Annotated in this window: 115 protein-coding genes, 2 pseudogenes and 1 riboswitch (1 of these 118 cut by a window edge); of the genes and pseudogenes, 25 read left to right on the top strand and 92 right to left on the bottom strand. The window is 75.0% G+C overall.

The window, feature by feature from the left end; genetic code table 11:
* The 5 genes from CLV72_RS14015 to gltB form a co-directional block, all read right to left on the bottom strand.
* Positions 1–99, bottom strand: partial view of a diiron oxygenase gene (locus tag CLV72_RS14015; RefSeq protein WP_211302868.1) — the start only. Its footprint begins 861 nt before the window's first position; the window shows 99 of its 960 coding nt (coding positions 1–99); its start codon is at positions 97–99; its stop codon lies off the left edge, out of view.
* 10 nt (positions 100–109) lie between these two features.
* The gene (locus CLV72_RS14010; protein WP_106245758.1) at positions 110–1396 is read right to left on the bottom strand and encodes an aminotransferase class I/II-fold pyridoxal phosphate-dependent enzyme; all 1287 of its coding nucleotides are present in this window, start codon (positions 1394–1396) and stop codon (positions 110–112) included.
* On the bottom strand, positions 1396–2217 hold the full coding sequence (locus CLV72_RS14005; RefSeq protein WP_211302867.1) for an SDR family NAD(P)-dependent oxidoreductase: 822 nt from the start codon (positions 2215–2217) through the stop codon (positions 1396–1398). The genes CLV72_RS14010 and CLV72_RS14005 overlap by 1 nt, the downstream gene beginning before the upstream one ends.
* A 200-nt stretch (positions 2218–2417) precedes the next feature.
* Positions 2418–3869: a glutamate synthase subunit beta gene (locus tag CLV72_RS14000; protein WP_106245753.1), complete on the bottom strand. Its 1452-nt coding sequence runs from the start codon at positions 3867–3869 to the stop codon at positions 2418–2420.
* A 44-nt stretch (positions 3870–3913) separates the two neighbouring features.
* On the bottom strand, positions 3914–8467 hold the full coding sequence (gene gltB, locus CLV72_RS13995; protein ID WP_106245750.1) for a glutamate synthase large subunit: 4554 nt from the start codon (positions 8465–8467) through the stop codon (positions 3914–3916).
* 285 nt (positions 8468–8752) lie between these two features.
* Here gltB and CLV72_RS13990 point away from each other — a divergent pair, with 285 nt between their 5' ends.
* Positions 8753–10504 (top strand): bis-aminopropyl spermidine synthase family protein, encoded by a 1752-nt coding sequence (locus tag CLV72_RS13990; protein WP_106245748.1) that lies wholly within the window; start codon positions 8753–8755, stop codon positions 10502–10504.
* A 62-nt stretch (positions 10505–10566) separates the two neighbouring features.
* Here the strand turns inward: CLV72_RS13990 and CLV72_RS13985 are convergent, their stop codons facing one another.
* From CLV72_RS13985 to CLV72_RS32820, 20 genes are all read right to left on the bottom strand, one after another.
* Positions 10567–12051: a hypothetical protein gene (locus tag CLV72_RS13985; RefSeq protein ID WP_106245746.1), complete on the bottom strand. Its 1485-nt coding sequence runs from the start codon at positions 12049–12051 to the stop codon at positions 10567–10569.
* A gap of 87 nt (positions 12052–12138) precedes the next feature.
* Positions 12139–13140 (bottom strand): hypothetical protein, encoded by a 1002-nt coding sequence (locus tag CLV72_RS13980; RefSeq protein ID WP_106245744.1) that lies wholly within the window; start codon positions 13138–13140, stop codon positions 12139–12141.
* Positions 13141–13214: 74 nt separating this feature from the next.
* Entirely contained in the window at positions 13215–14213 is a 999-nt protein-coding gene (locus CLV72_RS13975; protein ID WP_106245742.1) for a prolipoprotein diacylglyceryl transferase family protein, read from the bottom strand.
* A 3-nt stretch (positions 14214–14216) separates the two neighbouring features.
* Entirely contained in the window at positions 14217–15128 is a 912-nt protein-coding gene (locus CLV72_RS13970; RefSeq protein WP_170140976.1) for a DsbA family protein, read from the bottom strand.
* A 181-nt stretch (positions 15129–15309) separates the two neighbouring features.
* A complete protein-coding gene (trpA, locus tag CLV72_RS13965) occupies positions 15310–16110 on the bottom strand; it encodes a tryptophan synthase subunit alpha (RefSeq protein WP_106245738.1) in 801 nt (266 codons plus the stop codon).
* Positions 16107–17330, bottom strand: a complete 1224-nt coding sequence (gene trpB, locus CLV72_RS13960) for a tryptophan synthase subunit beta (protein WP_106245736.1) — start codon at positions 17328–17330, stop codon at positions 16107–16109. Before trpB ends, trpA begins: the two co-directional genes overlap by 4 nt.
* Positions 17331–17510: 180 nt before the next feature.
* Positions 17511–18317 (bottom strand): indole-3-glycerol phosphate synthase TrpC, encoded by an 807-nt coding sequence (trpC, locus tag CLV72_RS13955; protein ID WP_106245734.1) that lies wholly within the window; start codon positions 18315–18317, stop codon positions 17511–17513.
* Positions 18318–18489: 172 nt separating this feature from the next.
* A complete protein-coding gene (locus tag CLV72_RS13950; RefSeq protein WP_106245731.1) occupies positions 18490–18930 on the bottom strand; it encodes a DUF2752 domain-containing protein in 441 nt (146 codons plus the stop codon).
* Complete coding sequence (locus CLV72_RS13945; RefSeq protein WP_245930184.1) at positions 18927–19301, bottom strand: DUF2752 domain-containing protein; 375 nt, start codon at positions 19299–19301, stop codon at positions 18927–18929. The genes CLV72_RS13950 and CLV72_RS13945 overlap by 4 nt, the downstream gene beginning before the upstream one ends.
* 95 nt (positions 19302–19396) lie before the next feature.
* Complete coding sequence (locus CLV72_RS13940; RefSeq protein WP_106245727.1) at positions 19397–19768, bottom strand: CD225/dispanin family protein; 372 nt, start codon at positions 19766–19768, stop codon at positions 19397–19399.
* A gap of 174 nt (positions 19769–19942) precedes the next feature.
* A complete protein-coding gene (locus CLV72_RS13935) occupies positions 19943–20218 on the bottom strand; it encodes an HGxxPAAW family protein (RefSeq protein WP_106245724.1) in 276 nt (91 codons plus the stop codon).
* A gap of 8 nt (positions 20219–20226) precedes the next feature.
* Positions 20227–20835, bottom strand: a complete 609-nt coding sequence (locus CLV72_RS13930; RefSeq protein WP_245930183.1) for a Trp biosynthesis-associated membrane protein — start codon at positions 20833–20835, stop codon at positions 20227–20229.
* Complete coding sequence (gene hisI / locus CLV72_RS13925; RefSeq protein WP_106245722.1) at positions 20832–21182, bottom strand: phosphoribosyl-AMP cyclohydrolase; 351 nt, start codon at positions 21180–21182, stop codon at positions 20832–20834. The genes CLV72_RS13930 and hisI overlap by 4 nt, the downstream gene beginning before the upstream one ends.
* Before the next feature lie 101 nt (positions 21183–21283).
* Positions 21284–23155, bottom strand: a complete 1872-nt coding sequence (locus CLV72_RS13920) for an ABC transporter ATP-binding protein (RefSeq protein WP_106245719.1) — start codon at positions 23153–23155, stop codon at positions 21284–21286.
* Positions 23155–25116, bottom strand: a complete 1962-nt coding sequence (locus CLV72_RS13915; RefSeq protein ID WP_106246943.1) for an ABC transporter ATP-binding protein — start codon at positions 25114–25116, stop codon at positions 23155–23157. The genes CLV72_RS13920 and CLV72_RS13915 overlap by 1 nt, the downstream gene beginning before the upstream one ends.
* A 193-nt stretch (positions 25117–25309) precedes the next feature.
* Positions 25310–26080 carry an imidazole glycerol phosphate synthase subunit HisF gene (gene hisF / locus CLV72_RS13910; protein ID WP_106245717.1) on the bottom strand — a complete coding sequence of 257 codons (771 nt, stop codon included), beginning with the start codon at positions 26078–26080 and terminating at the stop codon, positions 25310–25312.
* A complete protein-coding gene (locus tag CLV72_RS13905; protein ID WP_106245714.1) occupies positions 26077–26499 on the bottom strand; it encodes a Rid family hydrolase in 423 nt (140 codons plus the stop codon). Before CLV72_RS13905 ends, hisF begins: the two co-directional genes overlap by 4 nt.
* Positions 26496–27263 carry a bifunctional 1-(5-phosphoribosyl)-5-((5-phosphoribosylamino)methylideneamino)imidazole-4-carboxamide isomerase/phosphoribosylanthranilate isomerase PriA gene (gene priA, locus CLV72_RS13900; protein ID WP_106245711.1) on the bottom strand — a complete coding sequence of 256 codons (768 nt, stop codon included), beginning with the start codon at positions 27261–27263 and terminating at the stop codon, positions 26496–26498. The genes CLV72_RS13905 and priA overlap by 4 nt, the downstream gene beginning before the upstream one ends.
* Complete coding sequence (hisH, locus tag CLV72_RS13895; protein ID WP_106245708.1) at positions 27260–27895, bottom strand: imidazole glycerol phosphate synthase subunit HisH; 636 nt, start codon at positions 27893–27895, stop codon at positions 27260–27262. The genes priA and hisH overlap by 4 nt, the downstream gene beginning before the upstream one ends.
* Before the next feature lie 154 nt (positions 27896–28049).
* Positions 28050–28337, bottom strand: coding sequence for an ATP-grasp domain-containing protein (locus tag CLV72_RS32820; RefSeq protein ID WP_211302866.1), 288 nt, complete (start codon positions 28335–28337; stop codon positions 28050–28052).
* A gap of 333 nt (positions 28338–28670) precedes the next feature.
* Here CLV72_RS32820 and CLV72_RS13885 point away from each other — a divergent pair, with 333 nt between their 5' ends.
* Positions 28671–28910 (top strand): hypothetical protein, encoded by a 240-nt coding sequence (locus CLV72_RS13885; protein WP_146159451.1) that lies wholly within the window; start codon positions 28671–28673, stop codon positions 28908–28910.
* Positions 28911–28923: 13 nt separating this feature from the next.
* On the opposite strand, the gene hisB is transcribed toward CLV72_RS13885, so the two are convergent.
* From hisB to CLV72_RS13865, 4 genes are all read right to left on the bottom strand, one after another.
* On the bottom strand, positions 28924–29520 hold the full coding sequence (gene hisB, locus CLV72_RS13880) for an imidazoleglycerol-phosphate dehydratase HisB (protein ID WP_106245700.1): 597 nt from the start codon (positions 29518–29520) through the stop codon (positions 28924–28926).
* Positions 29521–29653: 133 nt separating this feature from the next.
* Positions 29654–30745: a histidinol-phosphate transaminase gene (locus CLV72_RS13875; protein WP_106245698.1), complete on the bottom strand. Its 1092-nt coding sequence runs from the start codon at positions 30743–30745 to the stop codon at positions 29654–29656.
* Entirely contained in the window at positions 30742–32055 is a 1314-nt protein-coding gene (hisD, locus tag CLV72_RS13870) for a histidinol dehydrogenase (protein ID WP_106245696.1), read from the bottom strand. Before hisD ends, CLV72_RS13875 begins: the two co-directional genes overlap by 4 nt.
* A 47-nt stretch (positions 32056–32102) precedes the next feature.
* A complete protein-coding gene (locus CLV72_RS13865; protein WP_170140975.1) occupies positions 32103–33521 on the bottom strand; it encodes a GMC family oxidoreductase in 1419 nt (472 codons plus the stop codon).
* Positions 33522–33566: 45 nt separating this feature from the next.
* Here CLV72_RS13865 and CLV72_RS13860 point away from each other — a divergent pair, with 45 nt between their 5' ends.
* Positions 33567–34259, top strand: a complete 693-nt coding sequence (locus CLV72_RS13860; RefSeq protein ID WP_106245692.1) for a hypothetical protein — start codon at positions 33567–33569, stop codon at positions 34257–34259.
* Here CLV72_RS13860 and ybaK read toward each other — a convergent pair.
* The 3 genes from ybaK to CLV72_RS13845 are packed head-to-tail and all read right to left on the bottom strand — an operon-like array spanning position 34167 to position 35849.
* Complete coding sequence (gene ybaK, locus CLV72_RS13855) at positions 34167–34697, bottom strand: Cys-tRNA(Pro) deacylase (RefSeq protein ID WP_106245690.1); 531 nt, start codon at positions 34695–34697, stop codon at positions 34167–34169. The genes CLV72_RS13860 and ybaK overlap by 93 nt on opposite strands.
* Entirely contained in the window at positions 34694–35371 is a 678-nt protein-coding gene (locus CLV72_RS13850) for an LON peptidase substrate-binding domain-containing protein (protein ID WP_211302865.1), read from the bottom strand. The genes ybaK and CLV72_RS13850 overlap by 4 nt, the downstream gene beginning before the upstream one ends.
* 46 nt (positions 35372–35417) lie before the next feature.
* Positions 35418–35849 carry a GNAT family N-acetyltransferase gene (locus CLV72_RS13845; protein ID WP_106245686.1) on the bottom strand — a complete coding sequence of 144 codons (432 nt, stop codon included), beginning with the start codon at positions 35847–35849 and terminating at the stop codon, positions 35418–35420.
* A 50-nt stretch (positions 35850–35899) separates the two neighbouring features.
* Here CLV72_RS13845 and CLV72_RS13840 point away from each other — a divergent pair, with 50 nt between their 5' ends.
* From CLV72_RS13840 to CLV72_RS13830, 3 genes are read left to right on the top strand one after another with little or no spacing between them, the layout of a single operon-like run.
* On the top strand, positions 35900–36754 hold the full coding sequence (locus tag CLV72_RS13840; RefSeq protein ID WP_106245684.1) for an AraC family transcriptional regulator: 855 nt from the start codon (positions 35900–35902) through the stop codon (positions 36752–36754).
* A gap of 10 nt (positions 36755–36764) precedes the next feature.
* Entirely contained in the window at positions 36765–37532 is a 768-nt protein-coding gene (locus CLV72_RS13835; protein ID WP_106245682.1) for an AzlC family ABC transporter permease, read from the top strand.
* On the top strand, positions 37529–37843 hold the full coding sequence (locus tag CLV72_RS13830; RefSeq protein WP_106245679.1) for an AzlD domain-containing protein: 315 nt from the start codon (positions 37529–37531) through the stop codon (positions 37841–37843). The genes CLV72_RS13835 and CLV72_RS13830 overlap by 4 nt, the downstream gene beginning before the upstream one ends.
* A 15-nt stretch (positions 37844–37858) precedes the next feature.
* Here the strand turns inward: CLV72_RS13830 and CLV72_RS13825 are convergent, their stop codons facing one another.
* The 4 genes from CLV72_RS13825 to CLV72_RS13810 all read right to left on the bottom strand — a co-directional run bounded on the left by CLV72_RS13825 (position 37859) and on the right by CLV72_RS13810 (position 40811).
* Entirely contained in the window at positions 37859–38626 is a 768-nt protein-coding gene (locus CLV72_RS13825) for a GIDE domain-containing protein (RefSeq protein WP_106245677.1), read from the bottom strand.
* A 69-nt stretch (positions 38627–38695) separates the two neighbouring features.
* Complete coding sequence (locus CLV72_RS13820) at positions 38696–39625, bottom strand: RluA family pseudouridine synthase (RefSeq protein ID WP_106246940.1); 930 nt, start codon at positions 39623–39625, stop codon at positions 38696–38698.
* A 2-nt stretch (positions 39626–39627) separates the two neighbouring features.
* Positions 39628–40341, bottom strand: coding sequence for a signal peptidase II (gene lspA / locus CLV72_RS13815; protein ID WP_106245674.1), 714 nt, complete (start codon positions 40339–40341; stop codon positions 39628–39630).
* Between the two features lie 29 nt (positions 40342–40370).
* Entirely contained in the window at positions 40371–40811 is a 441-nt protein-coding gene (locus tag CLV72_RS13810; RefSeq protein ID WP_106245672.1) for a TraR/DksA family transcriptional regulator, read from the bottom strand.
* Between the two features lie 536 nt (positions 40812–41347).
* On the opposite strand from CLV72_RS13810, the gene ileS reads away from it, so the two are divergent.
* Positions 41348–44530, top strand: coding sequence for an isoleucine--tRNA ligase (gene ileS, locus CLV72_RS13805; RefSeq protein WP_106245669.1), 3183 nt, complete (start codon positions 41348–41350; stop codon positions 44528–44530).
* 167 nt (positions 44531–44697) lie between these two features.
* On the opposite strand, the gene CLV72_RS13800 is transcribed toward ileS, so the two are convergent.
* The 14 genes from CLV72_RS13800 to CLV72_RS13735 all read right to left on the bottom strand — a co-directional run bounded on the left by CLV72_RS13800 (position 44698) and on the right by CLV72_RS13735 (position 60619).
* The gene (locus CLV72_RS13800; RefSeq protein WP_106245666.1) at positions 44698–46071 is read right to left on the bottom strand and encodes a hypothetical protein; all 1374 of its coding nucleotides are present in this window, start codon (positions 46069–46071) and stop codon (positions 44698–44700) included.
* A 139-nt stretch (positions 46072–46210) separates the two neighbouring features.
* The gene (locus CLV72_RS13795) at positions 46211–47053 is read right to left on the bottom strand and encodes a DivIVA domain-containing protein (protein ID WP_106245664.1); all 843 of its coding nucleotides are present in this window, start codon (positions 47051–47053) and stop codon (positions 46211–46213) included.
* A 49-nt stretch (positions 47054–47102) separates the two neighbouring features.
* Complete coding sequence (locus CLV72_RS13790) at positions 47103–47387, bottom strand: YggT family protein (RefSeq protein ID WP_106245662.1); 285 nt, start codon at positions 47385–47387, stop codon at positions 47103–47105.
* Between the two features lie 43 nt (positions 47388–47430).
* The gene (locus CLV72_RS13785; protein WP_106245660.1) at positions 47431–47982 is read right to left on the bottom strand and encodes a cell division protein SepF; all 552 of its coding nucleotides are present in this window, start codon (positions 47980–47982) and stop codon (positions 47431–47433) included.
* An 82-nt stretch (positions 47983–48064) separates the two neighbouring features.
* Complete coding sequence (locus tag CLV72_RS13780) at positions 48065–48775, bottom strand: YggS family pyridoxal phosphate-dependent enzyme (protein ID WP_106245658.1); 711 nt, start codon at positions 48773–48775, stop codon at positions 48065–48067.
* Positions 48772–49536: a peptidoglycan editing factor PgeF gene (gene pgeF / locus CLV72_RS13775; protein WP_106245656.1), complete on the bottom strand. Its 765-nt coding sequence runs from the start codon at positions 49534–49536 to the stop codon at positions 48772–48774. Before pgeF ends, CLV72_RS13780 begins: the two co-directional genes overlap by 4 nt.
* 4 nt (positions 49537–49540) lie before the next feature.
* On the bottom strand, positions 49541–51004 hold the full coding sequence (ftsZ, locus tag CLV72_RS13770; protein WP_106245654.1) for a cell division protein FtsZ: 1464 nt from the start codon (positions 51002–51004) through the stop codon (positions 49541–49543).
* A 305-nt stretch (positions 51005–51309) separates the two neighbouring features.
* Positions 51310–52068 carry a cell division protein FtsQ/DivIB gene (locus tag CLV72_RS13765; RefSeq protein ID WP_106245651.1) on the bottom strand — a complete coding sequence of 253 codons (759 nt, stop codon included), beginning with the start codon at positions 52066–52068 and terminating at the stop codon, positions 51310–51312.
* Positions 52068–53516 carry a UDP-N-acetylmuramate--L-alanine ligase gene (murC, locus tag CLV72_RS13760; RefSeq protein ID WP_106245649.1) on the bottom strand — a complete coding sequence of 483 codons (1449 nt, stop codon included), beginning with the start codon at positions 53514–53516 and terminating at the stop codon, positions 52068–52070. Before murC ends, CLV72_RS13765 begins: the two co-directional genes overlap by 1 nt.
* 196 nt (positions 53517–53712) lie before the next feature.
* On the bottom strand, positions 53713–54813 hold the full coding sequence (gene murG, locus CLV72_RS13755; protein ID WP_106245647.1) for an undecaprenyldiphospho-muramoylpentapeptide beta-N-acetylglucosaminyltransferase: 1101 nt from the start codon (positions 54811–54813) through the stop codon (positions 53713–53715).
* Positions 54810–56171, bottom strand: coding sequence for a putative lipid II flippase FtsW (gene ftsW, locus CLV72_RS13750; RefSeq protein WP_106245645.1), 1362 nt, complete (start codon positions 56169–56171; stop codon positions 54810–54812). Before ftsW ends, murG begins: the two co-directional genes overlap by 4 nt.
* A gap of 158 nt (positions 56172–56329) precedes the next feature.
* On the bottom strand, positions 56330–57739 hold the full coding sequence (murD, locus tag CLV72_RS13745; RefSeq protein ID WP_106245642.1) for a UDP-N-acetylmuramoyl-L-alanine--D-glutamate ligase: 1410 nt from the start codon (positions 57737–57739) through the stop codon (positions 56330–56332).
* Positions 57736–58794: a phospho-N-acetylmuramoyl-pentapeptide-transferase gene (mraY, locus tag CLV72_RS13740; RefSeq protein WP_106245639.1), complete on the bottom strand. Its 1059-nt coding sequence runs from the start codon at positions 58792–58794 to the stop codon at positions 57736–57738. The genes murD and mraY overlap by 4 nt, the downstream gene beginning before the upstream one ends.
* Positions 58795–59074: 280 nt before the next feature.
* Positions 59075–60619 (bottom strand): UDP-N-acetylmuramoyl-L-alanyl-D-glutamate--2,6-diaminopimelate ligase, encoded by a 1545-nt coding sequence (locus CLV72_RS13735; RefSeq protein ID WP_106245637.1) that lies wholly within the window; start codon positions 60617–60619, stop codon positions 59075–59077.
* A gap of 162 nt (positions 60620–60781) precedes the next feature.
* Here CLV72_RS13735 and CLV72_RS13730 point away from each other — a divergent pair, with 162 nt between their 5' ends.
* Positions 60782–61306: a hypothetical protein gene (locus CLV72_RS13730; RefSeq protein ID WP_106246938.1), complete on the top strand. Its 525-nt coding sequence runs from the start codon at positions 60782–60784 to the stop codon at positions 61304–61306.
* A 177-nt stretch (positions 61307–61483) separates the two neighbouring features.
* On the opposite strand, the gene CLV72_RS13725 is transcribed toward CLV72_RS13730, so the two are convergent.
* The 4 genes from CLV72_RS13725 to mraZ form a co-directional block, all read right to left on the bottom strand.
* A complete protein-coding gene (locus CLV72_RS13725; RefSeq protein WP_106245635.1) occupies positions 61484–63481 on the bottom strand; it encodes a peptidoglycan D,D-transpeptidase FtsI family protein in 1998 nt (665 codons plus the stop codon).
* Positions 63478–63948 (bottom strand): cell division protein FtsL, encoded by a 471-nt coding sequence (gene ftsL, locus CLV72_RS13720; RefSeq protein ID WP_106245633.1) that lies wholly within the window; start codon positions 63946–63948, stop codon positions 63478–63480. Before ftsL ends, CLV72_RS13725 begins: the two co-directional genes overlap by 4 nt.
* Complete coding sequence (gene rsmH, locus CLV72_RS13715) at positions 63948–64922, bottom strand: 16S rRNA (cytosine(1402)-N(4))-methyltransferase RsmH (protein ID WP_106245631.1); 975 nt, start codon at positions 64920–64922, stop codon at positions 63948–63950. The genes ftsL and rsmH overlap by 1 nt, the downstream gene beginning before the upstream one ends.
* Positions 64923–65106: 184 nt before the next feature.
* Positions 65107–65538 (bottom strand): division/cell wall cluster transcriptional repressor MraZ, encoded by a 432-nt coding sequence (mraZ, locus tag CLV72_RS13710; RefSeq protein ID WP_106246936.1) that lies wholly within the window; start codon positions 65536–65538, stop codon positions 65107–65109.
* Positions 65539–65910: 372 nt separating this feature from the next.
* Here mraZ and CLV72_RS13705 point away from each other — a divergent pair, with 372 nt between their 5' ends.
* The 4 genes from CLV72_RS13705 to CLV72_RS13690 all read left to right on the top strand — a co-directional run bounded on the left by CLV72_RS13705 (position 65911) and on the right by CLV72_RS13690 (position 71172).
* Positions 65911–66948, top strand: coding sequence for an AAA family ATPase (locus tag CLV72_RS13705; RefSeq protein ID WP_425428068.1), 1038 nt, complete (start codon positions 65911–65913; stop codon positions 66946–66948).
* A complete protein-coding gene (locus CLV72_RS13700; protein WP_106245625.1) occupies positions 66932–68176 on the top strand; it encodes a DUF58 domain-containing protein in 1245 nt (414 codons plus the stop codon). Before CLV72_RS13705 ends, CLV72_RS13700 begins: the two co-directional genes overlap by 17 nt.
* Positions 68173–70575, top strand: coding sequence for a transglutaminase TgpA family protein (locus CLV72_RS13695; protein WP_106245623.1), 2403 nt, complete (start codon positions 68173–68175; stop codon positions 70573–70575). The genes CLV72_RS13700 and CLV72_RS13695 overlap by 4 nt, the downstream gene beginning before the upstream one ends.
* Before the next feature lie 195 nt (positions 70576–70770).
* The gene (locus CLV72_RS13690; RefSeq protein ID WP_106245621.1) at positions 70771–71172 is read left to right on the top strand and encodes a DUF2267 domain-containing protein; all 402 of its coding nucleotides are present in this window, start codon (positions 70771–70773) and stop codon (positions 71170–71172) included.
* Between the two features lie 207 nt (positions 71173–71379).
* Here CLV72_RS13690 and CLV72_RS13685 read toward each other — a convergent pair whose 3' ends face one another.
* From CLV72_RS13685 to CLV72_RS13675, 3 genes are all read right to left on the bottom strand, one after another.
* Positions 71380–71796 (bottom strand): DUF3040 domain-containing protein, encoded by a 417-nt coding sequence (locus CLV72_RS13685; protein ID WP_106246934.1) that lies wholly within the window; start codon positions 71794–71796, stop codon positions 71380–71382.
* A gap of 198 nt (positions 71797–71994) precedes the next feature.
* Positions 71995–73245 carry a DNA polymerase IV gene (locus CLV72_RS13680; RefSeq protein ID WP_106245619.1) on the bottom strand — a complete coding sequence of 417 codons (1251 nt, stop codon included), beginning with the start codon at positions 73243–73245 and terminating at the stop codon, positions 71995–71997.
* Positions 73242–74015: a methyltransferase domain-containing protein gene (locus CLV72_RS13675; protein WP_170140974.1), complete on the bottom strand. Its 774-nt coding sequence runs from the start codon at positions 74013–74015 to the stop codon at positions 73242–73244. Before CLV72_RS13675 ends, CLV72_RS13680 begins: the two co-directional genes overlap by 4 nt.
* A gap of 101 nt (positions 74016–74116) precedes the next feature.
* Here CLV72_RS13675 and CLV72_RS13670 point away from each other — a divergent pair, with 101 nt between their 5' ends.
* Entirely contained in the window at positions 74117–74458 is a 342-nt protein-coding gene (locus CLV72_RS13670) for a VOC family protein (RefSeq protein WP_106245617.1), read from the top strand.
* Here the strand turns inward: CLV72_RS13670 and nusB are convergent.
* From nusB to CLV72_RS13625, 10 genes and pseudogenes are all read right to left on the bottom strand, one after another.
* Complete coding sequence (gene nusB / locus CLV72_RS13665; protein ID WP_106245614.1) at positions 74455–74865, bottom strand: transcription antitermination factor NusB; 411 nt, start codon at positions 74863–74865, stop codon at positions 74455–74457. The genes CLV72_RS13670 and nusB overlap by 4 nt on opposite strands.
* Before the next feature lie 96 nt (positions 74866–74961).
* Entirely contained in the window at positions 74962–75525 is a 564-nt protein-coding gene (gene efp / locus CLV72_RS13660; protein ID WP_106245612.1) for an elongation factor P, read from the bottom strand.
* A gap of 104 nt (positions 75526–75629) precedes the next feature.
* The gene (gene aroQ, locus CLV72_RS13655) at positions 75630–76094 is read right to left on the bottom strand and encodes a type II 3-dehydroquinate dehydratase (protein ID WP_245930181.1); all 465 of its coding nucleotides are present in this window, start codon (positions 76092–76094) and stop codon (positions 75630–75632) included.
* Positions 76087–77172 (bottom strand): 3-dehydroquinate synthase, encoded by a 1086-nt coding sequence (aroB, locus tag CLV72_RS13650; RefSeq protein ID WP_106245607.1) that lies wholly within the window; start codon positions 77170–77172, stop codon positions 76087–76089. The genes aroQ and aroB overlap by 8 nt, the downstream gene beginning before the upstream one ends.
* Positions 77173–77207: 35 nt before the next feature.
* Positions 77208–77390 carry a DUF397 domain-containing protein gene (locus CLV72_RS13645; protein ID WP_106245605.1) on the bottom strand — a complete coding sequence of 61 codons (183 nt, stop codon included), beginning with the start codon at positions 77388–77390 and terminating at the stop codon, positions 77208–77210.
* Positions 77333–77599 (bottom strand): annotated as a pseudogene (locus CLV72_RS33925) (Scr1 family TA system antitoxin-like transcriptional regulator); the annotation flags it as partial. The gene CLV72_RS13645 and the pseudogene CLV72_RS33925, both read right to left, overlap by 58 nt.
* 211 nt (positions 77600–77810) lie before the next feature.
* Entirely contained in the window at positions 77811–78431 is a 621-nt protein-coding gene (locus CLV72_RS13640) for a histidine phosphatase family protein (protein WP_106245603.1), read from the bottom strand.
* A gap of 4 nt (positions 78432–78435) precedes the next feature.
* Complete coding sequence (locus tag CLV72_RS13635; protein ID WP_106245601.1) at positions 78436–78960, bottom strand: shikimate kinase; 525 nt, start codon at positions 78958–78960, stop codon at positions 78436–78438.
* A 146-nt stretch (positions 78961–79106) separates the two neighbouring features.
* A complete protein-coding gene (gene aroC / locus CLV72_RS13630) occupies positions 79107–80285 on the bottom strand; it encodes a chorismate synthase (RefSeq protein WP_106245598.1) in 1179 nt (392 codons plus the stop codon).
* A gap of 68 nt (positions 80286–80353) precedes the next feature.
* Positions 80354–80977, bottom strand: a complete 624-nt coding sequence (locus CLV72_RS13625) for a histidine phosphatase family protein (protein ID WP_106245595.1) — start codon at positions 80975–80977, stop codon at positions 80354–80356.
* Between the two features lie 207 nt (positions 80978–81184).
* Here CLV72_RS13625 and CLV72_RS13620 point away from each other — a divergent pair, with 207 nt between their 5' ends.
* A complete protein-coding gene (locus CLV72_RS13620) occupies positions 81185–81853 on the top strand; it encodes a DedA family protein (RefSeq protein ID WP_106245592.1) in 669 nt (222 codons plus the stop codon).
* Positions 81854–81865: 12 nt separating this feature from the next.
* Here the strand turns inward: CLV72_RS13620 and CLV72_RS13615 are convergent, their stop codons facing one another.
* From CLV72_RS13615 to CLV72_RS13605, 3 genes are read right to left on the bottom strand one after another with little or no spacing between them, the layout of a single operon-like run.
* Positions 81866–82645, bottom strand: coding sequence for a prepilin peptidase (locus CLV72_RS13615; protein ID WP_245930180.1), 780 nt, complete (start codon positions 82643–82645; stop codon positions 81866–81868).
* Between the two features lie 51 nt (positions 82646–82696).
* Positions 82697–83395, bottom strand: coding sequence for an SseB family protein (locus tag CLV72_RS13610; protein WP_106245590.1), 699 nt, complete (start codon positions 83393–83395; stop codon positions 82697–82699).
* A 10-nt stretch (positions 83396–83405) separates the two neighbouring features.
* The gene (locus CLV72_RS13605; RefSeq protein WP_106246927.1) at positions 83406–83921 is read right to left on the bottom strand and encodes a MarR family winged helix-turn-helix transcriptional regulator; all 516 of its coding nucleotides are present in this window, start codon (positions 83919–83921) and stop codon (positions 83406–83408) included.
* 229 nt (positions 83922–84150) lie between these two features.
* Here CLV72_RS13605 and CLV72_RS13600 point away from each other — a divergent pair, with 229 nt between their 5' ends.
* The 5 genes from CLV72_RS13600 to CLV72_RS13580 all read left to right on the top strand — a co-directional run bounded on the left by CLV72_RS13600 (position 84151) and on the right by CLV72_RS13580 (position 89400).
* On the top strand, positions 84151–84705 hold the full coding sequence (locus tag CLV72_RS13600; protein WP_106245587.1) for a YceI family protein: 555 nt from the start codon (positions 84151–84153) through the stop codon (positions 84703–84705).
* A 116-nt stretch (positions 84706–84821) separates the two neighbouring features.
* Positions 84822–85148, top strand: coding sequence for a DUF2470 domain-containing protein (locus CLV72_RS13595; protein WP_281262416.1), 327 nt, complete (start codon positions 84822–84824; stop codon positions 85146–85148).
* 115 nt (positions 85149–85263) lie between these two features.
* Positions 85264–85638, top strand: a complete 375-nt coding sequence (locus CLV72_RS13590; RefSeq protein WP_106245585.1) for an FKBP-type peptidyl-prolyl cis-trans isomerase — start codon at positions 85264–85266, stop codon at positions 85636–85638.
* 215 nt (positions 85639–85853) lie between these two features.
* Positions 85854–88409, top strand: a complete 2556-nt coding sequence (locus CLV72_RS13585; protein WP_106245583.1) for a serine/threonine-protein kinase — start codon at positions 85854–85856, stop codon at positions 88407–88409.
* A gap of 70 nt (positions 88410–88479) precedes the next feature.
* Positions 88480–89400, top strand: coding sequence for an aldose 1-epimerase family protein (locus CLV72_RS13580; RefSeq protein ID WP_106245581.1), 921 nt, complete (start codon positions 88480–88482; stop codon positions 89398–89400).
* On the opposite strand, the gene CLV72_RS13575 is transcribed toward CLV72_RS13580, so the two are convergent.
* The 22 genes from CLV72_RS13575 to CLV72_RS13470 form a co-directional block, all read right to left on the bottom strand.
* Positions 89384–89992, bottom strand: coding sequence for a nucleotidyltransferase family protein (locus CLV72_RS13575; protein WP_106245578.1), 609 nt, complete (start codon positions 89990–89992; stop codon positions 89384–89386). The two genes, CLV72_RS13580 and CLV72_RS13575, sit on opposite strands and share 17 nt — an antisense overlap.
* A gap of 9 nt (positions 89993–90001) precedes the next feature.
* The gene (locus CLV72_RS13570) at positions 90002–90961 is read right to left on the bottom strand and encodes a DUF2207 domain-containing protein (protein ID WP_106245576.1); all 960 of its coding nucleotides are present in this window, start codon (positions 90959–90961) and stop codon (positions 90002–90004) included.
* On the bottom strand, positions 90948–91994 hold the full coding sequence (locus CLV72_RS13565) for a DUF2207 domain-containing protein (RefSeq protein ID WP_106245574.1): 1047 nt from the start codon (positions 91992–91994) through the stop codon (positions 90948–90950). Before CLV72_RS13565 ends, CLV72_RS13570 begins: the two co-directional genes overlap by 14 nt.
* Complete coding sequence (locus tag CLV72_RS13560; protein WP_106245572.1) at positions 91991–92182, bottom strand: hypothetical protein; 192 nt, start codon at positions 92180–92182, stop codon at positions 91991–91993. The genes CLV72_RS13565 and CLV72_RS13560 overlap by 4 nt, the downstream gene beginning before the upstream one ends.
* A 90-nt stretch (positions 92183–92272) precedes the next feature.
* Positions 92273–93409, bottom strand: coding sequence for an XdhC family protein (locus tag CLV72_RS13555; protein ID WP_106245570.1), 1137 nt, complete (start codon positions 93407–93409; stop codon positions 92273–92275).
* Complete coding sequence (locus CLV72_RS13550) at positions 93402–94565, bottom strand: vWA domain-containing protein (RefSeq protein ID WP_106245568.1); 1164 nt, start codon at positions 94563–94565, stop codon at positions 93402–93404. Before CLV72_RS13550 ends, CLV72_RS13555 begins: the two co-directional genes overlap by 8 nt.
* On the bottom strand, positions 94562–95491 hold the full coding sequence (locus CLV72_RS13545) for an AAA family ATPase (RefSeq protein ID WP_106245566.1): 930 nt from the start codon (positions 95489–95491) through the stop codon (positions 94562–94564). The genes CLV72_RS13550 and CLV72_RS13545 overlap by 4 nt, the downstream gene beginning before the upstream one ends.
* Positions 95492–95517: 26 nt before the next feature.
* Entirely contained in the window at positions 95518–95739 is a 222-nt protein-coding gene (locus tag CLV72_RS13540; protein WP_106245564.1) for a type II toxin-antitoxin system HicA family toxin, read from the bottom strand.
* Positions 95736–95969, bottom strand: coding sequence for a type II toxin-antitoxin system HicB family antitoxin (locus tag CLV72_RS13535; RefSeq protein ID WP_106246921.1), 234 nt, complete (start codon positions 95967–95969; stop codon positions 95736–95738). Before CLV72_RS13535 ends, CLV72_RS13540 begins: the two co-directional genes overlap by 4 nt.
* A 65-nt stretch (positions 95970–96034) precedes the next feature.
* A complete protein-coding gene (locus CLV72_RS13530) occupies positions 96035–96496 on the bottom strand; it encodes a PH domain-containing protein (protein ID WP_245930176.1) in 462 nt (153 codons plus the stop codon).
* A 44-nt stretch (positions 96497–96540) separates the two neighbouring features.
* A complete protein-coding gene (gene ribH / locus CLV72_RS13525) occupies positions 96541–97047 on the bottom strand; it encodes a 6,7-dimethyl-8-ribityllumazine synthase (protein WP_106245562.1) in 507 nt (168 codons plus the stop codon).
* Between the two features lie 62 nt (positions 97048–97109).
* Positions 97110–98396, bottom strand: a complete 1287-nt coding sequence (locus tag CLV72_RS13520) for a bifunctional 3,4-dihydroxy-2-butanone-4-phosphate synthase/GTP cyclohydrolase II (protein WP_106245560.1) — start codon at positions 98394–98396, stop codon at positions 97110–97112.
* Entirely contained in the window at positions 98393–99082 is a 690-nt protein-coding gene (gene pnuC / locus CLV72_RS13515; protein WP_106245558.1) for a nicotinamide riboside transporter PnuC, read from the bottom strand. Before pnuC ends, CLV72_RS13520 begins: the two co-directional genes overlap by 4 nt.
* The gene (locus CLV72_RS13510; protein ID WP_106245556.1) at positions 99079–99690 is read right to left on the bottom strand and encodes a riboflavin synthase; all 612 of its coding nucleotides are present in this window, start codon (positions 99688–99690) and stop codon (positions 99079–99081) included. Before CLV72_RS13510 ends, pnuC begins: the two co-directional genes overlap by 4 nt.
* Positions 99691–99868: 178 nt before the next feature.
* Positions 99869–100026, bottom strand: a riboswitch (FMN riboswitch).
* Between the two features lie 95 nt (positions 100027–100121).
* Positions 100122–100793, bottom strand: a complete 672-nt coding sequence (gene rpe / locus CLV72_RS13505) for a ribulose-phosphate 3-epimerase (RefSeq protein WP_106245554.1) — start codon at positions 100791–100793, stop codon at positions 100122–100124.
* Positions 100794–100848: 55 nt separating this feature from the next.
* Positions 100849–101730 carry a hypothetical protein gene (locus tag CLV72_RS13500; RefSeq protein WP_106245551.1) on the bottom strand — a complete coding sequence of 294 codons (882 nt, stop codon included), beginning with the start codon at positions 101728–101730 and terminating at the stop codon, positions 100849–100851.
* Between the two features lie 31 nt (positions 101731–101761).
* Positions 101762–103216, bottom strand: coding sequence for an RsmB/NOP family class I SAM-dependent RNA methyltransferase (locus CLV72_RS13495; RefSeq protein WP_106245548.1), 1455 nt, complete (start codon positions 103214–103216; stop codon positions 101762–101764).
* A gap of 2 nt (positions 103217–103218) precedes the next feature.
* Complete coding sequence (gene fmt / locus CLV72_RS13490; protein ID WP_106245545.1) at positions 103219–104145, bottom strand: methionyl-tRNA formyltransferase; 927 nt, start codon at positions 104143–104145, stop codon at positions 103219–103221.
* Position 104146: 1 nt separating this feature from the next.
* Positions 104147–104692 (bottom strand): peptide deformylase, encoded by a 546-nt coding sequence (gene def / locus CLV72_RS13485; protein WP_106245543.1) that lies wholly within the window; start codon positions 104690–104692, stop codon positions 104147–104149.
* A gap of 149 nt (positions 104693–104841) precedes the next feature.
* The gene (locus CLV72_RS13480; RefSeq protein ID WP_106245540.1) at positions 104842–105186 is read right to left on the bottom strand and encodes a hypothetical protein; all 345 of its coding nucleotides are present in this window, start codon (positions 105184–105186) and stop codon (positions 104842–104844) included.
* A gap of 95 nt (positions 105187–105281) precedes the next feature.
* Positions 105282–106826 (bottom strand): serine/threonine-protein kinase, encoded by a 1545-nt coding sequence (locus CLV72_RS13475; protein WP_146159450.1) that lies wholly within the window; start codon positions 106824–106826, stop codon positions 105282–105284.
* Between the two features lie 187 nt (positions 106827–107013).
* Positions 107014–107391 carry a nuclear transport factor 2 family protein gene (locus CLV72_RS13470; RefSeq protein WP_106245536.1) on the bottom strand — a complete coding sequence of 126 codons (378 nt, stop codon included), beginning with the start codon at positions 107389–107391 and terminating at the stop codon, positions 107014–107016.
* 129 nt (positions 107392–107520) lie between these two features.
* On the opposite strand from CLV72_RS13470, the gene CLV72_RS13465 reads away from it, so the two are divergent.
* The 6 genes and pseudogenes from CLV72_RS13465 to CLV72_RS33915 form a co-directional block, all read left to right on the top strand.
* On the top strand, positions 107521–107976 hold the full coding sequence (locus tag CLV72_RS13465; RefSeq protein ID WP_106245534.1) for a MarR family winged helix-turn-helix transcriptional regulator: 456 nt from the start codon (positions 107521–107523) through the stop codon (positions 107974–107976).
* 66 nt (positions 107977–108042) lie between these two features.
* Positions 108043–108513: a helix-turn-helix domain-containing protein gene (locus CLV72_RS33230; protein WP_245930250.1), complete on the top strand. Its 471-nt coding sequence runs from the start codon at positions 108043–108045 to the stop codon at positions 108511–108513.
* A gap of 26 nt (positions 108514–108539) precedes the next feature.
* Complete coding sequence (locus CLV72_RS33225; protein ID WP_245930174.1) at positions 108540–109325, top strand: hypothetical protein; 786 nt, start codon at positions 108540–108542, stop codon at positions 109323–109325.
* Between the two features lie 80 nt (positions 109326–109405).
* Entirely contained in the window at positions 109406–110605 is a 1200-nt protein-coding gene (locus CLV72_RS13455; protein WP_106245531.1) for a helix-turn-helix domain-containing protein, read from the top strand.
* A gap of 497 nt (positions 110606–111102) precedes the next feature.
* Positions 111103–111471: pseudogene (locus tag CLV72_RS33920) on the top strand (ATP-binding protein); the annotation flags it as partial.
* 284 nt (positions 111472–111755) lie between these two features.
* Positions 111756–112144 (top strand): BldC family transcriptional regulator (locus CLV72_RS33915; protein ID WP_425428067.1); only part of this gene is annotated, 389 nt, incomplete at its 3' end.

The following is a 112144-nucleotide window of genomic DNA, read 5'->3' as shown; positions in this document are numbered from 1 at the left end:
GTCGTGGAACATGCGGCGCACTCCGGTGCGCACTCCTGCGGAGTGGTACCAGTGGTCGAGCGGGCCGGGGGCGGCCGACGGCCGGTGCTTGTCGGGCACGATGGGCTCCTCACGGTCGTGGCGGGTGTGTGGCCCGGCCGGCGCCCGCCGGCCGGGAGGGCGCGCCGACCGACTCCAGCAGCCGCCCGAGGCGGGTGAGGGCGTCGCGCACCACGGCGGGGTCGGTGGTGTGGCAGATGCGGAACCAGCCCGGTTCCGGGGAGCCGAACACCTGGCCGGGCAGCAGGTTGACCCGGGTGCGCTCCCAGATCCGCTGCCACAGGGCGTGCTCGGCGCCGAAGCCGCCCCCGGCGAGCCAGGGCCGCAGGTCGGTCCAGATCGAGAAGCCGCCGGAGGCGGGGACGTGCCCTACGCCGTGGGCGGCCAGGGTGTCGGCGGCGTGGCGGTAGGAGCGGGCCAGCCGGTCCCGGTTGCGGTCCAGGAAGTCCGCCGCCCACGGCCCGTCGGCCAGCAGGGCGCTCAGCAGCGCCTGGGTGTCGGTGGACACCGGAGCGAAGTAGGCCAGGGCGCGGGCCGCGGCGAGCACCTCGGGGTCCTCGGTGTGCAGCACGCCGGCCTTGAGTCCGGACAGGCCGAAGTCCTTGGCGAAGCCCCACACCGTGTGCACGCGCACGGTACCGCCCTCGCGCACGCGCGGGTCGAGCAGGCTGGTGAAGGTGTCGGGGCCGTACACGGAGTTCGCGTAGATCTCGTCGGCGATGACGTCGACGCCGTGCCGCTCGGCCACCTCCAGGCAGGCGCGCAGCACGGCGGGCGGGTGCACGTTGCCGGTGGGGTTGCACGGGGAGGTGAGCACCACGGCCCGCGCGGTCAGTCCCTCGGCGCGGGCTTCGGCGAGCGCCCGGTCGACGGCGCCGGGGTCGAGCCGGAAGCCGTCGGCGGCGGACAGCGGCGCCGGGAGCAGCCGCGCGCCCGAGCGCCCGCACAGGTCGAGCGGGAGCGCGCCGTAGTAGGGGGCGGGCACCACCAGGGCGTCGCCGGGGTCGCACAGCACGCTGGCGATGATGTCCAGCGCGGCGGTCGCGCCGCTGACGACCACGAGGTTCTCGGGGTCGACCGGGCTGCGCCAGGTGGCGGCGAGCAGCGGCGCCGCGGCCTCGCGCAGGGCGGCGGTGCCGTACAGCGGCGCGTAGCGGACGTCCTCGGGCCGCACCCGGCGGGCGGCGGCGACCCGGGGCTCCAGCAGGTCCCACACCAGCCGGTTCTCGGCGGTGCCCAGGTTGAGGTAGCCGCCGGGGTTGCGCTCGGGGTGGTAGGGGTCGGCCTCGGCGGCCAGGTGGGCGACCGCGATGGCCGGGGTGTCGGCCGCGAGTTCGGCGGCGCGCTTGGAGACCATCAGCCTGTGCTCCCGCGGGTGGTGTCGCGGCCGGTCGCGGCCCTTCCGGTGAGCAGCCCGGGGTGGACGCCGAGGCCCAGCGAGGCGTCGAGCACGGCGCCGTGCAGCACCCGCGCCGCGTCTCCGGCCAGCCACCAGACCAGTTCGGCGATCTCCTCGGGCTCGATCAGCCGCCCCTTGGGCAGCCGCCCGACCAGCTCGGCGCGCTCTGCGGCGTCCAGCGCGTCCAGGGTGCTGGCGGCCAGCATCGGGGTGTCCACGGCGCCGGGGCAGATCGCGAAGACGTCGACGCCCTCGTGGGCCAGTTCGGCGGCCAGCTGCCTGGTCAGGTAGGCCAGGGCGGCCTTGCTCATGCCGTCGGCGAGGTGGAAGCCGGGGAAGGCGGCCACTCCCCCGCCGACGCTGGCGATGTTGATGATCGTGCCGCGGCCGCGTTCGCGCATGGCGGGCAGCAGCTGGCGGATCAGCCAGAGCGGGCCGACGGTGTTGATCCGCATGAAGGCGGCGTCGCGCTCCTCGGCGGGGCCGGGGACGTGGCGCTCGACCGTTTTGGAGCCTACGGCCGCGTTGTTGACCAGCACGTCGACCGGTCCGGGCAGCGAGGCGGCCAGCCGCTGGTGGCTGGCCCAGTCGCCCTGGTCGAACGGGAGGCCGGTGGCGTCGGCGCCCGCCGCGGCCAGTTCGGCCTCCAGGGCCAGCGCGTCCGCGCGGTGGGTGCGGTAGGTGAACCAGACCCGGTCGCCGGCGAGCGCGAAGCGCCGGACCGCGGCCCGGCCGATTCCGCCCGAGCCGCCGGTGATCAACACGCCGCGCCCTGTCACAGTCCTCATTGTGGAGGGGGCGTCCGACCGGGCGCACGGGGCCGATCCGCACTCCGTGTGCTCGCGGGCGGCGCCCGTGCGGGCGCGGCGGGCCGCCGGTGCGGCCGGGGCGCGCGGGTGCTCAGCTCAGCGGGGGTGCCGTCACGCAGCGCGCCCCGGCGGCTCCGCGGAGCCGCCGGGGCGCGGGTGGACCGGCCGGGTCAGACCAGGGGCCGGGCGGTGGGCGGGATGGGGGCGGGCAGCAGGGTGTCGCCGGTGAGGCGGCGGTCGACGGCGGCCGCGGCGGCGCGGCCCTCGGCGATGGCCCACACGATGAGCGACTGGCCGCGGCCCATGTCGCCGGCGCAGAAGACGCCGGGGACGGTGGTGGCGTAGTCCTTGTCGCGGACGACGTTGCCGCGGGCGTCCAGCTCCACGCCGAGGTCGGTGAGCAGGCCGGGGCGCTCGGGGCCGGTGAAGCCCATGGCCAGCAGCACCAGCTCGGCGGGGATCTCCCGCTCGGTGCCCTCGACCGGCTCGAAGCCCTTGTCGGTGCGGACGACCTCGGTGAGGGCGAGGGAGCGGACCCGGCCCGCGGCGTCGCCGCGGAAGGCGGTGGTGGACACCGAGTAGACGCGCTCGCCGCCCTCTTCGTGCGCGCTGGTCACCTTGTACAGCATCGGGTAGGTGGGCCAGGGCTGGCCGGCCGGGCGGGCGGCCGGCGGCTGGGGCATGATCTCCAGCTGGGTGACGGAGGCGGCGCCCTGGCGCAGCGCGGTGCCCAGGCAGTCGGCGCCGGTGTCGCCGCCGCCGATGACGATGACGTGCTTGCCCTGCGCGGTGATGGCCGGGGTGTCGGTGTCGCCCTCCTGCACCCGGTTGGCCAGCGGCAGGTACTCCATGGCCTGGTGCACGCCGTCGAGCTCGCGGCCGGGAACGGGGAGTTCGCGGGCGGCGGTGGCGCCGCCGGCCAGCAGCACCGCGTCGTGGCCCTCGCGGAGTTCGGCGGCGGTGAGGTCGACGCCGACGTTCACTCCGGCCCGGAACTCGGTGCCCTCGGCGCGCATCTGGGCGAGCCTGCGGTCGAGGTGGCGCTTCTCCATCTTGAACTCGGGGATGCCGTAGCGCAGCAGCCCGCCGACGCGGTCGGCCCGCTCGTAGACGGTGACCTCGTGGCCGGCCCGCGTGAGCTGCTGGGCGGCGGCCAGCCCGGCCGGGCCCGAGCCGACGACGGCCACCCGCCGGCCGGTGCGGACCCGGGCGGGCTCGGGCCGCACCCAGCCCTCGGCGAAGGCGCGGTCGATGATCTCGACCTCGACCTGCTTGATGGTGACGGGGTCGGAGTTGATGCCGAGCACGCACGCCGACTCGCACGGCGCCGGGCACAGCCGCCCGGTGAACTCGGGGAAGTTGTTGGTGGCGTGCAGCCGGTCGATGGCCGTCCGCCAGTCGTGCCGGTAGACGAGGTCGTTCCACTCCGGGATCAGGTTGCCCAGCGGGCAGCCGTTGTGGCAGAACGGGATGCCGCAGTCCATGCAGCGGCTCGCCTGCTTCTCCAGGCGGGCGGGCTCGAAGTCCTCGTAGACCTCGCGCCAGTCCATCAGGCGCAGCGGGACCGGGCGGCGCGCCGGGGTCTCGCGGCCGGTGGTCATGAAGCCCTTGGGGTCGGCCATCGCCGAACCTCCTTCCGGTGAGCGTGGGTGGTCGGTGGGGGCGCTCAGCCCTGCGCGGCGGCCATCACGGCCTCGTCGGCGTCGCTGCCCTCGCGCTCGGCGCGGGCCTGGGCGGCCAGCACCCGCTTGTAGTCGCGCGGCATGACCTTGCCGAAGCGCTCGACCGCCACCTCGAAGTCGGCCAGCAGCGCGGCGGCGACCGTGGAGCCGGTCTCGGCGTGGTGCCGGGCGACGACCTCGCGCAGGAACGCGCGGTCGTCGTCGTCCAGCGGGTCCAGGTCGACCATCTCGGTGTTCACCCGGGCGGGGTCGAGGTCGAGCAGGTAGGCGACGCCGCCGGACATGCCGGCCGCGAAGTTGCGGCCGGTGGGGCCGAGCACCACGGCCCGCCCGCCGGTCATGTACTCGCAGCCGTGGTCGCCGACGCCCTCCACCACGGCCAGCGCGCCGGAGTTGCGGACGCAGAAGCGCTCGCCCACCACGCCCCGCAGGAAGATCTCCCCGGAGGTGGCGCCGTAGCCGATGACGTTGCCCGCGATGATCTGCTGCTCGGCGGCGAAGCGGGCGTCGGGCGAGGGGCGCACCGTGATGCGGCCGCCGGACAGGCCCTTGCCGACGTAGTCGTTGGCGTCGCCCACCAGCCGCAGGGTGACGCCGCGCGGCACGAAGGCGCCGAAGGACTGCCCGGCCGAGCCGGTGAAGGTGATGTCGATGGTGTCGTCGGGCAGCCCCTCGCCGCCCCACCGCTTGGTGACCTCGTGGCCCAGCATGGTGCCGACGGTGCGGTTGACGTTGCGGACCGGGAGTTCGAGGCGGACGGGGTCGCCCAGGCGCAGCGCGCCCTCGGCGAGCTGGATGAGGGTGTTGTCCAGCGCCTTCTCCAGGCCGTGGTCCTGGCCGACGACCTGCCTGCGGTGCGCGCCCTCGGGCAGCGCGGGGGCGTGCAGGATCGGGCTGAGGTCCAGGCCCGCGGCCTTCCAGTGGTCGATCGCCCCGGCGGTGTCGAGGAGTTCGACCCGGCCGATCGCCTCGTCCAGGCTGCGGAAGCCGAGCGCGGCCAGCAGTTCGCGGACCTCCTCGGCGATGTACTCGAAGAAGGTGACCACGAACTCCGGGCTGCCGGTGAAGCGCTTGCGCAGCTCGGGGTTCTGGGTGGCGACGCCGACCGGGCAGGTGTCCAGGTGGCAGACGCGCATCATCACGCAGCCCGACACCACCAGCGGCGCCGTGGCGAAGCCGTACTCCTCGGCGCCCAGCAGCGCCGCGACGAGCACGTCGCGGCCGGTCTTCATCTGGCCGTCGGTCTGCACCACGATGCGGTCGCGCAGGCCGTTGCGGAGCAGGGTCTGCTGGGTCTCGGCGAGTCCCAGCTCCCAGGGGGTGCCGGCGTGCTTGAGCGAGGTGAGCGGCGAGGCACCGGTGCCGCCGTCGTGGCCGGAGATGAGCACCACGTCGGCGTGGGCCTTGCTGACGCCGGCCGCGACCGTGCCGACCCCCGCCTCGGACACGAGCTTGACGTGCACGCGGGCGGAGGGGTTGGCGTTCTTGAGGTCGTGGATGAGCTGGGCGAGGTCCTCGATGGAGTAGATGTCGTGGTGCGGCGGCGGCGAGATGAGGCCGACGCCCGGGGTGGAGTGGCGGGTCTTGGCCACCCACGGGTACACCTTGTGGCCGGGCAGCTGGCCGCCCTCGCCGGGCTTGGCGCCCTGCGCCATCTTGATCTGGATGTCGTCGGCGTTGGTCAGGTACTCCGAGGTGACGCCGAAGCGCCCGGACGCGACCTGCTTGATGGCGCTGCGCCGCAGGTCGCCGTTGGCGTCGGGCAGGAAGCGGCGGGGGTCCTCGCCGCCCTCGCCGGTGTTGGACTTGCCGCCCAGCCGGTTCATCGCGATCGCCAGGGTCTCGTGGGCCTCGGCGGAGATGGAGCCGTAGGACATGGCGCCGGTGGAGAAGCGCTTGACGATCTCCGACACCGGCTCGACCTCGTCCAGCGGCACCGGGGGCCGCTCGCCCTCGCGCAGCTTGAACAGGCCGCGCAGGGTCATCAGCCGCTCGGACTGGGCGTCGACCCGCGAGGTGTACTGCTTGAAGATCTCGTAGCGGCGGCTGCGGGTGGAGTGCTGGAGCCGGAAGACGGTCTCGGGGTCGAAGAGGTGGTCCTCGCCCTCGCGCCGCCACTGGTACTCGCCGCCGACCTCCAGGGTGCGGTGGTGGGCGGGGTTGGCGGCGAAGGCGCGGCGGTGGCGCAGCCGCACCTCTTCGGCGAGCACGTCGAAGCCGACGCCGCCCAGCCGGGAGGTGGTGCCGGTGAAGCAGCGGCGCACCACCTCGGGGCCGAGCCCCAGCGCCTCGAAGATCTGCGCCCCGGTGTAGGAGCTGACGGTGGAGACGCCCATCTTGGACATGATCTTCAGGACGCCCTTGCCGTAGGCCTTGACCAGGTTGGCGACGGCCTTGTCGGGCTCGATCCCGGCCAGGGCGCCGTCGGCGGCCAGCCGCCGGACGGTGTCGATGGCCAGGTAGGGGTTGACGGCGGAGGCGCCGTAGCCGACCAGCAGCGCCACATGGTGGCACTCGCGGACGTCGCCGGCCTGCACGACCAGGCCGACCTGGGTGCGGGTCTTCTCGCGGACCAGGTGGTGGTGGACGGCGCCGGTGAGCAGCAGCGAGGGGATGGGCGCGTGCTCGGCGTCGGCGCCGCGGTCGCTGAGCACGATGATGTGGGCGCCGTCGGCGATGGCCGCCGACACGTCGGCGCAGATCTCGTCCAGCCGCCTGCGCAGCGCCTCGCCGCCGCCGGCCGCCGGGTAGGTGCCCCGGGCGGTGTGCGCGCGGAAGGCGGGGTCGCCGCCGGGGGCGCCCTCGGCCAGGATCGCCGCCAGCTGGGCGTCGTCGAGCACCGGGGTGGGCGCGACGATGCGCCGGCAGTCGTCGGGGTCCGGGGAGAGCACGTTCTCCTCGGCGCCCAGGATGGTGCGCAGGGAGGTGACCAGCTCCTCGCGGATGGCGTCCAGCGGCGGGTTGGTGACCTGCGCGAACTGCTGGGAGAAGTAGTCGAAGAGCAGGCGCGGGCGGCTGGAGAGCGCGGCCACCGGGGTGTCGGTGCCCATCGAGCCGATCGGCTCGGCGCCGGTGCGCGCCATCGGGGAGAGGATGACGCGCAGTTCCTCGTCGGTGTAGCCGAAGACCTGCTGCTCGCGCAGCGGTTCGGCCACCGGCTGCGGTGCGGCGGCCGGCAGCTCGGCCAGCGGTACCACGTTGCCGGCCAGCCACTCGGCGTAGGGGTGCTGGGCGGCCAGTTCGGCCTTGATCTCCTCGTCCTCGATGATGCGGCCCTGCTCGGTGTCGACCACGAAGATGCGGCCCGGCTGGAGCCTGCCCTTGCGGACGACCGAGGCGGGGTCGATGTCGAGCACGCCGACCTCGCTGGCCATCACCACGAGGCCGTCGTCGGTCACCCAGTAGCGGCCCGGGCGCAGGCCGTTGCGGTCGAGCACGGCGCCGATGAGGGTGCCGTCGGTGAAGGTGACGGAGGCGGGGCCGTCCCAGGGCTCCATCAGCATGGAGTGGAACTCGTAGAAGGCCCGCACCGCGGGGTCCATCTCGGTGTGGTTCTCCCACGGCTCCGGGATCATCATCAGCACGGCGTGCGGCAGCGAGCGGCCGCCCAGGTGCAGCAGTTCGAGCGCCTCGTCGAAGGAGGCGGTGTCGCTGCCCTCGGGGTCGACGATCGGGAACAGCCGCGACAGCTCGCCGGGGATGAGGCCGCTGGTGAGGGTGGCCTCGCGGGCGCGCATCCAGTTGCGGTTGCCCTTGACGGTGTTGATCTCGCCGTTGTGGGCGATGAAGCGGAACGGGTGGGCCAGCGGCCACGACGGGAAGGTGTTGGTGGAGAAGCGGGAGTGCACCAGGGCCAGCGCGGTCTCGTAGCGCCGGTCGGAGAGGTCGGGGAAGAACGGCTCCAGCTGCGGAGTGGTGAGCATCCCCTTGTAGGTGATGGTGCGCGGCGACAGGCTCGGGAAGTACACCCCGGCCTGGTGCTCGGCCCGCTTGCGGGCGCCGTAGGCGTACCGCTCCAGCTCGATGCCGGCCGGCAGCGGCCCGTCGGAGGCGCCGGCCACGAACAGCTGCCGGAAGTGCGGCATGTTGGAGCGGGCGACGGGGCCGCAGAACTGCGGGGCGTGCGGCAGCTCGCGCCAGCCCAGGACGGTCAGCCCCTCCTCGCGGACGATCGCCTCGACCTGCTCGACGGCGCGCTCGCGCTCGGCGGGGTCGTGCGGCAGGAAGGCGATGCCGGTGGCGTAGGCGCCGGCGCGCGGGAGGTCGAAGGGGACGGTGGCGCGGTAGAGGGCGTCGGGGATCTGGGTGAGGATCCCGACGCCGTCGCCGTCGTCGGGGTCGGCGCCCGACGCGCCGCGGTGGTCGAGGTTGCGCAGGACGGTGAGGGCCTGTTCGACGATGCGGTGGCTGCGGCGACCGGAGAGATCGGCCACGAACGCGACCCCGCAGGCGTCGTGCTCGAAGCTGGGGTCGTACAGGCCCTGAGCGGCGGAATCGGCGGCGTGTCCGTGGGGACCGCGAACCTGGCCAGCAGGCATCTACCCTCCTGTCGTCGCGTCTGCTTGAAAGAACTGCGTGCACACGGGGACGACATTGGCCCTGCTGCGGTGGCTACGAGGTTAGCGCAACCGCTGACAGCATTGCCGAGCGGCCGGAGCCCAAACCTCTGTGGTGATCGTACCCAATAGCCCGTTTTCCCAGGTGTACAGGGTGCCGCGGAGTAGGTGGGGAAGCGCGCCATCGGCGGATTGGTCTGGACCTCATACCCGGATGAGCTGGGCGAACACCTCCGCGGTCCGCCCGGGCATAGGGTGGTCCACGCCATGTCCGAATCCACGCAGCCCGCCGGGACCGCGCCCGTTCCGGCGCCCTCTCCGGAGCCCCCTCCGTCGCGGACGCCACCGGTTCAACCGCCGGACGCGCCGGCGTCTTCCCGTACCGAGCCCTTCGCCGCCGCGCCCGGCCTGCCCGACGCGCTCGCCGCGCTGCTGGCCGCCGAGAGCGTGCACGCCGCCCGCTGGTACCCGGTGCTGCGCGCCCTCGCCGAGGAGTGGCGGACCGTCGGCGAGCTGGTGCGCGCCAGCGCGCTGTCGCGGCGGGGGGTGGAGCGGCTGCTGGACGCGCTCGGCGGTGAACTGGAGCACGACGGCGAGCGGGTCAGGATCCGGCCCGCCGCCGCCGGCCGCTACCTGGGCCTGCCGGCCGAGTGGGCCGGCGATCCCGCCCGGCTCTCGCCCGAGCGCCACGCCGCGGAGCTGGCCGAGCTGGAGCGGCTGGTGGCCGGGGCCCCGCCGCCGCTGCGCCGGCTCGACCACGTCGCGGCCACCCCCGAGACGGCGCTGCGGCGCGCGCTGCTGCTGGCCGGGCGGTACGAGCTGGCCGGGGCGCACCTGCTGTGCGTGGGCGACCACGACCTCACCTCGCTGGCCGCGACCCTGCTGCACCCGGGGCTGAGCGCGAGCGTGGTGGACGTCGACGACCGCGTCCTCGGCTACATCGAAAGCAGTGCGGCCCGGCTGGGCCTGCCGGTGCGCTGCTACTACGCCGACCTGCGGCACCGGCTGCCGCAGGCGCTGGCCGGCGGCGCCGACCTGGCCTTCACCGATCCGCCCTATACCCGCGAGGGGGTGGAGCTGTTCGTCCGGCGCGCGCTCGGCGGGCTGCGCGACGCACGGCAGCGCCCGGTGCTGCTCGCCTACGGGGCGAGCGAGGCGACGCCGGGGCTGGTGCAGCCGGTGCAGGAGACGCTGGCCCGCCTCGGTCTCGTCACCGAGGCGATCTGGCCCGACTTCAACCGCTACGACGGCGCCGAGGCGATCGGCGCCGCCAGCGACCTCTACCTGCTGCGGGGGACGCTGCGGTGGCGCCCGGCCCAGGGGCGGCGCGGCGCCGGCCCGGCCGAGTGCGCGCCCAGCCGCATCTACACCCACGGCCCGCAGTCCCTGGAGGCGCCCGGCGGCGACGGCGCGGCGCCCGCGCCCTCGCGCTCCGCCACCCGCGAGGCGGTCGGCGACTGGCTGGCCGAGGCCGCCGCGGCGCGGGGCGGCCGCCGCGTCCCGCTGGTCGACTGGACCGCGCCCCCGGCCGCCCGGGGCGGCGCGGCCGCCGTCGACCTGCTCGACGCGGCACCGGGCGCGCTCCCCCGGGCCCTGCTCACCGCCGGGGCGGACACCGTGTACGCCTTCGTCCCCGACGACGCGCACGAGCTGCGCCGCCGGCCGGCCCAGCGCCGGCTGGCCGCGCTGCTCGACCCCTGGTTCACGCTCCGGATCCTGCGCGGCACGCCCACGCCCCGGCTGGCCGTGGTGGCGGCGCACCGGGTGCCGCCCGACTCCCCCGAGCGCGCCCTGCTGGCCCGCTGCGCCCAGGCCCCCTTCGCGCCGCTGGGCAGCGCGCTGCGCGAGGCGCTGATCGCGGTCGAGGCCGAGCAGGGCCGCACGGTCAGCAAGCGCGAGGCGCGCCTGCGGGTGGCGGCCGCCGCCCCGTGGCTGTCCGGGCACGCCCTGGCCGACCTGCCCGCCCACCGCCTGTCCCGGCTGCCGTCGGTCGCCGAGGAGCTGCTGGACGGGCGCTGAGGGCCGTCGCGGCCCGCACCGCCAGGGCGGCCGCCCTGGCGGTGCGGGCGGCCGCTGCGCGGTCAGCCGGTGGTGCCGGTCTCGACCGGCGCCTCGCCCGTCTCGGTGCCCGTCTCCGTCGTCTCGGCGGTGCCGCCCGAGGCGCCCTCGGCCTCGACCAGCCGCCGGTAGAGCACATGCTCGATGCCGTTCAGGGCGACGAGCGCGTCGCGCATCGTGTCGGCGGAGGCGTCGCCGCTCACCGGCTCGGCCCACACCACGGTGAGGTAGTGGCCCGCCACGGTGGCCCGGGCGCTGCCCGCGTCGCCGCCGAGGCCGTCCAGCGGCGGCTCGGCGGAGGGCGACAGCACGAAGCCGCCCGCGTCGGCCTCGGGGGCCAGCCGCGCCGCCACGGCGGCGGAGGCGGCGGAGTCGCGCAGGTTGAACAGCGCGACCACGCCCATGTAGGAGTCGCCCGCGAAGGCGGCCCGGGCGACCTGGGTGCACTCGCCCTCGGCCAGGGCTGCGGCCAGTTCCTCGCCCCACACCGCCGCGCCGCAGTCCGCGCCGAACTCGGCGGCGACCTGGGCCATCGCGGCGGTGCCCGCCCCGATCTCGGTGAGGCGGTCGTCGAAGACCTCGCTCTCGGCCAGCGGCCTGCTGTCGGACTCGCGGTCGGCGATCGCGGCGAAGGTGTCGCCGGAGGAGTCCACCCGCAGCGCGGCCGGGGCCGGGTCGCCGGCCTCGCCGGCGCCGGGGCCGAGCAGGAACCAGGCGCCGCCGGCGAACAGCGCCAGCGCCACCACGGCGGCGAGCGCGATCACCAGGACGCGGCGCCGGCCCGCGCCGCGGCCGCGCTGCCGGGAGCGGCGCGCGGCGCGGCGCTCCTCCCGCTCGCGTTCGCGTTCGGCCTCCTCGTCGGCGGCGCGGCGCCGCCGCTCGGAGCGGCTGCCGCGCCGGACGGGCTCGGCGGGCCGGTCGTCGTCGCGGCCGCCGGGGTGCTCGGCGGGCCGGGGCGGCTCGGCCTGCGGCTCGGGCCGCAGGTCGCGGTAGGGGTCGGCGCCCGGCGGCGGTCCGGCGGGCGCGGCCTGGCCGGGGGCGGGGCGCTCCGGCGCCCACTCCTCGGGCGGCGGCTGCCGGGAGGGTGCCGGGGCGGGCTCGGCCAGCGGGTCGCGGTACGGCGCGATGGGCTGCTGGTAGCCGGCCGGCTGCCCCTGGTGCGCGGGGGGCGGCTGCTGGTAGCCGGCCGGGCGCTCCTGCGGCGGCGCCGGTCGGGCGTTCCAGCGTGGCGGCGCCGCGGGGTGCGGCTGCTCGGGGGCGGCGGGCGGCGGGGCGGACGCGGGGGGCGGGGCGGCGCGCCGGCCGCGGGTCTCCTGCCGGAAGCCCTCGCCGGCGGGTTCGGCGGCCGGGGGCTCGTCCTGCGGCGGCTTGGCCCGCCTCGGGCGGTAGCCGCCGCTCTCGTCCTTGCGCTCCGATCCGGCACGGGACGGCTGCTCGCCACCACCGCCGGACAGGAGATCACCGCCGTGCGGGTACTGCGGATCGGGCCGCGCCGGATAATCGCTCACGAAGGGGCAGATTAGTGGCTAAGCCACGAGGTTGTGACCAACTTGGCGCGAACTTGGGCCCGATGTTGGGTCCGTCACCGGCCGCGGTCAGCCCTCGCCGCCCTCCTCGGAGCCGGCTTCGGCCCGCCGCACCCGCTCGTACACCGACAGGCCGGCGTCCATCAGCACGACGTTGAGGGAGGCGATGGAGTCGCCCTCCCCGGGCTCGGCGCCGTCCTCGCGCGCCACCCAGAACACCGCCACGTAGTGGCCCATGACCTGTGTGCTCGCCTGACTGTAGCCGGTGCGGAAGGCGTCCACCTCGCCGCTGAGCGGGCGGACGAAGCCCATCGCGTTGCCCGGGTCGAGCGGTTCGAGCACGGACTCGGCGGCGCCGGTGTCAGCCAGGTTGAACAGCGTGAACTGGCCGACGTAGCCGTTGTCCTCATCGGTGTAGACGCCGCGCACCGCCTGGGAGCAGTCGGCGTCGGCCAGCGCCTGGACCAGCCGCGAGCCCCAGACGGCGGCGGCGCAGTCGTCGTCGAGCCGGGAGTCGCGCAGCCGCAGCCGGTAGTCCTCGAAGGCCAGCTCCTCGGTGTCGGAGCCGAAGACCTCGTCGACGGTGAGCGGTTCGGCGTCGGCCTCGCGGTCGGCGATCGGGTCGAACAGCGGAAGCTGCGCCTGGTCGTAGTAGACCTCCGGCCGCAGGCCCGCCTCCTCTTCCTCGCCCTCCGGGGCGCCGCCCAGGGTCTGGTTCAAGGTGCCGTCGGCCGGCAGCAGCGACAGCTGGATGCCGAGCACGACGACGAAGGCGAGGAAGGCGACCAGGGTGGAGACCAGCAGCCCGCCGAGCACCCAGGTGCCGCGCCGCCGCCGGCTCTGCCTGGCCAGGGCGAAGACTCCGGATCTGGCCGCCGCGACCAGCGGCGGGGCGGACGGGCTCGGGCGGCGGCCGCCCTTGCGCCGCCGCTGCGGGGCGGTGCGCACGGCGGTGCCGGAGGCGGCGGCGCGCCCGCCGGCGCGGCGGGGGCGGGCTGCGGGCTCGTCGGTGCGGCGCCTGCCTCGGGCGGCCCGGCGGCCCGAGGGGCCGGTCGCGGATTCATCACTCACGGTCGCGCAGCTTACTGCCCGCTGGGACCCGTTCGGCGACAAATCGGCCATGCTCCCTCGAACCCGGCCCCGATTCAGTTCGCCGACTTCGTTACGCCCCCGTTATCATCAGCGCTTCGCCGCTCCGGTGTGGCGTCGGTCGCATTCGCCTCGGCCGGCTCCGGCGACGCCTCGGCGCTCTCGGCGGCGGTGTCCGACGCCTCGGCGGCGGTGCCGTCGCCGGACGGCTCGGCGTCCGCCGGTGCGGCGGGCGCTGAGGCCCTGCGGTTGAGCCAGACGAACCACACCAGGGCGCCCACGAAGACCAGGACGGAGGTGTAGTTGTTCAGCCGCAGGCCCAGGAACTCGTTGGCCGGGTCGATGCGCAGGTACTCGATCCAGAACCGGCCGACGGTGTAGCCCATGACGCACAGGGCGAACAGCCGCATGTCCTTGAGCTGGAAGCGGTGCCCGGCCCAGACCAGGACGGCGGCCAGCGCCATGCACCACAGGAACTCGTACAGGAAGGTGGGGTGGTAGGTGCCCTCCTGGCCGGGGAGGGTGATCTGCACCGCCCACGGGAGATCGGTGGGGCCGCCGTAGAGCTCCTGGTTGAAGTAGTTGCCCCAGCGGCCGATGCCCTGGGCCGCGGCCAGTCCGGGGGTGACCGCGTAGGCCACCTTCCCGATCGACATGCCGCGGCGGCGGCAGGCGATCAGCACGCCCAGGCCGCCGAGCGCGAAGGCGCCCCACATGCCCAGGCCGCCGTTCCAGATGTAGAGCGCGGCGATCGGCGGGTTCGGGCTGGTGGGCAGGAAGTACAGCTGGTAGTCGGTGATGACGTGGTACAGCCGTCCGCCGACCAGGCCGAAGGGCACCGCCCAGATCGCGATGTCGACGATCGCGCCCGGCTCACCGCCCTCGGCCCGCCAGCGGCGCTCGCCCCACACGATCGCGACGAAGACGCCGAGCAGGATGCACAGCGCGTAGGCGCGCAGGGGCAGGGCGAGGTCGGTGAACGGGACCGGCAGCTCCCACACGCCCTGCGAGGGGCTGGGGAAGCCGGGGAGGGCGGTGGCCGGTGCGGTCGTCATGGGTCAGCCCTGATCTGGGTCGGCCGACGCCTCGGGCGAGGCGCTGGGGTCGGTGCTCGGCTCGCCGCCGGGCTCGGCGCTCGGGCTGGTGGTGGCCTCGGGCAGCGGCGCCTGGCCCTGGGCGGCGGCGACCGCCTGGGTGAGGTCCTCGCCGGTGGGCGGGCCGTTGGTGGCGCTGCGCAGCACCTGGCCGTTGACGGTGACGGTCGGGGTGCCGAAGCCGCCCTGGGCCTCGAACTGCGCGCTCGCCGCCTCGGTGTTGGCGGTCAGCGCCTGCAGGTAGGTGCCGTCGGTCAGGCAGCTGGTGAAGGCGTCGCTCTCGACGCCGACGTCGGCGGCCCAGCCGACCAGGTCCTCCTGGCTGAAGCCCTCGCTGCCCTCGCGCGGCTGGTTGCGGAAGAGGGTGTCGGCGTAGTGCGCCCAGGCGCCCTCGTCGCCCCCCTCGGCATTGGCCGCCATGCACATCGAGGCGTTGCCGCCGCGCTGGGAGACGCCCTGCAGCGGCTCCTGGGTGAAGATGTTCACCGGGTGGTAGACCACCTGGGCCTGCCCGGTGGCGGCCAGTTCCAGCACGGTCGGCGACGCCTCCAGCTCGAAGGAGCGGCAGACCGGGCACTGGTAGTCGACCCAGATGTCGACCACGGGGGCGCCCTCGGGGGTGGCCTGGTCGGCCGCGCTCAGCACGATCGAGCTGTCCTCGGCGACGGCGACGGCCGGGTAGGGGCCGTCGTACTCCAGTTCGCCGGTGGCGGTGCCGCGCTGGATGGCGTAGCCGAACAGCAGCACCACGGCCAGCGCGAGAGCGCCGCCGCCGACCCACCAGGCCGTCCTGGTCAGCTTCTCCCGGCGCTTCTCGCGCTCCCGCTCCTGCTTGAGCCGTTCGCGGGCCGCAGCCCGCCGGTCGGACTTACTCACCGTCGCCACAACTCCGGGAAGGCTCGCCCCACCTGAGTGGGGTGGTGGACGTTGTCATCTGCGCGTTCATGCTCGCGCGGACCCAGGGGCGGGCGCGGAGCAGCGTTCAGCCTATCGCCGCCCCGCACCCGCCGCGCTCAGGTCGTCCTGCTCCGCAACCGAATTCTTAGGAACCGTTCAGCTAAGCGCCCGCCCGCACCCCCGCGGCCAGCTCGGCGGCCAGCTCCCGCACCCGCGGCAGCGCGGAATCGACGCCGCCGGCGTCGAGCACCCGGGCGCAGAAGGCCGATCCGACGATCACGCCGTCCGCGTAGCCGGCGACCTGGGCGGCCTGCTCGCCGGTGGAGACGCCGAGGCCGACGCAGACGGGCAGCTCGGTGGCGGCGCGGGTGCGCGCCACCAGTCCGGCGGCGGCCGCGCCGACCTCGGCGCGGGTGCCGGTGACGCCCATCAGCGAGGCGGCGTAGACGAATCCGCGGCAGGCGCGCACGGTGATGCCGATCCGCTCGTCGGTGGAGGACGGCGCCACCAGGAAGATGCGGTCCAGGTCCGCCGCGTCGCTCGCCTTGAGCCAGTCGCCGGCCTCCTCGGGGATGAGGTCGGGGGTGATCACCCCGGCGCCGCCGGCCGCGGCGAAGTCGGCGGCGAAGCGGTCGACGCCGTAGCGGTCGATCGGGTTCCAGTAGGACATCACCAGCGCGGCCGCGCCGGTTGCGGCGGTGGCGCGGACCACCTCGATCACGTCGGCGGGGGTGGTGCCGGCCGCGAGGGCGCGGTCGGCGGCCCGCTGGATGACGGGGCCGTCCATGGTGGGGTCGGAGTAGGGCCAGCCGACCTCGATCACGTCGCAGCCGCCCTCGACCATGGCCTCGATCACCCGGATGGATCCGGCCAGGTCGGGGAAGCCGGCCGGCAGGTAGCCGACCAGCGCCGCCCTGCCCTCCCGGCGCGCCCGGCCGAGTGCGTCACTGAGCGTCGTCATGTCCGGTCCACCAGTCCGAAGTAGTCTGCCGCCGTCTCCATGTCCTTGTCGCCCCGGCCGGAGATGTTGACCAGGACGATCGCGTCGGGCCCCAGCTCCCTGCCGACGGTGAGCGCGCCCGCCACGGCGTGCGCGCTCTCGATGGCGGGGATGATCCCCTCCTCCCGGGACAGCAGCCGGAAGCCCTCCATCGCCTCGGCGTCGGTGACGGCGCGGTACACGGCCCGGCCGGTGTCGGCCAGCCAGGCGTGCTCGGGGCCGACGGCCGGGTAGTCCAGGCCGGCCGAGATGGAGTGGCTGTCCAGGGTCTGGCCGTAGCGGTCCTGGAGCAGGTAGGTGCGGGCGCCGTGGAAGACGCCGGGGCTGCCGCCGGTGATGGCGGCGGCGTGCCGGCCGGTGGCGACGCCGTCGCCGCCCGCCTCGAAGCCGTACAGCCGCACCGAGGGGTCCTCGACGAAGGCGTGGAAGAGGCCGATGGCGTTGGAGCCGCCGCCCACGCAGGCCGCGACCGCGTCGGGCAGCCGGCCGGCGCGCTCCAGCACCTGGCGGCGCGCCTCCTCGCCCACGACGCGGTGCAGGTCGCGGACGAGGAAGGGGAACGGGTGGGGACCCGCGGCGGTGCCGAACAGGTAGTGGGTGTGCTCGACATTGGCCACCCAGTCGCGGAAGGCCTCGTTGATGGCGTCCTTGAGGGTGCGGCTGCCCAGGGTGACCGGAACGACCTCGGCGCCGAGGATGCGCATCCGGGCGACGTTGAGCGCCTGGCGGCGGGTGTCCTCCTCGCCCATGTAGATGACGCAGTCCAGGCCGAGCAGGGCGCAGGCGGTGGCGGTGGCCACGCCGTGCTGCCCGGCGCCGGTCTCGGCGATGACCCGGGTCTTGCCCATGCGCTTGGTGAGCAGGGCCTGGCCGAGCACGTTGTTGATCTTGTGGGAGCCGGTGTGGTTGAGGTCCTCGCGCTTGAGCAGCACCCGGGCGCCGCCCGCGTGCGCGGACAGCTTGCGGGCCTCGCTGAGCGGGCTGGGCCGCCCGGCGTAGTCGGCCAGCAGTGCGGCCAGTTCGGCCTGGTAGGCGGGGTCGGCGCGCGCCTTGTCGTAGGCGGCGGCCACCTCGTCGAGCGCGGCCATCAGCGCTTCGGGGCTGTACCTGCCGCCGTAGCCGCCGAAGTGCCCGGCGGCGTCGGGCACCGGCCCGCGGCCGGGGTCGTGCGATGTGGTCATGGTGGAAGGTCACGTCCTTCGTGGAGCTGCCGGATTCGAGAGCGGAGCCGTGGGAACCCGGACACGCCCTGACGGGCTCGCGGCCTGCGGGCGCGGTCTAGACCCGGGTTCCCCAGGGCCATCGCCCGGCGGCGGCGCGGGCGGCGGGCCGGGCCGCGGGGCAGGGGCCGGCGGCGCGCATCAGTGCCGGTCCCGCAGGGCGGGGTGGGCGCCGGCGGTGACCAGGTCGGCGACGGCGCTGCGGGGGTCGCGGCCGACCACCAGGCTCTCGCCGACCAGGACGGCGTCGGCGCCCGCGCCGGCGTAGGCGAGCAGGTCGTGCGGACCGCGCACCCCGGACTCGGCGATCTTCACGCGGTCGTCGGGGATGGCCGGGGCGAGCCGCGCGAAGGTGTCGCGGTCGACCTCCAGGGTCTTGAGGTCGCGGGCGTTCACCCCGATGACCTGCGCGCCGGCGTCCAGGGCGCGAGCGACCTCGTCCTCGGTGTGCACTTCGACGAGGGGGGTGAGCCCGAGCGACTGGGCCCGCTCGACCAGGGAGACCAGGGCGTCCTGGGGCAGCGCCGCGACGATCAGCAGCACGGCGTCGGCGCCGAAGGCGCGGGCCTCCCACAGCTGGTAGGAGCTGACGACGAAGTCCTTGCGCAGCAGCGGCACGTCGACGGCGGCGCGCACGGAGGCGAGGTCGTCCAGGCTGCCGCCGAAGCGGCGGCGCTCGGTGAGCACGCTGATCAGGCAGGCGCCGCCGGCCTCGTAGTCGCGCGCCAGGGCGGCGGGGTCGGCGATGGCGGCCAGCGCCCCCTTGGAGGGGCTGGAGCGCTTCACCTCCGCGATGACCTGGACTCCGGGCCGGCGCAGCGCGGCGTGGGCGTCGCGCGGCGAGGGGAGGCGCTCGGCGCGCTCCTTGAGCCGCTCAAGCGGGGTGGCGCGCTGCCGGTCGGCGAGGTCGGCGCGTACGCCGGTCAGGATCTCGTCGAGCACGCTCACGTGGGACGTTCCCCCTTGGGACGGCTGGTACGGACGGTCCCCGGCCGGCTGTGGCTGTGGCCGTGGTGCGGGACCGGAAGGGTCGGGCTGGTGCGGTGCGGGCTGGGTCGCGGCGGGGACCGCCGACCGCCCGCTGTCTGCCGATGGTATCGGCAGCCTCGCGGACGGGTGGTCACGGCCCCAGGTACGGGCCGAGCATCGTGACGTTGCGCAGCACCCAGAAGGCGATGACGACCGCGAGCAGGCCGTACAGCCAGGCCGGGTGCGGGACGGGCACCGGGCGGTCCGAGGGTCGCACCGCCCGGTACAGAGCGTAACCCCAACCGAGCAGCAGCCCGGGCAGTATCAGCAGGACGGTGAGCGGATTGAGGCCGACGGCGGTGAGGATCTCGCCCTGGGTGAGCGCGTGCACCGCGCGCAGCGAGCCGCAGCCGGGGCAGCTCCAGCCGGTGGCCGCCAGGAACGGGCAGGCGGGGTAGTGGCCCGGCTCGTTCGGGTCGACCAGCGCGACCACGGCGGTGGCGGCGGCGCCGAGCGCGCCGAGCACCAGCGGCGCCACCAGCGGGTGCGGCCGGAGACCGCGGGCGCGGCCCCGGCCGCCGGGCGGGCTCATGCCCCGGGCGCCAGCCAGGCGCCGAGCGGGATCGGGAGGTTGCGCAGGATCCAGTAGCCGTTGATCAGCGCGAAGGTCGCCCACATCCACGCCGGGTGGGCCAGGCTCGCTCGCGGGCGCTCGCGCACGGTGCGCAGCGCCCAGCGGCCCCACCAGAAGGCCAGCAGCGGCAGGGCCAGCACGAACAGGACGTTCATGTCGACGGCGCCGGCGAGGTCGCCGTGCACCAGCAGGTTGGTGGCCCGCAGGGTGCCGCAGCCGGGGCAGTACAGGCCCGTCAGCGCCAGGAACGGGCAGGTGGGGTAGTGGCCCGGCTCGTTGGGGTCGACGACGGCCACGGTGGCGACGGCGGCCGCCCCGGCGGCGAGCACAGCGAAAGGCGCCGAGACCTTGCGGACTCGGCGCCAACGCGCTGACCCGGCCTGGACGGGGCGTTCGGCACTGTCCAGGTGCTGCGCCATCGTGATCAGTAGTACGACGGCGCGGTCGCCATGGAGGCGGCGAACACGAAGAAGTACAGGATCGCGTAGAGCACGCCGGCGATGACGCCCGCGACGGCCGACCAGATCGCGAAGTTCTTGGCCTTGTTGGAGGCGTCCTGGGCACCGGCGTAGTCGCCCGCCTGCCACTTGGAGTTGACCTGGGTGCTGAAGACGATTGAGACGATGCCGAGCGGGAGGCAGCAGCAGATCGTGCTCAGGATCGACCACACCAGGTAGTTGTCGGGCGGGGTGCCGCCGCCGCCCGGCTGGCCGCCGTAGCCTCCGCCGTATCCGCCCTGGCCACCGGTGGGGCCGCCGTAGCCGCCCTGTCCTCCGGTCGGGTATCCGTAGCCCATCGGGTTCGATCCCCCCGCTAGATGAAGTCTTGTTCGGGTGTGGTTCTCGGCCGCTTGACGGCCGACGCGGCGGACCAGGCAGGTCCGGCCGACGTTGGTTCATGGAGCTTAGCGGTCAGCCTGATCACGCCGCGGTAAACGTCTGCCCGACTAGGGCGGTATGACCGCTTGTGGTCAGCCCGCCTTGGCCGTCTCAGCAGGGGAATCGTCGGTCGCCGCGGTGACGGCGGCGCGCACCTTGCGGCCGAGTCCGGCCGCCTGCATCAGCTTGCCGACGATCAGGCCGACGACCGCGATGGCGACCGCGACACCCGTCCACAGCCACACGCCGCCCCCGGTGGCGATGATGCCGACGCCGCCGACGGCGCTACCGATGATCATGATGGTGACGGCGGTCCAGGCGGCGGGGGTGTGGCCGTGGTCGTCGTGCCGCTGCGGCGTCTGAGACATCTGAGACCTCACTGCTCCAGGTTCTCGGGCTTGCGGGTGGGGTCGACCCCGTGGTCGAGGGCGTCCCACAGGCGCGCGGGATCGTCGGCCGCCTCGGCGGCGCCCGCCGGGCCCGTCCGGCCCGACGCCCCCGGGTGATCGTACCGGCTGCCCATGGCGGGCCAGGCACCACCCCTGAGCAGGGTTGCGAGCCCCGCGGCCACCAGCAGCAGGGCGCCCGCGAAGGCCAGCCACGGCCACAGCGGGGCGGCGGCGACCGCGTCCAGGCGGCCGGTGGGGTGGTCCTCCAGGGCCGCGGCCAGCATCGGCCCCTCCCCCGCGGCGGCGAGCACCGCTGCGGCGGCCCCGGCGCCCAGCGCGGCGGCCGCGCCGCCGACCAGGCGGCGCCAGCGGCCCCTGGTGGCCAGCAGGGCGGCGACGGCCGCCAGGCCGGCCCAGGCCAGGGCCTGCGCCGTCCCGGCCAGCCGGGAGCCCTCCAGCTCGACCACGGCGTCCTCCAGCGGCGCGGGCAGGTCCAGGGAGACCCGGGCCCACACCTGCGCCAGCGCGGCCAGCATGCCGCCCGCCCCGGCGGCGGTGAGCGCGGCGGCGGCCGCCAGCTCCCGGCCCGGGCTCACGGCGCGCTCACCGGCAGCGGCGCGGCGTCGAAGCAGGTGCGGTCGCCGGTGTGGCAGGCCGCGCCGGTCTGGTCGACCTTGACCAGCAGGGTGTCCCCGTCGCAGTCCAGGCTGACCGAGCGGACGGCCTGGGTGTTGCCTGAGGTCTCGCCCTTCACCCAGTGGGCGCGGCGGCTGCGCGACCAGTAGGTGGCCCGCCCGGTGGTGAGGGTGCGGTGCAGGGCGTCGTCGTCCATCCAGGCGAGCATCAGCACCTCGCCGGTGTCGTACTGCTGGACGACGGCGGGCACCAGCCCGTCGGCATTGCGCTTGAGGCGGGCGGCGATGGCGGGGTCGAGCGCGGACATGGCGTGGTGTTCTCTCCCGGTGCTGGCGGACGGCGGTTCGGGCGGCCGCGTGCTTCGATGGTCCACCCCGCTCGCGCGGGGGCGGCGGCGGGGTGGGGTGTTCACAGCTGCTGCTGGCGGGTCCAGGAGGCGTTGAGGGCGGCGTAGACGCCGGGGCGGCCGGCCAGTTCGCGGTGCGGGCCGCGCTGCACGACCCGGCCCCGGTCGAAGACGATGACCTCGTCGGCGGCCTGGGCGGTGGACAGCCGGTGCGCGATGGACACGGTGGTGCGGCCCCGGGTGAGCCCCTCGATCGCCCGCTGCAGCCGCACCTCGGTGGCGGGGTCGACGGCGGAGGTCGCCTCGTCCAGCACCAGCAGGTCGGGGTCGGCGAGGTAGGCGCGGGCCAGGGCAACCAGCTGCCGCTCCCCCGCCGACAGGGACTCACCGCGCTCGCCCACCGGGGTGTCCAGGCCGTGAGCCAGCCCGTCGAGCCAGTCGGCCAGGCCCAGTTCGGTGAGGGCCGAGCGGAGTTCGTCGTCGGTGGCGCCGGGGCGGCCGAACTCCAGGTTCTCGCGCAGCGTGCTGTCGAAGAGGAAGCCCTCCTGGGGCACCATCACGATGCGGGAGCGCAGGTTGTCGAAGCGCACCTCGCGCAGGTCGGTGCCGTCGACCAGCACCCGCCCCTCGACGGGGTCCATCATCCGGGTGAGCAGCTTGGCGAAGGTGGTCTTGCCCGAGCCGGTCTCGCCGACGACCGCGACCCGGGTGCCGGGCTCGATCGCCTCGTCGACGCCGTGCAGCACGGGAGGGCCGCCCGGATAGGCGTATCCGACGCCGCGGAACTCCACCCGGATGGGGCCGCGCGGCAGCGAGACGCCGGCGTCGGCGGGGTCGGCGATGTCGGGGACGGTGTCCAGGACGCCGAGGACCCGGCGCCAGCCGGCGATGGCGTTCTGCGCCTCGTTCAGCACCTCGGTGGCGGCGGCGAGCGGCGCCACGAACAGGGTGACCAGGAAGAGGAAGGCGACCAGCCCGCCGGGGCTGATGTCGCCGTCGACCCCCAGGAGCACGCCGACGACCACCACGGAGGCGTTGGTGATGGCGGCGACCATCTCGGTGGTCGGGAAGGTGAAGGCGGACAGGCGCTGGGCGCGCACCTGAGCGCGGCGCATGTCGGCGACGGTGGCGTCGATGCGCTCGGAGGTGCGCTCCTCGGTTCCGTGGGCGCGGATCACCGAGGCGCCGACCACGGTCTCGCTGATCGCGCCGAGCATGTCGCCGGCCCGCTCGCGCACCACCAGGTAGGCGCCCGACAGCCAGCGCTGGAAGTAGCGGACCGCAAGCATCAGCGGCAGGAAGCAGACCCAGACAACCAGGGTGAGCTGCCAGGAGTACACGGCCATCAGCACGGTGGCGATCAGCAGCTGGCCGATGCTGATGATGAGCATCAGGCCGCCGGACTGCATGAACGAGCTGACCTGGTCGACGTCGGAGGTGACTCGGGAGACCAGGGCGCCCTTGCGCTCGGTGTTCTGAGTGAGCACGGACAGGTCGTGGATATGCCGGAAGGCCTTGCGCCGCAGGGTGGCCAGGCCCGACTCGGTGGCCCGGTACAGCCGCACGTTCATCTGGTAGGCGCAGACCGAGGTGACCACGACGCCGACGGCGCACACCAGCACCATCGCGATGACGAAGCCGGTGTCGGGGGTGCCGGTGGCGATGCCGCGGTCGACGGCCTGCTGCACCGCGATCGGCACCAGCACTCTGCCCAGGGTGGCGATGACCGCGAACACGAGGGTGACGCCGAGTCCGGCCCGGAACTCCGGCGACAGCCCGAAGCCGCGCCGGACCGTGCCGATGGCGGAGTCCTGCGCCCGGCTCAGCCCCGGCTGCGGGCCGGGCGCACCGCCGGGGGCCGGCGCCGCGGCGAGGGGCGCGGCGCGGCCGCGTCCGGTGCGGCCGGCGGTGGTGTCGGTGGTGTCCGTGCTCATCAGGCCACTGCCTCGGATTCCTCGACGTCCGTGGGCTCGGTGCGCAGGCCGGCGGCGGCCTCGGCGGCGCGCTGCTCCTCGTCGCGCTGGTAGGCGGTGACGAGCCGCCGGTAGCCCTCGACCCGCTCGGTCAGCTCGTCGTGGGTGCCGGTGGCGACCACCCGCCCGCCCTCCAGGTAGACCACCTCGTCGGCCAGCGCGATGGTGGACCTGCGGTAGGCGATCACCACGACGGTGGCGGCCAGGTCGGCTCGGCGCAGCCCGGTCAGGATGTGCTCTTCGACCTGGGGGTCGACGGCCGAGGTGGCGTCGTCGAGCACCAGCAGCCGGGGGCGGCGCACCAGCGCCCTGGCCAGCGCGATCCGCTGCCGCTGGCCGCCCGACAGCGAGGTGCCGCGCTCGCCGAGCCGTGAGTCCAGGCCGTCGGGGAGGGCGCGGACGAAGGCGTCGGCGTGGGCGAGCCGGAGCGCGGTCCAGATCTCGCCGTCGGTGGCGGGGGCGCCGAGGGCGATGTTCTCCCGGACGGTGTCGTCGAAGACGAAGGTGGTCTGCGGGACGAGGGCGGCGGTGCGGGAGATCTCGCCCTTGGCCAGCTCGCGCAGGTCGGTGCCGTCGTAGCGCAGGGTGCCGGAGTCGGGGTCGACCAGCCGCAGCAGCAGCGAGGCCAGGGTGGACTTGCCGGCGCCGGTGGGGCCGACGATCGCGACGGTGCGGCCGGGCGGGATGGCCAGGTCGACGCCGTGCAGCACGGTGGTGCGGGGGCCGGTGCCGCCCTCGCCGGGGTCGGGCCCGCCGCCGAGGTCGCCGGCCGAGATGCCGTCGCGGTCGGCGCCGGAGGCGTCGCGGTAGCCGTCCTCGTAGCCGAAGGTGACGCCCTCGGCCGTGACGGCGACGCCGCCCGGTGCCTGGCCGGCGGGCAGCCGGGCGGTGCCGTAGGCGGTGGAGCCCCGGGCGGTCAGCACCGCCTGCATCCGGTCCCAGCCGACGACGGCGCGCGGGAGGTCGCCGAGGATCCAGCCGAAGGAGCGGATCGGGAAGGCCAGCAGGGTGAACAGGAAGGCGAACTGCACCAGTTCACCGGGCGTCATCGCGCCGCCCTCGATGCGCAGCACGCCGACCAGCAGCACCACGAGCACGCCGAGGTTGGGCAGCGCCTCCATCACCGGGTCGAACATGCCCCGGACCCGGCCGACCTTGATCTGGGCGTCGCGCAGCCGGGAGGCGGCGGCGGTGAAGCGCTCGGTCTCGGCGTCCTCGCGGCCCAGGGTCTTCACCACGAGGGCGCCGTCGAAGCTCTCGTGCGCCACCTCGCTGACGCGTGCGCGCAGCGCCTGGGCGCGGGTGGCCAGCGGCGAGAGGCGGTGCTGGTAGACGTAGTTGAGCAGCGCGATCGCCGGGAAGACCAGGAAGCCGACCAGGGCCAGCACCAGGTCGGTGATCAGCATGGACGCGGCCGCGATGACCAGCATGTAGGCGGTGCCGATGGCCATGGGCAGCGGGGCGAGCGGCTGCCAGGCGGCCTCGACGTCGGAGCCGGCGTTGGACAGCAGCTGCCCGGTGGGGTGGCGGTGGTGCCAGGCCAGCGGCAGCCGCAGGAAGGTGTGGCTGACCCTGCGCCGGTAGTGGGCCTGCATCCGGTACTGCATCAGCCCGGCGAACAGGCGGCGGAAGGCGAGCCCGGTGGCCTTGAGCACGCCGACGCCCAGCAGCAGCCCGGCCGCCGTCCACAGCGCGGCGGCGGTGGTGTCGCCGGCCCGCAGCGAGGGCAGGATGATCTCGCTGGTGATGTAGCCGAGCACGCTGGCGCTGCCGACGGTGACGGTGGCGTGCAGCACGGCGCCGAACATGGCGAGGCCGAAGGGGCCCGGCTCGGTGCGGATGGCGGTCCACAGCACGTACAAGCCCCTGGTGAAGACACGGCCCCGGGTGGGTGTCCGCGCCGCGCCCGCCCCGTCAGCCATCTGCTCCCGCCACTCCCCCGCCATCGCTCGGCCGCGCCCCCGCGCAACGACGCCACGTTACCCGGGTCCGCCGACATCCCATGTTCGACAACCAGGTGCAAGTGCGCGGACCCGGTGCGTTATTCCGGCCGCCGGCGCGGATCGCGCGGCCGCCGGCGCCGCGGCGCGGGTGCGTCCCGGGCGGCGCCGCAGGTCAGCGCACCGGGTATCCGCCGCCGCGCAGCTCGGCCTTGATCTCGCCGACCTCGATCTCGCCGAAGTGCAGCACGCTGGCGGCCAGCACCGCCTGGGCGCCGGCCGCGACGGCGGGCGGGAAGTGGCCGACCGCCCCCGCGCCGCCGCTGGCGATCAGCGGCACGGTGACGACGGCGCGCACCGCGCGCAGCATCTCCAGGTCGAAGCCGGTCTTGGTGCCGTCGGCGTCCATGGAGTTGAGCAGGATCTCGCCCGCGCCCAGCTCCTGGCCGCGCCGCGCCCACTCCACCGCGTCCAGGCCGGTGCCGGTGCGGCCGCCGTGGGTGGTCACCTCGAAGCCGCTGGGGGTGGTGGTGCCGGGCGGGGTGCGGCGGGCGTCGACGCTCAGGACCAGCACCTGGCGGCCGAAGCGGTCGGCGATCTCGGCGATCAGTTCGGGGCGGGCGATCGCGGCGGTGTTCACCGCGACCTTGTCGGCGCCCGCGCGCAGCAGCCGGTCGACGTCTTCGGTGCTGCGCACCCCGCCGCCGACGGTGAGCGGGATGAAGACCTGGTCGGCGGTCCTGCGCACGACGTCGTAGGTGGTCTCGCGGTCGCCGCTGGAGGCGGTGATGTCCAGGAAGGTCAGCTCGTCGGCGCCGGCGGCGTCGTAGGCGCGGGCCAGCTCGACGGGGTCGCCCGCGTCGCGCAGGCCGCGGAAGTTCACGCCCTTGACCACGCGCCCGGCGTCGACGTCCAGGCAGGGGATGACGCGCACGGCGAGGGTCACGGCGCCTCCGGGTTCCAGGCGTCCAGCTCGACCTCGACCAGGTGGTCGGGGTGGATCAGCCGGGCCACCTGCACCATCGAGGCGGCCGGCGGGTTCGCGGCGAAGAACTCGGCGTGGGCGCGGCCGACCGCGTCGGAGTCGCGGTCGATGTCGGTGAGGTACATGCGGGTGCGGAGGACGTGCTCGGCGCCCAGGCCGAGTTCGGCGAGGGCGGCCAGCGCGATGCCGAAGGCGGTGCGGGCCTGGCCGTGGGCGTCGCCGACCTGCGTGACGGCGCCGCCGACGGTGGCGGTGCTGCCGGAGACCGCGACCAGCGGGCCCCTGGCGACCGCCCGGCAGTAGCCGAAGCGCTCCTCCCACGGGCCGCCGCTGTGCACCCGCCTGGCCGCGGCGGCGAGGGCCGCGGGCGTGCCGCTCATCGGGCCGCCACCGCGGCGAGGGCGTCGACCAGGGTGAAGTTGCCGTTGTACAGGGCGGTGCCGATGATGGCGCCCTCGACGCCCAGCGGGGTGAGCGCGGCGATCGCGCGCAGGTCGTCCAGGCTCGACACCCCGCCGCTGGCCACCACGGGCGCCTCGGTGCGCGCGCAGACCTCGCGGAGCAGATCGAGGTTGGGGCCCTTGAGCATGCCGTCCTTGTTCACGTCGGTGACGACGTAGCGGGCGCAGCCCTCGCGGTCCAGCCGCTCCAGCACCTCGTACAGCTCGCCGCCCTCGCGGGTCCAGCCGCGTGCGGCCAGCCGGGTGCCGCGCACGTCCAGGCCGATGGCGACGGCGTCGCCGTGCTCGGCGATGACCTTGGCACACCACGCGGGGTCCTCCAGCGCGGCGGTGCCGATGTTCACCCGGCGGCAGCCGGTGGCCAGCGCGGCGGCCAGGGATTCGTCGTCGCGGATGCCGCCCGACAGCTCGACCTTGACGTCGAGCCGGCCGATGATCCCGGCCAGCAGTTCGCGGTTGTGGCCCCGCCCGAACGCGGCGTCCAGGTCGACCAGGTGGATCCACTCCGCGCCCGCCCGCTGCCAGGCGAGCGCGGCGTCCAGCGGGTCGCCGTAGCGGCCGCCGGTGCCGGCCACGCCCTGGACGAGCTGGACGGCCTGCCCGCCCTGGACGTCCACCGCGGGCAGCAGTTCGAGCACCGGCGCGGGGGCGTCGGACCGGGGCGTCGGGGGGGTGGTGTTCACGAAAGGCTCTCCAGCCAGTTGCGCAGTAGGGCGGCTCCGGCGTCGCCGGACTTCTCGGGGTGGAACTGGGTGGCCGACAGGGGGCCGTTCTCCACGGCCGCCACGAAGGGCGTGCCGTGGGTGGACCAGGTGACCAGCGGCGGGACGAAGTGCGGGCCGGCCGTCTCCAGCTCCCAGCGCAGCACGCCGTAGGAGTGCACGAAGTAGAAGCGCTCGCCGCCCACGCCCGCGAACAGGGTGCTGCCCTGGGGGGCGTCGACGGTGTTCCAGCCCATGTGCGGCAGCACCGGGGCGCTCAGCGACTCCACCGTGCCCGGCCACTCGCCGCAGCCCTCGGTGGTCACCCCGTGCTCGACGCCCTTGCCGAACAGCACCTGCATGCCCACGCAGATGCCCAGCACCGGCAGCCCGCCGGCCAGCCGCCGCCCGATCAGCCGGTCGCCGCCGACCTCGCGCAGCCCCGCCATACAGGCCCCGAAGGCACCGACCCCGGGCACCACCAGCCCGTCGGCCGCCATCCCGGCCCGCGCGTCCGCCGTGACCTCGACCTCGGCCCCGGCCCGCTCCAGCGCCCGCTGCGCGGACCGGAGGTTACCCGACCCGTAGTCCAGCACGACGACCCGCTTGCCCACCTGCTCCGCCTCCTCCCGACCGGCCGAGACCGGCCGAAGCTCCGCCAGCCATCCTAGGCGAGACGGGCGCCCGCCTGAGCTGCCGGAAGCCCGGGACCGGCCGCGATGGCGACCGCGACCGCGGCCGTGCGCGTCGCGGCCGCGGGCGGCGGTGTCACGGAGCGGGCGCCGGGGCGGGGCGGCGGACGAAGCGCCGGTCGTGCTCGCCGACCGCGCCGGCCGGGGCGGCGGCGCGCAGGACGACGTCCAGGGCGCCTTCGGGGTCGGCGGTGTAGTGGCCGCCGGCCCAGGCGGCATTGGCCTCGATCACCGCCCAGCCGTCCGGGGTGCGACCGATGTCGACCACGATCGCGCTGGGCAGGGTGTGCGCGGCCGCGGCGAGCAGGTCGGCGCCGAAGGCGGCTGCCTCGGCGGACAGCGGGCCCAGGCCATACCCCACCACCGTTCGTCCGTTTCCGGTTCGCCAGCGTACCGATTCGGCAGGCGTCTCGCACCGCGGAAAACCTTTCGGCCGCCACCTTCGCGGGAATGAATTCGATAACAGATCACGAACGGGAACACTGGCGCCGCGACCGGCGCAAAGGTATCCGAGCGAGGCGGTGGAAATCGCCGATGATCACTCGATCCGGCGACTCCGCCAAGAATCGAACCTTTCCGGCAAGGCTTGACGCGGATCGTTCCCGGTCTCTTCACCGGGAATGACCGGGTCGGTTTTCCGGGCGAAAGATCGAATTCTTCGAGCCGTTAGGTGTGCGGCTCGGGGCTGCTGGCGGTCATGGAGGCGACACCCGACGTCTTCGGCGGCCCTCACGTCACCCCCGGCGGCCCCTCCCTGATCACCGATGGAACCTGGCTGTGGCGCGCGGACCCGGTCCACTACGCCGCGCACTATCCCCTGCGTTTCGATCCGGAACTCGTCGCGTTCGTACGCGCACACGACTACATGCCGCCGGAAGTGGACCTGACTGACGAACTCTATGAACAGATCGACGAGTACTTCGGTTGCACCGGATGACCCGGACCGGTCCCTACAGCACCCCCTTGGTCGACGGGATCACCCCGGCGGCGCGGGGGTCGAGTTCGCAGGCTTCGCGCAGGGCGCGGGCGAGGGCCTTGAACTGGGCCTCGACGATGTGGTGGGCGTTGCGGCCGTAGGGGACGTGGATGTGCAGGCAGACGCGGGCCTGGGCGACGAAGGACTCGAAGATGTGCCGGGTCATCGTGGTGTCGTAGTCGCGGCCGATGAGCTGGGCCATGCCTTCGGGCTCGCTGTGGACGAGGTAGGGGCGGCCGGAGAGGTCGACGGTGACCTGGGCCAGGGCCTCGTCCAGGGGGGCGGCGGCGGTGCCGAAGCGGCGCACCCCGGCGCGGTCGCCCAGGGCCTGGGCGAAGGCGGCGCCCAGGGCGAGGGCGGTGTCCTCCATGGTGTGGTGGGTGTCGATGTGGAGGTCGCCCTCGGTGCGCACGGTGAGGTCGAACAGGCCGTGCCGGCCGAGCTGGTCGAGCATGTGGTCGTAGAAGCCGACCCCGGTGCCGATGTCGGTCTTGCCGGTGCCGTCGAGGTCCACTTCGACCAGGACCTTGGTCTCCTTGGTGGTGCGCTCGACGCGGCCGGTGCGGCTCATCGCTGCTGTCTCCTCGGTGTGCGGGACGGTTCGGTCGGGGCGGTGCGCGCGACGGTGCGGACGGCGCCGGTCACCGGTGTGCGGTTCGTGGTCGGTGTGCGGTTCTTCAGCGGTGTGCGGGTCGCGGGCGGGGTCAGCGGACGGCGGCGAGCAGGGCGTCGCGGAAGGCGGCGTTCTCGGCCGGGGTGCCGATGGTGACGCGCAGCCAGCGGGGCGGGCCGACCTCGCGGACCAGCACGCCGCGGTCGAGCAGCCGCCGCCATACGGCGCCGCGGTCGTCGAACTCGCCGAAGAGCACGAAGTTGGCGTCGGAGTCGGCCACGGTGAAGCCCTCGGAGCGCAGCCAGGCCACCAGGTCGTCGCGCTCGGCGCGCAGCGCGTCGACCGTGCCGAGCAGTTCGCCGGCGAAGGAGAGCGCGGTGCTGGCCACGACCTGGCTGACGGCCGACAGGTGGTAGGGCAGCCGCACCAGCAGCAGGGCGTCGACGACGGCAGGCGAGGCGGCGAGGTAGCCGAGCCGGGCCCCGGCCATGGCGAAGGCCTTGGACATGGTGCGGGTGACCACCAGGCGGGGGTGCTCGGGGAGCAGGGTCAGCGCGCTGGGGGTGCCGGCCCGGGCGAACTCGGCGTAGGCCTCGTCGACCACCACCATGCCGGGGGCGGCCTTGGCGATCCGCTCGATGGTGTCCAGCGGCACGGCGGTGCCGGTGGGGTTGTTGGGCGAGGTGACGAAGACGATGGCGGGCCGGTGCCGCTCGATGGCGGCCAGCGCCTCGCCGGTGTCGATGGTGAAGTCGGCGGCCCGGGGCACCCCGATCCACTCGGTGCTGTTCACCCGGGTCAGCAGCGGGTGCATCGAGTACGAGGGCTCGAAGCCGAGCGCGGCGCGCCCGGGACCGGCGAAGACCTGGAGCAGCTGCTGGAGTATCTCGTTGGAGCCGTTGGCCGCCCACACCTGCCGGCCGGTGAGGCCGTGGCCCAGGTAGGCGGCGAGGTCGTCGCGGAGCCGCACCGCGTCGCGGTCGGGGTAGCGGTTGAGGCCGCGAGCGGTGTCGGCCACGGCGGCGCCGATGGCGGCGGCCAGCCGCTCCGACGGCGGGAAGGGGTTCTCGTTGGTGTTCAGCGCCACCGGGACGTCCAGCTGCGGCGCGCCGTAGGGCGAGCCGCCGCGCAGGTCGTCGCGGATCGGGAGCTCGGCCCAGGTGGTCTCCGCCCGCTCGGTCACGACCGCCCCTCCCCCGCGCCCCCGGTGAGGCGGACCCGCACGGCAGCGCCGTGGGCGGGCAGGTCCTCGGCCTCGGCGAGGGTCATCACGGTGCCGGCCACCTCGGCCAGCGCCTGCGCGGAGTACTCCACCACGTGGATGCCGCGCAGGAAGGTCTGCACGGACAGGCCGGAGGAGAAGCAGGCGCAGCCGCCGGTGGGCAGCACGTGGTTGGAGCCGGCGGCGTAGTCGCCGAGCGAGACGGGGCTGTGCGCGCCGACGAAGACCGCGCCCGCGTTGCGGACCCGGGCGGCCACGGCGGCGGCGTCGGCGGTCATCACCTCCAGGTGCTCGGCCGCGTAGGCGTTCACCACCTCCAGGCCGTGGTCGACGCCGTCGACCAGCACGACGCCGGACTGCGGGCCCGCCAGCGCCTCGGCGATGCGCCCGCTGTGCTTGGCGGCGGCCACCTGGGCGGCCAGCTCGCGCTCGACCGCGTCGGCCAGCTCCTCGGAGTCGGTGACCAGAACGGCGGCGGCCATGGGGTCGTGCTCGGCCTGGCTGACCAGGTCGGCGGCGACGTGGACGGGGTCGGCGGTGGCGTCGGCCAGCACGGCGATCTCGGTGGGGCCGGCCTCGGCGTCGATACCGATGCGGCCCTTGAGCAGCCGCTTGGCGGCGGTGACCCAGAGGTTGCCGGGGCCGGTGACCATGTCGACGGGGCGGCAGGGGCCGGCGCCGTAGCCGAACATCGCCACGGCCTGCGCGCCGCCGACCGCGTACACCTCGTCGACGCCCAGCAGCGCGCACGCGGCGAGGATGGCGGGGTGCGGGCGGCCGCCGAACTCCGGCTGCGGCGGCGAGGCGACGGCCAGCGACTCCACCCCGGCGATCTGGGCCGGGACGACGTTCATCACCACGCTGGAGGGGTACACGGCCCGCCCGCCCGGGGCGTACAGCCCCACCCGGCCCACGGGCACCCACCGCTCGGTGACGGTGCCGCCGGGCACCACCCGGGTGGTGGTGTCGGTGCGGCGCTGGTCGGCGTGGACCAGCCGCACCCTGCGGATGGACTCCTCCAGCGCCGCGCGCACCTGGGGGTCGAGAGCGTCGAGCGCGGCCGCGATCTCCCCGGGCGGCACCCGGACGGAGTCCAGCCGCACACCGTCGAGGCGCTCGGTGATCTCGATCAGCGCCGCCTCGCCGCGATGCCGGACGTCCTCGCAGATGGTCCGCACCGTCTCCAGCGCGGACTCGACGTCGGTGTCGGCCCGGGGCAGCACATCGCGCGGGTCACGGTCGGACCCCCGCAGGTCGATTCGTGAGATCACCCGTCCAGTCTATGGGCCGCCGCCCCGCCGCCGTCCCGTCTTCGCCCTCAGCCCTCGGCCCTGATCAGCGCCGCGATGCGCTCGGCGACCATGATCACGGGCAGCTGGGTGGGCGCCGAGGGGACGTCGGGGAGGATCGAGGCGTCGGCGACGCGCAGGCCGCGGCGGCCGTGCAGCCGGCCGTGCACGTCGACGACGGCGAAGGGGTCGGTGGCCGGGCCCATCCGGCAGGTGCCGCACATGTGGTAGTGGCCGCCGAGCTGGTCGGGCACCCAGCTGTGGAAGACCTCGGGGTCCAGCAGCTCCTTGGGGTCCATCTCGTCGGCCGAGCCCCAGGAGGCGGTGAAGGCGCCGGAGGTGAGGGTGTGGGCGAGGGCGGTCACGGCGTCGCGCATGGCGGCGCGGTCGAGGTCGTGGTCGAGCAGGTTGAGGTCGATCCTGGGCCGCCCCTCGGCGTCGAGTTCGACCCGGCCGCGCGAGCGCACCCGCATCAGCGCGGCCAGCAGCACGCCCCGGTCGGCCATGCCGACCACGGTCTTGCCCATGCACGGCACCAGGTGGATGTCGCCGCGCCCCACGGAGGACGACAGCCGCAGCAGCGAGCCGATGCCGTGCACGCAGGTGTCGCCGGAGGCGGGCATGGTCCACTGCGCCTCGACGGGCACGCTCACCACCGGGTGGTCCGACAGGGACCGGCCGACGCCGGGCCCGCCCAGGCCGGAGCGGAGCAGCAGCGAGGGACTGCCCACAGCGCCGGCCGCCAGGATGACCTCGCCGGCCTCGATCTCCATGCCGTCGGCCAGCCGGACGCCGCGCACCGCAAGCCCGTCGTCGAGCAGCCCGACGGCTTCGGCGCCGCCGCGCACCGCCAGGTTCGGCCGTCCGCGCGCCGGTTCGAGCCACGCCTGGGCGGCGCCGTGCCGGCGCGGGCCGCTGGCGGTCCACCACAGCGGCCCGCCGCCGTCGGCGGCGGAGCGGTAGAGGTCGGCCGAGCCGGACAGGCCGTGGTCGGCGGCGGTGGCGAGCACCGCGGCGTCCAGCGGGTTCAGCTCGGCGGCGCCCAGGCGGCGCAGGCCGCGGGCCAGCGCGCGGTACCAGGGCCGCACGTCGGCCCAGGACCAGCCGACGGCGCCGTACTCGCGCTCCCAGCGGTCGTGGTCGTGCGGCAGCCCGGGCAGCGCGATCATCGCGTCGACCGCGCCGCTGCCGCCGACGCCGCGCCCGCACAGGTAGGGCTGCGGCTCGCGGCCGGGCATCGACTCGGCGGCCACCCCCGGCCACAGGGTGCCGTCGTGGCGTCCGGCGGCGTGCCAGTCCAGCCCGGCCAGCGCGGGCGGCAGCTCGCCGGAGCGGCGGTCGGGCCCGGCCTCGATCAGCAGGACCGTGCGGGCGGCGTCCTCGCTCAGCCGGGCGGCCAGGACGCACCCGGCGGTCCCGGCCCCGACGACGATGTGGTCCACCCGCACGGCCAATGAGCTTACGACCTCGCGGCCGTTCTATCCTTGCGGTCCATGGGGCTCACCGGGCGAACCGGACTCGACGGTCATCCCGCCGGCGCGCGGCCGCGCCGCCTGCGCGCACTGGTGGTGCCGGCGCTCGCGGTCGCGGCCGCGGGCCCGCCGGTCGGGCTGGTGTGGTGGCTGATCGCGCCGCGCGCCTCGATGGCGGTCACCGCCGAGGGGCCGCGGCCGGTGCTGGGCAACTCCGGGGTGGAGTTCGCCGCCGACGGGCGCTTCGCGCTGATGGCGCTGGCGGCCGGCCTGATCAGCGGCTACGTCGGCTACGCCGTGCACCGCCGGCGGTCGGAGCGCACCGGCCGCTCGCACTCCACCAGCGTGCTGCTCGGGGTGGTGGCCGGCTCGCTGGCCGCGTCACTGCTGGCCGCTGCGGTCGCCTACAACCTTGACCTGCCCGGCTACCAGGCCGCGCTGGCGGCGGCGGCCGAGGGCGAGGAGGTGCCCGCACCGCTGCGGCTGCGCGCCGTGGCGGCGGTGGTGCTGTGGCCGCTGGGCGCGGCGATGGAGTACACGATCCTCGAACTGATCGCGCTGGTGTGGGCGCGCTGGTCGGCGGCCGGGCAGGCGCCGGCCTCCGCGGCCGTGCCGGACGGCTCAGCCGCTGCGGTCGCGGGCGGGCCTGGCGATGGCGGCGGTGCGGGCGCCGGCCAGCCGGACGAGGTCGTCCGGCGCGATCTCCAGCTGTAGGCCGCGCCGCCCGGCCGACACGAACACGGTGGGGTGCGCCGACGCGCTCGCGTCCACCACGCACGGCAGCGCGCGGCGCTGCCCGAGCGGGCTGATGCCGCCCACCACGTAGCCGGTGGCCCGCTCGGCGGCCGCGGGATCGGCCATCTCGGCGCGCTTGCCGCCCACCGCCCCGGCCAGCGCCTTGAGGTCGAGGCTGCCCGACACCGGCACCACCGCGACGGTCAGCGCGCCGTCGACGCTGGCCACCAGGGTCTTGAAGATCCGGTCGCGGCCGAGGCCCAGCGCCTGGGCCGCCTCCTCGCCGTAGCCGGCCGAGGCGCCCTCGGCCCCGCCGCCCGACTCGTACGGGTGCAGGGTGAACGCCACCCCGGCGCGTTCGGCCGCCACCGCGGCGGGCGTGCCGCCGGAGCGGCCGGCGGATTTCCTGCGGCTCAATTCAGGCTCACCCCCGTGTCCAGGAACTGCCCAGCGGGCAGGGTGCGCAGCGACTTCAGCAGCCGCGACTCCCCGGCCAGCAGCTCGGCCTCGTCAGCCAGCCGGGCGGCGGCGTGCTCGGCCTGCAGCAGCCGCTGCTTGTCGCCCGGGTCGACCAGCAGGGCGCCCGCGACGGCGTAGGACAGCCGCAGCGGGTCGGAGGGCAGCTCGACGGAGGCGACGGCGGCGATCCCGGCCGCGGCCAGGCGCTCGCCGTAGCGCTTGAAGCGGCGGGCCACCACCTCGGCGAGGGCGTCGGCGTTGTCGCCCACGGCGTCGGGCAGCACGGTCACCGAGGCGCGCAGGTAGCCGTCGGGGTCGTCGGGCTCGAACAGCTCGTCGGTGCGGAACCGGCTGCCGCCGCTGACGGTGAGGGTGTAGCGCCCGTCGTCGTGGTGCTGGGCGCGTTGCAGTTCGGCCACGCAGCCCACCGACGCCATCCGGTGCGGGGTCCCCGAGCCGACCTCGCGGCCGAGCCGGATGGCCACCACCCCGAAGCCCCGGTCGGCGTCCTCGGGCTCCTCCAGCAGGTCGGCCACGAGCCTGCGGTAGCGCTCCTCGAAAATGCTCAGCGTGACGACCATCCCGGGGAACAGGACGGTGCCCAGGGGGAAAAGCGGCATCTGTCGGGTCACGTCGCCAGCCTACGGAGCGGCCGCCGCGCCGTCGCCCGGGGCGCGCTCACAGCTCCTTGCGCATCTCGACGTGCGGGATGCCCGCCTCCTCGAACTCCTCGCCGTGCGCGGTGTAGCCCAGCGCCCGGTAGAACTCCAGCACCGGCACCTGGGCGTGCAGCTCGACGGCGGTGAACCCGCGCTCGCGGGCCCGCTGCTCGACGGCGCGGACCAGTTCGGCGCCGAGCCCGGCGCCGCGCGCCCGCGGCAGCACGGCCAGCCGGCCGAGGGCGGCGGTGCCGCCCTCGGCGGTCAGCCGGGCGGCGCCCACCGCCTCGCCGCCGACGCGCGCCAGGAAGTGGTCGGTGGAGTCGGCGTCGTCCAGCGCGTCGTACTCCATGTCGGCCGGGACGCCCTGCTCGCCGATGAAGACCTGCTCGCGGACGGCGAAGCCGGCGGCGCGCTCCGCGACCGTGGCGGCCACGATGATCTCGGTCATGGCCCGACGCTAGCGCACCGGGCGCACCGGGCGTTTCCTAGCATGAGGACGTGATCACCTCCGACCGCGAGGACGTGCGCTTCTGGCACCACCCCGCCCACCCGGCCGTCGAACTGGTGTCGGCGCGCTACCGCCGCTACCGCTTCACCCGCCACATCCACGACAGCTACACGGTCGCGGTGATCGAGACGGGTGTGGAGGAGTGGGAGTGCCGGGGCGTCCTGCACCGGGCCGGGCCCGGCGCCATCGGCGCCGTCAACCCCGGCGACGTGCACACCGGCCACTCCGGGGTTCCCGAGGGGTGGAGCTACCGGGTGATCCGCCCCGACGTGGCGCTGATGACGGCGATCGCCGCCGAGGTGGGCGCGGGGCGCGGCGCCCCGCTGCTGACCGACGCGGTCATCGACGACCCCGTCACGGCCGAGCGGCTGCGCGCCGCGCACCGCGCCGCGGCCGAGGGCGACCGGCTCGCCTCCTCCACCCTGCTGCGCACCGCGCTGGCCACCCTGGTCACCCGGCACGCCTCGGGCACGGCCGCGCCCCCGCCGCCACGCCGGCTGCCCGCGCAGGTGCGGGCGGCCCGCGACATCCTGCACGCGGAGCTGCTGGACCCGCCGAGCCTGGCCGAGCTGGCCGAAACGGTGCGGGCCGAGCCCTTCGCACTGCTGCGCGCCTTCCGCGCCGCCTACGGCCTGCCACCGCACGCCTACCTGGTCCAGCAGCGGGTGGACCGCGCCCGCGAACTGCTGCGCACCGGCGCGCGGCCCGCCGAGGTGGCCGCCGCCACCGGCTTCGCCGACCAGGCGCACCTGTCCCGCCATTTCAAGCGGATCACCGGGATGTCGCCCGGGGTGTACCGGCGGGGCGCAGGATCGTTCAAGACCGCGGAGCACGGCCCCGGCTAGCGTCGGCGGCATGTCCGAAGCACAGCCTCCACCGCCGTCCGCACCCGCGGAGCCCGCCCCGCGGGACCACCCCTCCCCCGTCCGCTCCGGGCTGGCGGTGGGACTCGCCGTCGGCCCGGCCGGGATCGCGTTCGGCACCGCGGCCACCACCGCCGGCCTGGACGTCTGGCAGACCTGCGTGCTGAGCCTGCTCGCCTTCACCGGCGCCTCGCAGTTCGCCCTGATCGGGGTGGTCGCCGGGGGCGGCAGCCCGCTGTGGGGCGGGGTGGGCGCGCTGCTGCTGGGCGCCCGCAACACCCTGTACGGGCTGCGCCTGGCCGACCTGCTCCAGGCGCGCGGGCCGCTGCGCCGGCTGGTCGCCGCGCACGGCGTGATCGACGAGACCACCGCCGTCGCCATCGCCCAGCCCGACCCGAAGTCGGCGCGCACCGCCTTCGCGGTGACCTACGCGACGCTGTTCGCGCTGTGGAACGCCACCACCGCGCTCGGCGCGGTCGCGGCCGACCGGATCGGCGATCCCGACGCCTTCGGCCTGGACGCGGTCGGCCCGGCCATCTTCCTGGCGCTGCTGTGGCCGCAGCTGACCGAGGGCGGCACCCGGCTGCGGGTGGCGCTGGGCGGCGCCGCGATCCTGCTGGCCACCACCGCCTTTCTGCCGCCCGGCGTGCCGGTGCTGCTGGCCGCCGCGGCCGCCGCCGTGCCGGTGGCGGCGCAGGCGCTGCGGACCGCGGGCGCGCGCCCGTCGGACGGCAACGGGGACGAAAGGGACCGGCCGTGACCCTGTGGATCGCGATCGTGGGCACCGCGGTCGGCTGCTACCTGCTCAAACTGGCCGGGCTCTCGGCGCCGCGCGCCCTGCTCGACCACCCCGTCGTGGCGCACTTCGCCGCGATCGTGCCGGTCGCGCTGCTGGCGGCCCTGGTGGCCCAGCAGGCCGTCACCTCGGGCCCGTCCTTCGACTTCGACCTGCCCCGGCTCGCCGGGCTGGCTGCGGCCGTGGCCGCGCTGCTGCTGCGGGCGCCCTTCCTGGTGGTGCTCCTCGCCGCCGCCGCGGTCGCGGCGGGGCTGCGCCTGCTCGGCCTGGGCTGAGCCGCCTCGGCGGCCCTAGGCCGGCGTCAAGGGGGCGTTCATCACGACCAGCACCGTTATGGCGGCGAACACCAGCACCAGGACCACGATGGCCGCCGCTTGCCAGTGCGCGCCTCTCAGCTCGTCCTCCAGCCGCTGGGACGAGGTGTTGGAGACGAGGAAGTGCTCGGCCTCCGGGGCACGCACGAGCAGCTCGCCGTTCTCGCGGGTGATCTCGCCCAGTACGCAGACCTGCTCGCCCGCCCGGATGAGCCGTTCCTGGAAGCCGTATCCGATGTGCCCGCTCCCGGGCGGCGTCACGATTCCGAGGGCGTCCGCCCGGGCCGTTCCCTCCTCGAAGTCGTCATGGCTGAGACCGTCGATGACCATACGGGCCCCTTCGAGCAGCACCCTGACGGTCCCGGTGCCGTCGGTCACCAGCAGCGGGGCCTGTGACGCCTTCTCGGCCGCCACACTCGTGCGCCGGGTGCGGGTGGGGCCGTGATCGCGGTCGTGGTTGGAGTCGTAGTGCCAGTAGTGCCGCACCACGCAGGTGTGCCACCACACGGCCGAGCGGCCGGAGAACGGGGCGGTGAGTTCGCGGCCGGGGTCGGCGCCGACCTGGCCGACCACCTCGGCCACCACGCTCCCGGCCGACTCCAGGCGCCGCCGGATCTCCGCGACGCTCAAGGTCGGCGTGCGGCGCACCGCGTCGTAGCGGCTCCACGCGGCGTACCAGCGCGCGAGAGCGATTGCGAGCACCAACACGACGAACGCACCGGCCGCGAGAACAGGATCGACCACGTGCCGACGCTAGCCGGCACGACGGGCCCGCGCCACGGCCGCGAGCGGCTTCTGGGCGGCCAGGAGCGGTCAGCTCTCGGCCGCCAGCACGTCCAGGGCGTGCCGGAGGTCGGGGGGGTACTCGCTGGTGAACTCCACCCAGTGCCCGCCACCAGGGTGCTCGAAGCCGAGCCGGACGGCGTGCAGCCACTGGCGGCGCAGGCCCAGGCGCTCGGCGAGGGTGGGATCGGCGCCGTAGGCGCGGTCGCCCACGCACGGGTGGCGCAGCGCGGACAGGTGCACCCGGATCTGGTGGGTGCGGCCGGTCTCCAGCCTGACGTCGAGCAGGCTGGCCGCGCGGAAGGCCTCGATGGTGTCGTAGTGGGTGACCGAGGGGCGGCCGCCGGCGACCACGGCGAAGCGGCCGTCGCCGGCGGGGTGCCGGTCGATGGGGGCGTCGACGGTGCCGCGCGAGGGGTCGGGGTGGCCCTGCACCAGGGTGTGGTAGCCCTTGTCGACGGTGCGCTCCTTGAAGGCGCGCTTGAGCATGCTGTAGGCCCACTCGCTCTTGGCCACCACCATCACGCCGGTGGTGTTGGCGTCCAGCCGGTGCACGATGCCCTGCCGCTCGGCCGCGCCGCTGGTGCTGACCCGGTGCCCGGCGGCCAGCAGCCCCTCGACGACGGAGGGGCCGGTCCAGCCGGGGGTGGGGTGGGCGACGACGCCGACGGGCTTGTCCACCACGATGATGTCGTCGTCCTCGTGCAGCACGGCGAGGCCGGGCACGGCCTGCGGCACCGGCACGGGGGCCGAGGGGGCGGGCGGCAGCGCGACCTCCAGCCAGGAGCCGCCGCTGACGCGGTCGGACTTGGCGGCCGGGGCGCCGTCGACGGTGACGTCGCCGCCGCTGATCAGCTCGGCGGCGCGGGTGCGGGAGAGCCCGAACATCCGGGCGATGGCGGCGTCCAGCCGCTCCCCCTCCAGTCCGTCGGGCACCGGCAGGCTGCGCAGATCGGTCACGGTCACCGCTCCTTGCTCCCCGGGCTACCGGGGCTCTCGGCGCTGCCGGCCCCGGGCTCGGCGTCGCCGGGCACCGGTTCGGTGCGCGGCGCGGGGGCCGCCGCCTCGGCGTCGGTCCGGGCCGAGGCGCCCGTCCCGCCGCCCTCGGCGGAGCCCTCGCCGCCGGGCCCGCCCGCGTCCTCGTCCTCGCCCTCGGGGCGGTCGCCCCGGGTGCCGTTGAGGTTGTGGCCGCGGAAGGTCAGCACCAGCGCCAGGGCCGCGCCGCAGAAGATGGACGAGTCGGCGATGTTGAAGACGGGGAAGTCGAAGAGGTTCACCTGGATCCAGTCGACCACATGGCCCTGGAAGAAGCCCGGCGCCCGGAACAGCCGGTCGACCAGGTTGCCGGTGGCGCCGCCCAGGATCAGGCCGAGGGTGACCGCCCACCCGGTGCTGTAGACCTTGGGCGCGTAGTAGACGACCACCGCGGTGACCGTCATGGCGATCAGGGTGAACACCCACGGGTAGCCGGTGCCGAAGCTGAAGGCGGCGCCGGAGTTGAAGGTGAGGGTGAGGTTCAGCAGGCCGCCGAGCAGTTCGACGGGGTCGTTCCAGGAGTAGTTCGCGAGCGCGATCTCCTTGGTGGTGAAGTCGGCCGCCAGCGCGACGGCCCATACTCCGAAAAGGATGCCCAGCCGCCGCCTGGCCGGCCGGGCATCCGCCGCTTGCTCCGTCATCTATGGGACCCCATCGTGGGAGCCGCCGCTCAGCGGCGCTCCTCGCGCTGCTTGCACTGGACGCACAGCACCGCCCGCGGGTACGCCTGCAGACGTGCCTTGCCGATCGCCTTGCCGCACGACTCGCAGGCACCGTAGGTGCCGGCGTCCATCCGGGCGATCGCCCGCTCGCTCTGCGCGAGCAGGTCACGCGTATTGTAGGTCACCGCGAGACTGTGCTCGCGGGCGAAGTTCTTGGCGCCGGTGTCGGCGGTGTCGTCGCCGGCGCCGCTCACGGAGTCGGCCAATTGGTCGGCGAGCTGGGCCTGCGCCTGCTCGATCTCGGCCCGGTAGGTGGCGATGTCCTCCAGCAGGCGCTCGCGCACCTCGGTGCGTTCGGCCTCGCTCCAGGGCTCCTCACCGGGGCGGACCGGCAGCTCGGCGGCCGGATGCGGGCCCGCGTCCGCCGAGATGGGCTGGGCATGGGTCATTGCCGTAACCCCCCGTTTCTGTGTGTTCCGCGCGGCCGGCCCTCGGGCCGCCGCGCACTCCCCCAAAGACAGTCTGGGCAGCATAGGCGGCGCGGCAGGCGGCGGCAAACAGCGGCGGTGTGAGCCTCGCCATAGGAGCCGCGCGATCGCGTCTGCGGTGCTGCGGGCGCGCGGCCGCCCCGGGGCGGGTAAAGCGGGAGCACAGGGCCGCCGCCATGGGTTATCGTCGGTGTGTCGGCACGGCGATGATGGGGACGAGTAGCGGCGGCCGCCCGCCTGAGCGACCCGGGGACGGTGCGAGCCCGGGGCGAGGCCCGTCGCGAAGATCACCCCGGAGCCGCCGGAAGAACAGCGGACCCCCGTCGGCGCCCGCCCAGTAGACCCGGCCGCCGCAGGCAACGAAGCGGGCCGCACCGGAAGCGGGCGGCCAAGGAGGGTGGTACCGCGGGAGGGCGCGCGTCGCCGTCTCGTCCCTCCGTCAGGTGTTCGCCGCCGGACGCGACCGCGTCCGGACCTGATGGGGAGGTCCGCCACCCGTGTCGCCCACACGCCACACCGATCCGCCGTTCCGGGCACTGCCCGCGCAGGTCGACCTGCCCGCCCTGGAGCGCGAGGTGCTGCGCCGCTGGAGCAGCTCCGGAGTGTTCGAGCAGTCGCTGAAGCAGACCGAGGGCGGTCCGTCCTGGGTCTTCTACGAGGGCCCGCCCACCGCCAACGGTCAGCCCGGGGTGCACCACGTCGAGGCGCGCGTCTTCAAGGACGTGTTCCCGCGCTTCAAGACGATGAAGGGCTACCACGTCGAGCGGAAGGCCGGCTGGGACTGCCACGGCCTGCCCGTCGAGGTCGCCGTGGAGAAGGAGCTCGGGCTCTCCGGCAAGAAGGACATCGAGGAGTTCGGCATCGCCGAGTTCAACGACCGCTGCCGCGAGTCGGTGCTGCGCAATGTGGACGCGTTCACCGAGCTGACCGAGCGGATGGGCTACTGGGTCGACCTCTCCCAGGCGTACCGCACGATGGACGCCTCCTACGTGGAGTCGGTGTGGTGGGCGCTGAAGGCGATCCACGGCAAGGGGCTGCTGGTTCGCGACTTCCGGATCAGCCCGTACTGTCCGCGCTGCGGCACCACCCTGTCCGACCACGAGCTGGCGCAGGGCTACGAGACGGTGACCGACCCCTCGGTCTACGTGCGCCTGCCGCTCACCTCGGGGCCGCTGTCGGGCGGTGCGGACGCCGCCTCGCTGCTGGTGTGGACCACCACCCCGTGGACCCTGGTGTCCAACACGGCCGTGGCGGTGCACCCCGAGGTCGAGTACGTGGTGGCCACCGACGGCGCCGAGCGGGTGGTGGTGGCCGAGCCGCTGCTGGGCGCCGCCCTCGGCGAGGGCTGGACGGCCACCGGCGAGCGCTTCACCGGCGCGCAGATGGAGCGCTGGACCTACCGGCGCCCCTTCGAGCTGGTGGAGTTCGCCGAGCCCGCGCACTTCGTGGTGCTGGCCGACTACGTCACCGTCGAGGACGGCACCGGCCTGGTGCACCAGTCCCCCGCCTTCGGCGAGGACGACATGCGCACCTGCCGCGCCTACGGCCTGCCGGTGGTGAACCCGGTGCGCGCCGACGGCACCTTCGAGCAGGACCTGGACCTGGTGGGCGGGGTGTTCTTCAAGACCGCCGACGCCACCCTCGTCGCCGACCTGCGCGAACGCGGCCTGCTCTTCCGCCACCAGGACTACGAGCACAGCTATCCGCACTGCTGGCGCTGCCACACCGCGCTGCTGTACTACGCGCTGCCGTCCTGGTACATCCGCACCACCCGGATCAAGGACCGGCTGCTCGCCGAGAACGAGCGCACCAACTGGTACCCGGCCACCATCAAGAACGGCCGCTACGGCGAGTGGCTGCGCAACAACATCGACTGGGCGCTGTCGCGCAGCCGCTACTGGGGCACTCCGCTGCCGCTGTGGGAGTGCCCGGACTCCCACATCACCTGCGTGGGCTCGCTGGCCGAGCTGGGCGAGCTGGCCGGGCGCGAGCTGTCCGCGCTCGACCCGCACCGCCCCTACGTCGACGACGTCACCCTGCCGTGCCCGGAGTGCGGCCTCACCGCGCGCCGGGTGCCCGAGGTGATCGACGCCTGGTTCGACTCCGGCTCGATGCCCTTCGCGCAGTGGGGGGCGCCGTACCGGAACCAGGAGCGCTTCGAGCGCTCCTACCCGGCGCAGTACATCTGCGAGGCGATCGACCAGACCCGCGGCTGGTTCTACTCGCTGATGGCGGTCGGCACCCTGGTCTTCGACCGCTCCTCCTACGAGAACGTCGTCTGCCTCGGCCACATCCTGGCCGAGGACGGCCGCAAGATGAGCAAGCACCTCGGCAACATCCTGGAGCCGATCCCGGTGATGGAGCGGCACGGCGCCGACGCGCTGCGCTGGTTCATGGCCGCCTCCGGCTCGCCGTGGGCGCCGCGCCGGGTCGGGCACGCCGCGCTGGAAGAGATCGTGCGCAAGGTGCTGCTCACCTACTGGAACACCGCGTCCTTCTTCGTGCTGTACGCGCGGGCCGGCGAGGGCTGGGACCCCTCGCGGGCGGCCGAGGCGCCGCCGTACGCGCAGCGCCCGCTGCTGGACCGGTGGGTGCTGGCCGAGCTGAACCGCACCGTGGGCGAGGTCGACGCCGCCCTGGAGGACTTCGACACCGCGCGGGCCGGCCGGCGGCTCACCGAGTTCGTCGACGACCTGTCCAACTGGTACGTGCGCCGCTCGCGCCGCCGCTTCTGGGGCGGGGCGGCCACCCCCGAGGGCGCGGCCGCCTTCGCCACCCTGTACGAGTGCCTTGAGGTGCTGACCCGGCTGATGGCGCCGATCGTGCCCTTCCTGACCGACTACCTGTGGGACGTGCTGCGCACCCCGGACGCCCCCGAGTCGGTGCACCTCGCCTCCTGGCCGCAGGTGCGCACCGAGCTGCTGGACCCGCAGCTGAGCGAGCGGATGGCGCTGGCCAGGCGGCTGGTGGAGCTGGGCCGCACCGCCCGCGCCACCTCCGGTGTGCGCACCCGCCAGCCGCTGGGCCGGGCCGTGGTGGGCGCGGCGGGCTTCGACGCGCTCAGCCCCGAGCTGCGCGAGGTCATCGCCGACGAGCTGAACGTGGCCGAGCTGCACCCGCTGGGCGCCGTCGGCGGCGAGCTGGTCGACTACACGGTCAAGCCCAACTTCCGCGAGCTGGGCCGCCGCTTCGGCAAGCAGACCCCGAAGGTCGCGGCCGCCGTCGGCGCGGCCGACCCGGCCGGGCTGGTGCACCGGCTGCGCGCCGACGGCTCGGTCTCCCTCACCGCGGCCGAGCTGGGCGAGGTGCGGCTGGAGCCGGGCGAGCTGGTCGTGACCGAGCAGCCCCGCGAGGGCTGGGCCGTCGCGGCCGGGGCGGGCGAGACCCTCGCGCTCGACCTGGAGCTGAGCCCGGAACTGGTCCGGGCGGGCCTGGCCCGCGAGGTGGTCCGGCTGGTGCAGGACGCCCGCAAGTCCAGCGGCCTGGACATCTCCGACCGCGTCGACGTGTGGTGGTCCGCCGCCGACAAGGAGCTGCGCCGCGCCCTCACCGACTTCGGCCCCGACATCGCCGCCGAGGTCCTGGCCGGGACCTTCGCCGAGGGCCCGGGCGGCTCCGACGCCACCGAGCACGGCGACCCCGACCTCGGCCTCAGCTTCCGGCTGGCCCGCCGGGGCTGAGCGGGCTGCCGGGACGGCCCCGCCCGCACGGCGGGGCCGTCCCGGCACGGCCGCGTCGCCGCCGGAGGCCGGGCGCGCCCTCGGCCATGTCGTGGACGCCGTGCATCGGCCGGTGCCGGACCGGCGGCCGCCGGTCCGGCAGGGCCGGCGATGTGCCGCAGCAGAGTTCAGCGGTCGGCGGGGCGGGACCCGGGGGTGTCGTCGGGATCCTCGTCGGCCGGGATGAACCAGCGCGGGCCGTCCTCGTCCGCATCGGCGGCGGACGGGGCGGAGCCGTCGGCCTGGCGGGCGGCGTCCTGCGCCTCGCCTGCTTCGTCGCCGGCAGTGGATCCGGTGCCGGTGCCCGCGCCGTCGCCGGAGCCGGACGTGGGCACGCCGGCGTCCTCGGCGGTGTCAGCGGCGTCCGGCTCCGCTCCGGGTTCCTGGTGTGCTTCGTCGGCCGGCTCCGCGTCGGCGGCGGGCCGGACGTAGGTGTCGGTGTCGCGGCTGTCGTCGGACCCGGGCTCGGCCGCGGCGTCGTCGGTCGGCGCGACGTCGGGCTCCGCGCGCTCGGCCTCGGCCGGTTCCGGCTCGGGCGCCGCCGCCTCGGCCGCGGCCTCGGCCTGCTCCGGACGCGCACCGGTGGCGGACGCGGCGGGCTCGTCGTCCTCCGGCTCGGACCGCTCCGCCTCGGAGGCGGCGGAGTCCGCGTCGGTGTCGGCGGGGTCGCGGCTCCAGGCGAAGGCGCCGATGGCGGCCGCTTCGTCGGATTCGGGCCGTTGCGGCTCGGGTGCCGGCTGCTGGGCCGGCTCGGGCTCGGCGCGGTCGTCCGCGGGCTCCGGCCCGGACGGCCGGGCGGTCGGCGCCGGAACGCGCCGGGTCTCCTCGCCGTCGCTCGGCTCGGCCCAGCGGGGCTCGTCCTGCGGCCGGTCGTCGTGCGCCGCGCCGCCGGGCACCGGCACCGGCTCGGTGCGCGGTTCCTCGGGCCGGTCCGGCCGCACCCGCTCGGTGCGGTCGTCGGCGGACCCGGGAATGTCGTAGGTGATCGGCCCCGCCGGTGCGGGGCTCGGCGCGGGCACCGGGCGACCGGGCCTGGGCGCCGGTTCCGGCGCGGGGCGCTCGGGGGCGGCGGCCGGGCCCGGCCAGGCGGGCCTGGGCCGCTCGGCCTGCTCGGTGCGCTGCGTGGGCCGCTGCTCGAAGGCGGCCGGCCGCGCCCCGGCGGCCGCCGCCCCACCGAAGGGCGGGGCGGCCGGCCGCGCGCCGGGCACCGGCTGCCAAGGCTCGGCTCCGCTCCGGCTCTCGGCCGGCGCGGCGGCCCGCTCGGTACGTTCGGACGCCTTCCCCGGACCGTCCGTACGTTCCTGTGCGTGCGCCACGTCGCCGTGCGCCGAGTGCGTGCCGAACAACTCCTTGCGCCGGAGGACGACCCCGACCGCGAGCAGGACCGACGACAGCAGTGCGATCCCCAGTGCCGTGTAGACGACCGCCACCTGCGCGAGCGCGAAGCCCACGGCGAGAGCGGCGATGGCCACCACGGCGAGGACGGCGCTCGCGATGATCACGGAAGTCCTCGAATCCGGCTCACCCCGACTCACGGGGCCTGGGTTGTCCTGGCGCTGGGCGGCCGTACCCGGCCGTCAGCCGCCGAACGGGGCTGGAGCGACCGGCGGTGACCCGCCCGTTCGCCCAACCGTAGCGGTATCAGCGGCGGTCGTGCGGCGGTTCCGGGCGGAATCCGCCGTGCGGAGCCGGTTCAGGCTGCGGAAACGGGCTCTGGGCTCCGGTCGGCGCGCCGTTGCGCGGTTCGCCGTGCTGGAGCGAGGACGGGGACGGGCCGGTGCCCGCGGTCGGGAACGACCCGGTGTCGCCGGTGCCGGCGTCGAGTTCGCCCAGCAGGCCCTCAAGGTAGGCGCGCAGGCGGCTGCGGTACTCGCGCTCGAAGCCGCGCAGCTCCTCGACCTTGTCCTCGAGCTCCTCACGCTGCTGCACCAGCGAGCCCATCACCTGGTGGTGGCGCTCCTGCGCGTCGCGGTCGAGGTTCTCGGCGCGGGCGCGGGCCTCGCCGACGATCTGCTCGGCCTGGCGGCGCGCCTTGCCGAGGATGCTGTCGGCCTCGTGCCGGGCGCGGCCCAGCGTCTCGTCGGCCTCGCGCCGCGCGTCGGCGATGGCCTGGTCGGCGGTCTGCTGCGCCAGCGCCAGCACCCGCGCCGCGGTGTCCATGTTGTCCTCGCCGCCCTGCGGCATGCCCATGGCCATCGGGAGCGGCGGCTCGGGGCGCGGCTCCGGCTGCGGCTCGGGCTTGGGGGGCTCGGGAGGCAGTTCCTGCCGGACGGGGTCCATCACCGGAGCGGAGGCCATGCCCAGCGGCTTGCCGCGCAGCGACTCGGCCAGCTTGGCGCGCAGCTCCTCGTTCTCCTGGATCAGGCGGTCGAGCTCGGCCTCGACCTCGTCGAGGAAGGCGTCGACCTCCTCCTCGTCGTACCCCGGCCTGAGCCGGGTCGTACTGAACTGCTTATTCCGCACATCCGCGGGGGTAAGCGACATGTTGGTCTCCTTGGCGCGCTTGGAGTCTGTCCGTAGGGACGGTACCCGATCAGAGCAGCCGCACGATCTGGATCAGGATCAGGATGATGATGAACAGCACCGTGAAGCTGAGATCCAGTGCGACGCCTCCCAGTCGCAGCGGCGGGATGAAGCGCCGCAGGAACTTGAGGGGCGGATCGGTGAGTGTGAACACCGTCTCGGCGAGCACCAGTACGACGCCCCGCGGCTTCCAGGATCGCGAGAACACCTGCAGCAGCTCAAAGATCACCCGACCGATGAGGAGGAGCAGGTAGATGTTGAGAACGGCGACCAGCACGTCCTGAACGATGTTCACGAGCGTGCCTCACCCGGTCTTTCGCGCATGGGTACTGAACCATCTAGCTCTGATTGAAGAAACCTCGTTCGGCGATTCGTGCTTTGTCCTCAGCGGTCACCTCGACGTTGGCAGGGGACAACAGGAACACCTTGTTGGTCACGCGCTCGATGCTGCCGTGCAGCCCGAAGATCAGCCCGGCCGCGAAGTCGACGAGACGCTTGGCGTCGCTGTCGACCATCTCGGTCAGGTTCATGATCACCGGCGTGCCCTCCCTGAAGTGCTCTCCGATGGTACGGGCTTCGTTGTACGTGCGTGGATGCAGCGTAGTGATACGCGCGAGATCCGCTGTCGCCGGGAGGGTGGTGGTCACGTTCCGTCGCTCTGGCGCGGACGGTGCGTAGCCGTGGTCGGCACGCGGATCGTCCTCACGGACCGTGGCGACGGCGCCATCGGCCGCCAGATCGCGGCGCCCGTCGCCGTTGTCCTCGACACCGTCGTCGAAGTCGTCGAAGTCATCATATTCGGGCGCGTAGCGGTGGTCGTAACGGTCGTCGTAGCGGTCATCCTCCACGAGGCCGAGATAGACCGCCATCTTGCGCATTGCGCCGGCCATCCGTAAGCCCTCCGTCGTACCAGTGGTCCCCACGGCGCGGCCACCGAGGTGACAGGTGGACGTCAAACGTCCATGAGGGACATTACCTGACCATCGGTCGCCGGGCGCCGAGCAACGCCGTACCGATCCGCAGGTGTGTCGCGCCGTTCCGCACGGCGCTTTCGAGGTCCGCGCTCATGCCCGCGGAGATCACTCCGGCGTCCGGATACACGGCCGTGACCTCGGCCGCCAGCGCCCGCAGCCGGGCGAAGGCGGGGTCGGGCGCGCCGCCGCGCGGCGCGACGGCCATCAGCCCGGCCAGCCGCAGCGAGGACTCGGCCGCGATCATTTTGGCCAGATCCGGCACCGCGTCCGGGTCGGCGCCGCCGCGCGGCCCCAGCTCCCCCTCCTGCGCGGGTTCGAGGTTCACCTGCACCAGGCAGTCGAGGACGCGGTCCTGCGCCGCGGCGGCCGCGGCCAGCGCCCGCGCGATCCGGGGCCGGTCGACGGAGTGCACCATATGGGCGTAGCGGGCGACGGAGCGGGCCTTGTTGGACTGGAGCTGGCCGACGAAGTGCCAGCGCAGCGGCAGGTCCGCGCACTCGCGCGCCTTGGCCGCCGCCTCCTGGTCGCGGTTCTCGCCGACGTCGGCGAGCCCGAGCCGCGACAGCAGCCGCACGTCGGAGGCGGGGTGGTTCTTGGTCACCGCGATCAGGTGGACGCCGGCGGGGTCGCGCCCGGCGGCCCGGGCCGCCGCGTCGATCCGCTCGCGCAGCGCGGTCAGCCTCTCCCGCAGCTCCTGCTCACGGGTCATCGTCCGTTCCCGGCCGGCCGCCAGACGAAGCCCGCGAAGCGGCCGGTGCGGCCGTCCCTGCGGTGGGAGAACAGCTCGGGGCTCTCCACCGTGCAGCGGTCGTCCTCGGTGATCGTGCCGACGCCCGCGCGGTGCAGCTGGGCGCGCACGCCCGCGCGCAGGTCCAGGCCGGGGGTGCCCTGCCGGGTGGTGCACGGGGCGGCGGGCACGGCGGCGCCGACCTGCTCGCGCAGCTCGGCCGGGACCTCGTAGCACTTGCCGCAGACGGCGGGGCCGATCAGGGCGGCGCAGCCGGCCGGGTCGGCGCCCAGGGCGGCCATCCGGGCGACCGCCGCGCCGACCACGTCGGACTCGGTGCCCTTGCGGCCGGAGTGGACGGCGCCGATGACCCCGGCGGCCGGGTGGGCCAGTAGCACCGGCACGCAGTCGGCGACCTTGACGGCCAGCGCGAGGCCGGGACCGGCGCCGACCACGGCGTCGGCCTGGCCGGCGTCCAGGCCCGAGGCGTGTTCGTCGATGGGCAGCGCGGCCGCCGCGTCGGCCACCTCGGCGCCGTGCACCTGGCGCATCCACACCACCCTGCCCGGGTCCAGGCCCAGGGCGCGGGCGGCCTCGCGCCGGTTGGCGGTCACCGCCGCGGGATCGTCGCCGACCAGTTCGCCGAGGTTGAGGCGGTCATAGGGAGCGGCGCTCACCCCGCCGTCGAAACGACCGGGGAACGCCGCTCTCACACCGCCGCCGAGCTCGAAGATGCGCGTCACCGCTCTAGTCTTTCAGAAAGTCCGGTACGTCCAGATCGTCGTCCTCGTCGAACACGACAGGGCGCCGCGGCATGTCGGCGGTGCGGCTGAAGGCGCCGCGGTGGTGCTCGCCGCCGCGCGGGTGCAGCGGCCGCACCGCGGCGTCGCGGCCGGACGAATCGTCGTCATCGTCGTCGGCGGGCCGGTGCTCGGGCGCGGGGTCCAGCCGGGTGACGGTGGTCTCGGGCTCGGCGGGCGGCTCCGGCTCGGGCTCCGGCTCGATGTACTCGGCCCGCTCGTGCACGACCGGCTCGGGCTCCGGTTCGGGCTCGGGCGCCGGCGGCGGCGCGGCGCTGACCGGCGGCTGCGGCCGCACCGGCGGAGGCGGCGGCTGCACCGGCTGGTGGTGGTGGACGGGCTGGTGGTGGACGGGCGCCGCGTGGATCGGCGCGGGAGCCGGGCGCTCGCGGACCGGCTCGGGCGCGCGGTGCGGCGGCTCGGCCGCGCGGTGCGACGGCGGTTCAGGCGGCAGCACGGTGGACCGCGCCTCGTCGAAGCCGGCCGCGATCACGGTGACGCGCACCTCGTCGCCGAGGGCGTCGTCGATGACGGCGCCGAAGATGATGTTGGCGTCGGGCGCGGCGGAGTTGGCCACCAACTGGGCCGCCTCGTTGATCTCGAACAGGCCGAGGTCGGAGCCGCCCTGGATGGACAGCAGCACACCGTGGGCGCCGTCGATGCTCGCCTCCAGCAGCGGCGAGGAGATCGCCATCTCGGCCGCCGCGACCGCGCGGTCGTCGCCGCGCGCGGAGCCGATGCCCATCAGCGCCGACCCTGCGCCGGACATGACGGACTTGACGTCGGCGAAGTCGAGGTTGATCAGGCCCGGGGTGGTGATCAGGTCGGTGATGCCCTGGACACCGGAGAGCAGCACCTGGTCGGCCGCCTTGAAGGCGTCGAGCACGCTGACCTGGCGGTCGGAGATGGACAGCAGGCGGTCGTTGGGGATGACAATGAGGGTGTCGACCTCGTCGCGCAGCATCTCGATGCCGACTTCGGCCTGGGTGGCGCGGCGTTTGCCCTCGAAGCTGAACGGGCGGGTGACGACGCCGATGGTGAGCGCGCCGAGCGAGCGGGCGATGCTGGCCACCACGGGGGCGCCGCCGGTACCGGTGCCGCCGCCCTCACCGGCGGTGACGAAGACCATGTCGGCGCCCTTGAGCACCTCCTCGATCTCCTCGCGGTGGTCCTCGGCGGCCTTGCGGCCCACGTCGGGATTGGCACCGGCGCCCAGGCCGCGGGTGAGTTCCCGGCCCACGTCGAGCTTGACGTCGGCGTCGCTCATCAGGAGCGCCTGGGCGTCCGTGTTGATGGCGATGAACTCGACGCCCTTGAGGCCCTCCTCGATCATTCGGTTGACGGCGTTGACGCCACCGCCGCCGATGCCGACGACTTTGATGACCGCGAGGTAGTTCTGCGGTGCTGCCACGACGAGGGGCCTTTCCTCTTCACTCGTTCGGTTCGTCCATCGGATCCGGCCGACCCGGCCGGCGGGTCCGCCTCGACCGGCTACCCGGTATCGGTCGTGCCGATGCCGCGCTGACAGCTAGTGTGACTCATCGGCTTCGGACCACCTCCGGGTGCGGGCGCGGATGCTGCTCGGCGGCGACCCGGAGGTTGATTTCCTGCTGACAGCACCGCCATTGGTTTTCTAGACAGTAGGCTTGGCCGCTACCCGCGAGCAACTAACCGGCCTCGAATCGGTCCGGCGTGTCGCCGGACCGACCTGGGCGGTCAGGCGGCCGGCCCCGCGGTGGCGGCGCCGTCGAGACCGCCGACGACCGCCACGTCAGGGGCGCTCACGTCGTAGCTGAGGCCCGCGGCGGGTGGGTGCTCCGCCAGCAGGATCATCAGCACCCGCGCCTTCTCCGCCCCGCCGCGCGCGTCGCCCCAGACCACCTCCGCGCCGTCGCGCAGCCGCAGCACCACGGTGTCGCCGTCGGCCGCCTCGATCCGCTCCACCAGTCCGGACACCTCCGCGGGCAGTTCGCGGACGATGGCGGCGGCCGCCGCCACGGCCGGATGGCCCTCGGGCTCCCCCTCCAGCGCGAGTTCGGGGAGGGCGGCGGGCCGCTCGGGCACCGTCTCCACCGTCACGCCGAAGCGGTCGATCAGCATGAATTGCCCGTCGGCGGGCACGGCGAGCACCGGGGTGCGCTCCATCACCGCGATGCCGACCGCGGCCGGCCAGTTGCGCGAGACGGTGGCCTCCTCGACCAGCCGCAGCTCCTCGACCCGCTCGGCGACCGCGTCGAGGTCGACCCGGACCAGCGGAGTTCCCGGCGGGACGTCGGCGGCGACCACGACCTCCTCGGTGCCGAGCCGGTTCAGGCCCTCGACCTGCACCTCGCGCACCACCAGCAGCCGGGAGCCCAGCAGCAGCCAGGTGACCACCGTGAGCAGGCCGACGATGAGGAGGACGACGAAGGCGACCTTCCACGGGTCCGCCCGCCGGGGGGTCTGCGCCGGGGCCGCGGCCTGCGTGTCGGCCATCAGGATCCCAGGGCGTCGACGATGCGCGGGCCCAGCTCGGTGACGTCGCCCGCGCCCATGGTGAGGACGATGTCGCCGGGGCGGGCCAGCGCCGCGATCTGCGCGGGGATCCGCTCGCGCTCGGGCTGGAGGTGGACGCGGCCGTGCGGGACGGCGGAGGTGACCAGCTCGGAGCCGACGCCGGGTTCGGGATCCTCGCGGGCGGCGTAGATCGACATGACCACGACCTCGTCGGCGAGGCCGAGCGCCTGGCCGAACTCGGCCGCGAAGATCCGGGTGCGGCTGTAGAGGTGCGGCTGGAACAGCGCGATCACCCGGCCGGGCGCGGCGCCCTCGCCGCGCGGCGGCTCGGAGTCCAGGGCGGCGCGGGCGGCGCGCAGGTCGGCGGCGAGTTCGGTGGGGTGGTGGGCGTAGCTGTCGTAGACGCGCACGCCGCGCGCCTCGCCCTTGGGCTCGAAGCGGCGGGCGGTGCCGCGGTAGGCGGCCAGCCCGGCGGCGGCGGCGCCGGGGGCGAAGCCGAGTTCGAGGGCGACGGCGATGGCGGCGGCGGCGTTGGCGACGTTGTGCCGGCCGGGCGCGTGCACCGTGTAGGGGTGCTCCCCGGCGGGGCCGGCGAGGGTGAAGCGGGAGCCGAAGCCGGCCGGGGCGATGGCGCCGATGCGGTAGTCGGCGCCTGGGTTCTCGCCGTAGCCGCGCACCTGGCGGCCGTGCTCGGCGGCGGCCTTGGCCACCAGCTGGGCGCCGGGGTCGTCGACGCCGGCCACCACCAGCTCGCCGGTGAGCGCGGTGAAGCGGTCGAAGCCCTCGTGGATCTGCTCGATGCCGGAGTAGTTGTCGAGGTGGTCGGCCTCGACATTGGTGACGACGGCGATCTCGGGGCGGAGCATCAGGAAGGAGCCGTCGCTCTCGTCGGCCTCCACCACGATCAGCTCGCCGCTGCCGGCGTCGGCGGCCGCGGCCAGGCCGGAGGCGGGCGCGCCGGGTCCGCCGACCAGCTTGCCGCCGATGACGTAGCCGGGCTCGGCGCCGCAGTGGCGCAGCACGGTGGCGAGCATCGAGGTGGTGGTGGTCTTGCCGTGGGTGCCGGCCACCGCGATGCCGCGCCGGCCCAGCAGCAGCGCGCCCAGCGCGGCGGCGCGGGGCAGCACCCGCAGCCCGCGCTCGCGGGCCGCGGCCAGTTCGGGGTTGCCCGGGCGCACCGCCGAGGAGACCACCACGGTGTCGGCCTCGCCCAGCTGCTCGGCGGCGTGCCCGGCGTGCACCCGCGCGCCGGCCGCGCGCAGCTCGGTGAGGACGGAGGAGTCGCGCGCGTCGCTGCCGGACACCGCGACCCCGCGCTGCAGCAGCACCCGGGCGATGCCCGACATGCCCGCGCCGCCGATCCCGATGAAGTGGACCCGGCCTAGCTCCTCGACGGGCACCGGCTCGACCGGTTCGACCAGGCTCATCGCCGTCCCCCTCCGTTCGTCAACCCGTTCGTCCACAAGCCCGCCCGCACGGCGGGGCTTGTCCACAGCCCGCCGCCGGCCCTCGCCCCGGCGCACCGATCCGCGGGAGACTGGATGTGGGGTCGCCCCCCTGGGCGGGAGGGGGATGGGCTCGGGGATCGGGTGCGGGATCGACCGGGGAATGGGGTGGCGGTGGTCACCGGCCCTCCGACCTCTTCTCGCGGATGACGTTCAGCACGATGTGCGCGAGTTCGTCGTCGGCGTTGCGGCGGCCGGTGCTGGAGGCGGCCTCGGACATGCCGACCACCCGGTCGGTGTCGGTGAGCACGCCGAGCACGTTGTCGCGGATCCACTCCGCGGTCAGCTGGGAGTCGTCCACCAGCAGGCCGCCGCCGGCCGACACGATCGGCTCGGCGTTGAGGCGCTGCTCGCCGTTGCCGTGCGGCAGCGGCACGTAGACGGCGGGCAGGCCCACCGCCGCCAGCTCGGCGCAGGTCAGCGCGCCCGCGCGGCACAGCGCCATGTCGGCGGCGGCGTAGGCGAGGTCCATGCGGTCGACGTAGGGCACGGTGATGAACGGCACGCCGTCGGCGGTGTGGTCCTCGGGCTCGGCGGCGTTCTTCGGGCCGACCACGTGCAGCACCTGCACGCCCGCCTGCCGGAACAGCGGGCGGGCGTCGGTGACGGCCTGGTTGATGGAGCGGGCGCCCTGCGAGCCGCCGAAGACGAGCAGGGTGGGCAGGTCGTCGCGGAGCCCGAAGTGGGCGCGGCTCTTGTCGCCGAGCGCCAGCCGGTCCAGCTGCGAGATCTGCTCGCGGATGGGGATGCCGATGTAGCGGCCGCCCGACAGCTGGGCGTCGGGGTGGCCGGTGAAGACGTGGTCGGTGAGCCGGGCGCCGAGCCGGTTGGCCAGCCCCGCCTTGGGGTTGGCCTCGTGCACCACGATCGGCACGCCGCGCCGCCACGCCCCGCCGTAGCCGGGGGTGGCGACGTAGCCGCCGAAGCCCACCAGGACGTCGGCCCTGACGCGGTCGAGGATCCCGGCGGCGGCGCTGATGGCGCCGGCCAGCCGGCCCGGCACGGTGAGCAGCTTGGGCGTCAGCGCACGCGGCAGCGGCACGGCCGGCACCATCGCGAGGTCGTAGCCGCGCAGCGGGACCAGCCGTGTCTCAAGGCCGCGCTCGGTACCCAGGCAGGTGATGCCGATCTGCGGCTCGGCCCGCCGCAGCGCGTCGGCGAGGGCGAGCGCGGGCTCGATGTGACCGGCGGTGCCGCCCCCGGCCAGGACAACCATCATCGTCGACGTTCCCTCCTCGGAGTCTGGGTGGCGCGCCCGCGCGGGGCGGGCGTCCGCCGCCGGTCCGGGGCCTCGCGACGTACCACCAGTCGGTCTCCCCGGACTTCCAGGCCAAGCCAGCTTAGAGCCCGCCGGGCGGGTCCGGGGCCGCGAGCCGCCAATGCCTGCCGGGCACCGGGTTCGCGCTTGGCGAAGGCGAGCAGCATGCCGACGGCCACCATGGTGGAGACCAGCGAGGACCCGCCGTAGGAGACGAGCGGCAGCGGGACGCCGGTGATCGGGAGCAGGTTGATGACGGCGCCGATGTTGACCAGCGCCTGGAACACGATCCAGGCCGTGATCGCGGTGGCGGCCAGCCGGGTGAACAGGTCGGTGGCGCGGGTGGCCACCCGCAGCCCCGCGTAGCCCATCAGCCCGATCAGGCCGATGACGAGCAGGGTGCCGAGCAGGCCGAACTCCTCGCCGATGATGGCGAAGATGAAGTCGCTCTCGGTGTGCGGGAAGACGCCCCACTTCTCCCTGCTGCCGCCGATGCCGACGCCGAGCAGGCCGCCGGAGCCCAGCGCGTACAGGCCGCGCACGGCCTGGTAGCCGGTGCCGGTGGGGTCGGCTTCGGGGTTGAGGAAGGAGGTGAAGCGGCTCATCCGGTAGGGGGCGGCCACCACCATCAGGCCGACGAGCAGCCCGACCAGGCCGAGCATGCCGACGAACAGCTTGGCGGGGGCGCCGACCACCCACAGCAGCGCCAGGAAGATGACCAGCAGGATGCAGGCGGTGCCGAGGTCGCCGCCGAGGATGACCAGCATCACCACCGCGCCCGCCCCGGGCAGCAGCGGGATGAGCAGGTGCCGCCACTCGGTGAGCTGCCGCAGCTCCTCCTTGCGGGCCAGCAGGTTGGCGCCCCACAGCGCGAAGGCGAACTTGGCCGGCTCCGACGGCTGCACGGTCATGCCGCCGATCTCCAGCCACTGGGTGGCGCCGGTGTTGTAGCTCTCGCCGATGAACAGCACCGCGATCAGCGCGAGGATGGCGACCAGCAGCGCGGGCCCGGCCAGCGGCCGGAAGGCCCGCGGCGGCAGCTGCGCGGCGACGAGCATCAGCGGCAGCCCGATGCAGGCCGCCATGGCCTGGGTGGTGACGAGGGAGTACGGCGAGCCGGTGTCGCGCAGCTGCTCGATCATGGACGCCGACAGCACCATCAGCAGTCCGAGCGCCACCAGCAGCGCGGTGCAGCCCAGGATGAGGTAGTAGGAGGTCAGCGGCCGGTCCAGCAGGCGCGGCAGTGCGGCGAGGCCGATCCGCCCGCCGCCCCGCGCCACCGGGAACCCGGCATATCCGTCGCCCCGCGCCACCGCCATCAGCCTCACCCCGCCCGTGCCCGGCCCCGGCCGGGCCGTCTCGGCCTAGTCTGGCGAGGCCCGGGGCAGCGCACTCGGACATTCGGCGCGTGTTGGCCGGAAAATCGGCGTGGGGGCAGGCCGGATCGGGCCACCGGCCGGAGGCGGCCGCGCCGTGGCTACTCCCCCGGCGTGTCGGCCAGCGCCAGCACGGCGGCGGCGAAGGCGTCGCCGCGAGCGGGGTAGTCGCGGAACATGTCCAGCGAGGCGGCGGCGGGCGACAGCAGCACGGTGTCGCCGGGCCGGGCCAGCTTGGCGGCGGCGGCCACCACCTCGGGCATCACCTCGGGGTCGGTGCGGGCGATGTCGACCACGGGCACGCCGGGGGCGTGCTCGGCGAGGGCGGCGGCGATGCGGGCGCGGTCGGCGCCGAGCAGCACCGCGCCGCGCAGCAGATGCGCGGTGCCGCGCACCAGTTCGCCGACATCGGCGCCCTTGAGCAGGCCGCCCGCGATCCACACCACCGAGGGGTAGCTGCGCAGCGCGGCCTCGGCGGCGTGCGGGTTGGTCGCCTTGGAGTCGTTGACGTAGCCGACCTCGGCGACGGTGGCGACCGGCGCCATCCGGTGCGGTTCGGGCGCGAAGGCGCGCAGCCCGGCGCCGACCGCCTCGGCCGGCACCCCGGCGGCGCGGGCGAGCGCGGCGGCGGCCAGCGCGTTGGCGACGTTGTGGGGGGCGAGGGGGCGGACGTCCTCAAGCCGGGCCAGTTCGGCGGCGTGCGCGGGGTCGGCCACGAAGGCGCGGTCCACCAGCAGGTCCTCCACCACGCCCAGCTCACCGGGGGCCGGCACCGCCAGGCCGAAGCCGACCCGCCGTTCGGCGCCCTGCGCCAGCCGGACCGTGCGGGGGTCGGCGGTGTTGTACACCGCGAGGGTGCCGGGCGCGTAGACCTTCCCCTTGGCCTGGGCGTAAGCGTCCATGCCGCCGTGCCAGTCGAGGTGGTCGGGGGCGATGTTGAGGACGGCGGCGGCGTCGGGCGCCAGGCTGCTCGACCAGTGCAGCTGGAAGCTGGACAGCTCCACGGCGAGGACGTCGTAGCCGGGCCGGGCGGTGACGGCCTCCACGACCGAGGTGCCGACATTGCCGACGGCCAGCGCGCGGCGCCCGGCGGCGAGCAGGATCGACTCCAGCATCTTGACGGTGGTCGTCTTGCCGTTGGTGCCGGTGACGGCGAGCCACTGCTGGCCGGACGGGCGCAGCCGCCAGGCGAGTTCGACGTCGCCGATGACCGGCAGCCCCGCGGCGGCGGCGGCGCGCAGCAGCGGGGCGTCGGGCCGCCAGCCGGGCGAGGTGACCACGGTGCCGGTGCCCTCGGGCGGCGCCGACGCGGCGGCGGAGCCGAGCAGCACCCGCGCGCCCAGCCGCTCCAGTTCGGCGGCGCGGGCGCGGTTGGTGTCGTCGTCGCGGCCGTCGACCACGGTGACCTGCGCGCCGAGGGCGAGCAGGGCGCGGGCGACCGGCGGCCCGGACACGCCGAGCCCGGCCACGCACACCCGGGCGCCGGACCAGTCGGCCGCCGCCTGGTTCACCGGGGTACCGATTCGACGTAGAACAGGCCGACGCCGATGGCCACGAAGATGCCCTGGATGATCCAGAAGCGGACCACGATGGTGGTCTCGGCCCAGCCCATCAGCTCGAAGTGGTGCTGGAGCGGCGCCATCTTGAAGATCCGCCGTCCGGTGAGCTTGAACGAGCCGACCTGCATGATCACCGAGGCGGTGATCAGCATGAACAGGCCGCCGAGGATGAGCAGCAGCAGTTGGGTGCGGGTGGTGATGGCCAGGCCGACCAGCACGCCGCCCAGCGCGAGGGAGCCGGTGTCGCCCATGAAGATCTTGGCGGGCGGGGCGTTGTACCACAGGAAGCCGATGCAGCCGCCGAGCATGGCGGCGGCCACCACCGCGAGGTCGAGCGGGTCGCGCACCGTGTAGCAGGTCGGCGCGAGCGCGAACTCCACGCAGCTCTGCCGCAGCTGCCAGTTGCCGATGATGACGTAGGCGGCCAGCGACAGGATGGTGGCGCCGGTGGCCAGGCCGTCGAGGCCGTCGGTGAGGTTCACCGCGTTGGAGGTGGCGGTGATCATGATCAGCGCCCAGATGATGAACAGCCACGGCCCGATGTTGATGCCGATGTCGCGCACGAACGACAGCTCGGTGGAGGCCGGGGTGTAGGTGTAGCCGTTGGGGAACTGGGTGGCGAGGAAGGCGAAGACCACGCCCACCGAGATCTGGCCGGCCATCTTGGCGCCGCTGCGCAGGCCGAGGCTGCGCTGCTTGAAGATCTTGATGAAGTCGTCCAGGAAGCCGACCGCGGCCATGCCCGCCATCAGGAAGAGCACCAGCAGGCCGGAGACGGTCGGCGGCGTCCAGGTGACCAGGTGCGCGACGGCGTAGCCGACCAGGCCGCCCACCACGAACACGATGCCGCCCATGGTGGGGGTGCCGCGCTTGTCGAGGTGCGCCTCGGGGCCCTCCTCGCGGATGTGCTGGCCGTAGCCACGGCGCCGCAGCAGCTTGATGGCCAGCGGTGTCCCCAGCAGGGAGACGAACAGGGAGACCGCCGCGGCGATCAGGATGCTGGTCACGCGGCGGCCCCCCCGGTCCGCGACGCCGCATCGTGTCGGCTCGGCGCCAAGTGGGGAGTGGCTACCCGTTGCAGACCGGCCACGCGTGGTCCCTTCAGCATGACGACATCGTGGGGCTCTTGAGGGCCGCCCCGGTAGGCCCTGGAAGCAGGCCCGGCGTATCCGGCGGTCCGAGCCGGGCCGTCGGCCAGCAGAGTGCACCATACCGCGACCTGGCGGGGCATATCGGCGGCACCGGTGAGCCCGTGGATCACAACAGTGCCACGGCGCCCGGCGGGGTTCACCCGCCGCCGGCCCGGTGCTCCAACGCGGCCCGCAGCACCTCGCGGTCGTCGAAGGGCAGGACCTCGCCGCGGACGTACTGGCCGCCCTCGTGCCCCTTCCCGGCAATGACGATACAGTCGCCGGGCTCGGCGCGCGCCACGGCCAGCGCGATCGCCTCGGCCCGGTCGGGCTCCACCGTGACGCGGGCCCGCCGCTCGCGCGGCACCTGGGCGGCACCGGACATCATGGCGCGCAGGATCTCCAGGGGGTCCTCGGAGCGCGGGTTGTCGTCGGTGAGGATGACGGAGTCGGCCAGCCGCGCCGCCGCCTCGCCCATCAGCGGGCGTTTGGCGCGGTCGCGGTCGCCGCCGCAGCCCACCACGATGGTGAGCCGGTTGGCGGTGATCCGGCGCAGCGCGGTCAGCACGGCCTCGATGGCGCCGGGTTTGTGCGAGTAGTCGACCACGGCGGTGAAGTCCTGCCCGGCGTCCACCCGCTCCATCCGGCCGGGCACGCCGGTGAGGGCGGCCACGCCCGCCACGGCGGAGGAAAGGCCGATTCCGGCCTCGACCAGCCCCACGATGGCGGCCAAGGCGTTGGCGACGTTGAAGGGGCCGGGCAGCGCCACCGAGGCGTCGGCCTCGATGCCGCCGGGGCCGACCACGCGGAAGCTGCTGCCGTCGGAGCCGAGCCGCACGTCGGTGGCGCGCCAGTCGGCGTCGGGGTCGCCGTCGGCGGAGAAGGTGGTGAGCGGCACCTCGCCCGCGGCGGCGACCTTGTCGACGAGCGCGCGGCCGAAGCGGTCGTCGAGGTTGACCACGGCGATGCGGCTGAACTCCGAGGTGAACAGCCGCGCCTTGGTGTCGAAGTACTCGCGCAGGTCGGCGTGGAAGTCCAGGTGGTCCTGGGAGAGGTTGGTGAAGACCGCGACCTCGTAGCGGGCGCCGGAGACGCGGTCCAGGGCCAGCGCGTGGCTGGAGACCTCCATCGCAGCCGCCGACACGCCGCGCTCGCGCATCAGCGCGAACAGGGCGTGCAGGTCGGTGGCCTCGGGGGTGGTGAGCGAGGAGTCGACCCGCTCGTCGCCGACCCGGATCTCGACCGTGCCGACCAGCCCGGTGGTGAGCCCGGCGGCGCGCAGCCCGGCCTCGACCAGGTAGGCGACGGTGGTCTTCCCGCTGGTGCCGGTGATCCCGATCAGGTTCAGCTCGGAGACGGGGTCGTCGTAGATCCAGGAGGCGACCCGGCCCATGTGCCGGCGCGGGTCGGCCACCACGATCACCGGCAGGCCGGTCTTGGCGGCGCGGTCGTGGCCGTCGGGGTCGGTCAGCACGGCGACCGCGCCGGCGTCGGCGGCGGCGTCGCAGAACTCCGCCCCGTGGAACCTGCTGCCGCCCAGCGCCAGGTAGACGTCGCCGGGCCTCACCCGGCGGGAGTCGTGGGTGATGCCGCGCACCGCCCTGGCGTCGTCGACGGGACCGCCGTACTCGGCGAGCACGGCCGGGCCGAGCAGGTCGACCAGGTCCGACAGCAGGCGGGACGGGTTCTTCTCGGGACGCATAACCGACAGCACGCGGAGAGGTTACCGGTCCGAGCGGCCCGGCGCCCACGCTCACACCCGCGCGGCCCCGATGCCGGTGCGAACTCCGCCGGGCCGCTGTGCCCCGCCGGCCCGTCGGAAAAGGGAGTGAGCGCCCTGGACCGCTTCTGCCAGGATGCGCCCGTGGACACGTGCGAGGTGCTGCTGATCGCCGGACGGTCCGGCGTGGGGAAGTCCACCGCGGCCTGGGAGGCGTCGGCGCGGCTGCGGGCGGCCGGCGTGGCGCACTGCATGATCGAGGGCGACACGCTCGACCAGATCCATCCGGCCCCCGAGGGCGATCCCCACCGGTCGGCGATCACCGAGCGCAACCTGGCCGCGATCTGGGCCAACTACGCCGCGCTCGGGCAGCGCAGGCTCGTCTACTGCAACACCGCGGCCATCCTGGAGGGCCCGATGTTCGAGCGGGCCATGGGCCCGGGGCCGGTGCGGATCGTACCTGTGCTGCTGACCGCGGGCGACGCCACGGCCGCCGCGCGCCTGGCCGGCCGCGAGATCGGCTCCGAACTGGAGCCGCACCTGCGGCGCAGCGCCGCCATGGCCCGCTACCTGGACCGGCATGCCCCGCCGGACACCGTCAGGGTGCTCACGGACGGCCGCGGCGCGGTCGAGGTGGCCCGCGACGTAGTGGCCGCCGCAGGCTGGTGAGCCGCGCCGAAGGACGCCCCCCGCGTCGCAGCCACCAGAGCAGAAGTCCGCCATGGGCGGCAGTCCAAGGGTCCCGCCGAAGGCGCCTGCAGGTCTCGCCGCGCCGTAAGGCGGCAGAGCGGGGGTCACTCGCCGCGCCGAATACCGCCTCCCGCGCCGCAGGCGGTAGAGCGGGGGTCACTCGCCGCCGTAGATCTGGAAGTCGGGCGCCTCGGTCTCGGTCGGGGGCACCTGGAGGGTCTGCAGGGCGAAGGACATCACGTCGTTGAAGACCGGCCCGGCCACCGGGCCGCCGTAGGGGTCCTCGGCGGGCGGGTCGTGGATGACGACCTGCACGACCACCTGGGGGTCGTCGGCCGGGGCGAAGCCGACGAAGGTGGAGGTGTGGCCGCCGTCCTCGTAGCTGCCGGTCTCGGGGTTGACGCGCTGCGCGGTGCCGGTCTTGCCGGCCACCCGGTAGCCCGGGATCTGCGCCTGCGGCGCGGTGCCCTCGTCGGTGGTGACGCTCTCCAGCATGTAGGCGAGCTGGTCGGCTGTCTCCTCGCTGATCACCCGCCGCTCCTCGGGCGCGGGCGCGGAGCGGAAGCGGCCGTCGGGGCCGGTGGCGCCCGCCACGATGGACGGCTGCACCCGCACCCCGCCGTTGGCGACGGTGGCGTAGACGCTGGCGGCCTGCACCGCGTTGACCGACAGGCCCTGGCCGTAGGAGATGGTGGCCAGGGAGGTGCCCCACCAGTCCTCGACGGGGTGCAGCACGCCGGGGCTCTCGCCGGGCAGGCCGAGCCCGGTCTCCTGGGCGAAGCCGAAGTCGGTCAGGTAGGAGTGCAGGGTCTCTGCGCCCACCTCCTCGGCGATCTGGACGGTGCCGGTGTTGGAGGAGTGCGCCATGATCCCGGTGGCGGTCAGGTTCTCGGTGGGGTGGAAGCTGGAGTCGCTGAAGGTCGAGCCGTGGCGGGTGATCGAGTACGGCACGGTGAACTCGGTCTCGGGGGTGATCAGCCCTTCTTCCAGCGCCGCGGCGGCGGTGATGACCTTGTTGGTGCTGCCGGGTTCGAAGGTGTCGGCGACGGCGCCGTTGCGGCGCTGCTCGGGGGTGCTGGCCTCGACGTCGTCGAGGTTGTAGGTGGGGTAGTTGGCCAGCGCCAGCAGCCGCTGGTCCAGGTCCATCACCACCACGCTGCCGCTGGAGGCGCCCAGCTCCTCCACCTGCTGGGCCAGCGCGTTCTGGGCGTGCCACTGGATGTCGCGGTCCAGGGTGAGCCGCACGTCGCCGCCGGGCACCGGTTCGCGGACCAGGCCGCCGGCCATCGGGATCGGCACGCCGTCGGCGATCTCGACCCGCTGCTCGCCGGGGGTGCCGGCCAGAGTGTCCTCCAGGCTGTACTCCAGCCCTTCCAGGCCGCTGCCGTCGGCGCCGACGAAGCCGACCAGGTTGGCGGCGACCTCGCCGTTGGGGTAGCGCCGCTGGAAGTCGCGCTCGGTGGCGATGCCGCCGAGGTCGTGCTCCAGAATCCGCTCGGCCTGCTCGGTGGGCACGTCGCGGGCGACCACCTGGTACTGCGAGGGGGCGGCGTCGACGTGCTCGGTGATCTCCTCGACCGGCCGGCCGAGTTCGGTGGCGAGCAGTTCGATGACGGCGGCGCGCTCCTCGGGGAGCACCCGGGTGGGGTCGACGAAGACGGTGCGGGTCTCGACCGTCATGGCCAGCGGGTTGCCCTCGGCGTCGGTGATGTCGCCGCGCATGGCCGGGATCTGGGTGTCCTGGAGCCGGCTCTCCTCGGCCTTCTGCGCGTAGGCGGCCGCCTCGAAGCCCTGGATCTGCACCAGCCGGGCGCCGAAGATCAGCAGCACCACGACCATGCACAGGATGCCGGCGTTGAGCCGCCGCTTGGGGTTCCCGCGCCGGAACGGGCGGCGCAGCGCGGCGCGCAGCGCCGCTCCGGCCGTGCCGACGGCCCGCTCCCCCGGTGTGGGCCTGGGGCGCTCGCGCTCGGACGCGGCGTCGCCGCGCGGCGTGCGCGGCGGGTTCGGGCGGCCGGCCGCCCGGTTCGTACCGGTGCGCGGCCGCCCGGCGGCCGGGGTGGCGCGGCCGCGCGGCTGCGGTCTGCTGCGGCGGCCGCCCGAGGCACCACCGGGGCCCCCGCCGGGACGGCGGGGGTCACGTGGTCCGGTCACTGCTGCGGTCCTCCAGTGCCGGGCTCGCCCTCCACCCGGCCGGTGTCGAGGTTGACGAAGAGGGGTTCCTCGCCGGGCTCCATGCCCAGCTCGGCGGCGCGGTCGGCCAGCGCGTCGGGCGACTCGGCGTAGACGACCTCCTGGCGCAGCCGCTCCTCGTAGAGCTGGAGCTCACGGTTGTCGGTGCGCAGCTGCGAGAGGGTGAAGGCGTCCTGGGCGAGTACGGCGCGCAGCATCAGCAGGCTGACCAGCGCCCCGGCCATCAGGCCGAGCACCAGCAGCACGAAGGGGACCCGCGGCGGGGTGCGCTGCGGCTGGCGGGGGGCCGGGCGCGCGGCGGTGCCGCGCCGGGCCGGGGCGGCCTTGGGCCGCGCGGGCGCGCGGGCGGGTCCGCGCGCGGGCGCCGCGCCGGCCTTGGCCCTCGCGGCCTGGCGGGCGGCGTCGTCTCTGGTCGTGCTCGCTGCCATCACTCACCCTCGGCCTCGACGCTCCGGATCCGCTCGGCGGCTCTGAGCCGGGCGGAGGCGGCGCGTGGGTTGTCGGCTGTCTCCTGTTCCGCCGGGAGCTCCGCGCCGCGGGTGAGCAGGCGGAGTTCTGGCTGCCGGTCGGGGAGCGGAACCGGCAGGTCCGGCGGGGTGGTGTCGGTCGAGCGGGCGGCGAGCGCCCGCTTGACCATGCGGTCTTCGAGCGAGTGGTAGGACAGGACGGCGATGCGTCCGCCCACCGCGAGCGCGTCGATCGCGCGGGGCAGGGTGCGGTCCAGCACGCCGAGCTCGGAGTTGACCTCGATGCGCAGCGCCTGGAAGGTGCGTTTGGCGGGGTTGCCGCCGGTGCGCCGGGTGGCGGCGGGGATGGCGTCCCTGACGATCTCGGCGAGGCGGGTGGTGGACGACAGTGGGGCGGCGGCCCGCTCCCGCAGCAGGGCGGCTGCGATGCGGTTCGCGAAGCGCTCCTCGCCGTACTCGCGCAGGATGCGCCGCAGTTCGGCCTCGGAGTAGGTGTTCACCACCTCGGCCGCGGTGAGCGGCTGCTCGCGGTCCATGCGCATGTCGAGCGGGGCGTCGTAGGAGTACGCGAAGCCCCGGTCGGCCTCGTCGAGCTGCGGCGAGGAGACGCCGAGGTCGAGCAGCACGCCGTGCACCCGGCGCACGCCGTGCTCGGCCAGGGCCCGCGGCAGTTCGTCGTAGGTGGCGCGGACGTAGGCGACGCGCTCGCCGAAGGCGTCGAGGCGCTCGCGCGAGCGCCGCAGCGCGGTCTCGTCGCGGTCGATGCCGATGAGACGCAGCCGGGGGTGCGCGGTGAGGAGGGCGTGGGCATGGCCGCCGAGGCCGAGCGTGCCGTCCACCAGGACGGCGTCCGGGGCGGCCAGGGCGGGGGCGAACAGTTCGACAATGCGCCGCAGCATCACCGGTGTGTGGCGTGCCGCCGCCGTGCCGTTCATGTCCGCCCCCTCCCGCTGAACGCCCGCCGCCGCCCGACTCGGTTCGGCCAGGTCCCCATCCGCCCTCCGTCACACGTCTGTACGCGACGGCCACCTGGCGCCGGGGAAGGTACGCCAGCTGGCATGCGGAGCGGGTGGAGACCTCGCCGGACTAGGCCCGGCGGCAATGCTTCGCCGTTCACCATCACAGGACCCCCGGCAGCACCTCCTCGGACAGATCCGAGAACGCCTGCTCCTGTTCGGCCTCATAGGCCGCCCACGCCTGCGCGTCCCAGATCTCCAGCCGGGTGTTGGCCCCGATGACGACGCAGTCGCGGCTGAGCCCGGCGTACTGACGCAGGTTGGCGGGCACGGTGACCCGCCCCTGCTTGTCAGGGATCTCGTCTGAGGCGCTGGCGAAGAAGACCCGGCTGTAGTCGCGGACGGCCTTGGCGGTGACCGGTGCGGTACGCAGGGCCTCGGTGATACGCCGGAATTCCTCCACGGGGAAAACGTAGAGGCAGCGCTCCTGGCCCTTCGTGATCACCAGCCCTCCCGACAGATCGTCGCGGTACTTCGCCGGAAGGAACAGCCGTCCCTTCTCGTCCAGGCGCGGCGAGTGCGTACCGAGAAACACCGGCACCACCCCCCGCCGCCGATGTGGAGTGGAACTGCCCTCCACGGAGCCCCACCTTACTCCACTGTTCCCCACGGTCAACAGTTTTCGACGCCGTGTCGCCGAGATCGCCAGGGCAAAACCGCAGGTCAGAAGGGGTGGAGCAGAGTGGGGCGGCGGTGGGGCGCCCGAGGGGCGCCGCTCCGGCCGCCGCCGGGCCCTCCCCTGGCGTCACCGCTCCGTGATAGAGGAGCCGCCGCCGTCGCACCGGGTGCCGGTCCGGCGGCGCAGTGCGACGGTATGCCCGTATTGCGGCGTGACGTCGCGTACCGGGCGTCCAGCCCTTACTGTCATGGCATACGAGTAGCTGGGCCGGAGGGCCGAGGAGGGCACGTGTCGATCGACACGCGAGGGGTCGGGCACGGCGGGCGGGACGCGTCGGAGGACGGCGGCGGACCGGGCGGGCGCGCGGCGCCGGCCCTGCGGCCGCTCACCGGCACCGCCGAGCGGATCGCCGCCGGGATCGAGACGGTCATCGAGGGCAAACCGCACGCCGTCCGGCTCGCGCTCACCGTGCTGCTGGCCGAGGGGCACCTGCTGATCGAGGACGTGCCGGGCGTGGGCAAGACCATGCTGGCCAAGGCGCTGGGCCGCTCCGTCGACTGCTCGGTGAGCCGGGTGCAGTTCACCCCCGACCTGCTGCCGAGCGACATCACCGGGGTGAGCGCCTACAACCAGCGTGTCGGCGCCTTCGAGTTCAAGCCGGGCCCGGTGTTCGCGCACATCGTGGTCGGCGACGAGATCAACCGCGCCTCCCCCAAGACCCAGTCGGCGCTGCTGGAGTGCATGGAGGAGCGCCAGGTCACCGTCGACGGGCACACCCACGCCCTGGAGCGGCCGTTCATGGTGGTGGCCACCCAGAACCCGGTGGAGATGGAGGGCACCTACCCGCTGCCCGAGGCGCAGCGCGACCGCTTCATGGCCCGCATCTCGATGGGTTACCCCAGCCCGCAGTCGGAGCTGGACATGCTCGACCTGCACACCGCGGCCACCCCGCTGGCCACCCTGCGCCCGGTCGCCACCGCCGCCGACGTCATCGCGATGATCGAGGCGGTGCGCGGCGTGCACGTCTCGGCGGCGGTCCGCCGCTACGCCATCGACGTGGTCACCGCCACCCGGCGCTCCCCCGAGCTGCGACTGGGCGCCTCGCCGCGCGCCACCCTGCACCTGGTCAGGGCGGCCCGCGCCTTCGCCGCCCTGGAGGGCCGCGACTACGCGCTGCCCGACGACCTCCAGGCGCTGGCCGTCCCGGTGCTGGCGCACCGCCTGCTGCCCGCGCCCGAGTCGCAGGTCGCGCAGCGCACCACCGCGCAGATCCTGACCGACCTGCTGCACCGGGTGCCGGTGCCCGACCGTGTGCCGGGGCAGTGAGGTGCTCGGAGCGCTGACCACCCGGGGCCGCTCCTTCCTGGCGGTCGGGGGCGCGGTCATCGGCTGCGCCTTCCTGCTCGGTGAGCACCACCTGCTCTCGGTCGGGGTGCTCGCGCTGGTGCTGCCGCTGGCGGCGCTGGCGCTGGTGCGGCGCAGCCGGCTGCGGCTGAGCTGCGCGCGGGAGATCCGGCCGGTGCGCGCGCCGGCCGGCTCCGAGGCCCGGGTGCGGCTGCGGCTGAGCAATGACGACTGGATCCCCACCGGCCTGCTGATGGTCTCCGACACCCTGCCGCCCGGGCTCGGCGAGCCGCCCCGGTTCCTGGTGGGGCGGCTGGCCCGGCACGGCACCGCGGAGTTCGGCTACCGGCTGCGCGCCTACGCGCGGGGCCGCTACCAGGTCGGTCCGCTGACGGTGCGGATCGCCGACCCCTTCGGCCTGGCCGAGCTGGACCAGCCGGTGCCCAGGACCACCTCGCTGCTGGTCACCCCGGCGCTCACCCCGCTGCCCGACGGCCTGCTGCACGGCCAGGGCGTCGGCGAGGGCCGCACCGGTGCCCGTATGATCGCCCACGTCGGCGAGGACGACGTCGCGCCGCGCGAGTACCGCGACGGTGACGACATCCGCCGGGTGCACTGGCGCTCCACCGCCCGCCACGGCGAGCTGATGGTGCGCCGCGAGGAGCACGAGCGCACCGACCGCGCCGCGGTCCTGCTGGACACCCGGGCGCACGCCCACACCACCCGGGGCCCCGGCTCCAGCTTCGAGCGGGCCGTGTCGGCGGCCGCCTCGGTGGCGGCCCACCTGATGAGGGGCGGCTTCGGGCTGCGCTTCCTGACCGCGCAGCAGGAGCTGCCCACCGCCGCCCACGGCGAGGAGGCGCTGCTCAGCGCGCTGGCCATCATCCAGCCCACCCTCACGGTGAGCCTGGCCCACGGCGCCCGGATGCTGCGGGGCGAGGAGACGGGCCTGGTGGTGGCGGTACTCGGCGCGCTCACCGTGGCCGAGGCGACCGTACTGGCCGGCGGGGCGCAGGGGCGCGGCGCCCGCGTCGCCGTACTGGTCACCGACCCTCTCCGCCGCTCCACCGGCCCCGGTCAGCTCGCCGACGACGACGCGGTCGACCGCGTGCTGCGCGGCGCGGGCTGGCGGCCGCTGTGGCTGGGCCCCCGCGACCCGCTCGACCAGGCGTGGCGCACCCTGCTTCCGGCCGGCGGGAGGACCCGGTGAAGTACGCCCTGACCCTGGCGGCCGCGCTGGCCAGCGCGGCCGGGATGCTGCTGCTGCAGCCGGTCTTCCAGGACTCCCGCTGGCTGGGCCCGGCGCTGCTGGTCATCGCGGCGGCCACGGCCTTCAACGTGATCCTCCGCTACTTCAATGCGCCGGAGTTCGTCGTCGTCATCGTCCAGCCGGTCGGCGCGGGGCTGCTGCTCTACGTCGGCGCGGAAGCGTGCATCTTCCTCTTCAGCGGGCAGTCGCTGTCGGGCGACCCGCTGGCGGAGATCGGCGCAGACATCGCGCGCTACGCGCCGCCGGTGCCCACCACGCCCGCGATGATGCTGCTCACCGCGTGCATCGCCGCCGGGGTGGCCTGGCTGGTGGACGTGCTGGTCGTCGCGGTGCGCAGCGCCGTGCTGACCGGGCTGCTCCTGCTCGCGCTGTACTCGGCGCCGCTCACCCTGCGCCAGGACGGCGGCTCCGCGGCGGCCTTCGCGCTGGTCGCCGCCGCCTACCTCGCCCTGCTGCTGCTGGAGCGCTGGGACACCGTCACCGCCTGGGGCCGCGCCGTGCCGGTCCGCTCCCGGCGCCGCGCCCGCGCCCGCGCCGACGCCGACGCGGCGCGCGGCTCGCTGGCCCTCAGCGGGCTGCGGCTGAGCGCGGTGGCGCTCGCCTGCGCGCTGCTGCTGCCCTCGTGCGTGCCGGCGCTGCGCGGCGACGGCCTGTTCGGCCTGTCCCAGTTGAGCACCCCGTCCGTCGGCGGCACCGTCACCACCCCGCACCCGCTGGCCAGCCTGCGGCAGAACCTCATCATGGGCGAGAACGCGCCGGTGCTGAGCTACCGCACCGACGACCCCGACGCGCCGTACCTGCGCATGCACGTCCTGGACACCTTCGACGGCACCGACTGGACCATGTCGCCGGTGCGCACCCACGGCGACTTCCGGGTCTCCGGCGACCCGCTGCCCCCGCCGGCCGGGATGGACGAGGAGGCGGCCGACGAGGGCGAGCAGGTGGTCACCGACGTCAGCGTCTACGCCAATGTCACCCGGATGGGCTTCCTGCCGCTGCCCTACCCCCCGCGCGGGGTCGAGATCGAGGGCGAGTGGTACGCCGACCCCGAGACCCTGATGGTCTTCTCCACCGAGGACACTGCGGGCGGGCTCAGCTACCGGTCGACCAGCACCCGCGTCGACGTCGACGCGGCCGCCCTCGCCGCGGCCGCGCCCACCGACGACGCCGGCCTCGACCGCTACCTGGAGCTGCCCGAGGTCGCGCCCGAGGTGCGGGAGGTGACCGGCTCCGTCACCGAGGCCGCCGACACCCCCTACGAGGCGGCGCAGGCCCTGCAGGAGTACTTCGCCGACTCGGGCCTGTTCAGCTACGACCTGCGGCCGGACCCGGCGCCCGCCGGAGTCGACCCGCTGGCCCACTTCCTGACGCAGCGCTCCGGCTACTGCCAGCACTTCGCCTCCGCGATGGCGGTGATGGCCCGGCTGTCGGGCATCCCGGCCCGGGTCGCCGTCGGGTACACCGCCGGAAGCACGTCCTCCTCCGGGATGCGCCTGGTGACCACCCGCGACGCCCACGCCTGGCCGGAGCTGTACTTCGAGGGCTACGGCTGGCTGCGCTTCGAGCCGACCCCCGGCGGCTTCGGCGGCCAGGGCACCGCGAGCACCCCCGACTACGCGGCCGGCCTCCCGTCCGGCGGTTCCCCGACCGACGCCGCCGACCCGGACGGCGCGGGCGGCGCCGAACCGGCCCTCCCCGACCAGGAGCGCCAGGAGGCCGAGGAGGCGCCGCGCGACCGCGAGGAGCTGACCGGCCCCGGTGCGGCCGTCGAGGAGGAGCCGACCGGCTGGGAGCTGGCGGCCGGTCCCGCGGCGGTGGGCGCCGCGCTGCTGCTCGCGCTCGCGCTGCCGCGCACCCTGCGGCTGTGGCTGCGCCGCCGGCGCTGGGCGTCGGCCGCCGACGACTCCGCGCGGGCGCGCGCCGCCTGGCTGGAGCTGCGCGACGACGTCCTCGACCACGGCGCCGCCTGGCACCCCGACGACTCCCCCCGCACGGTCGCCCGCCGATTGGCGGTGGAGCTGCGGCTCCCCCCGCCGGCGGCCGACGCCCTGCGCCGAGTGGCGCTCGCCGAGGAGACCGCGCGCTACGCGCCCGCGCCCTCGGCCCCGGCCGGGCTGCGCGCCGACAGCACGGCGGTGCGCCGCGCGCTCGCCGAGCGCGCCGGACGAATCGACCGCCTGCGCGCCGCGCTGGCGCCGCGCTCCCTGCCGGCGGCGGTCGGCCGGGCCCTGCGCACGCTGCGGGAACGCGGCACCCGGCCCGGGCGTCCGCCTTCGCCCGACGCCGAGTCGCCGGCGGCCGTCGGAGCCGGGGCGGCCGACCGCGTCCCGGCGCCCTGAGCCGCGCCCACGCGTGCATACTCGTCCGGACCGGCGGATAGGAGGCGCTGGTACCGCATCGGAACGGCGGTCCGGTGGCCGGCGGTTCGCGGAGCAGTCGCGGGATCCCGGTTCCAGGCTCGGCCGGTGCGGTCCGCGACCGGAAGCGGCGGGCGGTGCGCATCGCCGGTCCGCCGCCGAGCCGAGGGAGGACCGATGCAGCACGACATGTTCATCGGACACGTCCAGGCCCGCGCCCGCCTCGACAGCCGGGGCTCGGCGGAGACGGCCACCCGGGCGACGCTGGAGACGCTGGCCGAGCGGATCCCGCCGCAACTCGCCGACGACATGGCCGCGCAGCTGCCGAGGGAGATCGGCGAGCATCTGCGGCGGGTCACCTCCGCCCCGGACGCCGACCACGCGGTGCGCTTCGGCCCGAAGGAGTTCGTCGCCCGCGTCGGCCACCGGGCCCACGCGGACGAGCCGAAGGCGGCGCATCTGACCCGCGCGGTCTTCCAAGTGCTGGACGAGGCGACGACGGGCGGCGTCATGGACAAGGTGCGCCAATCCCTGCCCGAGGACCTGCGCCGGCTGTCGCAGGCCGGCAGCGAGAACTGACAACGGCGGGCCGCGGCCGGACGGCGCCCGCGACGGGGCGGCGGTATTCCCGTGGGCGGCGTCCGAAACCGGCCGGTCGCCGAGCGGCGCCGACGCGCACCCGTCCGCCTATGGCGCCGCTGTCCGGATCCGGCCCGTACATACCGATATGGCTGCGCGCCCGGAGGCGTGCAGCCATATCAACGGCGGGCCGGCAGCGGCCCGGTGCTATCGGTCGTCGCCCTCCTGGCGCTTGCGCCAGCGCTCTTCGAGGCGATCCATCATGCCCCGCTTCTGCTGGCGCTTGGCCTGGGGCTTTCCGCCGGAGTCGGCGGCCTCGGCCTCGGAGCCGGCGCCGCTGCTGATCCGCTTCAGGCCGGACAGACCCCACAGTGTGCAGGCCAGCATGACCAGGAAGCCGAGCACACCGACGATCGTCTGCCAGAGAACGGTCTGGCTGAAGATGACCCCGCCCATGAGCAGGCAGATGCCCACCATGAAGCCGAGCGCCGCCTTCACGACCCGGCGCTTGTAGTGGACCTGCGGACTCGTCGAACGCACCGCGTTCGCGAACTTGGGGTCCTCGGCATACAGCTGTCTCTCGATCTGGTCGAGTAGACGCTGCTCGTGCTCAGACAGCGGCACGGCGCCTCCCAAAGACAGCCCCCGGATGGGGAAACGGGTGCTGAACATCGATGTGATAGTCAGTGGTATGCCCAGAATACGAGGCGTTACGGCCTTCTGAGAAGGGGACGTTCGCACCGGTGCACGCCGCTGCCCCCATCGTACCCGGCGAGCGGCGAACGCACCGTCCCCCTTGGGCGTGGATTGCGTCCCATCCCGTCATCCGCCCTCCTCTTCACTCTCCCTGTCGAACAGGGCGGCGGGGCGGATGGTTCCCGGACCGAATCGGCGAGCGGCCCGGTCCATCGCGCGCTCGGCCTCCCTCCAGCCGGCGTCCGGTTCGTCCAGTGCCAGCTGATGTGAGGTCGCCTGCCCCGATGCCAGGTTCTCTACCCTGACGCCGACGAGTCGAAGCGGCGTGCCCCACAGGCCCGCGCCCTCGTACAGCGCGCAGGCGGTGGTGTGGATGTCGCGGGCGGTGTCGGTGTGCTCGGGCAGCGTGCGCGAGCGGGTGATGGTGCTGAAGTCGCCCCGGCGCAGCTTGACGGTGATGGTGCGGCCCAGGCGGTCGGCGGCGCGCAGCCGGGCGGCGGTCTTCTCGGCCAGCCGCAGCAGGGTGCGGCGGATGGCGTCGGGGTCGCGCACGTCGGTGTCGAAGGTGTGCTCGGCGCCGATGCTGCGGTCGGGGGTGGCGGCGGTGACCTCGCGGGCGTCGCGGCCCCAGGCCAGTTCGGCCAGCCGGGTGCCCAGCGCCTCGCCCAGTTCGCGGACCAGGGTGTCGCGCGGGTAGTGCGCGACGTCGCCGATGGTGCGCAGGCCAAGGCGGCGCAGCGACTCCTCGGCGCGGTCGCCGACGCCCCACAGCGCGCCGACCGGCAGCGGGTGCAGGAAGTCGGTGACCCGGGCGGCCGGGACCACCAGCAGGCCGTCGGGCTTGGCGTGGGTGGAGGCGAGCTTGGCGGTGAACTTGCTCGGGGCCACGCCGACGGAGCAGGTCAGCTGCTGCTCGTCGCTGACCCGGCGGCGGATCTCGGCGGCGATCTCGGCCGGGCGGCCGAGCCGGCGCAGCGCGCCGGAGACGTCCAGGAAGGCCTCGTCCAGCGAGAGGGGCTCGACCTCGGGGGTGACCGAGCGCAGGATCTCCATGACGGCGGCCGACACCTTGGAGTAGCGGCCGTGGCCCGGGGAGACGATGACCGCGTGCGGGCACAGGCGGCGGGCCCGCGACATGGGCATGGCGGAGTGCACGCCGAAGGCGCGGGCCGCGTAGCTGGCGGAGGAGACCACCCCGCGCGGGCCCGCGCCGCCGACGATCACCGGCTTGCCGCGGAGGGCGGGGTTCTCGCGCTCCTCGACGCTGGCGAAGAAGGCGTCCATGTCGACGTGCAGGATCGGGCAGCCGGTGTCGTCGGAGGCGCCGGGGCCGGAGCCCAGCGGGTTGGCGGCGCGGTCGAGCTGGCGGCGGCTCATGCCGGGCGGTGGGCCAGCAGGTGCAGCTGGGTGGCGATCTCGCGCAGCCCCGGGTGGACGGCGGCGGTGCGCTCGAGGTCGAGCAGGGCGGCCAGCGCCTCGGCGTCGCCGTCGACCAGCCGGGCCGGGACGAGGTCGGCGAGCACCTGCACGCCGTGGACGGCGCCGGCGCGCAGGCCGGCCGCCTCCAGCAGCGCGGTGCAGCCGGCCAGGGTGAAGCGGCGCGGCATGGGGTCGCCGGCGCCCCAGGTGCCGTCGGGGTCGGCGAGCAGCCGGGCGGCGTCGGCCAGGTTCCCGGTGGCGGCGCGGTGCACCACGGCGGCGACGGCGTTGGCGACCAGCAGGCTGACGGCGCCGCCCGGGCGGACCACCCCGGCGATGTCGGCCAGCGACACGGCGGGGTCGTCGACGTACTCCAGGACGTTGTGCACCAGCACCAGATCAGCGGAGCCGGCCGGCACCAGGTGGGCGAGGTCGGCGGTGTCGCCCTGCACACCGCGCACCCGCACCCCCGCCTCGGCGGCGCGCCGCTCCAGCGCGGCCAGGGAGTCGGGGCTGGGCTCGACCACGGTCACCTGGTGGCCGAGTTCGGCCAGCGGGACCGCGGCGCCGCCGGTGCCGCCGCCCGCGTCGACGATGTCCAGCGGCCGCCGGGCGCCGGAGGCCGGGCCGGCGCCGCCGACCAGGTCGGCCAGGGCCTCGCGCAGCACCTCCCACAGCACGGTGGTGCGGCCCGCGCGCGGGGCCGTGGGAACGGGGCGATCGGTCACGCCCCCACCCTAGACGCAGCCGCCGACAGTGCCGACCAGGGCGCGGCCGTCGGGAAACGGCCTGGTCGGGCGGGCGGGAGTGCGGCCTCTAGCATGGCCGCATGCCGCTCGATCTGTACGCCGGGATATACGTCCGAGACCAGGCCGCCGCGGTGCCCTGGTACACGAGGCTGCTGGGGTCCGAGCCCTACGTCGTGTCCGGCACCGAGGCGGTGTGGGAGCTGGCCGAGCACCGCTCGGTCGCCGTCGAGCAGGACGCCGCGCACGCCGACCACTCCCTGGTCACCGTGTTCGTCGACGAGCTCGACGCCTTCGTCGCGGCGGCGTCGGCGCGCGGGGTCGAGCCCGCGGAGCGGGTCGCCTACGGAAACGGCGTGCGCAAGGCGCTGTACCGCGACCCCGACGGCAACGAGATCGGCTTCGGCGGCGCGCCGGCCGGCTAGTAGTTCAGCGAGGGCTTCAGTTCGAGCAGCCGGGACAGCAGGCCGTTGATGAAGACCGGGGACTCGTCGGTGGACATCTCCTTGGCCAGCAGCACGGCCTCGCTGATCGCGACGCCCTCGGGGACGTCGTCGCCCCACAGCAGCTCGAACAGGCCGATGCGCAGGATGTTGCGGTCGACCACCGGCATGCGGTCCAGCGTCCAGCCAATGGCGTGCTCGGTCAGCAGCTCGTCGATCCGCTCGGCGTGCGCGCCGATGCCGTCGACCAGGTCGGCCGTGTAGGGGTTGATCGGCGGGTCGGCCAGGGCCACCCGCCGCTTCAGCACGTCACTCGCCGCCAGGCCGCGCAGTTCGGCTTCGTACAGCACGTCCAGCGCCCGCTTGCGTGCCTTGGTGCGCTTGGCCATCGCTCCTCATCAGGGGTGCCGCCGGTGTCCGGCGGGACCGTGGCGGTGTGGCGGGGGTACGCCGTGTGTCGTGGGGTCGCGGCCCGGGGCCGCGGGTCAGTTCGCGCGGCCGAGGTAGTCGCCGCTGCGGGTGTCGACGCGGACGCGCTCGCCGATCGTGATGAACAGCGGGACCTGGACGGTGGCGCCGGTCTCGACGGTGGCGGGCTTGGTGCCGCCGGTGGAGCGGTCGCCCTGCAGGCCGGGCTCGGTCTGGGTGATCTCCAGCTCGACGGCGGCGGGCAGCTCGATGTAGAGCGGGTTGCCCTCGTTCACCGCGACGACGGCGGTGGCGCCCTCCAGCAGGTAGTCGGAGGCGGAGCCGACCGTGACGGGAGGGACGTTGATCTGGTCGTAGGTCTCGGTGTCCATGAACACGAAGTCCTCGCCGTCGCGGTAGAGGTACTGCATCTCCCGCTTGTCGACGTTGGCGACCTCCACCTTCACGCCGGCGTTGAAGGTCTTGTCGACGACCTTGCCGGAGAGCACGTTCTTGAGCTTGGTGCGCACGAACGCGCCGCCCTTGCCGGGCTTGACGTGCTGGAACTCCACGACGTTCCAGAGGTCGCCGCCGTCGAGCCGCAGGGTCATGCCGTTCTTGAGGTCGTTGGTCGTCGCCACGTCGGTCGTCTCTCTTCAGTCGGGCAGCTTGCAGCGCGAATCGGGTTCAAGGGATCGGGGCCTGAGTTTACCCGGCCGACGGGGCGTCGGCGGCCAGGCCGTGCTCAGGAGCGCGCCGAGCCGGCCAGGGCGCGCAGCGCGAGCAGGTAGGAGTCGGTGCCGAATCCGGCGATCGTGCCGGTGGCCACGGCGCCCACCACCGAGGTGTGCCGGAAGCTCTCGCGGGCGTAGGGATTGGAGATGTGCACCTCGATCAGCGGCGCGGTGCGCTGGGCGGCGGCGTCGCGCAGCGCGTAGGAGTAGTGGGTGAAGGCGGCCGGATTGAGCACCACGGGCAGCGCCCGGTCGGCCGCCTCGTGCAGCCAGCCGACGAGTTCGGCCTCGTCGTCGGTCTGGCGCACGTCGGCGCGCAGCCCCAGGGCGGCCGCCGCCTCCTCGCAGAGCCGCACCAGCCCGGCGAAGTCGAGCGAGCCGTACACGTCGGGCTCGCGGCTGCCGAGCCGGCCGAGGTTGGGACCGTTGAGCACCAGCACGGTACCGGGCCGCTCGGGCGCGGTGGGGTCAGGCACGGGAGACCTCCTCATAGGCGGCGTGCAGCAGCTCGTCCGAGGGGGCGGTCAGGATGGCGGGCCTGGCGACGCCGTCCAGCACGACGAAGCGCAGGGTGGCGCCGCGGGCCTTCTTGTCCACCCGCATGGCCGCGCGCAGCTCGGGCCAGGCGTCGGCCGGGTAGCGCGTGGGCAGGCCGACGGCGGTCAGCAGCTCGCGGTGGCGCCCGACCAGCTCGGCGGGGATGCGGCCGTCCAGCCGGGACAGCTCGGCGGCGAAGACCATCCCGATGGCGACCGCGTCGCCGTGCCGGAAGCGGTACCGCTCGCGCCGCTCGACGGCATGGCCGAGGGTGTGGCCGTAGTTCAGGATCTCGCGGCGGCCGCTCTCGCGGAGGTCGGCCGAGACCACCTCGGCCTTGACCGCGACGGCCCGCTCCACCAGCTCGCGCAGATGGGTGCCGTCCGCGCGGGCGGCGCCCTGGGGGTCGGCCTCGATCAGCCCGAGGATGGCGGGGTCGGCGATGAAGCCCGCCTTGACCACCTCGGCCAGCCCCGCGACGTGGTCGGCCCGGGGCAGGGTGGCCAGCAGGTCCAGATCGCACAGCACCCCGGCCGGAGGGTGGAAGGCGCCGACCAGGTTCTTGCCCTCGGCCGTGTTCACCCCCGTCTTGCCGCCCACGGCCGCGTCCACCATGGCCAGCAGCGTGGTCGGCACCAGCACCGCCCGCACTCCGCGCAGCCAGCAGGCCGCGACGAACCCAGCCAGATCGGTGGCCGCACCACCGCCGATCCCGACGACCGCGTCGGTCCGGGTGAACCCGGCCTTCCCCAGCTCCGCCCACAGCCCCGCCGCGACCGCGAGCTCCTTGGCCGCCTCGCCGTCGGGAACGGGCAGCGCGAGCACCAGGTACCCGGCCTTCTCCAGCGCGGCGACGAAGGGCGCCGCCAGCTCGGCCAGGCTCTCGGGGTGCACCACGGCCACCTGGCGGGCCCGCTCCCCCACCAGCCCCGCCAGCTCGCCGCTCACTCCGTGGCCGACGACGACGTCGTAGGGCGCGGCGCCGGTGCCGCCTACGGTGATCCGGGTGGGGGTCATAGTTCCTTCAGTTCCGTGGTCTCGGGACGAGTGCTTCAGACACCGAAGGCGTCCGCCTGCACCGCACGTATGAAACGGCTCCACTCGACCACCGCGAAGGCCAGCGAGCGTCGGTCCGGGTCCTTGGTGTCGCGCACCTCGGCGATCGGATCGCCCTCTCTCACCTCCACGCAGTCACCGGAAGCCTGGCTGTACGACGACTTGCGCCACTCACCCATCGCGCTCTCCCAAAGGTCTCGCGTACGGCTTTGATCAAGTCCAGGGACTCACCCGGGGTGAGCGCCCACGGCTGCAGGTTCCGGTACACCGCCGTGAAGCGTCGCACGTCTGCGGCGCTGGTCAGCAACTCGCCACCTCCCGCATGCTCCACATACACGACCGGGAGCCGGTCACCGAACGAGAGCAGTCGAAAGGCACCGACGAGGCCGGCGTGGTGCTGGGGAGCACCTGCAAACTGACCGTCCCAAGTCTGCCAGAGCCATCAGGTGGTCGAGTTGCTCGGCCATGACGACCTGGTTCACCATGGTTCACCGGCGCATCAGCGCGCCGTCCTGGTCCAAAGCACTGTCCAGGGCTTCGACATGATGGCGCTTCGCGCGCCGTGTCGCTCGCTCGATCGCGGGTGGTGGGCCGCGCGGTCAGAACCTCGGGCCGGGCGGGAAACCGGTCCAGCGCAGCTCTTCGGGAAGGTGCCGCATGTCGTTGAAGAGAAGGACGGAGGCGGGACGGTCCGGGGTGTAGCGGATCACGGTCAAGGCGGCGTTGGCGGGGTTGAGGGTGAGCCAGCGCCAGGGCGGGGCGTCCAGGGCCTGGCCCACCAGGTGGCCGATGAGGAAGGCGTGGGTGATGACCAGTTCGTGGCGGTCGTCTTCGGACTCGGCGGGGCCGGTGTAGCGGGTCAGGGCGGAGCGGGCCAGGTCGGGGCCGCGCTCGCGGTCCGCGGCGTCGAAGCCGGCCAGGAAGCCTTCGGCGGTGGGGGCGAAGGCGGCGGGGAGTTCGGTCGGCCCCGGAAAGTGCGGGGGGTAGTCGCCGGCCGCGTCGTCGGCCTCGGGGACGGCGTTGGGCAGGAAGCCGGCGACGGTCTCGGCGGTCTGCGCCGTCCGGGCCAGTGGACCATGGCGCAGGCGGGTGATCGGCGCGGCGGCCAGGCGCTCGCCGAGCAGTTCGGCCTGGCGGCGGCCGGCCTCGGTCAGTCGGCCCTCGGGCGACGCCTCCGCGTGGCGGGACAGGTACAGGTAGCGGGTGGCCCGTACTGTCACCGGGTCACGTCCGCTGGCCCGCGCGGTCGCCGAGGGTGGTGACGATCTCGTCGACGATCTCCTCGGGGTGGTAGCCCGAGGTGGCGACGGTGACGGTGGCGACGGACTCGTAGACCGGCAGGCGTTCCTTGAGGAGGGCCTGGAGGCGGGCGCGGGGGTTGCCGAACAGCAGCGGCCTGGCCTGGTCGAGGCCGACGCGCTTGGCGGCGTCGCGGAACTCGACCTGGAGGTAGACCACGTGGTGCTCGGCGAGCAGGGCGCGGGTGCCCTCGTCCAGGACGGCGCCGCCGCCCAGGGCGAGCACGCCGGGGTGGCGCGCCAGGGCGTCGGCGACGGCCGAGCGCTCCAGGGCGCGGAAGGCGTCCTCGCCGTCCTCGATGAAGATGTCGCCGACGGACTTGCCCGCACGCGCCTCAATCTCGGCGTCGGTGTCCAGGAAGTCGGTGCCGATCCGCTCGGCCAGGGCCGCGCCGACGGTGGACTTGCCGGCTCCCGGCGCTCCGACCAGGACCGCGATCGGTCGTGTCATGGTGGTGTCTCTCCTCAGCGGACCCGGGCGGGTCCTCTCTCCAGCGTATTGCGGGCGCTCGGTGCGCCGTCCGGCGGGCGTGCGGGGGCCGGACGGCGGCCCGGCGCGCGACGCGTCCGCGCACGCGGTGGCCCGCGCGGCGCCGGTCAGCTGATCCGCAGCGCCGCCAGGTAGCCGGCGAGGTTGCGGCCGGACTCCTCGACGGAGTCGCCGCCGAACTTCTCCACGGCGGCCTCGGCCAGGACGAGGGCGACCATCGCCTCGGCGACCACGCCCGCGGCGGGGACGGCGGTGACGTCGCTGCGCTGGTGGTGGGCCCGGGCGGGCTCGCCGGTGGCGACGTCGATGGTGGCCAGGGCGCGCGGGACGGTGGCGATGGGCTTCATGGCGGCGCGCACCCGCAGCGGCTCGCCGGTGGTCATGCCGCCCTCGACGCCCCCGGCGCGGTTGGAGGTGCGCCGCACGCCGGCGGGGGTGCCGGCGATCTCGTCGTGGGCGTCGGAGCCGCGCCGGGCGGCGGTGCGGAAGCCGTCGCCGACCTCCACGCCCTTGATGGCCTGGATGCCCATCAGCGCGCCGGCCAGCCGGGCGTCCAGGCGGCGGTCCCAGTGGACGTGGCTGCCCAGGCCGGGGGGCAGGCCGTAGGCCAGCACCTCCACGACGCCGCCGAGGGTGTCGCCGGCCTTCTTGGTGTCGTCGACCTCGGCGACCATCCGCGCGGAGGTCTCGGGGTCGGCGCAGCGGACGGGGTCGGCGTCGATGCGCTCCAGATCGTCGGGGCGGGGCAGCAGGCCGTCGGGGACGGCGACCCCGCCCATGGACACGACGTGGCTGAGGACGCGGGCGCCGAGCAGCTGGTGGACGAAGCGCCTGGCCACCTCGCCGATGGCGACCCGGGCGGCGGTCTCGCGGGCGCTGGCGCGCTCCAGGATCGGCCGGGCCTCGGTGTGGCCGTACTTCTGCATGCCGGCGAGGTCGGCGTGGCCGGGCCGGGGCCGGGTGAGGGGTTCGTTCCTGGCGAGGTCGGCGAGCACGGCGGGGTCGACGGGGTCGGCCGCCATGACCTGCTCCCACTTGGGCCACTCGGAGTTGGCGACCTCGATGGCGACGGGCCCGCCGAGGGTGCGGCCGTGGCGGACGCCGCCGACGATCGTGACGCGGTCCTGCTCGAACTTCATCCGGGCGCCGCGGCCGTAGCCGGCGCGGCGGCGCAGCAGGGCGGCGGCGATGTCGTCGGTGGTGACCTCGACACCGGCCGGCAGGCCCTCCAGGATCGCGACGAGGGCGGGGCCGTGGGACTCACCTGCGGTCAACCAGCGCAACATGCCCCCAATCCTTCCACGGAGTGCGGACCGCTTCGCACCTGCGGTGACGCCTGCGGGTGCGGGCCGCCTCAGCGGACCTTGGCGTTGAAGGCGAGCAGGCCGACGTGGTGGCGGTCGTGCCAGCGCAGCTCGGTGACGGCGGTGTTGCGCACCTCGGGGAAGAGCCGCCGGTACTCGCGCAGCGGCAGGCCGAGGACCGTGCACAGCACCAGCCGCAGCAGGGTGCCGTGCGCCACCACCAGCACGGAGCCGCCGCCGCGCGCCAGCTCGTCCAGGCAGGCGACGGCCCGCTCGGCTGCCGCCTCGGGCGGCTCGGCGCCGGGGAAGGGGTGCGCGACCGGGTCGGTGTCGAAGCCGCGCGCCACCTCGGGCGCCTCGCGGACGAGGTCGTCCAGGGTGCGGCCCTCGCCGGTGCCGAAGTCCTGCTCGCGCAGCCGCTCGTCCACGACGGGCACCAGGCCGGTGCGCTCGGCGACCGGCGCCGCGGTGTCGCGGGCCCGGCGCAGCGGGGAGACGGCGATGCGGTCCAGGCTGACCTCGGTGGCGGCCCAGTCGGCCAGCCGCAGCGCCTGCTCGCGGCCGTCGCCGTCCAGGTCGACGTCGCTGCTGCCGGCGTAGCGGTTGTGCTCGTGCCAGACCGTGCGGCCGTGCCGGGCCAGGTAGAAGTGTGCGCCCTCGGTGCGTTCGCTCACGGCTTCGGCCGTCCTCCCTGCGCCTCGCCCCTGACTCGGCCGTCAGGGTGCCCCCGGAGTGTCCCCCGGTGTTGGCCCGGGGGTACTTGCCCGGCGCCGTCTCGACTGGACATCGTTGACTAAGCGTAGGGAACCGGCTCAGGCGCCGTTCCGCCGACACGCGCCGGGGCGGAGGCGCCGCCGGCCGGCCTCGACCGATGGGAACCCGTGAACGACTTCATCTCCGGTGTGCTGGACGCGCTGGCGGGCCTGCCGCTGCTCGCGGTGGCGGGCATCACCACCGCGTTCATGGTGGTGGAGACTTCGGCTCTCATCGGCCTGGCGGTGCCGGGCGACATCGTGGTGATGCTGGCGGGCACCACCGCCACGGACCCGCTGCGCTTCGCGTCGGTGGCCGCGGCGGCCTCGCTGGGCGGGATCCTCGGCGCCAGCGGCGGCTACCTGATCGGCCGCCGCTTCGGTCCCGCCGTGCGGCGGACCCGGCTGGGCCGGATGATCGGCGCGGAGCGGTGGGACCAGGCCGAGGCGCTGCTGCGGCGCAGGGGCGGGGCGGCGGTGGCCGGCTCGCGCTTCGTGGCGGTGATCCACGCGCTGGTGCCGATCGTCGCGGGGGCGGTCGGCATGCCCTACCGCCGGTTCATCGGCTGGCTCGCGGCCGGCTCGGTGCTGTGGTCCCTGGTGTACACGGGCGTGGGAGCCGCGGCGGGGGCCTCCTTCCGCGTCTACGGGGAGCAGCTCGGGCTGGTCAGCTACCTGCTGCTGGCCGGGGTGTCGGTGGCGGCGGTGGCCGCGGTGCTGCTGCGCGGCCGGGCGGCGCGGCGGCGGGCGGCGCGGGAGGCGCCGCCGGCCGCCGCCCGGGTGCCGGCCGGGGAGTGACGGGCCCGCGGCTCAGGCGAGCAGCAGCGGCGAGGCCAGCACCACGGCCAGCGTGCCGATGATCATGTACGGGCCGAAGGGGATGGCCGATCTGCGGGTGGCGCGGCCGAGCGCTATCAGCACCACGCCGACGACGGTGCCGAAGAGGAAGCCGGCGAAGGCGCCGTACAGCACCGCGCCCAGGCCCAGCCAGCCGAGGTAGAGGCCGAGCAGGCCGGAGAGCTTGACGTCGCCGAAGCCCATGCCGGCCGGGTAGATGAACCACAGCAGCCCGTAGAACAGGCCGAGGCCGACCAGGCCGGCCAGTGCGCTGAGCAGCGCGGCCCAGCCGTCGTGCGCGAAGGGCGCCGCGGCGGCCAGCAGCAGCAGCGCGACCGGGTAGGCCGGGAGGGTGAACATGTCCGGCAGCCGCTTGACGCGGGCGTCGATGAAGGTCAGCAGCACCGCGACCGCGCCGAGGAACAGGTAGGCGGGCAGTTCGGGCGCGGGGCCGAAGCGCAGGCCGAGCAGGCCGAGCACGGCGGCGGCGGCGATGGTGATCCCGACGGTGTCGCGGCGGATCGGCTCGCCGCAGGAGTGGCAGCGCCCGGCCATGGCGCGCAGCACCGTGCGCGGCTCGCGCCAGGCGACGCGTGCGGCGCAGCGGGGGCAGCTTCCCGGCGGCGGCTCCTCGTCGTCGGGCCGGGTGGCGCGGAACAGCGGGTACAGGCCGGCCAGCGCCGGACCGAGCCCGGCGCCCACGAGCGCCGTGAGGATTCCGGTGACCAGGTGCGGCGCCGAGAGGGGGATCACGGGGGGCACTCTAACCGCTGACCGGCGCGCCGAGGTGCGCCGCGACTCGGGCTAGCGCGCGGCGCCCGGCGGGGCCGCCACGGCGCTCAGCGCCACGCCGCCGGGCAGCAGCGGACCCAGCTCGGTGCGCAGCCGCCGCGCGACGCGGTGCACGACGGCGTCGTCCAGGCGGTACAGCTCGAGCTGGAGTGCCAGGTCGGCGGCGGGCTCGGCGTCCTGCCCGCCGTCGGGGGCGGGCAGGAAGCGGACGCGGGAGACCTCGGGGTCGGGGCGGGTGGCGCGGTGCACGGCGGCCAGCACCTCGGGGTCCTCGCCGGGTTCGAGCAGGCGGCCGTAGTCGGCCAGCTGCTGGAGCGCGCGGCCGTCCAGCAGGTACGGGACCGGGCCGGCGACGTCGATGACGACGGCGGCGCCGGCCTCGCGTGCGGAGCGGCAGACGTCGGCGGCGGCGGCGGGCACCGGCCGGGCGTCGGCGCGCCAGCGGCGCACGGCCTCGGCCGAGCCGAAGGCGGGGACGGCCTGGCGGCCGCCCGCGCCGGTGAGCAGCGGCTGGCGCACCTCGGTGCCGCCGGGGACCTTGACGGTGACCATCGTCACCAGCAGCCGCCGGCCGGCGAGGGCGGCGGCGACGGGGCGGGAGCGCGCGGGGTCGGCGGCGTAGCCGCGCAGCGCGGCGGTGAGCACGGGGTCGGCGGAGCCGTCGTCGCCGCGGAAGCGCTCGTCGCCGCCGATGACGGTGGGGCCGGGCACGTCGGCGCCGCTACTTCGCGCCGGCGCCGGAGCGCGCGGACGGGCAGCGCACCACCTCGGGCAGCTCGCGCAGGTGCGCGACGAGCCGGCGGGTGATCTCGGCGAGCTGCTGGACCTGCTCGGGTTCGAGCTGGTCGAACAGGTGGGTGCGGACGCCGTCGACGTGGACGGGGGCGATGGAGACCAGCAGTTCGTAGCCCTCGTCGGTGAGGACCGCGAAGGCCCCCCTGCGGTCGTCGGGGCAGACCTCGCGGCGGACGTGGCCGTCGCGCTCCAACCGCGCGACCTGGTGGGACAGCCGGCTCTTGGAGACAAGGACGGTGTCGGCGAGGGCGCTCATCCGCATCCGGCGCCCTTCCGCCTCCGACAGGTGGGCGAGGATGCCGTACTCGATCACCGAGAGCCCGGAGGCCGCGCTGATCTCGCGGTCGAGGCGGTCCTCGAGCAGCGAGGTGGCCGCCAGGTAGGACCGCCAGATGCACTGCTCAGACGTGTCGAGCCATCGGGTACCGGTCATACCCGCCATCATACGCACCGGGGAAGATAGTTGAAGGTTCAAGTGTTAACTCGCTACGGTTCTCACCGACGGCCCCGAGCCGCGCGGAGCCCGGACCGGTCCGCCGGCCCGCGCGCCCGTGCGGACGCCCGCCCGCCGCCCCCCGTGCGGCGGGAGCGTCCCGGCCGCCGCCGGCGGTACCGGCGCGCCGGACACCTCCGGCCGCACCAGGAAGCCCCACGCTCGAAGGAGACACGACATGACCACCACGACCCTGCCCGGCCTGATCGCCGGCACCTGGAAGATCGACCCGACGCACAGCGAGATCGGCTTCACCGTGCGGCACATGATGGTGAGCAAGGTGCGCGGCCGCTTCCGGGAGTTCGACGCGACCCTGGTCGTGGCCGAGGACCCGACCCAGTCCACCGCCGAGGCGACCATCGAGGCGTCCTCCCTGGACACCGGCAACCAGCAGCGCGACGACCACATCCGCTCGGCCGACTTCTTCGACGCCGAGAACCACCCGCGGTTCAGCTTCCGGTCCACCGCCGTGCGGCCCGACGGCGACGACTACGTGCTGGTGGGCGAGCTGACCCTGCACGGCGTCACCCGCACGGTCGAGCTGGAGCTGGAGTACAACGGCGGCCGCAAGGACCCCTACGGCAACGACCGGGTCGGCTTCTCGCTGGAGGGCGAGATCAACCGCAGGGACTTCGGCATCACCATCGAGATGCCGATGGACGGCGGCGGCGTCGTGGTCGGCGACAAGGTCAAGCTGGAGATCGACGCCGAGTTCACCCGCCAGGGCGACTGACCGCCCCCGCACCGCTCCCCTGGGGCGTCCGGCCGGCGGCCGGGCGCCCCGCAGGGCCGCCGGGCGGGCGCGTAGGCTGGCACTCCCCGCACGTCGACGGCGGACCAGGAGGAGACGTGACCGGTCAGGCGGCCGCGAGCCCGTTCGGCCCCGAGGTGGTGGCGGCGGTGTGCCGGCACATGAACGACGACCACGCGGACGACACGCTGCTGATCGTGCGCGCGCTCGGCGGGCGCCCGGACGCGAGCGCGGCCCGGATGACCGGGCTGGACGCGCAGGCGGCGGTGTTCGAGGCTGTCGGCCCCGACGGGGGCCACCAGGTGCGGGTGCCGTGGTCGGGCCCCGTCACCGAGCGCCCGCAGATCCGCCGCGAGGTGGTGCGGATGTACCGGGAGGCGTGCGAGCGGCTCGGCGTGCCGCCACGCGGCGAAGGCGAGCACTGAGCCGACGGCGTGCGCCGGGCCCGACCGGACCGGCCGCCGCGGCAGGTCCACTACGCTCGACGGGACGCATCCGAGCCGCCCGCACGCCGGCGGCACCACCCCCCGAGGAGAGCCCGTGAGCCTGCAGCGCCCGGAGATCGACTTCATCGACGGCCCGCCCCCCGCCGACCTGGAGATCACCGACCTCGCCCCCGGCGACGGCCCCGAGGCCGTGCCCGGCCGCCCGGTGAGCGTGCACTACGTCGGGGTCGCCTTCTCCACCGGCGAGGAGTTCGACGCCTCCTGGAACCGGGGCGCCCCGCTGGAGTTCACCCTGGGCGCCGGCCAGGTCATCGAGGGCTGGGACCGCGGCGTGGCCGGCATGCGGGTCGGCGGCCGCCGTCGGCTGGTCATCCCGCCCGCACTGGCCTACGGCTCGCGCGGCGCGGGCGGCGCCATCAAGCCGAACGAGACCCTGATCTTCGTGGTCGACCTCATGGGCGTCAACTAGGGAGTTTTTCGGGGTTCGCCGGCCCTCCGCGGCGGACGCGGCGGCCGTAAGGTGAGTCCATCGGCCGCGTCCGCGCGTCTCATCGGTGCCGGACCGCCGAGCGGCGGCGCGGCCGCAAGTCCGGACGTCGCAACTCGGCCGCGCGGTCGCGCGTTGGAACGGGTGGGAGCAGCCCCCCGAGTCCGGCCCGTCGACGATCGGAGGCGCAACGGTCGATGTCGCCCGATGGCGAACCCACCCAGGAGTTCAGCACCCCGCGCACCCGGGTGCTGTCCAATGCGGCGCCCACCCGCTGGTTCACCCGGCGCACCGTCAGGGAGCCCGAGCGGCGGACCCTGGTGGAGCCCGCCGCGCCCCGCACCCTGGTGGAGCCGGGCGCGGCCGCGCCCCGCACCGCGCCGCTGGGCCGCCTCGACCCGCCCGCCGCCGAGCGCCCCCGCTGGCTGGCGCGCACCAGGGAGCTGGCCGGCCGGCTGTACTCGCGGGTGTCGGGCGGTCCCTCGGGCGAGCTGAACTACGCCGTTCCCGCCGACCTCCGCCGCCGCTACCGCGTCCTGGACCGGGTCGGCGAGGGCGGCGAGGCCGTGGTGTACCTGGCCGAGCCGGCCGACGCCCCCGAGGGGAGCGGGCAGCTGGTCGCCCTCAAGGTCTACCGGCCGGGCAACGACATCAACCGCGAACTGCTGGACCGGCTGCGCGCCCGCACCGCCGCCGACCCCCACACCCCGGTGATCCGCGGCTACGGCCAGGTGCGCGACGCCTGGGGCGCGCTGGTGTCGTGGGAGGCGCAGGAGTACTTCCCCAACGGCTCGCTGCGCCAGCTGATGGACGACGGGCCGCTGCCCGAGGAGCGCAGGACCGCGATCGTCGCCGCCGTCGCCGAGTGCCTGCACTTCTGGCAGGAGCGGCTGCAGCACAACCACACCGACGTCAAGCCCGCCAACCTGTTGGTGCGCACGGCCGAGCCGCCGGTGTTCGCGCTCACCGACTTCGGCGGCGCGGTGCGGGCCACCAAGAGCCGCGTCTACGGCGGCCAGTTCGCCATCACCGAGGACTACGCCGCGCCGGAGATCATCGAGGGGCGCCGGGAGAAGTCCGCCGCCTGGTGGTCGCTGGGCGTCATCGCGCACGAGCTCGCCACCGGCCGCCGCCCGCAGCGCCGGGAGAACTGGCTGGCCGCCCGCAACAGCGAACTCGACCTCTCGGCCATCGCCGACCCGCGCTGGCGGCTGCTGGCCCGCGGCCTGCTCACCCCCACCCCCGAGACCCGCTGGGGCTACGGCCAGGTGCGCGAGTGGCTGGACGGCGGCACCCCCGAGGTGGTCGCCGCCCGCAGGTACCAGCCGATCACCTTCGCCGACATCAAGCACGACGACCCCGCCAGCCTCGCCTTCGACCTGCTGGACCGCTCCGACGCGGGCGCGGTCTGGCTGCGCAGCCACTGGTCGCTGCTGCGCACCTGGCTGGACCGCGAGGTCGGCGACCACACCTTCGACCGCGAGTACCTCAACCGGCTCCAGCACGACCCCGACCAGGCGCAGGTGGCGATCAGCGCGCTGGCCGCCACCTTCGTGCCGGGCATGCCGCCGCGCTACCGGGGCCACGACATCAGCGCCGAGGGCGTGCTGGCGCTGGCCGGCAGCGACTCCGCCGGGCAGGCCCTGCTGCGCGAGGCGATCGGCGCGAACGTGCTGAGCCTGGCCGCGCGGCACTGGTGCGAGCACCCGTCGTGCCGGGCGGCCAACACCAACCGGTGCGCCCTGCTCGAACGCGTGCAGCACGAGGTGCCGCTGGTGGTCTCCCAGGCGCGCGCCGACATCGAGCGGCTGGCCGCCGCCCCCGACGGCCCCGAGAGCCCGCTGCGGTTCACCGAGCACGAGTGGAACCGCGCCTGGGGGCTGGCCGCCGAGGCCACCCTGGACCCGCAGGCGCTCGGGCGCGCCCGAGCGCTGCTGCGCGCGCAGAGCTGGCACCCCGCGCACCGCAGCGCCGCCCCGCACGCGCCGTGGTGGCGGGAGCTGCGCCGTACCGCCGTGCGCGGCGACGAGTCCGAGGTGCCGGCCCGCGCCGCCCTGGTGGCGGCGGTGCTGACCCTCCCCTCGGCCGTCGAGGACGGCGCCCGAACCGCCAAGGAGCGCAGGGACGCCGCGCTGCGGCGGCGCCGCGCCGCGCTGGCCGGCACCCGCAGCGCCATCGAGGACCGCGTCCGCGACGCCCGCGAGCGGCTGAACCGCCCCGACGACGCCGCGGGCGGGGCGGCCGGCGACCCGGCCGAGGCGGCCAGGAAGCGGGCCGAGCGCGAGCGCGCCCGGGTGCGCCGCCGGATGCGGCGGGTGGAGAAGGCGATGACGGCGGGGCGGTGCCGCCGGATCACCCGCCCGGCCACCCTGCTGGCCTTCCTGGACGGCCTGGGCGGCATGCTCGCGGCGTCCGGGGCGGCGCCCACCGACGTGGGCTGGCTGAACACCGCGAACGACGTCATGGACACCATCGGGGCGGCCATCGCGCCGCTCACCGCCCTGGCCACCGGCGTGCTGGAGCTGATCCCGTTCGCGCTGAACTGGTGGTTCCCGTTCGTGCTGGTCATCGCGCTGATGGTCATCGGGCGGGTGGCCGGCGACGACAAGCGCAAGGCCCTGCACCGGCTGATCGCGGCCCGGCTGGCCTACGTGGTGGTGGCCGTGGTGGCGGTGCGGATCCTCTACAGCGGCCTCGGCCTGGTGGTGTCGGGGGTGCTGCTGCCGCTGGCCCTGCTCGTGGGGGTGCTCTGAGCCCGGTCCGGCGCGACCGGCCGGGGCGATACTGCGCCGGGACGGCCGGTGCAGGCGCCATCATGGTGACATGACGTCCCCTGCCGCGAACCCCGCGACCGAGTACACGATCACCTCGGGCCCGTACCTCGCCACCGTCGACGCCACCGGGGCGGGGCTGCGCCTGCTCCGGCACGACGGCCGCGACCTGGTGCTCGACTACCCGGCGGGCGCCCGGCCGCCGCAGTGCCGGGGGCAGCTGCTGGCTCCGTGGCCCAACCGGGTCGACCGCGGCCGCTACACCTTCGGCGGGGCCGAGCACCGGCTCGTCGTCAACGAGCCCGAGCGCGACAACGCCATCCACGGCCTGTCGCGCTGGGCGGTGTGGACCCCCGTGGAGGTCACCGACCGGCACCTGCGGCTCGGCCACCGGCTGAGCGGCGAGACCGGCTACCCCTTCGACCTCGACCTGTCGGTCTGCTACGAGCTGGACGCCTCCGGCGGGCTGACGGTGCGGCTGACCGCGATGAACTGCGGCTCGGCGCCGGCGCCCTACGGCAGCGGCGCCCACCCCTACCTGACGCTGGGGCGCCCCATCACCGAGTGCCGGCTCACCGTCACGGCGGCGTCCTGGCAGCCCGTCGACGAGCGGCTGATCCCGCGCGAGCCGCCGCGCCCGGTCGAGGGCACCCGCTACGACTTCCGCTCCCCCGCGCCGGTCACCGGCGAGCTGATCGACAACGCCTACACCGACCTGGAGCGCGACGCCGAGGGTCGGGCGTGGGTGCTGCTGTCGGACGCCGAGGACGAGGTCGGCCTGTGGATGGACGACACCCAGCCCTGGCTGCAGATCTTCACCGGTGTCGACCCCGGCCCCGACGGCGCCCGCACCGGGGTGGCGGCCGAGCCGATGTCGTGCCCGCCCAACGCGCTGGCCACCGGCCGCCAGCTGATCGTGCTCGACCCGGGCCAGGAGGTCACCCACACCTGGGGGATCACCCGGCGGCGCTGAGCCGGGCCAGGTCCTCGGGGGTGTCGATGTCGTCGGGGCTGCCGGTCCCGTCGCAGGGCACCAGGGTGACCAGTTCGGGACGGGCGCGCAGGAAGGGCCGCGCCCCGGCGTCGCCGCGGGCCCCGGCCGCCACCGCCGCCCAGTGCTCCCGCGCGAGCAGCACCGGGTTGCGCGGACGGCCGCCGTAGCCGGCGACGGCGATCCCGGCGCCGGCGGCGTGCGCGCGGATCAGCCGGGCGACCGCCTCGGGACCGATCAGCGGCTGGTCGACCAGGGCGACCACCGCGGCGCCCGACTCCGCACCGCCCTCCGCCACCTCGGCGAGCGCGGCCAGGCCGGTGCGCAGCGAGGACGCCATGCCCTCGGCCCAGTCCGGGTTGTGCCGGACGGTGACCTGCGGCAGTTCGGGCGGGTCGAGCGGGGCTGCGCCGGAGACGACGACCACGGGGCCGCAGCCGCCGGTGCGCAGCAGCCGGACGCCCCGGTCGAGCAGGGTGGCGCCGCAGAACTCCACCAGGGCCTTGGGCCGGCCGAGCCGGCGGCCGGCCCCGGCGGCGAGCAGCAGCCCGGCGACGCGGGCGGAGGCCGTCATGGCGGCAGCCTAGCCGCCGCCCCCACCTCCGCCGCCCCCACCGGCGCCGCCGCCACCGCCTCCTCCTCCCCCGCCACCGCCTCCGCCGCCTCCGCCGCCTCCACCTCCGCCGCCATAGAATCCGCGGGAGCCGGAGCGTCGGCCGCCGGCGCGGCCCTCGCGCTCGGAGGATACGAGGGTGCCGACAAGAATCAGCAGCATGACGACGCCCACGGCGAAGGGCATCAACGGCTGGAAGTCGCTCCACTCGACTGCTTCGCCGGCCGGCTCCACCACGCGCATCTCGGGCGCGCTCACACCCGGCAGCCGCAGGTCCACGCTGAAAGCCTCCCCCGGTGCGAGGCCGCCCTGGGTGAAAGTGGTCATCGCGCCGTCCTCGGACACGGAATCGCACGGGTCGGTCGACAGGTGCTCCCCGGCGTAGCAGATGGCGTCCGCCGGCGGCTCCGGTGCGGAGATCCGCGCATCGGCGGCGTCGATCGGGATCTCCCAGCCGGTGCCGATGATGTTCAGGTAGGCGCGGGCACCGCCGTCGGCGGGGAGGAGGGCGGACTCCAGCCGGTAGGAGACGACGAAGGTGTGCACGCCGGTCATGGCCGGCTCGCCCGCGAAGTCGCCGATCCGCACCACCGTCTCGCCGGACTCCCGGGCGATCTCGACGGGGGCGCCGCCGCCCTCCTCGTATGCCTCCACCCCGGTGAGGCCGAGGTCGAGCAGGCCGTACCCGGCGAATTCGGAGGTCTCGGGCACCGTCCGGAAGAAGCCGGGGTCGGGCTCGGTGCCGAAGTCGTAGACGATCTCCTCCCGGACCTCGACCACCCCGTCGGCGGAGACGTCCAGGTCGGCGGTGAAGGAGGTGATCCGGCGGTCCTCGGCATCGGCGGCGGCGCCGGTGAGCGGCGCGGCGACGGCGAGCGCGAGCAGGGCGGCGAGCGGTCCGAGCCGCCGGGCCGGGCTACGCGGAGCCATCGGCGGCTCCGTTCCCGCTGCCCGCAGCACCGCCGGCGTCGGCGCCGTACGGCTCGGCCCGGTTCCGGCCCCCGCCGGTACCCGGCACGGCCGCGCTCTCCGGCGCGTCTCCAGCGGGCGGTCCGCCGGCCGGTCGATCGAACATGTAGACCTCCTTCAGCGCGGTGCGGCGCCGCCTGCCGAGGAGGAGCCGGGACAGCGGCCCGTCCTCAGCGAACACGGCGTACGCCACGGCCAGGATCGCGGCCACCGCCACCATGGGGCTCATCATGGACCACAGCAGGCCGGTGAAGGAGGCCAAGCTCCCGTCCGCGGCCTCGGGCAGGGTGCCGGGGTGCCCCCCGTAGTGGCTGGGCGGCGCGGACATCTCGACGACGAACACCTCGCCCGGCTCCAGGCGGCTACTCTGGAGCCTTCCGGAGTCGCGCTCCACGCTCATCGCACACCCGCTGCGCGCCGGTGCCACGTCGGTGGCGCCGACACCGCGGGGTCCGACCGTCGCCGGATCGCGGCCGCAGCCGACGGCGGCGAGCATCAGACCCTCATAGTCGACCCGGACGCGCTCGACCGGCGCGATCCAGGGCTGCCCGACCGCGTTGAACACGAACCGGCCCTCGGTGGCGGCGCGACCGTAACGGTAGCGCAGCTCGAAAGTGTGTTCGCCGGTGAGGAGCGGCGTCGAAGGGCCGAACCGCACCTCAACGCTGTCGTCGTGCTCGACCACCTCGGCAGGGCCGGACTCCCGCGAGGACGTGCCCAGCACCCTCAGACCGGTGTCGCCCGACTCGCCTCCCGGTTGGTCGAGAGCGCGGGGCAGGGTGCGGACCGGCCCCCACCCGGGAATCGCGCCGTAGTCGTAGGTGATGGTCTCGATGACCGTCAGGGCGCCGCCGTCGCCGACCACCTCGACCTCGTAGGAGCGGATGACGTCGTCGGTCGACTGGACGGCGCGGAAGCCGAAGAACAGCAGGGCGGCGATCGCCACTCCGATCAGCACCGCCGCCGGGGCGGTCGTCCGCAGAGACCGGTTCACCGCTCACCTTCGCCGCGCGCCTCGCGCTCCTCGGCCTCGCGGCGCTCCGCCTCGCGGGCGCGGGCCCGTTCGCGGGTGCGCTCGTCGGGCCGGTTGATGACGCGCACCTGGTGCATGGCGAACAGCAGGATGAGGGCGGCGACGACGACCAGGGCGAAGGTGATCAGCACGATCGTGCCGGGGGACATCGACGACCTCCGTGGGGCCGGCTGGGGCGGTCCCTGGGATTCTTCCCCCTTACCACCGCCCGCACGGCGCGGGCGGCTGACCGGTTGAGGTCAGCCGCCCGCGGCCCCTCCGGGCGCGGCGGCCGGCTCGCGGTGGATGCGCCCGCCGGTGGTGGTGAGCGGCCGCCCGGAGCCGCCCCAGCGGTTCTGCACCAGTTCGGCGGCGACCGACACGGCCGTCTCCTCGGGGGTGCGAGCGCCCAGGTCGAGGCCGATCGGCGAGCGCAGCCGGGCCAGTTCGGCCTCTGTCAGGCCGGCCTCGCGCAGCCGCGCCATCCGGTCGTCGTGGGTGCGGCGGCTGCCCATCGCGCCGACGTACCCGGCGCGCGTGCGCAGCGCGATCTCCAGGACGGGCACGTCGAACTTGGGGTCGTGGGTGAGGACGCAGATGGCGGTGCGCTCGTCGACCTCGTCGGCGATCTCGGCCAGGTAGACGTGCGGCCACTTCACCACGACCTCGTCGGCGTCGGGGAAGCGGCGCGGGGTGGCGAAGACCGGGCGGGCGTCGCAGACGGTGACGCGGTAGCCGAGGAAGGCACCGACCCGGGAGACGGCCGCCGCGAAGTCGATGGCGCCGAAGACCAGCATCCGGGGCGGCGGCGCGAAGGAGCGGACGAACACGGTCAGCTCGTCCAGCCGCCGCTCCCCCGACGCGCCGTAGTGCAGCTCGCCGGTGCGGCCCTGGGCCAGCATGCCGCGCACGTCGTCGTCGACGGCGTCCTCCAGCCGGGCCGGACCCAGGTCGCCCTCGGCCCGGTCGGGCCAGACGATGCGGCGGGCGCCGATCCGGCCGGGGCCGTCGATCACGGTGGCCAGCGCGACCGGCCGGTGCTCGCGCACCGAGGCGACCAGCTCCGGCAGCGGCGGCCGCGCGCCGGGGTCGACCGGCTCCACCCAGACCTCGATGGTGCCGCCGCAGGTGAGGCCGACCGCGAAGGCGTCGTCGTCGCTCACGCCGTAGCGGGCCAGCGCCGGACGGCCGTCGGCGATGACCTGCTGGGCCAGCTCGTAGACGGCGCCCTCGACGCAGCCGCCCGAGACGCTGCCGCTGACTTCGCCGCCCGCGGCCACCGCCATGGCCGCGCCGGGTTCGCGCGGGGCGCTGCGGAAGGTCCGCACCACCGTGGCGAGGGCGAAGCGCTCGCCGTCGGCCAGCAGGCCGGAGATCGAGGGCAGGATGTCACGCACGGCGGCCTCCGATGATCACTGTTGCCAGCTCTTGCAGCGCCGCCAGGCTGTGCCCGGCGACGAAGGTGTCCACATACGGCAGCGCGGCGCGCATCCCGGCCGCCAGCGGCCGGTAGCCGGCCTGGCCGCGGTGCGGATTGCACCACACCACCCGGTGCGCGAGCCGCGACAGCCGGGCCATCTGGACACCGAGCGGTGCTGCGTCGCCGCGCTCCCAGCCGTCGGAGCAGACCACCACGGTGGCGCCCCTGGCCATGCCGCGCCGGCCGTAGCGGTCCAGGAACTCCTTCAGCTCGCCGCCCAGCCGGGTGCCGCCGCTCCAGTCGGGGATCGCGGCCGACACCGCCGCCATCGCGGCGTCGGGCTCGCGGCCGCCGAGGGCGCGGGTGAGCCGGGTCAGCCGGGTGCCGACGCTGAAGACCTCGGTGTGGCCGGGGTGGGACCGCGCGAGGGCGTAGCCGAACCGGAGCAGGGCGCCCGCGTAGGGCGCCATGGAGCCGCTGACGTCGAGCAGCAGCACCACCCGGCGCGGCCGCTCGGTGCGGCTGCGGCGCCGCAGCCGGATCGTCTCGCCGCCGTTGCGCAGCGCGGCCCGCAGGGTGCGGCCGGGGTCCACGGCGCCGCGCCGGGACGGGGCGCGGCGGCGCGAGGGCCGGGTGGGGCGCCCGGCGGCCATCGCGGCGAGCAGCCGGTACAGCTGGGCGCGCTGCTCGGGGCCGAGGCGGCGGATGTCGGCGGTGCGCAGCACCTCGGCCTCGCTGACCGCGCTGCGCGCGGTGGCGCCGCCCGCCCTGCCGCCGGCGCCGTCCGGCGGCAGGGCGAAGGCGAGCGCGGCGGCCGCGCGGCGCGCGGCCGGGCGCGGCGGGGACGGCGGGACGCGGAGCGCCCGGCCGCCGAAGTAGGCGGCGAAGCAGCGGTCGTAGCGGTCGAGGTCGCCGGGCCCGGCGCACAGGGTGAGCCGCCCGGCCCAGTACACCCGCCGCGCGTCGCCCGCCCCGAGCCGGTCCAGCGCCGCCACCAGCGCCTGCACCCGCCCTGCGTCGGCCGCCACCCCGGCCGCCCGCAGCACCCGCGCGAAGCCCGCCACCGCGGCCACCACGTCGGGGGCGTCGGGACGGTTCGCCGCGTCGGCGGCGGGGCCGGGCCGGAGGGTCACGGCGCCGTCCCGGCGGCGCCGATCAGCTCGCTGAGGCGGGCGCGCAGCAGTTCGTGGTCCTCGCGATACTTCGCGACGGCGCCCAGGGTGCGGGCGGCGCGGTCGGCGTCGAGGTGCCGGGCCCCTAGCCGGTGCAGCGCCTCGGTCCAGTCCAGGCTCTCGGCGACGCCGGGCGGCTTGATCAGCTCGCCGCCGAGGGCGTCGGGGTCGCGCAGCCGCTGCGCGGCGCGGGCCACCTCGCGTGCCAGCCGCTCGGCGGCGCCGGGCAGGCGGCGGCGGATGATCGCGAGTTCGCGCTCGAAGCCCGGGTGCGGCAGCCAGTGGTAGAGGCAGCGGCGCTTCAGCGCGTCGTGCACCTCGCGGGTGCGGTTGGAGGTGAGCACGACCAGCGGCGGCACCGCGGCTCGGATCGTGCCCAGCTCCGGCACGGAGATGCTGAAGTCGGAGAGCACTTCGAGCAGGAAGGCGTCGAACTCGTCGTCGGCGCGGTCGACCTCGTCGATGAGCAGCACCGGCGGGGCGGCCGGGTCGGTGCCCGCCTCCAGCGCGCGCAGCAGCGGCCGCGCGGTGAGGAACCTGCGGTCGTACAGCTCGGCCTCCAGCCGCGCCGGATCGGCCGCGCCGCCCGCCTCGGCCGCCCGCAGGTGCAGCAGCTGGCGGGGGTAGTCCCAGTCGTAGAGCGCCTGCGCGGCGTCGATGCCCTCGTAGCACTGGAGCCGGATCAGCTCCGAGCCCAGCACCTCGGCCAGCGCCGCCGCCAGGGCCGTCTTGCCGACCCCGGCGTCGCCCTCCAGGAACAGCGGCCGGGCCATCTCCAACCCGAGGAAGGCGGCCGTGGCGAGCCCTTCGTCCGCGAGGTAGCCGCGCGCTTCCAACGCCCGCGCCAATCCCTCGGGGGACGCCGTCTCCGCCGACCGCTCGCGCATGGCTTCAGATTACGTAAGGCTGGAAGTCAGTCGAGTTCCCGCAGTCGTTCGGGGGTGAGATCCGCCTGCTTGAGGGTTGCCGCGGGCGTCCCGACAGGAAGCTCGCGTGCGTGCGGTACGACGACGACCAGCGTGCCCTTGCGCATCTTGGTGTGGCTGCCCTTGCCACCACGCCGCTCGAATCCGAGGTGCTCCAGTATCTTCACCAGCTTCGGTCCGGAGATCCGTGGATATCGGCTCGGATTCACGCTGGAATCTTCACATCGAGCGGGAAGGCCGCTGCTTCAGGATGGACCTGGTTGAGGATCTCCTCGACGTCCATGTCCTCCAGATACAGCTCGACCGCTTCCTGCAACATCTCGCGAGCGTGGTCATAGCTGTCACCACAGCTGGCGACCCCGAGTTCTGGGCAGAAGGAGACGAAGCTGTCGTCCTCACGCCAGATTCTGGCCGTGAGTCGGATGACGGTCTGTGCCATGCCCTCTGGATACGAGCTCGGAGACCGCGCCGCGATGGGTTCGGATCTCCCGACGCGGTCCCCGCTCACGCCCCGTCCGGTTCGCCGGCCTCGCCCTTGGCGGTGACGGCGGCGCGGAGCTCGGTGAGCTGGCGCAGGGCGTGGTCGCCGTCGCTGCTCTGGATGCCCATGGCGGCCAGGGTGCTGCCGTCGGCGAGGTCCAGGGTGGGCCAGGGCTCGCCTTCGCGCATGGAGATGTGCACGATCTCGGCCCAGTCAAGCACGCGGGTGCGGACGATGTTCACCACGATGAGGCGGTGCTCCTCGCCGACGATCTTGGGGCGGGTGAGGAAGAGCAGGCCGGCGCCGATCAGGACGCCGAGGGCGATCATCATAAGCCGGTCCGAGAGCATCCAGCTGCCGGGCAGCGCGGCGGCGAGGCCGATGGTGGCGATGTTGACCACCACGGCCATGGCGCGCGGCACGGTCCTGGCGCGGCGGGGGCGCCAGACGACCGGGAGCGTCGGGGGCTGGATCGGCGCGGTCACGCGGGTTCTCCCTGGTCCGTTCGGGCGCCGGCCGGCGGGACGGGCTAGCCCTGGCCGGCCCGGCTCGCGGCGCCGTGGGTGTCGCGCAGCCTGCGGAGCACGGCGGCGGTGTCGAGCGCCGCCACGCAGGCGTCCCAGCCCTGGTCCTCGGGGCTGTCGGGGAAGCCCGCGCGGTCGCGCGCCTGGGACAGGGTGTCACAGGTGAGGACCCCGTTGCCAACCGGGGTGGAGCTGTCCAGCGCGACCCTGGCCAGCCCGGTGGTGACGGCGTCGCACACGTAGTCGAAGTGGGGGGTCTCGCCGCGCACCACCGCGCCGAGGGCGAGCACCGCGTCGCAGCTGCGGGCCAGCTCCTGGGCGATCACGGGCAACTCGAAGGCGCCGGCGACCCGCACCAGGGTGGAGTCGGTGACGCCGGAGTGCCCGGCCGCGGCGACGGCGCGGGCGACGAGCTGGTCCACGATCTCGCCATGCCAGCGGGTGCCGATGATGCCGAGGCGGATACCGCCGGCGTCGGCGGGGCTGGAGTCGGGGCGGCCGGTACCGCTCATGGGCTGTCTCCTCGGGGGTCGTCGGGCGGGGGGCGGCGGCCGGGGCCAGGGCCCCGGCGGCGTCACAGGTCGGTGGGGGCGGGCAGTCCGGGCAGGTCATGGCCGAAGCGGTCGCGCTTGGTCTCCAGGTAGCGCAGGTTCTCCGGGGTGACGACGGCCGGCATCGGCACCCGGTCGGCGACCTTGACGCCGTGGTCGACCAGGGCGGCGGCCTTGTCCGGGTTGTTGGTGAGCAGCCGGACGCGGTCGTGGCCGAGGTCGAGCAGGATGTGCGCGGCGGCGGCGTAGTCGCGTGCGTCGGCGGGCAGGCCCTGCTCGAGGTTGGCGTCGACCGTATCGGCGCCGCCGTCCTGGAGCCGGTAGGCGCGCAGCTTGTGCAGCAGGCCGATACCGCGCCCCTCGTGGCCGCGCGCGTAGACGAGCACGCCGCGCCCCTCGCGGGCGATCTCGGCCATCGCGGCGTCCAGCTGGGTGCCGCAGTCGCAGCGCCGGGAGCCGAACACGTCGCCGGTCAGGCACTCGGAGTGCACCCGCACCAGCGGCGGCTCGATCTCGGCGTCGGCGGGCTCCCCTTCGGGGCCGTAGACGAGCGCGATGTGCTCGGTGCCGTCGACGGCCCCCCGGTAGCCCACGGCCCGCCAGTCGCCGTGGTGGTTGGGGATGCGGGTCTCCACCACCCGCTCCACCTGCCGCTCGGCGCGGCGCCGGTAGGCGGCCAGCTGCGCGACGGTGATCAGCTTGAGTTCGTGCTCGTCGGCGAAGGCGCGCAGCTCGGGCAGCCGGGCCATGCTGCCGTCGGGGCGGGCGATCTCGCAGATCGCGCCGGACGGGGCGCGTCCGGCCAGCCGGGCCAGGTCGACGGCGGCCTCGGTGTGGCCGCGCCGCTCCAGCACCCCGCCGGGCCTGGCCCGCAGCGGGAAGACGTGCCCGGGTCTGGCCAGGTCCTCGGGGCGGGTCGCGGGGTCGGCCAGCAGCCGGATGGTGCGCGCGCGGTCGGCCGCGCTGATGCCGGTGGTGACGCCCTCGGCGGCGTCGACGGAGACCGTGAAGGCGGTGCCCATGTGCTCGGTGTTGCGGCTGACCATCGGCGCCAGCTGGAGGCGGTCGAGCTCGGGGCCGGTGGCGGCGACGCACAGCAGGCCCCGGCAGTGCAGCATGGTGAAGGCGACCAGTTCGGGGCTTGCCGCGTCGGCGGCGAAGATGATGTCGCCCTCGTTCTCGCGGTCGGCGTCGTCGGCCACCACGACCGGGCGCCCGGCGGCGATGTCGGCGACGGCCGCCTCGACCGGGTCGAGGCGGACCGGCTCCGCGTCGTCGGAGGCGGCGTCGGTGCTCGCTGCGGACGTCATGCGGTTCCCCCTTCGGCCCCGTGGGCGGCCGTTGTCCCTGTCGCGGCGCCCGGCGTGGTCGCCCGCGCGGCCTGGTCGTCGCGGTACCGGCGCGTCCAGGTGCGCAGCCCGGACAGGCACAGTACGAGGAAGAGGCTGTACACCGCGGCCGTTACCCACAGGCCGGAGTGCACCGCCATCGGCACGCCGACGAGGTCGACGGCGATCCAGACCAGCCAGAACTCCATCAGGCCCCGGCTGAGCGCGATGGTGGCCGCGACGCTGCCGACGAAGATGAAGGCGTCGAACAGCGGCGCCCAGGACTGGCCGGTGTAGTGCAGCAGCGCCGCGACGGCGAGGGTGCCTACGAGGGCGAGCGCGCCCAGCGCCAGCCGCTCGCGCGCGGTGCCGGGCCGCACCCGCACCTCGCCCTCGTCGCGGATGCCCCGGGTCCACTTCCACCAGCCGTAGCAGACCAGCACCGCGACCATGGCGTTCTTCAGCGCGTTGCCGACGAAGCCGACGTCGATGGAGACCGCGAGCAGCAGCACCGCGCCGACCAGCTGCACCGGCCAGGTCCACACGGTGCGCCGGCTCGCCAGCCACACGGCGCCGAGCGCGCCGGCGTTGCCGAGGAGGTCGGCCCAGCGGACCCGCTCGCCGAAGAGGTCGAAGCCCGCCTGCGCCCAGTCCAGCCAGCCGGTCATCGCGGGGCCGCCGTGTGCGCGGCCAGCCGCTCGACGTACTTGCCCATCACGTCGACCTCCAGGTTGACGGTGTCGCCGGCGCCCTTGCGGCCCAGGGTGGTGAGTTCGAGCGTGGTCGGGATGAGCCCGACCCCGAAGCGGTCGTCGCCGACGGCGGTGACGGTGAGGCTGACGCCGTCGACGGCGATGGAGCCCTTCTCCACCACGTACCTGGCAAGGTCGGGCGGCAGGCCGATCTCGACGGCGTCCCAGCGGTCGGCGCTCTCGCGGCGCAGGATGGTGCCGACGCCGTCGACGTGGCCCTGCACCAGGTGGCCGCCGAGACGGTCGCCCATGCGCAGCGGCCGTTCCAGGTTCACCGGCGCCCCCGGTTCGAGCGCGCCCAGGTTGGAGCGGCGCATCGTCTCGGCCATCGCGTCGGCGGTGAAGCCGGCGGCGTCGGCGGTGACGACGGTGAGGCAGACGCCGTTCACCGCGATGGAGGCGCCGTGCACGGCGTCCTGGGCCACCAGCGGGCCCTCGATGGCCAGTAGCGCCGACTCGCCGCCGTCGCCGGCCGGGACGATGGAGGTGAGGGTGCCCAGTTCTTCGACGATTCCGGTGAACATCAGTGCTCTCCTCGGCTGGGTCGGCGGGTGGGCCGGGCCGGGAGCGCGCGGGGGCGGACCGCGACGGACGCGGTGGCGGTGAGGGACACCCCGGGCTCCCGTTACTGGGCTCGGCTCCGGGGTGGCGAGAAGAAAAGCATGGCGTCGAGCGGCCGCGCGAAGGCGGCCGGCCACACTCCCGTGCCGCCTCCCATCCGGACTTTCACCGTCGGTTCCGGAATTTCGCCGGATTCACCGGCCGATGGCTTCGGCCGGGTCGCGGACTGTGCGCGCCGCCCGCAGGCCGGGCGCCGCGCGTACCGCCGGTTCGGACTTGCACCGAGTCACGGAGCACAGGTACTCCCCCGCCGTGCGGGGGTCTGGTCGGTTCTCGGGCGGTGCGCCGGGCATGGCGCGCCTCCCGCTTCTGGCAACCCAGTGTGCCACGCGGGCTATTCCCCGCGTGCGGCGCCCTCGGCCAGTTCGCGCAGGTGCCGCACTGCCGCGCCGGGGTCGTCGGCGCCGTACACGGCCGATCCGGCGACGAACACGTCGGCGCCCGCCTCGGCGCAGCGCTCGATGGTGGACTCCGCCACACCGCCGTCGACCTGGAGCCAGACGTCAAGACCGCTCTTGCGCACCAGCTCGCGGGCGCGGCGGATCTTGGGCAGCACCATGTCCAGGAAGCTCTGGCCGCCGAAGCCGGGCTCGACGGTCATCAGCAGCAGCATGTCGACCTCGCCGAGCAGGTCGGCGACGCCGTCGACCGGGGTGCCGGGGTTCAGCGCCAGGCCGGCGCGCGCCCCGGCGGCGCGGATGGCGCGCAGGGTGCGCACCGGCGCGCGGCTGGCCTCGGCGTGGATGGTCACGCTCCCGGCGCCCGCCTCGGCGTAGTCGGGCGCGAAGCGGTCGGGCTCGGCGATCATCAGGTGGCAGTCGAGCGGCAGCGCGGCGGCGCGGCGCAGGCTCTCCACCACCGGCAGGCCGAGGGTGAGGTTGGGGACGAAGTGGTTGTCCATCACGTCGACGTGCAGCCAGTCGGCGGAGTCGGCCACGGCGGCCGCCTCGTCGGCGAGGCGCGCGAAGTCGGCGGAGAGGATGCTGGGTGAGATCTGAGCAGCCATGTCGAGGCGAGTCTACGGCCACCGGGTGCGCCGCACCGCCCCGGACGCACCCGCGCTAGCGGGGCGGCGGGATGCGCAGGCCGGCCACCAGGTGCGGCTCGGCGGTGGCCAGCACCACCTGCACGCGGGCGGCTCCCACCCGGGCCAGGAAGGCGCCCAGGCGCAGCGCCGCCGGGCCCTCGGGCCCGGCCGAGCCGTCGGCGTCGGGCCCCACCACCAGCAGCCCGCCCGGCGCGACCAGCAGGCCCGCCACCGTCACGGGGAGGGCCTGGCGGAACCCGCGGTCGAGGCTGGCGGGCAGCAGGACGCGCCGGTTCAGGCCGGGGCCGCGGAAGCGCGCGGCGGGCGGCGGCGCGGCGGGCATCCCGGGCAGCGCGGGCTGGCGGCCGGGGTCGGGGCGGGCGACGTAGCCGGCCCACAGTTCCGCCTGGGCGCGCAGCCGGCCGGGCCGGTCGTCGCGCGGCGGCGGGAAGCGCAGCACCGGCCGCACGGGGGCGCGCTCGTGGTCGGCGAGCACCTGGGCGCAGGTCTTGGTCCGCTCGTCGGGGGCGGCGCTTGTGCCGATGCGGCCGTCGGCCACCCGCACGAAGCTCCAGCCGCGCTCGGCCAGCGCGGCGGGCGGCGCGTCGGAGCCGGGGACGACGCGCACCTCGGTGGCGTCGGGCCCGTCGGCGCGCAGGCGGGTGCGCGAGCGGCCGTGGGCGTGCTCCAGCTCGATGTCGACGGCCAGGCCGTCCAGGACCTCGGCGGCGCGGGCCCGGCCGTGGCCGGTGCGGCCCGGCAGCGGCACCGGGCGGCCCGGCCGGGTGAGCGCGGCGCGGCGCAGCAGGGCGAGCGCCCACGGCGTGCCGTCGCCGGGGCCGAGCGCGGTCAGCGGCCGCAGGGCGACGGCGAACGGTCCGGTGGCGAGCCCGCGCACCACCAGGGCGGTCAGCACGGCCCGCCGGGGCCGTCGGGGCCGCCGATGGTCAGCTCCTGCGCAGCAGGGCCAGGAACAGGGCGTCCGTGCCGTGCCGGTGCGGCCAGAACTGCACGTGGGGGCCTGGCGGCAGCTCGGGGACGGCCGCGACCTCGGCGAGGGCCGCGCGGGCGTCCAGCACGGTGGCGTCGGAGCGCTCGGCGAGCACCGCGTCGACCGCGCCCGGGCCCTCGTCCAGGTGCGGCGAGCAGGTGGCGTAGGCGACCACGCCGCCGGGCCGCACGGCGTCCAGGGCGCGGGCCAGCAGCCGGCGCTGGAGCGGGACGAGGGTGGCGAGGTCGTCGGGTGTGCGGCGCCAGCGCGCCTCGGGGCGGCGGCGCAGCGCGCCAAGGCCGGTGCACGGGGCGTCCACCAGCACGCGGTCGAAGGCGGCGTCGGCCCAGGCGGGGCGGGTTCCGTCGGCGACCAGGGCGCGTCCGGCGCCGCGGACGCTGCGGGCCACCGCCGCGGCCACCAGCGCGGCGCGGTGCGGCTGGATCTCGGCGGCCAGCAGCCGGGCGTCGCGCTGCCCGGCCAGCCCGGCCAGCACCGACGCCTTGCCGCCGGGGCCGGCGCACAGGTCGAGCCAGCGCCGGTCGGGGCCGTCGAGCGGCGCGGCGGCGAGGGTGAGCGCGACCAGCTGGCTGGCCTCGTCCTGCACGGCGACGCGGCCTTGGCGCACCGCCGGGATGGCGTGGGGGTCGCCCTCGGGCAGGTAGCCGCCGATCGGCGAGTAGCGGGCGGCGACCGCGCCGGACTGGATCAGCTCGGCCTGCGGCGCGCGGCCCGGCTTGGCCACCAGGGTGACGGCGGGCCGCTCGTTGTGGGCGGCCAGCAGCCTGGCCGTCTCGGAGTGCGCGGGGTCGGGGGCGGCGAGGTCGTCGCCGAGCGCCTCGGCGAGCGCCGTGACGATCCAGCGGGGGTGGCTGCGGGTGACCGCGAGGTGGCCGACGGGGTCGGCGGCGGGGTCGGGGGCGACGATCCGCAGCCAGGCGGCGAGGTCGCGGGCGGCGACCTTGCGCAGCACCGCGTTGACGAAGCGGGCCGGGCCCGCCCCGGCGACGCGCCGGGCGAGGTCGACGCTGGCGCTGACGGCGGCGTGCGGCGGGATGCGGGTGGCCAGCAGCTGGTGGGTGCCCAGGCGCAGCACGTCGCGCACGGGCGCGTCGACGGAGCCGATCGGCCGGTCGGTGCAGGCGTCGAGGACGGCGTCGTAGCTGCCCGAGCCGCGCAGGGTGCCGTAGGTCAGCTCGGTGGCCAGGGCGGCGTCGCGGCCGGAGACGCGGCGGTCGGTCAGCATGGCTGGCAGCAGCAGGTTGGCGTAGGCGTCGCGGTCGTCGACGGCGCGCAGTACGTCGAAGGCGACCCGGCGGGCGGGGTCGCGCGGCGGCTGGCCGCCGGTGCGGCCTCGGCCGGTGGGCCGGCCCGCTCCGGCGGGGCGGCGGGGGCGCTGGGAGGAGGGCATGCTCACCCCATCCGCTCGTCGTCGGCCGGGCGGGCGCCGCGCAGCCAGTCGGCGGCGGGCATCGGCCGCTTGCCCTGCGGCCGCACCTCACCCAGTTCGACCGGGTGGGTGCCGGTGCCGACCAGGGCGCGGCCGCCGGCGGTGCGCAGCGCGCCCGGCGGCAGCGGCTCGGCGTCAGGCACCGGCAGCACCGGGCCGAGCTTGACGCGGGTGTCGCGGAAGGTGGTCCAGGCACCGGGGGCCGGGGTGCAGGCGCGCACCAGGCGGTCGACGCGCACGGCGGGGGCCGTCCAGTCGACGCGGGCGTCGTCGACGGTGAGCTTGGGGGCGAGGCTGACGCCCTCGGCGGGCTGCGGGCGCGGCTCCAGTGTGCCCGCGGCGATGCCGTCGAGGGTGGAGACCAGCAGTTCGGCGCCGGAGCGGGCCAGCCGCTCGAAGAGGTCGCCGCTGGTGTCGCGCGGGCGCACCGGCTCGGTGAGGACGCCGTAGACCGGGCCGGAGTCCAGCGACTCCTCGATCTCGAAGGTGGAGGCGCCGGTCACGTCGTCGCCGTGCAGCACGGCGTGCTGCACCGGGGCGGCGCCGCGCCAGGCGGGCAGCACCGAGAAGTGCAGGTTCACCCAGCCGTGCCGGGGGATGTCGAGGGCGGCGCGGGGCAGCAGCGCGCCGTAGGCGACCACCGGGCAGCAGTCGGGGGCGATCGCGCGCAGCCGGTCCAGGAACCCGGGGTCGCGGGCCTTAGCGGGCTTCAGGATCTCCAGTCCGGCCTGCTCGGCGCGTTCGGCGACCGGGCTGGCGGCCAGGTGGCGGCCCCGGCCCACCGGCGCGTCGGGGCGGGTGACGACGGCCGCCACCTCGTGGTCGGACTTGAGCAGGGCGTCCAGGGCGGGCAGGGCCACCTCGGGCGTGCCCGCGAAGACGAGTCGCAAGCTAGATTCCTTTTCCGAAGGTGGGGTGCGGCGAGACCTTGACGGTGGGCGGGGTGAGCCCGGACCACTCGGCCTCGCGGATGGCCTTCATGGCCAGCTTCCGCTGCTCGGGGTCGAGGCGGTCGACGAACAGGATCCCGTCGAGGTGGTCGGTCTCGTGCTGGATGCAGCGGGCCAGCAGGTCGGTGCCCTCGATGGTGACGGGCTCGCCGTGCATGTCGAAGCCCTTGGCCACGGCTCTCAGCGCGCGGGAGGTGGGGAAGCTGAGGTCGGGGATGGACAGGCAGCCCTCATCGCCCGTCTCGCACTCCTCGCCGAGGTCGAGCACCGGGTTCACCAGGTGGCCGACGACCTCGTCGACGTTGTAGGTGAACACGCGCAGCGAGACGCCGATCTGCGGCGCGGCCAGCCCGGCGCCGTTCGCGTCCAGCATGGTGTCGGTGAGGTCGGAGACCAGCCGCTGCAACTCCTTGTCGAAGTCCCTGACCGGCTCGGCCGGCGTGCGCAGCACGGGGTCTCCGAACAGGCGGATGGGCTGGATCGGCACGGGGGCTCCTCGAGGGGCGGCGGTCGTGGGCCGCGGGCGGCGGCACCGGCGGACGGGGCGCGGCCGGGGCGTTCACCCGCCGATCAAGTCTACGTTCACCGCCCCGTTCCCATTCCCCGCCGACACGGGGGCGCGGCCGACCGCCCGGCTCAGCCGCCCAGCGGGCAGGGTCGGTCCGGGTAGATGTCGCACCAGACCCGGACCAGGAAGGCGGCGTCGTCCTCGTCGGTGTAGGCGGCCGCGTCCTTGAGCGCCCCCGGCCGCACCCGGCCCGGGTCGTGCAGGGCGGAGCGGAGTTCGGCGAGGAAGCGCGGGATGTCGTGCCGGGAGCTGACGGCGCCGCGGTGCTCGACGGCGTACACCAGGCGCCGCAGCGCCGCGGGCCCGTCGGGCCGGGCCACGTCGGGGTTGTAGAACCACTCCACCACGTGCAGCAGTTCGCGGTAGGGCATCCACGGATCGACCCGCCAGTCGTCCGCCGCGGTCTGGGCCATGGGTCCGCTCCTCGGCTCGCCGTACCTTGCCACGGGGGCACCAGTACCCGAGCGCGCCGGGTCCGCCACAGCCGGAGGACGGGGACGGCGCCCGGCTAGAGCGTCTTGGCCTTGACCTTGGCGGCGGCGCGGCGGGCCCGCTCGGCGACGCGGGCGTCGGGGTGGAGCTGGCCGAGGAGGTCCAGCGCGGTGCCGGTCTGGGGGTGGTCGGCCTGCCACAGCTCGTCCACCAGTTCGGGGCGGTCGACGGGGACCACGTCGAGGAGCGCGTCGGCGAAGCCCTGCGGGTCGCTGGCCTCGGCGAGGGCGGCGACGGAGTCGACCGCGAGCCAGGCGCGCTCGGCGGCGGTCAGCTCGCCGCCGGGGTCGCGCTTCCAGTCGGTGAGCAGCCGCCAGGCGTAGGGCCGCACCACCGGCTCGCGCAGCGCGGCGCGCACGGCGGGCTCGGTGTCGGGGCCGAGCCGCCCGATCAGCTCCATCGCGAGCGCGCGGCTGCGGCTGTCGCCGTCGCGCGCCACCTCCACCAGTTCGCGGGCGGCCTCGGTGGCGGGCCGCTGCGCGGCCCAGCCCTCGAACTCCTCGGCCGTCTCGGCGTCGTCGTACCCGGCCAGCGCCTCGACGAGTTCGGCGGCCGACGCCCGCGCGTAGCCGCCGAGGACCGGCGCGGCCAGCCCGGCGGCGTCGAACAGCTCGTGCGCGCCCCACAGGCCGAGCGGGGTGAGGGTGACGCGGCCGGCCGGGTCGACGTCCAGCGCGCCGTGCGCGGCCAGCCGCTCGACCGCGGCCACCGAGGCGGCCAGCGCGGTACCGCGCAGCCGCTCGGCGCGCTCGCCGTCGATCCGCTCGTCGGCGAGGACGTCCTCGATGAGCTGGGCCAGCTCCTCGGTGAGCGGGCGCAGGCGCCCGCCGACGTACAGCCCGTAGATGAGCAGGCCCACCACGCGCTCGGCCAGGTGGAAGCCGTCGTGCTCGGGCAGCAGGCAGTACTCGCTCTGGTCGGTCAGGGTGGCGAAGCACTCCAGCCAGGCCTCAAGCAGCTCGCCATCGCCCAGCGGGGCCAGCCGGGGCCGCTCAGGGGCGACCCGCAGGCCGCGTGCGGTCTCGGCGCCGACGCCGGAGGCGAGCGCGAGCCGCATGACGCGCAGCAGGTCGGGGTGGGCGCCGTCGACGGGCGCGGAGCCCAGCGGCTGGCCGGGGCCGGTCTGCGGCGGCACGGCGGCGCGCTCGGGCGCCTCGGTGCTGGCGCCGATGCCCAGGGCGCGGGCGGCGGCGCGGGCGTGCTCGGGGCCGAGCACCCCGTCCTCGGTGTAGTCGGGGTCGGCCGTCTCCAGCCAGACCGCGAAGCGGTCGATCATCGTGTGGATGCGCGATCCGGCGGCGGCGCGCGCCAGCTGCTCCTCGGAGGGCAGCCGCACCGGCGAGAGAGCGGGCAGCTGGGAGTCGGCGGCGCCCGCCTCGTCCAGCATCTCGTCCAGGAAGCCGAAGTCTCCGGCCAGCGGAGAGTCGCAGGCCGGGCCGTCGGACAGCGTCTGTTCGAGCCAGTTCTGCACGGCCACCGGATCGGTCACGTCGACCCCTTCGTGGCGCATGATCGCCACCAGATCGGGGTCCAGGTCCACCTGTTCATCGCGCCCAGTCACCCCGACAGCGTAGTGCCGCGGGCGATGACGATAGGTAGCGATACGGATACGTGCGAAGGCCCAGCGCGGATCGCCTTTTCTTTGCGAAGGGCGGCCGCCGTTCACCCGAATCGTTCGTCCCCGAGCGGTTCGGTACACCCGCCGACCGGGCGGTGCGTCGGTCTGGGCCTTGGCGGAGGGTGCGCCCTCACGGCTGGTCGCGGGCGGCGCGGAGGGCGGCTTCGGCGCCCTCGTCGTAGCGGAGCGCGGCCGCGACGCGGCCGCCGTCGACGGTGAAGAGGGTGGCGGTACGGACCGGCGGCGCGTCCGGCGGGACGGCCGGGTTGCCCGGCCAGGTGGCGTCCTGCTCCACCACCACGCGGCGGCCGTCCACGGGATGCCAGGCCACCGGCACCAGCCGGATCCCGGAGCGGGTGATCCACTCGACGAAGACGTCCACCCCGGCGGCGGTGCCCTTCGGTCCCCCGAGCACGATGCCGGGCGCGGCGACGCGGCGCGCCTCGTCGGTGTCGCGCTCGTTCACGGCGCGGTGCCACCCGTGCACGGGACCCCAGTCGTCACTCATCCCCGCACCCCTCCGTACGCTATAGACCGATTTCGTATGCGATCCGCATTGAAATAGTATGCGATTCGCATACACTTTCCGGTCGCAGGGCCGGATCCTTGTCGGTCGGTGTCGCTCGCGGGAGGGCGGATGGACGGCGGCGAAGGCCCGGGCCAGACCCTGTTCCACGTCGTGCGCTACTGGGCCCGCCGCTGGAACGCCTTCGACGGCTCCACCGACACCGGCCGCGACGTCCAGGTCACCGAGGCGGTGGCCGCCTGCCGGCACTCCGGCGGCGCGACCGTCAACGAGGTCGCCGACGAACTCGGCATCGACCAGTCCGGCGCCAGCCGCCTCATCGCCCGCGCCGTCGACCGCGGCTACCTGCGCAAAGCCGTCTCCGCCGACGACGCCCGCCGCCGCGCCGTCTTAGTCACCGACAAGGGCACCGAACTCCTGCGCGACGCCCACACCTGGCAGGAGGCCGTCTTCACCGACCTCACCGCAGGCTGGCCCCCCGAGGACGTCCGCACCCTGCACCGGATGCTGGCCCGACTCCTGGCGCGGCGCCATGGGGGCGGGGCGGAGTCGGAGCCTCCCGACTGACCGGCTGGGACGGGACGAAGGCCCCAATGACACCGATCGACTCCGCGCCGTACTCTGAACGTGACGATGCTGACGGGACCACGGATGCGGGGTCTCATCATGGCCGGGACGAGTGCGCACGACGATGGTCCTGATCTGACGCTGGGCCAGCGGCTGAAGCTGCTGCGGACGCGTCGCGGCATGACCCGGGAGGTGCTGGGCGGGCTCGTCGGCAAGTCGGGCTCGTGGGTGAAGGCCGTCGAGGTCGGTCGGCTCCAGCCGCCCCGCTTGCCGATGCTGGTTCGGCTCGCCGAAGCCCTGCGCGTGCGCGACCTCGCCGAGTTGACCGGCGACCAGTCGATGCCCACCCACATGTTCAGTGGACCGGGACACGCCGCGCTGCCCGAGGTGCGGGCCGCGCTCAATGCCTATCCGCTCGCCCCGTCGGCGCGCCGCCCCGGCTGCGGCATCTGCGTGCCCGTATCGCACGCGCGTGGGCCGCCCGCCATTCCGCGCCGGACCACCGGACCGTGCTTGGCGGCCTGCTACCCGGCCTGATCCGCGACGCGCAGGCGGCCGTGCGTATGAGCGAGGGGGACGCCCGGCGCCACGCCCAGGCGGCGCTGGCCGAAGTCCTCAACCTGTGCCAGTTCTACCTCGCCTACCAGCCGGACGCCGCGCTGCTGTGGCGGGTCGCCGAACGGTCGATGGCCGCGGCGCAGGAGTCGGCCGACCCTCGCGCCATCGGCGGCGCCGCGTGGCTGCTCACCCAGGCGCACCGCGACGCGGGCGAGTGGGACGCGGCCGAGGCGGTCAACCGCGACGTGCTGGAGTACCTGGAGCCGCTGCTCGCCGACGCCGAAGACGAGGTCCGGGCGATCTGGGGAGCGCTCCAGTTCGAGGCGGGCCACACGGCGGCGCGGCGCGACGCGCACGGCACCGCATGGGGGCACTGGGCCAGGGCCGACGAGGTGGCGGCCCGCCTGCCCGCCGACTACTACGACCGGATGACCAGCTTCTCGCGCGTCATCATGGGCCCGCACGCCGTCACCCTGGACGTGGAGCTGCGCCGTGGCACCGACAGCGTGCGGGCGGCCCGGCGCACCAAGGCCGGCCTCATCCCCTCCCGCCCCCGGCGCGGCCGCCACCTCATCGAGGTCGCCCGCGCCCACCACCTCGCCAATGACGCCGTCACCGCTCTCGGCACGCTCGAACAGGCACACCGGGAAGCACCGGAGACGACCCGCTACAACGGATACGCCAAGCGGATCGTGCTGGAGCTGACCGAGGGCCCGCCCGAGTTGCGGCGGCGGGCCGACGTCCTCGCCGACGAGATCGGCCGGACGAGCCGAAGCACACTCAGTCGGTAGGAGCCTCTGACAATGGCCGTGCCCGGACCATACCCTGACGGTGTTCGGTCGGGGCAGGACGACAGGCGCGGGGGCACGGCATGAGCGAGGACGGCACGCCGACCATCGGCCAGAACGTGCGTGCGGCACGACGGTTTCGGGGTGTGAGCCAGGCTGTGCTCGCCGGGCTGATCGGGCGCTCGACCGGGTGGGTGTCCATGGTCGAGAACGGCCGGCTCCATCTCGAGAAGCGGTCCGATATCGCGGCGATCGCCGAAGCGCTGGAAGTCGCTGCCGACGACATCCTCGGCGAGCCCGCACCGGGAATCCAGGCCCGCATGCGGCCGCTGAATCTGGAGCGGCTGCGCCAGATCTTGCACGAGTCCTCGCTGGACGATCCGCCCGACGTGTCCACGCGTCCGGTGGCCGTACTGGCCGACGAGGTGCGTTCGCTGGACTCGGCACTGCGGGACGCCCGTTATGAGGCGATGATGGGCACGCTGCCCGGGGTGCTGAACGAAGTGCACGTGTCCTCGGTGACCGCGCCCGAGCCCGACCGCGGTGAAGCGCTGCGGCTGCTGATCAGGACGTGCGCACTGACTGTGATCATGCTGCGGCACTTCAGTCAGACCGACCTGGCCTGGATCAGCGCCGACCGCGGCCGACAGGCGGCGGCCCGGCTGGGCGATCCGACGTGGAAGGCGGCCGCGGCGTTCACCAGCGCGCACGCCCGCAGCTCCACCAACAAGTCCCGAGCGCTCATGGCCACTCCGAAGATCGCGGATGAGCTGGAGCCGCACATCGGCGATGACGTTTTCGCGCACCAGGTGTACGGGATGCTCCGCCTGTCGGCCGCCTTGGCCTGCCAGGTCGACCGGGACCATGACAGTGCCAAGGACCATGCGGAAGAAGCGGCCCGGCTCGCCGCGCCGCTCGGCGACGACCCCGACGCGTGGGAACTGTTCGGCCGGTCCAACGTCGGCGTATGGCGCACCTCGCTCGCGGTGGAAGCCGAGGACCCGGGAAAGGCTCTGGAGTACGCGGCGGAAGTCGATCTGCGCTCCTTGGCCTCAAACAATCGGCGGGCGGCCCTGGCGATGGAGAAGGCACGCGCGTTCTCCATGCTCAGCCGTGCTCCGCAGGCGGTCGCGGAACTGCGTCGCGCCGAGCGGCTGTCCTCGGCGCAGCTGCGCAACGAGCCCCTGATGCGGGAACTGGTCGCCTCTCTGCTCGAACAATCACTGACAACCGCCGTGGGCCGGGAGCTTCGCGGCATCGCGTGGCGAATGGGCGTGATCTGACCGCCTCGAAGAGCCTTCAATTTCCTGAAGGCCACGCGCATGGGGACGCCTTACCGTCCCGACATGAGCACATCCACGTCTCTTATCGGCGAGGACACCGGTCCCGGCCTGACGACCCACACTGAGCTCCGGCGCGTCGGTCGCGTCCGGAGAATTCTGGACGCCGAAGGCGGCTCCACGTCCCGGTACGGCGGCGTGCGTAGCCTTGTCCTTCGTCTCTTTCGGCACGCAGGCCATTTCGTGCCGATCGCGGAGTGTCGCGGTGGGAGTGGGGTGGTCGGGCGCCGGTTGCCGCCGCTGCGGTCGCATTCGGAATCGGTGTCAGAGCGTACGGAGACGTGGGCCGTCGAGGACATGCCCACCGGCGCGTTCCCCGCCCTGGTCCGTCCCTACCTGGTCGCGCATGAGCGCGCGTCGGCGCGGGGGCGGTGTGAGGGTTCGGATGCCTTGGTCGAGGCGGCTGTGCGGTGATCGCTTTGGGCGGTGCCGTGATCGTGATGCCGGGGACGGTGGATCGGCGGTTTGCGGGTGTGGCCGCGTCGGTGGCCCAGGCGCGGCGGTGGGTGCGGCGGGTACTCGACGACAACCGGGTGCCGGACGAGGTGGCGGATACCGCGCTGCTGCTGGTGTCGGAGCTGGCCACCAACGCGCTCACCCATACCGCTTCTGGCGCCCCGGGTGGCCGGTTCGGCTTGCGGGTGCACAGCGGTTCCGGCTGGGTGCGGGTGGAGTGCGACGACGCGGGCAACCGCACCCGAACCCACCCCCGCTACGCGATGAGCGGCCCCGACGCCCTCGGCGGACGGGGCCTGGCGCTGGTCGCCGCGCTGGCCGACGCGTACGGGGACCGGGCCGATGCCACCGGGCGCACCGTCCACTTCGAGCTGCACTGGCCCGAGCCGTCCGGCGGTCCCCCTAGCGCCGCCCAGCGCCGCGCCCGGACCGAGATGGTCCGTGCCGGACCCGCGCGCCGACCGGCCCTGATCGTCCCGGTCGCGGGGGTCGAGCGGCCACCCGCCCCCGACCTGCCCCAAACAGGGGCGGCGCGGCCCTCAGGGGGACACTCCCCCCGCGGCCGGGACCCACCACACCACCCTGATCCGTCTCCGGCGCGCCCATGCGCGCCCCGCCCTCAAGGACCCCAACCACCATGCCCGCCGCCTACGTCCCGCTCGGAGAAGCCGCACGCCTCTCCGGCCGCACCCCGCAGGCACTCAAAGCGATGGCCGAAAACAACGAAATCTTCGCCGCCTTCATCAGCGGCCACTACTGGTTCGACCCCAACCGCCTACCCGAACGCCCACCCCTCCCCGAAGAACTCCAAGGCGAACTGCCCGAACTCATGACCGCCCAAGAAGTCGCCCACCTCTTCCGGGTGCACCCCAAGACCGTCTCCAGCTGGGCCCGCCAAGGACGCCTCACCTACATCCGCACCCTCGGCGGACACCGCCGCTACACCGCCCACGACGTCCGCGCACTCCTCAACCAGCAAACCGACCCCGACCGATCCGACCCCGACACACACAAGGACGACCAATC

Origin of the sequence: Allonocardiopsis opalescens, assembly GCF_003002095.1 — a bacterium.
Taxonomy (GTDB): domain Bacteria; phylum Actinomycetota; class Actinomycetes; order Streptosporangiales; family Streptosporangiaceae; genus Allonocardiopsis; species Allonocardiopsis opalescens.
This window is presented reverse-complemented; position numbering and strand designations above follow the sequence as displayed.

Coding starts and splice junctions, on each gene's coding strand:
- CLV72_RS14010 (WP_106245758.1), bottom strand. CDS start 1,396: ATGGTCTCCAAGCGCGCCGCCGAACTCGCGGCCGACACCCCGGCCATC.
- CLV72_RS14000 (WP_106245753.1), bottom strand. CDS start 3,869: ATGGCCGACCCCAAGGGCTTCATGACCACCGGCCGCGAGACCCCGGCG.
- gltB (WP_106245750.1), bottom strand. CDS start 8,467: ATGCCTGCTGGCCAGGTTCGCGGTCCCCACGGACACGCCGCCGATTCC.
- CLV72_RS13990 (WP_106245748.1), top strand. CDS start 8,753: ATGTCCGAATCCACGCAGCCCGCCGGGACCGCGCCCGTTCCGGCGCCC.
- CLV72_RS13975 (WP_106245742.1), bottom strand. CDS start 14,213: ATGACGACCGCACCGGCCACCGCCCTCCCCGGCTTCCCCAGCCCCTCG.
- trpA (WP_106245738.1), bottom strand. CDS start 16,110: ATGACGACGCTCAGTGACGCACTCGGCCGGGCGCGCCGGGAGGGCAGG.
- trpB (WP_106245736.1), bottom strand. CDS start 17,330: ATGACCACATCGCACGACCCCGGCCGCGGGCCGGTGCCCGACGCCGCC.
- CLV72_RS13950 (WP_106245731.1), bottom strand. CDS start 18,930: ATGAGCCCGCCCGGCGGCCGGGGCCGCGCCCGCGGTCTCCGGCCGCAC.
- CLV72_RS13940 (WP_106245727.1), bottom strand. CDS start 19,768: ATGGGCTACGGATACCCGACCGGAGGACAGGGCGGCTACGGCGGCCCC.
- CLV72_RS13935 (WP_106245724.1), bottom strand. CDS start 20,218: ATGTCTCAGACGCCGCAGCGGCACGACGACCACGGCCACACCCCCGCC.
- hisI (WP_106245722.1), bottom strand. CDS start 21,182: ATGTCCGCGCTCGACCCCGCCATCGCCGCCCGCCTCAAGCGCAATGCC.
- CLV72_RS13920 (WP_106245719.1), bottom strand. CDS start 23,155: ATGAGCACGGACACCACCGACACCACCGCCGGCCGCACCGGACGCGGC.
- CLV72_RS13915 (WP_106246943.1), bottom strand. CDS start 25,116: ATGGCTGACGGGGCGGGCGCGGCGCGGACACCCACCCGGGGCCGTGTC.
- CLV72_RS13905 (WP_106245714.1), bottom strand. CDS start 26,499: ATGAGCGGCACGCCCGCGGCCCTCGCCGCCGCGGCCAGGCGGGTGCAC.
- CLV72_RS13885 (WP_146159451.1), top strand. CDS start 28,671: ATGGAGGCGACACCCGACGTCTTCGGCGGCCCTCACGTCACCCCCGGC.
- hisB (WP_106245700.1), bottom strand. CDS start 29,520: ATGAGCCGCACCGGCCGCGTCGAGCGCACCACCAAGGAGACCAAGGTC.
- CLV72_RS13860 (WP_106245692.1), top strand. CDS start 33,567: ATGGGGCTCACCGGGCGAACCGGACTCGACGGTCATCCCGCCGGCGCG.
- CLV72_RS13845 (WP_106245686.1), bottom strand. CDS start 35,849: ATGACCGAGATCATCGTGGCCGCCACGGTCGCGGAGCGCGCCGCCGGC.
- CLV72_RS13835 (WP_106245682.1), top strand. CDS start 36,765: ATGTCCGAAGCACAGCCTCCACCGCCGTCCGCACCCGCGGAGCCCGCC.
- lspA (WP_106245674.1), bottom strand. CDS start 40,341: ATGACGGAGCAAGCGGCGGATGCCCGGCCGGCCAGGCGGCGGCTGGGC.
- CLV72_RS13810 (WP_106245672.1), bottom strand. CDS start 40,811: ATGACCCATGCCCAGCCCATCTCGGCGGACGCGGGCCCGCATCCGGCC.
- CLV72_RS13795 (WP_106245664.1), bottom strand. CDS start 47,053: ATGTCGCTTACCCCCGCGGATGTGCGGAATAAGCAGTTCAGTACGACC.
- CLV72_RS13785 (WP_106245660.1), bottom strand. CDS start 47,982: ATGGCCGGCGCAATGCGCAAGATGGCGGTCTATCTCGGCCTCGTGGAG.
- CLV72_RS13780 (WP_106245658.1), bottom strand. CDS start 48,775: ATGACCCGTGAGCAGGAGCTGCGGGAGAGGCTGACCGCGCTGCGCGAG.
- CLV72_RS13765 (WP_106245651.1), bottom strand. CDS start 52,068: ATGGCCGACACGCAGGCCGCGGCCCCGGCGCAGACCCCCCGGCGGGCG.
- murC (WP_106245649.1), bottom strand. CDS start 53,516: ATGAGCCTGGTCGAACCGGTCGAGCCGGTGCCCGTCGAGGAGCTAGGC.
- murG (WP_106245647.1), bottom strand. CDS start 54,813: ATGATGGTTGTCCTGGCCGGGGGCGGCACCGCCGGTCACATCGAGCCC.
- ftsW (WP_106245645.1), bottom strand. CDS start 56,171: ATGGCGGTGGCGCGGGGCGACGGATATGCCGGGTTCCCGGTGGCGCGG.
- CLV72_RS13735 (WP_106245637.1), bottom strand. CDS start 60,619: ATGCGTCCCGAGAAGAACCCGTCCCGCCTGCTGTCGGACCTGGTCGAC.
- ftsL (WP_106245633.1), bottom strand. CDS start 63,948: ATGGCAGCGAGCACGACCAGAGACGACGCCGCCCGCCAGGCCGCGAGG.
- rsmH (WP_106245631.1), bottom strand. CDS start 64,922: ATGAACGGCACGGCGGCGGCACGCCACACACCGGTGATGCTGCGGCGC.
- CLV72_RS13690 (WP_106245621.1), top strand. CDS start 70,771: ATGCAGCACGACATGTTCATCGGACACGTCCAGGCCCGCGCCCGCCTC.
- CLV72_RS13680 (WP_106245619.1), bottom strand. CDS start 73,245: ATGAGCCGCCGCCAGCTCGACCGCGCCGCCAACCCGCTGGGCTCCGGC.
- CLV72_RS13670 (WP_106245617.1), top strand. CDS start 74,117: ATGCCGCTCGATCTGTACGCCGGGATATACGTCCGAGACCAGGCCGCC.
- nusB (WP_106245614.1), bottom strand. CDS start 74,865: ATGGCCAAGCGCACCAAGGCACGCAAGCGGGCGCTGGACGTGCTGTAC.
- aroB (WP_106245607.1), bottom strand. CDS start 77,172: ATGACCCCCACCCGGATCACCGTAGGCGGCACCGGCGCCGCGCCCTAC.
- CLV72_RS13645 (WP_106245605.1), bottom strand. CDS start 77,390: ATGGGTGAGTGGCGCAAGTCGTCGTACAGCCAGGCTTCCGGTGACTGC.
- CLV72_RS13635 (WP_106245601.1), bottom strand. CDS start 78,960: ATGACACGACCGATCGCGGTCCTGGTCGGAGCGCCGGGAGCCGGCAAG.
- aroC (WP_106245598.1), bottom strand. CDS start 80,285: ATGTTGCGCTGGTTGACCGCAGGTGAGTCCCACGGCCCCGCCCTCGTC.
- CLV72_RS13605 (WP_106246927.1), bottom strand. CDS start 83,921: ATGGCGGGTATGACCGGTACCCGATGGCTCGACACGTCTGAGCAGTGC.
- CLV72_RS13600 (WP_106245587.1), top strand. CDS start 84,151: ATGACCACCACGACCCTGCCCGGCCTGATCGCCGGCACCTGGAAGATC.
- CLV72_RS13585 (WP_106245583.1), top strand. CDS start 85,854: ATGTCGCCCGATGGCGAACCCACCCAGGAGTTCAGCACCCCGCGCACC.
- CLV72_RS13580 (WP_106245581.1), top strand. CDS start 88,480: ATGACGTCCCCTGCCGCGAACCCCGCGACCGAGTACACGATCACCTCG.
- CLV72_RS13575 (WP_106245578.1), bottom strand. CDS start 89,992: ATGACGGCCTCCGCCCGCGTCGCCGGGCTGCTGCTCGCCGCCGGGGCC.
- CLV72_RS13570 (WP_106245576.1), bottom strand. CDS start 90,961: ATGGCTCCGCGTAGCCCGGCCCGGCGGCTCGGACCGCTCGCCGCCCTG.
- CLV72_RS13560 (WP_106245572.1), bottom strand. CDS start 92,182: ATGTCCCCCGGCACGATCGTGCTGATCACCTTCGCCCTGGTCGTCGTC.
- CLV72_RS13545 (WP_106245566.1), bottom strand. CDS start 95,491: ATGCGCGAGCGGTCGGCGGAGACGGCGTCCCCCGAGGGATTGGCGCGG.
- CLV72_RS13535 (WP_106246921.1), bottom strand. CDS start 95,969: ATGGCACAGACCGTCATCCGACTCACGGCCAGAATCTGGCGTGAGGAC.
- ribH (WP_106245562.1), bottom strand. CDS start 97,047: ATGAGCGGTACCGGCCGCCCCGACTCCAGCCCCGCCGACGCCGGCGGT.
- CLV72_RS13520 (WP_106245560.1), bottom strand. CDS start 98,396: ATGACGTCCGCAGCGAGCACCGACGCCGCCTCCGACGACGCGGAGCCG.
- pnuC (WP_106245558.1), bottom strand. CDS start 99,082: ATGACCGGCTGGCTGGACTGGGCGCAGGCGGGCTTCGACCTCTTCGGC.
- CLV72_RS13510 (WP_106245556.1), bottom strand. CDS start 99,690: ATGTTCACCGGAATCGTCGAAGAACTGGGCACCCTCACCTCCATCGTC.
- rpe (WP_106245554.1), bottom strand. CDS start 100,793: ATGGCTGCTCAGATCTCACCCAGCATCCTCTCCGCCGACTTCGCGCGC.
- CLV72_RS13495 (WP_106245548.1), bottom strand. CDS start 103,216: ATGCCCTCCTCCCAGCGCCCCCGCCGCCCCGCCGGAGCGGGCCGGCCC.
- CLV72_RS13480 (WP_106245540.1), bottom strand. CDS start 105,186: ATGGCCCAGACCGCGGCGGACGACTGGCGGGTCGATCCGTGGATGCCC.
- CLV72_RS13470 (WP_106245536.1), bottom strand. CDS start 107,391: ATGAGTGACGACTGGGGTCCCGTGCACGGGTGGCACCGCGCCGTGAAC.
- CLV72_RS13465 (WP_106245534.1), top strand. CDS start 107,521: ATGGACGGCGGCGAAGGCCCGGGCCAGACCCTGTTCCACGTCGTGCGC.
- CLV72_RS33230 (WP_245930250.1), top strand. CDS start 108,043: ATGCTGACGGGACCACGGATGCGGGGTCTCATCATGGCCGGGACGAGT.
- CLV72_RS33225 (WP_245930174.1), top strand. CDS start 108,540: ATGAGCGAGGGGGACGCCCGGCGCCACGCCCAGGCGGCGCTGGCCGAA.
- CLV72_RS13455 (WP_106245531.1), top strand. CDS start 109,406: ATGAGCGAGGACGGCACGCCGACCATCGGCCAGAACGTGCGTGCGGCA.